The 115343-nt window shown below is 57.7% G+C and carries 95 protein-coding genes, 2 tRNA genes and 29 pseudogenes (2 of these 126 running past the window's edge); 48 read left to right on the top strand and 78 right to left on the bottom strand.

Going from position 1 to position 115343, the window contains the following annotated elements; translation table 11 throughout:
* The 8 genes from ML_RS02335 to ML_RS02305 all read right to left on the bottom strand — a co-directional run.
* On the bottom strand, positions 1 to 354 hold the beginning of the coding sequence (locus ML_RS02335) for a YebC/PmpR family DNA-binding transcriptional regulator (RefSeq protein WP_010907744.1). The gene continues 402 nt to the left of window position 1, outside the view; only the first 354 of its 756 coding nucleotides appear in the window; its start codon is at positions 352 to 354; the stop codon falls past the left edge of the window.
* 220 nt (positions 355 to 574) lie between these two features.
* Positions 575 to 1171, bottom strand: a complete 597-nt coding sequence (gene pdxT / locus ML_RS02330) for a pyridoxal 5'-phosphate synthase glutaminase subunit PdxT (RefSeq protein ID WP_010907743.1) — start codon at positions 1169 to 1171, stop codon at positions 575 to 577.
* Positions 1172 to 1904: 733 nt separating this feature from the next.
* Positions 1905 to 2177 (bottom strand): hypothetical protein, encoded by a 273-nt coding sequence (locus tag ML_RS02325; protein WP_010907742.1) that lies wholly within the window; start codon positions 2175 to 2177, stop codon positions 1905 to 1907.
* A 263-nt stretch (positions 2178 to 2440) separates the two neighbouring features.
* Complete coding sequence (locus tag ML_RS15015; RefSeq protein WP_010907741.1) at positions 2441 to 2683, bottom strand: hypothetical protein; 243 nt, start codon at positions 2681 to 2683, stop codon at positions 2441 to 2443.
* A gap of 77 nt (positions 2684 to 2760) precedes the next feature.
* Entirely contained in the window at positions 2761 to 2991 is a 231-nt protein-coding gene (locus ML_RS15010; RefSeq protein WP_041322424.1) for a hypothetical protein, read from the bottom strand.
* A 52-nt stretch (positions 2992 to 3043) separates the two neighbouring features.
* Positions 3044 to 3487 (bottom strand): hypothetical protein, encoded by a 444-nt coding sequence (locus ML_RS15005; protein ID WP_064430388.1) that lies wholly within the window; start codon positions 3485 to 3487, stop codon positions 3044 to 3046.
* 755 nt (positions 3488 to 4242) lie between these two features.
* Complete coding sequence (locus tag ML_RS14995) at positions 4243 to 4326, bottom strand: hypothetical protein (protein ID WP_330944697.1); 84 nt, start codon at positions 4324 to 4326, stop codon at positions 4243 to 4245.
* Between the two features lie 3728 nt (positions 4327 to 8054).
* Positions 8055 to 8714: an AMP-binding protein gene (locus ML_RS02305; protein ID WP_081439310.1), complete on the bottom strand. Its 660-nt coding sequence runs from the start codon at positions 8712 to 8714 to the stop codon at positions 8055 to 8057.
* Between the two features lie 1176 nt (positions 8715 to 9890).
* On the opposite strand from ML_RS02305, the gene ML_RS02300 reads away from it, so the two are divergent.
* Positions 9891 to 10658: a sulfite exporter TauE/SafE family protein gene (locus tag ML_RS02300; protein ID WP_414085549.1), complete on the top strand. Its 768-nt coding sequence runs from the start codon at positions 9891 to 9893 to the stop codon at positions 10656 to 10658.
* An 829-nt stretch (positions 10659 to 11487) separates the two neighbouring features.
* Here ML_RS02300 and ML_RS02295 read toward each other — a convergent pair.
* The 3 genes from ML_RS02295 to ML_RS17220 form a co-directional block, all read right to left on the bottom strand.
* Positions 11488 to 12132: a DedA family protein gene (locus ML_RS02295; protein ID WP_010907738.1), complete on the bottom strand. Its 645-nt coding sequence runs from the start codon at positions 12130 to 12132 to the stop codon at positions 11488 to 11490.
* A 45-nt stretch (positions 12133 to 12177) separates the two neighbouring features.
* Entirely contained in the window at positions 12178 to 13029 is an 852-nt protein-coding gene (locus ML_RS02290) for an SGNH/GDSL hydrolase family protein (protein WP_231884457.1), read from the bottom strand.
* Positions 13030 to 13461: 432 nt separating this feature from the next.
* The gene (locus ML_RS17220; protein ID WP_081439309.1) at positions 13462 to 13635 is read right to left on the bottom strand and encodes an adenylate/guanylate cyclase domain-containing protein; all 174 of its coding nucleotides are present in this window, start codon (positions 13633 to 13635) and stop codon (positions 13462 to 13464) included.
* Between the two features lie 67 nt (positions 13636 to 13702).
* Between ML_RS17220 and ML_RS14990 the strand changes: the two genes are divergently transcribed.
* Positions 13703 to 13999 carry a hypothetical protein gene (locus ML_RS14990; RefSeq protein ID WP_156517102.1) on the top strand — a complete coding sequence of 99 codons (297 nt, stop codon included), beginning with the start codon at positions 13703 to 13705 and terminating at the stop codon, positions 13997 to 13999.
* A 620-nt stretch (positions 14000 to 14619) separates the two neighbouring features.
* Here the strand turns inward: ML_RS14990 and ML_RS02280 are convergent.
* Positions 14620 to 14907, bottom strand: a complete 288-nt coding sequence (locus tag ML_RS02280) for a hypothetical protein (RefSeq protein WP_010907736.1) — start codon at positions 14905 to 14907, stop codon at positions 14620 to 14622.
* Between ML_RS02280 and ML_RS02275 the strand changes: the two are divergent.
* The 12 genes and pseudogenes from ML_RS02275 to ML_RS18515 all read left to right on the top strand — a co-directional run.
* Positions 14887 to 15145 (top strand): annotated as a pseudogene (locus ML_RS02275) (cupin domain-containing protein); the annotation flags it as partial. The gene ML_RS02280 and the pseudogene ML_RS02275 overlap by 21 nt on opposite strands.
* 729 nt (positions 15146 to 15874) lie before the next feature.
* Entirely contained in the window at positions 15875 to 16048 is a 174-nt protein-coding gene (locus tag ML_RS17755) for a hypothetical protein (RefSeq protein WP_156511913.1), read from the top strand.
* A gap of 1398 nt (positions 16049 to 17446) precedes the next feature.
* Positions 17447 to 18352, top strand: a complete 906-nt coding sequence (locus tag ML_RS02260) for an aldo/keto reductase (RefSeq protein WP_010907735.1) — start codon at positions 17447 to 17449, stop codon at positions 18350 to 18352.
* A gap of 308 nt (positions 18353 to 18660) precedes the next feature.
* Positions 18661 to 18810 carry a hypothetical protein gene (locus tag ML_RS18520; protein ID WP_156511914.1) on the top strand — a complete coding sequence of 50 codons (150 nt, stop codon included), beginning with the start codon at positions 18661 to 18663 and terminating at the stop codon, positions 18808 to 18810.
* A gap of 134 nt (positions 18811 to 18944) precedes the next feature.
* Positions 18945 to 21053: a threonine--tRNA ligase gene (thrS, locus tag ML_RS02250; RefSeq protein ID WP_010907734.1), complete on the top strand. Its 2109-nt coding sequence runs from the start codon at positions 18945 to 18947 to the stop codon at positions 21051 to 21053.
* 52 nt (positions 21054 to 21105) lie between these two features.
* Positions 21106 to 21666: an ATP adenylyltransferase gene (locus ML_RS02245; protein ID WP_414085548.1), complete on the top strand. Its 561-nt coding sequence runs from the start codon at positions 21106 to 21108 to the stop codon at positions 21664 to 21666.
* Positions 21663 to 22382: a phosphatidylinositol phosphate synthase gene (gene pgsA / locus ML_RS02240; RefSeq protein ID WP_010907732.1), complete on the top strand. Its 720-nt coding sequence runs from the start codon at positions 21663 to 21665 to the stop codon at positions 22380 to 22382. Before ML_RS02245 ends, pgsA begins: the two co-directional genes overlap by 4 nt.
* A 23-nt stretch (positions 22383 to 22405) precedes the next feature.
* Entirely contained in the window at positions 22406 to 23341 is a 936-nt protein-coding gene (locus ML_RS02235; protein ID WP_172591947.1) for a phosphatidylinositol mannoside acyltransferase, read from the top strand.
* Between the two features lie 9 nt (positions 23342 to 23350).
* Positions 23351 to 24475, top strand: a complete 1125-nt coding sequence (locus ML_RS02230) for a glycosyltransferase family 4 protein (protein ID WP_010907730.1) — start codon at positions 23351 to 23353, stop codon at positions 24473 to 24475.
* Positions 24475 to 25524: an NUDIX hydrolase gene (locus ML_RS02225; protein WP_010907729.1), complete on the top strand. Its 1050-nt coding sequence runs from the start codon at positions 24475 to 24477 to the stop codon at positions 25522 to 25524. The genes ML_RS02230 and ML_RS02225 overlap by 1 nt, the downstream gene beginning before the upstream one ends.
* A gap of 74 nt (positions 25525 to 25598) precedes the next feature.
* The gene (pdxS, locus tag ML_RS02220; RefSeq protein WP_010907728.1) at positions 25599 to 26522 is read left to right on the top strand and encodes a pyridoxal 5'-phosphate synthase lyase subunit PdxS; all 924 of its coding nucleotides are present in this window, start codon (positions 25599 to 25601) and stop codon (positions 26520 to 26522) included.
* A gap of 674 nt (positions 26523 to 27196) precedes the next feature.
* On the top strand, positions 27197 to 27382 hold the full coding sequence (locus tag ML_RS18515) for a hypothetical protein (RefSeq protein ID WP_162618224.1): 186 nt from the start codon (positions 27197 to 27199) through the stop codon (positions 27380 to 27382).
* Positions 27383 to 28674: 1292 nt separating this feature from the next.
* Here the strand turns inward: ML_RS18515 and ML_RS18510 are convergent.
* Positions 28675 to 28926 (bottom strand): cytochrome P450, encoded by a 252-nt coding sequence (locus tag ML_RS18510; RefSeq protein WP_119607896.1) that lies wholly within the window; start codon positions 28924 to 28926, stop codon positions 28675 to 28677.
* Positions 28927 to 29418 (bottom strand): annotated as a pseudogene (locus tag ML_RS02200) (cytochrome P450); the annotation flags it as partial.
* A gap of 912 nt (positions 29419 to 30330) precedes the next feature.
* Between ML_RS02200 and ML_RS02195 the strand changes: the two are divergent.
* Together ML_RS02195 and ML_RS14980 are read left to right on the top strand one after the other, a co-directional pair.
* On the top strand, positions 30331 to 30576 hold the full coding sequence (locus tag ML_RS02195) for a DUF222 domain-containing protein (protein WP_041322411.1): 246 nt from the start codon (positions 30331 to 30333) through the stop codon (positions 30574 to 30576).
* Positions 30577 to 31515: 939 nt separating this feature from the next.
* Positions 31516 to 31972, top strand: a pseudogene (locus ML_RS14980) (reverse transcriptase domain-containing protein); the annotation flags it as partial.
* A 1361-nt stretch (positions 31973 to 33333) separates the two neighbouring features.
* Here ML_RS14980 and ML_RS14975 read toward each other — a convergent pair.
* A pseudogene (locus tag ML_RS14975) lies at positions 33334 to 33405 on the bottom strand (hypothetical protein); the annotation flags it as partial.
* A gap of 480 nt (positions 33406 to 33885) precedes the next feature.
* Here ML_RS14975 and ML_RS02185 point away from each other — a divergent pair.
* Complete coding sequence (locus tag ML_RS02185; protein ID WP_041322407.1) at positions 33886 to 34125, top strand: hypothetical protein; 240 nt, start codon at positions 33886 to 33888, stop codon at positions 34123 to 34125.
* 51 nt (positions 34126 to 34176) lie between these two features.
* Here ML_RS02185 and ML_RS02180 read toward each other — a convergent pair.
* From ML_RS02180 to ML_RS14180, 14 genes and pseudogenes are all read right to left on the bottom strand, one after another.
* Positions 34177 to 35239, bottom strand: a pseudogene (locus ML_RS02180) (alpha-ketoacid dehydrogenase subunit beta).
* A gap of 103 nt (positions 35240 to 35342) precedes the next feature.
* Positions 35343 to 35841, bottom strand: a pseudogene (locus tag ML_RS19795) (thiamine pyrophosphate-dependent enzyme); the annotation flags it as partial.
* Positions 35842 to 35932: 91 nt separating this feature from the next.
* Positions 35933 to 36511, bottom strand: a pseudogene (locus tag ML_RS02170) (aldolase/citrate lyase family protein); the annotation flags it as partial.
* A gap of 17 nt (positions 36512 to 36528) precedes the next feature.
* Positions 36529 to 37000: pseudogene (locus ML_RS02165) on the bottom strand (MaoC family dehydratase).
* Between the two features lie 50 nt (positions 37001 to 37050).
* Positions 37051 to 38066: pseudogene (locus ML_RS02160) on the bottom strand (acyl-CoA dehydrogenase family protein).
* 652 nt (positions 38067 to 38718) lie between these two features.
* Positions 38719 to 39369: pseudogene (locus ML_RS18505) on the bottom strand (ATP-binding protein).
* A gap of 90 nt (positions 39370 to 39459) precedes the next feature.
* A complete protein-coding gene (locus ML_RS18500) occupies positions 39460 to 39648 on the bottom strand; it encodes a biotin carboxylase N-terminal domain-containing protein (protein ID WP_231846687.1) in 189 nt (62 codons plus the stop codon).
* A 205-nt stretch (positions 39649 to 39853) separates the two neighbouring features.
* Positions 39854 to 40045 carry a hypothetical protein gene (locus ML_RS18495; RefSeq protein ID WP_414085511.1) on the bottom strand — a complete coding sequence of 64 codons (192 nt, stop codon included), beginning with the start codon at positions 40043 to 40045 and terminating at the stop codon, positions 39854 to 39856.
* A gap of 13 nt (positions 40046 to 40058) precedes the next feature.
* Positions 40059 to 40337: a carboxyl transferase domain-containing protein gene (locus ML_RS18490; RefSeq protein ID WP_414085510.1), complete on the bottom strand. Its 279-nt coding sequence runs from the start codon at positions 40335 to 40337 to the stop codon at positions 40059 to 40061.
* A gap of 308 nt (positions 40338 to 40645) precedes the next feature.
* Entirely contained in the window at positions 40646 to 40963 is a 318-nt protein-coding gene (locus ML_RS18485) for a carboxyl transferase domain-containing protein (RefSeq protein ID WP_414085509.1), read from the bottom strand.
* Positions 40964 to 41082: 119 nt separating this feature from the next.
* Positions 41083 to 41253, bottom strand: a complete 171-nt coding sequence (locus tag ML_RS18480) for a hypothetical protein (protein ID WP_414085508.1) — start codon at positions 41251 to 41253, stop codon at positions 41083 to 41085.
* Between the two features lie 3 nt (positions 41254 to 41256).
* On the bottom strand, positions 41257 to 41637 hold the full coding sequence (locus ML_RS18475; protein ID WP_414085547.1) for a sugar phosphate isomerase family: 381 nt from the start codon (positions 41635 to 41637) through the stop codon (positions 41257 to 41259).
* 364 nt (positions 41638 to 42001) lie between these two features.
* Positions 42002 to 42640: pseudogene (locus tag ML_RS02145) on the bottom strand (CoA transferase subunit A).
* Positions 42641 to 43523: 883 nt separating this feature from the next.
* On the bottom strand, positions 43524 to 43901 hold the full coding sequence (locus tag ML_RS14180) for an AMP-binding protein (RefSeq protein ID WP_197714407.1): 378 nt from the start codon (positions 43899 to 43901) through the stop codon (positions 43524 to 43526).
* Between the two features lie 328 nt (positions 43902 to 44229).
* Between ML_RS14180 and ML_RS14945 the strand changes: the two are divergent.
* Both ML_RS14945 and ML_RS02135 read left to right on the top strand, forming a co-directional pair.
* Positions 44230 to 44901: pseudogene (locus tag ML_RS14945) on the top strand (hypothetical protein); the annotation flags it as partial.
* Between the two features lie 118 nt (positions 44902 to 45019).
* The gene (locus ML_RS02135; RefSeq protein WP_010907725.1) at positions 45020 to 45799 is read left to right on the top strand and encodes an MmpS family transport accessory protein; all 780 of its coding nucleotides are present in this window, start codon (positions 45020 to 45022) and stop codon (positions 45797 to 45799) included.
* Positions 45800 to 45830: 31 nt separating this feature from the next.
* On the opposite strand, the gene ML_RS02130 is transcribed toward ML_RS02135, so the two are convergent.
* Entirely contained in the window at positions 45831 to 47195 is a 1365-nt protein-coding gene (locus ML_RS02130; protein WP_010907724.1) for an MFS transporter, read from the bottom strand.
* Positions 47196 to 47287: 92 nt separating this feature from the next.
* Between ML_RS02130 and cmrA the strand changes: the two genes are divergently transcribed.
* The gene (cmrA, locus tag ML_RS02125) at positions 47288 to 48094 is read left to right on the top strand and encodes a mycolate reductase (protein WP_010907723.1); all 807 of its coding nucleotides are present in this window, start codon (positions 47288 to 47290) and stop codon (positions 48092 to 48094) included.
* Here cmrA and ML_RS02120 read toward each other — a convergent pair.
* A pseudogene (locus tag ML_RS02120) lies at positions 48070 to 49648 on the bottom strand (helicase HerA-like domain-containing protein). The gene cmrA and the pseudogene ML_RS02120 sit on opposite strands and share 25 nt — an antisense overlap.
* 125 nt (positions 49649 to 49773) lie before the next feature.
* Between ML_RS02120 and orn the strand changes: the two are divergent.
* Positions 49774 to 50421, top strand: a complete 648-nt coding sequence (gene orn, locus ML_RS02115) for an oligoribonuclease (protein WP_010907722.1) — start codon at positions 49774 to 49776, stop codon at positions 50419 to 50421.
* A 50-nt stretch (positions 50422 to 50471) separates the two neighbouring features.
* A tRNA-His gene (locus ML_RS02110) sits at positions 50472 to 50547 on the top strand.
* Between the two features lie 24 nt (positions 50548 to 50571).
* On the opposite strand, the gene ML_RS02105 is transcribed toward ML_RS02110, so the two are convergent.
* Positions 50572 to 51795, bottom strand: a complete 1224-nt coding sequence (locus ML_RS02105; protein WP_111480971.1) for a L,D-transpeptidase — start codon at positions 51793 to 51795, stop codon at positions 50572 to 50574.
* Positions 51796 to 51964: 169 nt separating this feature from the next.
* Here ML_RS02105 and ML_RS02100 point away from each other — a divergent pair.
* Positions 51965 to 52037: transfer RNA gene (locus ML_RS02100), tRNA-Lys, on the top strand.
* A 34-nt stretch (positions 52038 to 52071) separates the two neighbouring features.
* Here the strand turns inward: ML_RS02100 and ML_RS02095 are convergent.
* Entirely contained in the window at positions 52072 to 52299 is a 228-nt protein-coding gene (locus ML_RS02095) for a DUF3618 domain-containing protein (protein ID WP_010907720.1), read from the bottom strand.
* A gap of 127 nt (positions 52300 to 52426) precedes the next feature.
* Here ML_RS02095 and bcp point away from each other — a divergent pair, with 127 nt between their 5' ends.
* Complete coding sequence (gene bcp, locus ML_RS02090; RefSeq protein ID WP_010907719.1) at positions 52427 to 52912, top strand: thioredoxin-dependent thiol peroxidase; 486 nt, start codon at positions 52427 to 52429, stop codon at positions 52910 to 52912.
* A gap of 642 nt (positions 52913 to 53554) precedes the next feature.
* On the opposite strand, the pseudogene ML_RS14940 reads toward bcp, so the two are convergent.
* The 8 genes and pseudogenes from ML_RS14940 to ML_RS02055 all read right to left on the bottom strand — a co-directional run.
* A pseudogene (locus ML_RS14940) lies at positions 53555 to 53845 on the bottom strand (pentapeptide repeat-containing protein); the annotation flags it as partial.
* 29 nt (positions 53846 to 53874) lie between these two features.
* Positions 53875 to 54468, bottom strand: a pseudogene (locus tag ML_RS02080) (GTP-binding protein).
* A gap of 48 nt (positions 54469 to 54516) precedes the next feature.
* Positions 54517 to 54981, bottom strand: a pseudogene (locus ML_RS14935) (roadblock/LC7 domain-containing protein).
* A 357-nt stretch (positions 54982 to 55338) separates the two neighbouring features.
* The gene (locus ML_RS02075; protein ID WP_145985168.1) at positions 55339 to 55692 is read right to left on the bottom strand and encodes a hypothetical protein; all 354 of its coding nucleotides are present in this window, start codon (positions 55690 to 55692) and stop codon (positions 55339 to 55341) included.
* 313 nt (positions 55693 to 56005) lie between these two features.
* Positions 56006 to 56224, bottom strand: a complete 219-nt coding sequence (locus tag ML_RS02070) for a hypothetical protein (protein WP_049769656.1) — start codon at positions 56222 to 56224, stop codon at positions 56006 to 56008.
* A gap of 325 nt (positions 56225 to 56549) precedes the next feature.
* Positions 56550 to 56693 carry a hypothetical protein gene (locus ML_RS02065; protein WP_156511920.1) on the bottom strand — a complete coding sequence of 48 codons (144 nt, stop codon included), beginning with the start codon at positions 56691 to 56693 and terminating at the stop codon, positions 56550 to 56552.
* Positions 56693 to 57049: a hypothetical protein gene (locus ML_RS02060; RefSeq protein ID WP_049769655.1), complete on the bottom strand. Its 357-nt coding sequence runs from the start codon at positions 57047 to 57049 to the stop codon at positions 56693 to 56695. Before ML_RS02060 ends, ML_RS02065 begins: the two co-directional genes overlap by 1 nt.
* Entirely contained in the window at positions 57050 to 57385 is a 336-nt protein-coding gene (locus ML_RS02055; protein WP_049769654.1) for a hypothetical protein, read from the bottom strand.
* Between the two features lie 451 nt (positions 57386 to 57836).
* Here ML_RS02055 and ML_RS02050 point away from each other — a divergent pair, with 451 nt between their 5' ends.
* The gene (locus ML_RS02050; RefSeq protein WP_041323681.1) at positions 57837 to 58301 is read left to right on the top strand and encodes a tRNA (cytidine(34)-2'-O)-methyltransferase; all 465 of its coding nucleotides are present in this window, start codon (positions 57837 to 57839) and stop codon (positions 58299 to 58301) included.
* Between the two features lie 137 nt (positions 58302 to 58438).
* Here the strand turns inward: ML_RS02050 and ML_RS02045 are convergent, their stop codons facing one another.
* The 4 genes and pseudogenes from ML_RS02045 to ML_RS18460 form a co-directional block, all read right to left on the bottom strand.
* Positions 58439 to 59083, bottom strand: coding sequence for a nitroreductase family protein (locus ML_RS02045; protein ID WP_041322404.1), 645 nt, complete (start codon positions 59081 to 59083; stop codon positions 58439 to 58441).
* Positions 59084 to 59524: 441 nt separating this feature from the next.
* Positions 59525 to 60556, bottom strand: a pseudogene (locus ML_RS18470) (helix-hairpin-helix domain-containing protein); the annotation flags it as partial.
* Between the two features lie 638 nt (positions 60557 to 61194).
* Complete coding sequence (locus ML_RS18465; protein WP_049769651.1) at positions 61195 to 61560, bottom strand: hypothetical protein; 366 nt, start codon at positions 61558 to 61560, stop codon at positions 61195 to 61197.
* Positions 61561 to 61652: 92 nt separating this feature from the next.
* Complete coding sequence (locus ML_RS18460; protein WP_414085507.1) at positions 61653 to 61796, bottom strand: hypothetical protein; 144 nt, start codon at positions 61794 to 61796, stop codon at positions 61653 to 61655.
* Between the two features lie 625 nt (positions 61797 to 62421).
* On the opposite strand from ML_RS18460, the gene ML_RS02035 reads away from it, so the two are divergent.
* Positions 62422 to 62715 carry a hypothetical protein gene (locus tag ML_RS02035; RefSeq protein ID WP_145985167.1) on the top strand — a complete coding sequence of 98 codons (294 nt, stop codon included), beginning with the start codon at positions 62422 to 62424 and terminating at the stop codon, positions 62713 to 62715.
* Between the two features lie 25 nt (positions 62716 to 62740).
* The gene (locus ML_RS02030) at positions 62741 to 63130 is read left to right on the top strand and encodes a WS/DGAT domain-containing protein (RefSeq protein ID WP_049769649.1); all 390 of its coding nucleotides are present in this window, start codon (positions 62741 to 62743) and stop codon (positions 63128 to 63130) included.
* 23 nt (positions 63131 to 63153) lie between these two features.
* Here ML_RS02030 and ML_RS14930 read toward each other — a convergent pair whose 3' ends face one another.
* On the bottom strand, positions 63154 to 63294 hold the full coding sequence (locus tag ML_RS14930) for a hypothetical protein (RefSeq protein WP_156511918.1): 141 nt from the start codon (positions 63292 to 63294) through the stop codon (positions 63154 to 63156).
* A 147-nt stretch (positions 63295 to 63441) separates the two neighbouring features.
* Between ML_RS14930 and otsB the strand changes: the two genes are divergently transcribed.
* Positions 63442 to 64731, top strand: a complete 1290-nt coding sequence (gene otsB / locus ML_RS02025) for a trehalose-phosphatase (protein WP_010907716.1) — start codon at positions 63442 to 63444, stop codon at positions 64729 to 64731.
* Between the two features lie 15 nt (positions 64732 to 64746).
* On the opposite strand, the pseudogene ML_RS02020 reads toward otsB, so the two are convergent.
* A pseudogene (locus tag ML_RS02020) lies at positions 64747 to 65555 on the bottom strand (MaoC/PaaZ C-terminal domain-containing protein); the annotation flags it as partial.
* Positions 65556 to 65724: 169 nt separating this feature from the next.
* Between ML_RS02020 and ML_RS18455 the strand changes: the two are divergent.
* A pseudogene (locus ML_RS18455) lies at positions 65725 to 66349 on the top strand (histidine phosphatase family protein).
* A gap of 384 nt (positions 66350 to 66733) precedes the next feature.
* On the opposite strand, the gene ML_RS02015 reads toward ML_RS18455, so the two are convergent.
* Positions 66734 to 67960 (bottom strand): PPE family protein, encoded by a 1227-nt coding sequence (locus tag ML_RS02015; RefSeq protein WP_010907715.1) that lies wholly within the window; start codon positions 67958 to 67960, stop codon positions 66734 to 66736.
* Between the two features lie 125 nt (positions 67961 to 68085).
* Positions 68086 to 68349, bottom strand: coding sequence for a PE family protein (locus ML_RS02010; RefSeq protein ID WP_269147085.1), 264 nt, complete (start codon positions 68347 to 68349; stop codon positions 68086 to 68088).
* A gap of 815 nt (positions 68350 to 69164) precedes the next feature.
* Between ML_RS02010 and ML_RS02005 the strand changes: the two genes are divergently transcribed.
* A complete protein-coding gene (locus tag ML_RS02005) occupies positions 69165 to 69641 on the top strand; it encodes a hypothetical protein (RefSeq protein ID WP_049769648.1) in 477 nt (158 codons plus the stop codon).
* Here the strand turns inward: ML_RS02005 and ML_RS02000 are convergent, their stop codons facing one another.
* The 7 genes and pseudogenes from ML_RS02000 to ML_RS18445 all read right to left on the bottom strand — a co-directional run bounded on the left by ML_RS02000 (position 69642) and on the right by ML_RS18445 (position 74729).
* Positions 69642 to 69851 carry a hypothetical protein gene (locus ML_RS02000; protein ID WP_145985166.1) on the bottom strand — a complete coding sequence of 70 codons (210 nt, stop codon included), beginning with the start codon at positions 69849 to 69851 and terminating at the stop codon, positions 69642 to 69644.
* Positions 69852 to 69992: 141 nt separating this feature from the next.
* Positions 69993 to 70962: pseudogene (locus ML_RS17215) on the bottom strand (transposase); the annotation flags it as partial.
* A 309-nt stretch (positions 70963 to 71271) separates the two neighbouring features.
* On the bottom strand, positions 71272 to 71838 hold the full coding sequence (locus ML_RS01980; protein ID WP_172591946.1) for a secretion protein EspD: 567 nt from the start codon (positions 71836 to 71838) through the stop codon (positions 71272 to 71274).
* 97 nt (positions 71839 to 71935) lie between these two features.
* Positions 71936 to 72256, bottom strand: coding sequence for an ESX-1 secretion-associated protein (locus ML_RS01975; RefSeq protein WP_010907712.1), 321 nt, complete (start codon positions 72254 to 72256; stop codon positions 71936 to 71938).
* 57 nt (positions 72257 to 72313) lie between these two features.
* A complete protein-coding gene (locus ML_RS01970; protein ID WP_010907711.1) occupies positions 72314 to 73498 on the bottom strand; it encodes an EspA/EspE family type VII secretion system effector in 1185 nt (394 codons plus the stop codon).
* A gap of 846 nt (positions 73499 to 74344) precedes the next feature.
* The gene (locus ML_RS18450) at positions 74345 to 74518 is read right to left on the bottom strand and encodes a class I SAM-dependent methyltransferase (protein WP_269147057.1); all 174 of its coding nucleotides are present in this window, start codon (positions 74516 to 74518) and stop codon (positions 74345 to 74347) included.
* Between the two features lie 127 nt (positions 74519 to 74645).
* Positions 74646 to 74729, bottom strand: coding sequence for a hypothetical protein (locus ML_RS18445; RefSeq protein ID WP_269147084.1), 84 nt, complete (start codon positions 74727 to 74729; stop codon positions 74646 to 74648).
* Positions 74730 to 74985: 256 nt separating this feature from the next.
* Between ML_RS18445 and ML_RS17730 the strand changes: the two genes are divergently transcribed.
* From ML_RS17730 to ML_RS17200, 4 genes are all read left to right on the top strand, one after another.
* Complete coding sequence (locus ML_RS17730) at positions 74986 to 75168, top strand: nucleoside hydrolase (protein ID WP_239494159.1); 183 nt, start codon at positions 74986 to 74988, stop codon at positions 75166 to 75168.
* Positions 75169 to 75227: 59 nt separating this feature from the next.
* Entirely contained in the window at positions 75228 to 75470 is a 243-nt protein-coding gene (locus tag ML_RS14915; RefSeq protein WP_330944695.1) for a nucleoside hydrolase, read from the top strand.
* A gap of 205 nt (positions 75471 to 75675) precedes the next feature.
* Entirely contained in the window at positions 75676 to 75801 is a 126-nt protein-coding gene (locus tag ML_RS14910; RefSeq protein ID WP_231846686.1) for a nucleoside hydrolase, read from the top strand.
* A gap of 1255 nt (positions 75802 to 77056) precedes the next feature.
* Positions 77057 to 77179, top strand: coding sequence for a hypothetical protein (locus ML_RS17200; RefSeq protein ID WP_269147056.1), 123 nt, complete (start codon positions 77057 to 77059; stop codon positions 77177 to 77179).
* A 606-nt stretch (positions 77180 to 77785) separates the two neighbouring features.
* Here the strand turns inward: ML_RS17200 and ML_RS18440 are convergent.
* The 3 genes and pseudogenes from ML_RS18440 to ML_RS01945 form a co-directional block, all read right to left on the bottom strand.
* Positions 77786 to 77923, bottom strand: coding sequence for a hypothetical protein (locus ML_RS18440; protein WP_414085506.1), 138 nt, complete (start codon positions 77921 to 77923; stop codon positions 77786 to 77788).
* 136 nt (positions 77924 to 78059) lie between these two features.
* A pseudogene (locus tag ML_RS18435) lies at positions 78060 to 78615 on the bottom strand (hypothetical protein); the annotation flags it as partial.
* A gap of 83 nt (positions 78616 to 78698) precedes the next feature.
* Positions 78699 to 79340 (bottom strand): annotated as a pseudogene (locus ML_RS01945) (hypothetical protein).
* 277 nt (positions 79341 to 79617) lie between these two features.
* Between ML_RS01945 and ML_RS01940 the strand changes: the two are divergent.
* The 3 genes from ML_RS01940 to ML_RS01930 all read left to right on the top strand — a co-directional run bounded on the left by ML_RS01940 (position 79618) and on the right by ML_RS01930 (position 84001).
* A complete protein-coding gene (locus tag ML_RS01940) occupies positions 79618 to 80655 on the top strand; it encodes a substrate-binding domain-containing protein (RefSeq protein WP_010907710.1) in 1038 nt (345 codons plus the stop codon).
* Positions 80656 to 80943: 288 nt separating this feature from the next.
* Entirely contained in the window at positions 80944 to 82776 is a 1833-nt protein-coding gene (locus tag ML_RS01935) for a diguanylate cyclase domain-containing protein (protein ID WP_330944609.1), read from the top strand.
* 115 nt (positions 82777 to 82891) lie between these two features.
* Positions 82892 to 84001: an inositol-3-phosphate synthase gene (locus ML_RS01930; RefSeq protein WP_010907708.1), complete on the top strand. Its 1110-nt coding sequence runs from the start codon at positions 82892 to 82894 to the stop codon at positions 83999 to 84001.
* A gap of 81 nt (positions 84002 to 84082) precedes the next feature.
* Here the strand turns inward: ML_RS01930 and guaA are convergent, their stop codons facing one another.
* A complete protein-coding gene (gene guaA / locus ML_RS01925; RefSeq protein WP_010907707.1) occupies positions 84083 to 85672 on the bottom strand; it encodes a glutamine-hydrolyzing GMP synthase in 1590 nt (529 codons plus the stop codon).
* A 657-nt stretch (positions 85673 to 86329) separates the two neighbouring features.
* On the opposite strand from guaA, the gene ML_RS01920 reads away from it, so the two are divergent.
* The 3 genes from ML_RS01920 (at position 86330) to ML_RS01910 (ending at position 90452) form a co-directional block, all read left to right on the top strand.
* Complete coding sequence (locus tag ML_RS01920; protein ID WP_330944608.1) at positions 86330 to 86800, top strand: class I SAM-dependent methyltransferase; 471 nt, start codon at positions 86330 to 86332, stop codon at positions 86798 to 86800.
* Between the two features lie 474 nt (positions 86801 to 87274).
* Positions 87275 to 88060, top strand: a complete 786-nt coding sequence (locus ML_RS01915) for a beta-phosphoglucomutase family hydrolase (protein WP_010907705.1) — start codon at positions 87275 to 87277, stop codon at positions 88058 to 88060.
* Between the two features lie 13 nt (positions 88061 to 88073).
* Positions 88074 to 90452: a glycoside hydrolase family 65 protein gene (locus tag ML_RS01910; RefSeq protein ID WP_010907704.1), complete on the top strand. Its 2379-nt coding sequence runs from the start codon at positions 88074 to 88076 to the stop codon at positions 90450 to 90452.
* Here ML_RS01910 and ML_RS01905 read toward each other — a convergent pair.
* Positions 90436 to 90993 (bottom strand): annotated as a pseudogene (locus ML_RS01905) (TetR/AcrR family transcriptional regulator). The gene ML_RS01910 and the pseudogene ML_RS01905 overlap by 17 nt on opposite strands.
* Positions 90994 to 91069: 76 nt before the next feature.
* Between ML_RS01905 and ML_RS14890 the strand changes: the two are divergent.
* A pseudogene (locus ML_RS14890) lies at positions 91070 to 91507 on the top strand (TauD/TfdA dioxygenase family protein); the annotation flags it as partial.
* 47 nt (positions 91508 to 91554) lie between these two features.
* Here ML_RS14890 and ML_RS01895 read toward each other — a convergent pair.
* From ML_RS01895 to guaB, 3 genes are all read right to left on the bottom strand, one after another.
* Entirely contained in the window at positions 91555 to 93264 is a 1710-nt protein-coding gene (locus tag ML_RS01895; RefSeq protein WP_010907703.1) for a GMC oxidoreductase, read from the bottom strand.
* 64 nt (positions 93265 to 93328) lie between these two features.
* Entirely contained in the window at positions 93329 to 94456 is a 1128-nt protein-coding gene (locus ML_RS01890) for a GuaB3 family IMP dehydrogenase-related protein (RefSeq protein ID WP_041322396.1), read from the bottom strand.
* An 8-nt stretch (positions 94457 to 94464) separates the two neighbouring features.
* Entirely contained in the window at positions 94465 to 96054 is a 1590-nt protein-coding gene (guaB, locus tag ML_RS01885) for an IMP dehydrogenase (RefSeq protein ID WP_010907701.1), read from the bottom strand.
* A gap of 154 nt (positions 96055 to 96208) precedes the next feature.
* Here guaB and ML_RS01880 point away from each other — a divergent pair, with 154 nt between their 5' ends.
* Entirely contained in the window at positions 96209 to 96622 is a 414-nt protein-coding gene (locus ML_RS01880) for a DUF5319 domain-containing protein (protein ID WP_010907700.1), read from the top strand.
* A gap of 638 nt (positions 96623 to 97260) precedes the next feature.
* On the opposite strand, the pseudogene ML_RS18430 reads toward ML_RS01880, so the two are convergent.
* Positions 97261 to 97332: pseudogene (locus ML_RS18430) on the bottom strand (hypothetical protein); the annotation flags it as partial.
* Between the two features lie 772 nt (positions 97333 to 98104).
* Here ML_RS18430 and ML_RS18425 point away from each other — a divergent pair.
* A complete protein-coding gene (locus ML_RS18425; RefSeq protein WP_041322389.1) occupies positions 98105 to 98284 on the top strand; it encodes a hypothetical protein in 180 nt (59 codons plus the stop codon).
* A gap of 472 nt (positions 98285 to 98756) precedes the next feature.
* Here ML_RS18425 and shbA read toward each other — a convergent pair.
* Positions 98757 to 99317, bottom strand: a pseudogene (gene shbA / locus ML_RS01865) (RNA polymerase sigma factor ShbA).
* A gap of 112 nt (positions 99318 to 99429) precedes the next feature.
* A complete protein-coding gene (locus ML_RS01860) occupies positions 99430 to 100221 on the bottom strand; it encodes a hypothetical protein (RefSeq protein ID WP_162618307.1) in 792 nt (263 codons plus the stop codon).
* Between the two features lie 414 nt (positions 100222 to 100635).
* Here ML_RS01860 and ML_RS01855 point away from each other — a divergent pair, with 414 nt between their 5' ends.
* On the top strand, positions 100636 to 100944 hold the full coding sequence (locus tag ML_RS01855; RefSeq protein WP_010907698.1) for a WhiB family transcriptional regulator: 309 nt from the start codon (positions 100636 to 100638) through the stop codon (positions 100942 to 100944).
* A 599-nt stretch (positions 100945 to 101543) separates the two neighbouring features.
* On the opposite strand, the gene groL is transcribed toward ML_RS01855, so the two are convergent.
* From groL to ML_RS01810, 10 genes and pseudogenes are all read right to left on the bottom strand, one after another.
* Entirely contained in the window at positions 101544 to 103157 is a 1614-nt protein-coding gene (groL, locus tag ML_RS01850; protein WP_010907697.1) for a chaperonin GroEL, read from the bottom strand.
* Positions 103158 to 103235: 78 nt separating this feature from the next.
* The gene (gene groES / locus ML_RS01845) at positions 103236 to 103538 is read right to left on the bottom strand and encodes a co-chaperone GroES (RefSeq protein ID WP_010907696.1); all 303 of its coding nucleotides are present in this window, start codon (positions 103536 to 103538) and stop codon (positions 103236 to 103238) included.
* 281 nt (positions 103539 to 103819) lie between these two features.
* Positions 103820 to 104875, bottom strand: a complete 1056-nt coding sequence (gene tsaD, locus ML_RS01840; RefSeq protein ID WP_010907695.1) for a tRNA (adenosine(37)-N6)-threonylcarbamoyltransferase complex transferase subunit TsaD — start codon at positions 104873 to 104875, stop codon at positions 103820 to 103822.
* Complete coding sequence (rimI, locus tag ML_RS14875; protein WP_231846764.1) at positions 104872 to 105303, bottom strand: ribosomal protein S18-alanine N-acetyltransferase; 432 nt, start codon at positions 105301 to 105303, stop codon at positions 104872 to 104874. The genes tsaD and rimI overlap by 4 nt, the downstream gene beginning before the upstream one ends.
* Positions 105304 to 105336: 33 nt before the next feature.
* Positions 105337 to 105951: pseudogene (tsaB, locus tag ML_RS14870) on the bottom strand (tRNA (adenosine(37)-N6)-threonylcarbamoyltransferase complex dimerization subunit type 1 TsaB); the annotation flags it as partial.
* Positions 105948 to 106433, bottom strand: coding sequence for a tRNA (adenosine(37)-N6)-threonylcarbamoyltransferase complex ATPase subunit type 1 TsaE (tsaE, locus tag ML_RS01830; RefSeq protein ID WP_010907693.1), 486 nt, complete (start codon positions 106431 to 106433; stop codon positions 105948 to 105950). The pseudogene tsaB and the gene tsaE, both read right to left, overlap by 4 nt.
* The gene (locus ML_RS01825) at positions 106426 to 107364 is read right to left on the bottom strand and encodes an alpha/beta fold hydrolase (RefSeq protein ID WP_414085546.1); all 939 of its coding nucleotides are present in this window, start codon (positions 107362 to 107364) and stop codon (positions 106426 to 106428) included. The genes tsaE and ML_RS01825 overlap by 8 nt, the downstream gene beginning before the upstream one ends.
* Before the next feature lie 52 nt (positions 107365 to 107416).
* The gene (gene alr, locus ML_RS01820) at positions 107417 to 108583 is read right to left on the bottom strand and encodes an alanine racemase (RefSeq protein ID WP_010907691.1); all 1167 of its coding nucleotides are present in this window, start codon (positions 108581 to 108583) and stop codon (positions 107417 to 107419) included.
* Positions 108584 to 108689: 106 nt separating this feature from the next.
* Positions 108690 to 110002: pseudogene (locus ML_RS01815) on the bottom strand (glutamate decarboxylase).
* Positions 110003 to 110091: 89 nt separating this feature from the next.
* Positions 110092 to 111513, bottom strand: a complete 1422-nt coding sequence (locus ML_RS01810) for an NAD(P)H-hydrate dehydratase (protein WP_010907690.1) — start codon at positions 111511 to 111513, stop codon at positions 110092 to 110094.
* 152 nt (positions 111514 to 111665) lie between these two features.
* Between ML_RS01810 and ML_RS14865 the strand changes: the two are divergent.
* A pseudogene (locus ML_RS14865) lies at positions 111666 to 111788 on the top strand (SAM-dependent methyltransferase); the annotation flags it as partial.
* A gap of 70 nt (positions 111789 to 111858) precedes the next feature.
* Here the strand turns inward: ML_RS14865 and glmS are convergent.
* Positions 111859 to 113736, bottom strand: coding sequence for a glutamine--fructose-6-phosphate transaminase (isomerizing) (gene glmS, locus ML_RS01805; RefSeq protein WP_010907689.1), 1878 nt, complete (start codon positions 113734 to 113736; stop codon positions 111859 to 111861).
* A gap of 182 nt (positions 113737 to 113918) precedes the next feature.
* Here glmS and ML_RS01800 point away from each other — a divergent pair, with 182 nt between their 5' ends.
* From ML_RS01800 to ML_RS14855, 3 genes are all read left to right on the top strand, one after another.
* Positions 113919 to 114770: a dienelactone hydrolase family protein gene (locus ML_RS01800; protein ID WP_041323672.1), complete on the top strand. Its 852-nt coding sequence runs from the start codon at positions 113919 to 113921 to the stop codon at positions 114768 to 114770.
* Positions 114771 to 115043: 273 nt separating this feature from the next.
* Positions 115044 to 115202, top strand: coding sequence for an LLM class flavin-dependent oxidoreductase (locus ML_RS14860; RefSeq protein WP_231846683.1), 159 nt, complete (start codon positions 115044 to 115046; stop codon positions 115200 to 115202).
* Positions 115147 to 115343, top strand: the 5' portion of a protein-coding gene (locus ML_RS14855; RefSeq protein WP_231846682.1) for a hypothetical protein. 187 nt of this gene lie beyond the right edge of the window; only the first 197 of its 384 coding nucleotides appear in the window; its start codon is at positions 115147 to 115149; its stop codon lies off the right edge, out of view. Before ML_RS14860 ends, ML_RS14855 begins: the two co-directional genes overlap by 56 nt.

Genomic DNA, 115343 nt, shown 5'->3' with positions numbered 1-115343 from the left:
CATCGCCACCCGCACCTCACCAGCTGCGCGGTTGCGGTTATCGGTCAGACATTCGATCAGGACCGCCACACCGTTGGGTGCGTAGCCCTCGTAGGTAATGACTTGCCAGTCGGCACCACCGACCTCCTCGCCAGCGCCGCGTTTGCGCGCCCGTTCGATGTTCCCGTTGGGCACCGAGCTCTTCTTCGCTTTCTGGATCGCATCGTAGAGCGTTGGGTTGCCCACTGGATCACCACCACCGACGCGAGCCGCAACCTCAATGTTCTTAATCAGCCGGGCGAACATCTTGCCGCGGCGAGCATCAATGACAGCCTTTTTGTGCTTGGTGGTGGCCCACTTGGAATGGCCGCTCATCGGTGTGTAGAACCTCTTCTGTTACCTGACAGTCGCACAACAAGTTTACGTGCTAGCTGGCCCGCACACTTACCCCTACCGCCTAAGAATGCCCAAGCGTCACAGATTTTTGAGGCATGTCGGTTTGTAAGGAGTGATAACGCATGCGCTATGAATTTTTCGAAATCACCCCGTCACCTGTTGATGGTGCAGATGTGACTGATGTGCACTTTCCTGAAACTCAGGCGATTCCGTTGACAATGTCAACGAATAACTGGTGGATGCGCCGGTCGCTGGTCATCTCCGGGTGAAACGCCGTAGCCAACATTGAGCCCTGCCGCACCGCGACAGCGTGGCCCGCAGCTTGAGCCAGCACCTGCACGCCATCGCCGGCCCGTTCCACCCAGGGCGCACGGATGAACACCGCACGCACCGGATCAACAAGACCAGCGAACCCAATATCGCCTTCAAATGAATCGACTTGGCGTCCAAAAGCGTTGCGCCGCACTGTAATATCGATAGCACCCAACGGCAGCGCCTCACGCCCACACACGCCAGCGTCGAGGATCTCACTGGCCAGTAGAATCATACCCGTGCACGCACCGTAAGCCGGCAACCCGTCGGCCAGACGCGCACGCAACGGCTCTAGCAACTCGCAGTCGAGCAGCAGGTGGCTGATGGTAGTGGATTCGCCGCCGGGAATGACCAGCGCGTCAACCTCGTCCAGCTCACCGCGGCGACGTACCGGCATGGAGTCGGCCCCGGCTTCGCGCAGCGCGGTGAGATGCTCACGGGTATCGCCCTGCAGCGCCAAGACGCCCACCCTCGGAAAGCTCACAACACGCTCCACTGCGGAGTCAGCCGGGTATCCCGCGGGAAAACGGATCAGCCCCTCCTGCATGACGGCTGCCACCATAGCCGCGTTGTGGCATAAGCAAGCGAAAAAGAGGCATTTGGAACCTGTTACGACTCAAACAGTTCAGGTAGCTGCTCATTTAGCAATGCATCCACCACCGTGATCAATGGACAGCCGGCCTGTTGGAGAGTGTCACTCGGACTCATGTTTGCCAGCATCCCGTGATACGGGGGACGATTACGTCAGCAGAGATGCGTATTTATAGCCTTGACGGCGCGTAGATGTGCAGTACACCAATTCGATAAGTTCCTGGTCAGCAGTCGCTGACCAGGAACTTATCGAATTGGTGTACTAGTTTGCGCAAGCGCAACGCACAAAGGTCTGTACTGCACTCGTATATAATCCGTGGGACCTGACTCATCAGGCGATGATGCGAGACACCTGGCTTGGTTCCGCCTTGCGTGACTGGTTCAGATGTGATTGCAGCAAGCCGAAACCGATACCTTCAATTCCTCTTGAAAACCTAATCCATACTTAGTTTTTAACAAGAATGTACGTGATGGATTATTCGACGAACTATCAACAAGAACAGCTTCTTATCTAATGATATAGAATTGAGAAATTTTCACTGGAAACAGTGACCTGCTGTCCGACCTGTCACCGGATTTCGCGTTGCAGCTTGTCGTGAAGCGTCGAACCCGCTGCCGAGAACCCCTTACAAGTACCAGACATCCGAACCACCAAATTGGCTCCAAGCCAACGACACCAATTCGACTGATCCGACATGCGATTCGGCTAGGGCGCCGATCAATCCCATGAGTAGCTTGCTGGAGATTTCCGCCAAGTTGGCGAAGTCATCGGTTACCACATCGGCCCACCAAGTTGCCGGGTGCAGTAGCGCTTCGGCGAGTGCGTCTTGGACCTGGTCACCAAGTTCGCTCCAACTGCTTCCGATGCTAAGCGTGATCAACACGTCGACTGTACGCACGACCAGCTGCCCGATTACCCAACTGTCCAGCAGTGCACCAAGCCGACCTTGAGCTTGTCGAACGGTGCCGGCCAGGCGGGAGGTTGTCGGACGCGATCACCCAGAGCAGTTGCCGCGGTTCAGCGATGGCCATGGAGTGCATCGCAATCATGCGCAAGGACCCGTCGTAATCGATCATGCAGTGAACGGCATCGCCCAAGCAAAGACAAACATGCAAATGAACGCGAACGCCGGCCATCGTCACGAGTTGCTCTCGAGGCACATCACAGCAACGGTCGACATGCACTACAAGGCGAATTGAAATACGCCAACAGCGCGATGACCGTCGACGCGGTAAATTCCCGGTACCACTGATCATCAGTTATGGTGGCCAACGCCTCAAGCAGTTCGTCGGGATTTGTTGCCGCCACCACCTCGCCGAGGATGGATACAAACACCTCCCAAGCCGCCAAGTAGCCGAACAATCCGACGTCGGTGAGCCAGCCAAAGCCGAGTAGCTTGAACACCGGCTAGACGACCTTGCCAACGTCCACAGCGTAGCTGTGGTCTATCTCACATATGCGATGACGTCGTCCGGGGACAGCTACGAGATCTCAGCGTCACGCGGTAGCAGATTAAAGAACGCCCACAACATCACTGACATAGCCAAGAGGATAGTGGGCTTATGCAGAAACATCTTCTCCGCACCCCACATTGTCACCAGCACAGCTTTGGAGTAGAAAAACCGATAAGGTGGAAGCTCCTTGGTGAACGGCAGCAAGTCGCTGCGCAGGATCGTCGACTTGAACATCCACGCGATGAGGAGCGCCACCACTGAGATACAACAAAACACCACCACTCTCTGCGCGCTGAGGCCTCACCAGCTTCTATATGGCGCGCACAAAACACCGATCAGCAAAGTGAATACCAGTTAGGCGAGCGTGATAGGTCATCAGCGACGCAGACAGGTACGGTGGCGATTCGGTCGCTTTACGATGGCAACGTTCGGGTAGCCATAATGCCCGAGACCGCACAGGCGAACGAGTACAGCAGACAACAAAAGCGCAGCCTTCCAGTCCGGTTTTGACCATTACCCGTTCCATGAGAAACGCAGCTCGTGCCATATAGCCCACATTTCCAGCAGAGCAATCAACAAAAATATGCAGTGCAATCCTCGGGATGAACTGCAGGACAATGCCGACACCGCCGATGATCCCGTAGCCAAGTAGACCTGTCAGCACGGAGTTACCGGAAAGATCGCCGACCGTGCCGCCCAGCCAGACAAGCACTTGGTAGACCAAATCCTGCAGTGGCGCCACAGCGGTGAACACGACCTAGAAGAACACAAACATAACCGCGAAAAAGACGACGGAGCCCCATAACGGTTGCAACCCAACTTGTTCAATTCAGATTGAACTCTGATCCTCTTGTGGCACAAAGTAATCAACGACATTGAGCACCGATCTTCCCCGGGCTTCGGCAGCGTCGTGATCAGACGGTAGGAGATCGGCGGCCGCTGCCATCGGCTACCTCGTAACCCGTCTATTACACCGTGAACCACGGTGCACTACGATTGCAGTTACAAATATTCCCATCGCTGCCGACAACGCATCGATGTCGACCCGGCCTGCCAGGGTGGTTAATTCGTCATTCATAGTTGAGTGCCAGTAGCCTACTCGGAGCGCCTACGCCACAAAAAGGATCGAACGACGAAGCGTGGTGACGTCGGTAACCACCACGATCGCATCAGGACGGTCGATGTCGTCGAGCTCACCGGAGAGCAGATTGCGTAACCACTTGCTCGTCCGGGCTGATCGTCTAAATATTAGGTGTCGGGAAAGTCTCCGACGGCGTTGGTGACGCCGTTGACCTTGATGGTGCCTACACTGCGGCCGACCGTTACACCCGGATAGTTTCCAGTCTTTTGCGCGTAACCTGGTCAAACGATTGAACACCTTGGTCTTGCCGACGTTCGAATTGTCGACCAGTACTACTCGGTGGGTACCCGCAATGGCAATTGGCCGCGATCGCCAATGTAGCAAGACGTCATCCTCTGTGCCACTGGGACAACTTCGATCAGTCGCGCTTAGCGGCGACGGAGACACAGTTCGATGTCTTGCACCCGGTAGATTATTGGATCACCAAGTGGTGCGCGACGGATCGCTGTGATAGATGCCTCCGAAAGAAAACCTAGTTGCTGTAGCCGAGTCGCTACGGCAGATGTTGCGTGGTGTAGCGTGCCTAACTATGACAGCCAGCTGGCCGAGCACCAAATGAGCTATCGGGATCACCGAACCGGACAGGTGCGAACTGGAATTGACCCTATGAGATCTGCCTCCATCTGAGCATGATCCGTCCTAACATTTCGCCTATATTTTGGCTAGATATACCTAAACCGTTACATTATTTACCTCCATTCTACGATTCTTGGCTATCCGCACGTGCCAGTGGCTGCGTACGAATACCGGGTTGCGGTCGCGGTATTCGTCGGGGACCGAGCTAAGGTAATCACGACAACGATAATTAGTGCTGCTACAAGAATTTTGCGGAAGGCCGTTACGTAGCATGCAGCGTACAGAAGTGCATAACTGCTGGTTCCAGCCCAGATCGGTACCACACCCGGCCTTGCAGTTTTACGTTATATAACTAGTTCTGCTAAATAAAAATGGTGCAATTCGTAGCCAGGTTCGTAGTCTCCAGTTGTGTTGAAATATACCGACAACCTGACATCCTGGTTAAGTGCAAGAGTGTTAAACAGGGGTTAAATAACGGTAGCTTTTCTCGCTGGTTGATAAACGAACAGGGAGAATTGCAATGGCGGGCAAGTTTAGAGATCAGCAAAGACAAGGTGAGTAAGTTCTGGTTCCATCTCACAGTCCCCAATGATGCAATTACCTCCGCTAATCAATTCTATGGAATAAACTCCAACGTAGAAAAAATATATAGAAGCGGTTAAAACGCACGCACCTAGTGTTACGACCCGGTGTCAATATCGGCACAAAACCGCTACGACGCAGCGACCGATAAGACGTTACTTATCTACCTGCGGATATTGCAGTAGCTGCTGGAGTCAGGAATGTCGGCATCAAACCTTATTTCTTAGAGTCTTCCGACCGGAATGGAATGCTATATGTTCCGTGAGCGAGGAGGTTTGCGGTAGGTCACCGTACAACATAACTCAGGGCTCCGCTGTTGATTCCCGAGATCTGCTCACCTAACCTTTTCAGACTTTCTGCACAACACCCTTTGGCAATTCCGTTTTTCTGTACAACACCACCAACTGGTACGAGAATACCCTGCACGCACCGACCTATGACAGCACTTACTGGTTTGGTACCGAAGTTAGTGGGGGAAGATATCGAAGGCGGTTACAGCGACTCGACAACCAAATCAAGCGCAAAGTAGAGCAGCACCAAAATGAACTTGCCGCCAAATCGGTCGATTATGTGCGGCTTGGTACCACAATAACAGAAATCTTTCGTAATAACCCGCGGGAAACCAAATGATTCCATTACCGTTAAGTACAAACGATGGCAAGCGGGAATTTTGTGTCACGATTTCGTTATTATTTGCCATCCACGGTAAGTCTACTGTTGAATTACTGGCTAATCCACTGCAGCGCAGCTTCATACTATTTTTGTAGTAACAGATCTAGTCAAAATTCTTCACCATACCGGTGGAAAAAATCAATAGCTTTGCTTGATCTGGAATTCTATATTTAGACTGAGGTCCTTGTGTATAGTTCCACCAAACTGTGTTTACAGAATCTTTTAGAAGTCAGCGATATTTAGTGGATCAACATGTGTGGGCGAACGCAATGTTTTTATCACCACCTAGTACAATAAAAACAACGATAATTACACTGATGCGGATTGTCAGTATGGACTAATGGGCTTTCTGTACGCCAATGATTTCGCTTACCCTAACATAATTTATCATCACGCGTGTGACTACCACGGCTACTAGCATCCGAGATGGCGCACTGTAGGAACTATTTGGAAATGCAGGGTGAAATGTGGACCCGGTATATTAGTTCGTTAGGCTGCTCAAAATCTACCGAAACAGTGCTGGAGTTCAATCACTTCATGGTCGACAAAGCCGCGCACACTACCATCAGAGGTGGGGAGAGCACAGTTTGATTATGCGGAAGGGTCAGCTATACCACTGAGGCCACCATCAGTGCCTAGTACCGCTGCATCGGCCCTCTGGTTTGCCGCAGCATTATCTAGGCTGAGTAACAAAGTACGTTGACGCGCCGACGGTGTGATGTGCGGCCTGGGTGCATGCCGCATTGAGATATGAAGGTGATTCCGGTTGGTTGAGGAAGTATCTAGCGGATGCCATCCGGGTCAATGCCGTGGTGTCGAGAGACGCCTCAAGCAGGGTGTTAACTGTGCGCAAGCGCGACACAAGGCGTTTCATATTGCCGGGCGGAAAGCCCGAACCGGACTAGTCAGCGATCCGTGAGTGCGACAAAAAACTTAATTTTGGAGTCACTCTCGATCAGAACAGACTGCAGGAGATAGCCCGGTTCCGTGCTCCCGCAGCCAATGAACACAGACTGGAGGTTAGAGGCGACCATGCTTTCCGCATCCAATTGCCGTTGCGACAACGCAGTCGGCAGAAATCAAGGAACTTCGCTGACTTGATTTCTGCGTGACCAGCTCTACACTACCGATCTCACTCCTTTGCTGACAATGCAAATGCTACCCGCGCTGGGGTGGTCAATCAAGGTGTTAGGAAGCCACAACTCTCTACCTTCTCACCCTCCGGATGACAACGAGTGTGGCACCGATAACGAGACCAATATCCCGGTAAGCGGTAAGTACGATGAACTATGGTAGCTAGTCAAGCAGGGATCGGCGTGCTGAACCTTTGAGTGCCCGCAAAGCCATCTCGTTGACCAGGTCCTCAAGGAGAGCCCGCATCAGGCGATCCAGTACAATTTCGGCCCACCGTTGGTCCGCGCCGATGTTGCACCCACGCTGGCGCCGGTGCGAGAAGTGTCTTGTGGGGCAAAACACGGCACCATGCAACGACACCCAGCATGTGTTATCGGCATCATCGATGATCAATTCGGATTCTGAAGGTGCCTAAATTCCTCGTGGCCTTTCTCTCTAATAATGCTGCTGGAACTTGGTTTTAAAGATTTTACCGCTTGCATCGCGGGGTATCGCTGCTAAGAAATAAACGACTTTCAGACATTTGTAGCCCACCAGATACTTGTGACAAAAATTCGATGATGTCATCCAGGTTCCATTTCAGTAGTGGTGATGACAACGATCGCCTTGACGGATTCACCACAGAAGTTATAAGAAATACCTATTACCGTGGCATCATAAACAGCAATATGTCCGATAAGCACGCTTCCACCTCAGGTCTGTACACGTTTCTCGCCAGCGCCGATTATCATGTCCTTCAACCGGTCCTAGATGTACTATATGTATGAGGTAACCATCGGCGCCGAGGTGACCGATGTCTCCGGTGCGCAACCTAGACATCTGTGGTAATCGTGTCGACAGTTGCTTGTGGCTGATTAAAATAGCGGCTTATGCGCTGATTGTTTTGTATCCAGATCTCGCCGGATTGCCTGATAGTTTGGTTAGTTACCTGATTCGGGATCAACGCTCTCGATTTCGTTGCTCAGCAATTCTTTTACGGGTTACAGCAACACGTTGAGTAGCCTGTAATCGCGGTGTTTTCCCGTTAGGGGCGGTGATCGCGCTGCAAAATTTCTTTTGTACTTACAGCTGGATGAAATTAATGCGGGGCCAAGCTGCGAGCACTCGCCATAGCATAGAGGCATAGTGGCTGTTACATACATAACGTAGCGCAAGCCGGAGAAGGCACTCACCGCCACGTGACCGACGTCCAGAAACTGGGCAATCACCGGGGGCATCAAAGATGCATAAGTGTCCCGGAATTCAGGGAGCCGATTAGTGTTGCAGCTCCGGGTTCGCGGGCCAGGCTAGTTGGCGCCTTGACCCTGATATCAAAAATGCGTACGAAAACCCACCGACGTAGAACAGGGGCCATCGCAACCACGTTCGCGTCCCCCTTGCCTAACAGAAACAGCTGGACCAAGCTCTTGATGTGGTTGACCAAGGCGCGTCGGCTTAATACGAACCCTTTGGGCCATCCGGGAAGGCCCGAGCTGTAGATCACCAGGGCGGTGTCAGCGTCGACACTATACGGGTCGGCGGCGACCGATATAGCTGCAACGAAACAGGATTCATAAGGGTCTTCGTTCTGACTAGGGCCATAGCCACCACAATGATGTGTACTAAAACCGGGGATTCGCGCACTAATTAGCTCAATTGATGACTGCAGTTTGGCACCAATGAAAAACACTCGTGCGTCACTATCGTTGAGCACATGGCCGAGTTCATCACCGATTACTCGCCAATTGACGATGTTAGCCACCGAACCAATACAACGCGGCCACAAGCAGAATGTCAAAGCAAGCCGGGTGGCTTTCGTCCAGGAAATACCACACACTGGCCACGCCGCACAATTGGCTGCGTGGAGCGCGCCCGCTGCACGACGAATACGCGACATCCACTGTGCCCAGGACCACTGTCACTCAACATAGTGAATCGCTATGTAATCGGTACTGTACCGGGCGCCGACATGTGATATAAATCCCCTGATGAGTAAATGGCATTATAGTGTACACTGCCGCTAGTGGCTTAACCATGGCGTAGCCTGTACTCAATCCACCGGTTGATTCGCTCGGCATCTCCGGCTGCGTTGGCCAGCTTGCGGATTGGGTTAGTCAAATGCATTCCTTGCTGCGAGTCACAGCCGGAAACGTACCCGGCCGAGCGTCGGCAGCACACCCCACGCTTTATCGTCGTCGAAATGCGTGACGCTCGCCGACTTCTGTTGACAGGTGCAATCTGTAGAGCAGCTTGAGGTTAAGTGCTGCACGTTTATGGTCATCACACGATGACTAACCATACCCGAATAGGTAAAGCATTGTGCACCAAACAGATCCGGTCAGAAGTCGGCAGTTGATCGTCAGTTTTTTTGCTCATAGGAGCATATGAGCACGGGAGGCTGGCGAATAGGTCGAGCGCTACAGTGGATCGGTGAACGGCACGTGGCGCACAACAACCTGGTCGCATTCTGAACACCAAATCTTGATCGCGGTCCGGGAACCAAACTACGCTGACATTGGTGAACTTGGCCCATCCGTGGTATTGCTGCACAGCCATGGCTTGACGAAAAGGCTAGGTGGTCCGGCTTATTTTCATATCCCTGTTAAGGCGCGTGGCTATCGACTGGCGCCCTTACCTTAGAGTTGATTTAGATACCCGGTCATGTTCGTCAATAAACATTCTGACAGGTCCGTTCCCGGCAGACTTCGGAGTTTTTGAGGCTCGGTTGCCCAATACCCACCACCACGCCATCGATGGCGCCAAGACACGTTAGTCGCCGTCAAGTACCCGTTCCACTTACTGCGTTGTTCATAGACGTCACCTGTCAACGGAACTCTCGCCACCGGATCCCTCCTCCAGCGATCGGTGATGACCGGGTCAACCTAAACGAGTGCCGTCGGACCCGGTGGGCTCAATCAGCAAAAAGCTCGGCCCCGGTCAAGCTCCGCACCGGAATAGACCTTAGTCACGAAGTGCCTCGCGCCGGACCACGGTGGTGCGAGGTGATTTAGTGCACGGTTATTGGCGGTGCAACACTACGTCGGACTAAGGTCCCGGGGTGTTGGTTTCACACTTGGCTACGATAGGCTTGGCCGGGTTCGGTGCTGGCGCGATCAATGCGCTCGTCGGATCCGGCACTTTGATCACGTTTCCAACGCTCGTCGCCCTTGGTTACTCACCGGTCACGTCGACCATGTCTAACGCGGTCGGTCTAGTGGCTGGCGGTGTATCGGCTACTTGGGGCTATCGTGCCGAGCTGGGCGATCGGTGGAGTCGATTACGCTGGCAGATCCCGATGTCGCTGACCGGTGCAGCGCTAGGCGCCTTTCTGCTCCTGCATCTGCCTGAGAAGGTGTTTACCGCTATCGTGCCAATGCTTCTCGTCCTGGCGTTGGTGCTAGTAGTGGCCGGGCCGCGGATTCAGTCCTGGACGCGGTGTCGGGCCAAAGCGGCCGTTAACCGCGCCGAACACACCACACCGGCCCAGATGGCTATGCTGGCGCTTGGCACCTTCGCTGTCAGCGTCTACGGTGGTTACTTCACTGCCGGGCAAGGCATCCTGCTGGTCAGCCTAATGAGTATATTGCTACCAGAGTCGATGCAGCGCATAAACGCGGCTAAGAACCTTTTGTCGATGTTGGTAAATCTTACTGCGGCAGTTGGCTATACGCTGGTGGCCTTCGATCGGATCAACTGGTCGGCGGCCGGCATGATCGCGGCGAGCTCACTGGTTGGGGGATTAGTTGGGACCCGTTACGCGCGCCGACTATCGCCGAATGTTTTGCGGGCCACCATCGTGGCGATCGGCCTAATCGGGCTGGTTCGCTTGCTCGCGGTATAGCGATAAATTAAATACCAAAGTGAGGAATTAACACCGGTATTTGGGGCATGGTTGAGGCCGGCTGTGCTACGAGGGCAGGCCACTGTGGAGAACCTTAAGCTCCGATAGGTGCACCGGTGGCTCGAGTGTGGACACCTGCATCGATGGTCTAGGGCTGGGTAGTTGCAGCAGCGCCATCGGAACCTGTACCGGTGGACTCGATAGGTGGACCGGAGAACTTGACAGGTTCACCGGAGGCTGGATGTTCGGAACCGATAGTGGGAAACGCGGTAGCGGAAGCGGGACAAGCACCGGAGCCGCTGGAACGGGTGTGGGGACCGACGAAGCCGAGACCAGTATTGCGGGCATAGGTGCAGTCCGGCTGCCGCGTTGCAACATGGGTGGGCATCGGTGAGGACAGCGGCGCAGACTCATGCAGCGAGGTAAGCGGAGGTCTGTTGGGCCGGCACGATAAGATTCTGCCTAGGGCTAGACGGCAAAGCGACCGTCGTGCGAATGTTGATCATCAGGGCGACTGCCAGCACCAGCCACCGCAGCGATCAACATTGCCGCCAACGTGATGCTGACCAACAGCACAGGCTTGCGTTGTTTCCGGGTCTAGTCTGGCGTAACTAGTCGGATATCACAGTGGTGTTGGCCGTTGGCCTTTGCCACGTCGTTAACAACACTGGGGACATATTCAAGACAACCGTGCCGACATAGAAATTACGCGTAAGTCAGTGCGCCGGTGGACGAGACGAACAACGGCACGATGACTGATGGCCAAACCCAGCCCGGCGAGCTAGCTCCCCTCACGGCAGGCGTCAAACGGAATTAGGGGCGGTTAGGTTTAGTGCCGGCGGTTTTTATACTCCATCTCAAGTTCGGCAATTATCCGTGACGTTCGTTCGCGCAGCAAGATTGCGGCGATGATGCCGACCACCACGGTGATGATGAGCGCGATCCAAGAGAATCGTTCCATCCAGCGTTCGGCGGCCATCCCGGCGAAGTAGACCAGCGCGGTAGTACCGCCTGCCCAACAAATGGCACCCGATACGTTGGCAGCTAGAAAGCGCGGGTAGTGCATTTTCAACGCTCCCGCCAGCGGCCCGGCGAGTATGCGCAGCAACGCGATAAAACGACCAAAGAAGACCGCCCGCACACCCCAGCGATTAAACAACCGCTCGACCAACGCGACATGCCCCGGACCGAAGTGCTTCGGAAACCGCCGGCCAAGGTGATCAAAGAGCGGCATGCCAAATCGGCGGCCAATAGCGTAGCCGATCGAGTCGCCGACTGCGGCGCCAATCACAGCGACGACACCGACACCGATCGAGCTGACCGCCAGGTCGTGACGCGACGACAACAGCGCCGCACTTACCAGCACGACCTCTCCCGGTAGGGGAATGCCCAAACTCTCGACCCCGACCACACCGCTGACCAGCAGGTAGACTGCAAGTGGTGGTATTGACTGCAGCAGAGCATCCACGTCCATACATCAAGAATGCCCGACCGGGATGCGCGCCGCAGGCTCTTAGCGTCAAGTTGGCGCGTCGTGGTGTTCTACGTGTGACGCGCTAACAGGTTCTAACCGCGGGCGTTTAGGTACTCGCCCATCGGCTGAAGATTTGCCACGCAGCCATCGCCACACCCACGGCATAAAAATTTCCCGCATCCAGCGCAGCTGCTCATAGCTACGGACTCCAAATGGCACCTGCGCATGATTACCGCTCGCTTCGGCCCAATCATGGCTACTGTTAGGCAAATTGAGAGCTTCGGCAACTGCGGCAGCAAACAGAATATGTCCCTTGGTGGACGCATGTACGCGGTCGATGTCCCAAGTGGCCGAATCTCGCATCGAAGCGGCATTATACAGGTCGACGAGCTTAAACTCGTAGCGGTCGGCGGCGGCGGTAATCGCATTGTTAATGCGCAACAGCCGTCTAGCCACAAGTCGTCCGAGCGGGAGGAACTGCACGACGTTGGGGAAGGTTGTCGTCACTATCGTCGCCCCCGATTCGGCCAGCGCAGCATACATGGATTCAAGATCGGCAAGCGCACGGGCGAACGATCGTCCCGGCTGGATAACATCGTTCATCCCGGCGCACACAGTGATCAGATCCGGCCGCATTGCCAGTACCTGCGGTACCTGCTCCGTGAGTACATCGGCCAGCAACTTGCCGCGGATCGCGAGGTTAGCGTATACCAAACCGGGATACACCGCATCGACCAGTGCTGCGAGGCGATCAGCAAATCCTAGGAGCCCGACCGTGTCATCACCCTCCCACAAGCCTTCGGTCTGACTGTCGCCGATGGCTACATATCGCGTGAATCTGGTGTAACCGTCCACCACGGAGCCGAGACTAATAGCGTCGCCCGGCTGATTCAACATCGCCCAAATGCTGGCAGCAGTGGCCGCGGCCAATCCTAACCGGAACGTCTCCAAGGAGTACTGCGTGAACTAATTTTCAGACACAGAAGTGAGAGCGCCTGACATCATGCTCGGGCGGTATACCGCGCACTCGGGTTGGACGCCGAGCTTTCCCGAAGATGAGCTGGTCATCACTGCGGTCACACCAAGCGGGGTAGGGGAGCAATCCGCCATTACTGGGGTTTGTTAGCGACGATGCTGATAACGGTCCGCCCGCGGTTGTTGCCAAAGGTGCACCGTATCTAATTCACGGCCCCCGAGTAAGGCATGATTTCGATTGCGGTAGGAAACTACCGCTTCACTCAGCACTGTATACAGCTGCAGCGGCTGCTCTTTGCCCTTGACTTGCTACATGCGCCAACTCGTGCCCTGGGAAGGCTCACCTACGTCATCTCAAAACACTCTACAGGTGATTAGGATGCGCGTTTCCATCTCCGGATTGAGCGCCTCGACCCGCTTGGCCGCATTCACCGCATCGCCCTCGGTCACAGCGTACTCCATCTTGCGACCAAAGCCAATGTGCCCGGGTATCAGCCGGCCAGTGTGCAGTCCGATCCTGACGTATATCTCGACACCGCCTGTTACCCCTTACTCTTCGTTAAAGCGATCGATTGCCTCCATCATGCGCATAACTGTGCGGACGGCACCAATGGCATCATCCGCCTTGGGCACCGGTGCGCCAAAAACGGCTAATCACAGCATCGCCGATGAACTTGTCGACGATTCTGCCCTTGTCGAAAACGATGTCGACCATGCGCTGCAGGTAGTCGTTGGTGGAGCCGACTATGCCCTACGGTCGCATCTTCTAGTTGATCGAGGTGAAACCGCGGATGTCGGCAAAAAGCACTGCCGCGGCGCGCCTCGAGCGCCCACGCCCACCATAAACCTTAAGATATTGAACGCCTCGCGGGCGATGTCGGCGGGTACATAATTTTTGGAACACTTAGCGAACGCTATTCTCCTCCTCGCGCAAACTCGGCGACCTCGTCGAAATGCCGGGCGTTTTCGATAGCGATGGCCGCTTGGTGGGCGAAGGCATGCAGAAGATTCTGCTACTCTTCGTCAGCTTTCGCCGGAATGACCTTGCTCCACTTAGAACGCGCCAAGAACACGATCCTTCAGCCGTAGCGACACAAGCGCACTTCCAGTGCGGTTCATAGACTAAGGATCCCGCGAAACGCGGTCGGCGCATCCGTTGTCAGCATCGGCTCACAAGCCTTCATGACGCTGTCGAGCACGGAGCGCGAAATCGGCTTCTACTGGTTCGGAATGACCGTCTTTTCGCGAGATTGCGCACCACCCTGAATTTCGAGCTCCCCGGCATGCACTAAAGACCAGGAACCCGCGCTTCAATGAAGGCCGTCAGTCTGTACATTGTGTGACTGGTGACGAGCTGGATCCCGTCGTCCAGTGATATCAGGGGGCCTGGCTAAGTGGACGATCGTCGGGTGCTGCCAAAGTAAAGCACGGTCGATGCAAGCTAGATAAACTCGCCCAAGCGCAGTATGTGCCCGGTAACCAGGAAGCTGTTCACGAACGAGCCGCTAGAAATTACCAGGATCGCGCAGCAGCCAATTCAGCCGCTGCGACGGAACTCGCAATGACAGCAGACAGGCCTGGGTCGTCCAGCCAGGGCATGTTGCCCGGCCCGGGGCCGACACTCGTCGAGTCATTCAGGCCGAAGACATACTGCTTCTCCCCACGTATAACAAGCAGCTTCGCCAAGCTAAAGAGTCCTCCGGGTAAATACCCAGTCGGGCTGGCAACATCGGCAGCGCAATATATGCAGTCATAATAGTAATATATGTCTTCATCACACACACCATCCACGGTGCTCATACCCACTAGCTTTGTCAGACCGTGCTGGCGCTGCTTGTCAGCCACGATCTGTCCGGAACATTACAGCCCAAGTAAGGCTACGTTGCAGGTGCTGCGCGGTCACGTACGCCTTACCGCCGGTGGCAACGCCCGGGATGGCAAGGCCGGTGACTACGTCGCAATTCCATGGCAACAGCACCCGTCAAGGATTTGGATCATCCTGACCGGGTTGAAAAGCATCGCTCACTCGCCGCAATAGCACACAGTGATGTTATCGACGCTCTGGTCAAGGAGTTTCGTCCTAAGAGTACCGATCATTAACGCCCCAATGGGCGAGATCACCGGCGGTAAGTTGGCCACTCCGGTCACCGCTGCCGGTAGACTAAATATAGTCGGCATGGGCAATGCCGATTATATTGTCACATAAAAACTGAATTTCCTTATAGGCAAGGGAAATTCGGTATCAGCATAGTGAACTTGGTTGATAAGCAACGAAGCCGAGCTGTTAGAGGATGCCCTTGCCTCGCAGTACACCTTGTTGTCAGTTAGTTTCGGCGCGAACTGGTCGTAGGTCAATCAGACGCATGACACCGGAATCACCACAGCCACACAGGCATATGACAGCCTCGGAGCCCGTCAAGCGATCGATGCGCGTGTCGCCATCCTGGTCGCCCGCGAGTCTGAGGGCGACGGGCACGGGGACGTGAAGCGCCGCACGCTGACGTTGTTTGACAGCGTCTTGGATGCGGTGTTGGTGCCACGGCCGGTTGCTTAGCGGAATTTCCTGCGTACCGCAGACTGACCGAGGTATTGGCCGCCGGCGCGAGCGAGGTGTGGGTGGGCTACTCGCCTGGCTGCGTGCCGAGAGTCGGTGACCGGCGACGGCAGCCGTCGGACCCCAATAGCGACTAAAGCAACCGACACCGCGGTCAATCGAATCTTCGATGTCGTCATGAGTCTGCCCTGATCGGCGCGATTTCTGTAGCGCGTGCTGACCAACGGTTTCGTTGTGTGCTGGGCGGGCAACAAGGACGCGTTGACCGCTGATCCGGCAGCACGTGCCAATCTAGATTGCCTCGATCGCAGTCGACGACTGCACATGCACACACCGCGCTCGTTGACGCCCGGTCAGGGCGTAGGAATGATCAGCGACGACGCCTAGGTGAGCGAGGTGATCGAAACAATGCGCTCGGGCGAGCGGAGTTCGCTCGCCGCCTGTGAGAGATAGGGCTGCCATCCAGCGCGAGGCTCGACGCGCAATTGCCTGCAAGCAGCACAGCGTCGATCGTCTGCCCTTAGTCATGAACGACGCGATGCAGCACTTCGATGACGGGTTCTCTGGTGCTAGTTATATTGCGATATTGCGAGATGGCCACGTATCAGCTGCCCGAACAACATCGTATTGCAGCTGCGGGAGACTGACCGCGATGTCGCGGCGGGCCCTGCGGTACAGCCTGGAGGTTCGCCCCGCGTCGGGACCGGATTGGTCAATCAGGCATGCATAGTCACTTTCCAACAGACCCTAGGCCGTGAGCCGGTCCAAGTGAAATTTCACTTGGTGAGGTGGGATGCCGACGGTATCGGCTGCCTGGGTCACGGCCGACCGGCGCTAATTTGAGCACAAACAAAAAAGTGGAATTTGGTGATGCTCTAAGTCAGCAATCATACAAATCCCGGCGGTGCGCTACTGGTGAAGCTCTGCAACCCATTGTTACATTCCCATAATATAATATGTAGTGACATACACTAAATATATATATAATTATTTCTTTTTCATAGTTTTCTATAGTCTTGGGGGCCAACCCGGCCGCCGCAACCCTTGCCCTTGCGAATCAGCGACTGATGCTAAGCATCATATTGACTGTCACGACCATACTTGCTTGTTTTGGGGTAGACAAATTTTTCAACCTGTTGACCCACCTGCATCACTAGAGTATGTACTTAGCTGGATTAGCGACCTAATTTTCTGACAGCGTCGACCAGTGCATGTATCTCGTCAAGACGATTCGAGATTCGGCTGGTATGCTGGTAATGGCTGCGCCGAGGATCGGTACCTGGGGGCCAAGATCATCGTCGACCTGCTCCTCTATCCGGCTATAGGACTACGCGCACACAAATACTTAGCGATGAAACATCGGGCCTCCATCCATGCATCCACCAGCGTCACAGTGAACCGCAAACCGACCCTCGTCGGACTCCGGATGACCCGGCAAGTCCCGTAGGAGCACCCGTGTAGATCGGGTTAGTCGACGACATAACACTACCCGGTACGACGCCAGATAGACACCCTATTCGAACCAGCACCACCGTCCTCTACGGCGGCGACCTCAGAACTGGCTCGCACGCACAGGCCAGCTCCGCGTTACATGTCCCAGTGCAGGGCGGCGTCGGCGGCTTACTCGAAGCGCTGCTGTCCCGTGCCGATTTCGGTCTGCACGCGCAGATGGTCATATGTTTTGGTGGCAGCTGGCCGGCTACGGTCGCGCGCACCTCCTGGTAGGTCAGTCGGCATTACTTCAAGCGCATAAATATACACTTGTTTAGCTTGCTATGCTTAAAAATGCGTCGTTTTTGGCGTACGGTCGTGGAAGTGACATCACAAAACTCTCAGGCTCTGGCCCAGGCATCCGGAGCGTTCACGCTCGGTGGCGACCTGAAGGTCAACCGACTTGGTTTCGGCGCGATGCGCCTAACGGGTAAGGGAGTGTGGGGCCCGCCCGTTGACCGCTACGAGGCCGTGCGGGTACTGCGACGCGCCGTCGAATTGGGGGTGAACTTCATCGATACCGCCGACTCCTACGGCCCCTACGTCTCCGAGGAGATAATTGCCGAGGCGTTGCATCCCTACAAGGGACTGGTGATCGCAACCAAGGCCGGTTTGTTGCGGACAGGCCGGGACGTATGGATCCCGCTGGGTAATCCAAGCTACCTGCGCCAAGAACTGGAAATGAGCCTGCGCCGTCTCAACGTCGACACCATCGATCTGTTTCAACTGCACCGGATCGACCCGAACTTCCCACTGGCCGACCAAGTGGGCGAGCTGTTCACATTGAAAAACGAAGGCAAGATCCGCCATATCGGTCTGTCCGAGATCAACCTCGATCAACTCACCGCGGCCCAGCAGATCACAGAGATCGTGTCGGTGCAGAACATGTACAACTTGTCGGCGCGAGCTGCCGAACCACTGTTAGATGCCGTGACCAGTCGGGGCATCGGCTTCATCCCGTGGTCCCCACTGGCCGCGGGACCGTTGGCGGCCCCGGACGGACCGCTGCAGCGCATCGCCGTCAACCATCACGCGACGCCGTCGCAACTGGCGCTGGCCTGGTTGCTAAAGCGATCGCCGGTGATGTTGCCGATTCCAGGGACATCGCGGGTGGCGCACCTGGAGGAGAACGTCGCCGCCGCCGAGATCAGCCTTTCCGACGACGAGTTCGAGATGCTCTCGGCTGCTGGGGCCCAGTGACCGAGCCGGTGGTTTACACCTCTCGGTAGGCAATTCGGTGTCGTGGTGGCCAGCAAGTCGGGTCGCTGGATGGACCTACCTGTCCGCAACAAACATCCTGACGGTGCCGATATCTGCCGGTAAAACCGACGACAGCCGCGTTCGTGGCTGGGCGTGATTCGCCCGGCTTAATCTGGTACGCAACGATGCTGTGCACGGCGAAGCTGCTGAAATGCTGTTCGATACAGTGCTGTAGTTGACGTCTGCGGTGCTAACCGAGGGTTCCTACCAGCGCACCGCCTTACTTCAAAATCAATTACCGGCACATCGTGTCGATTGGAAAGGAGCTGCAGATCGATGTCGGCGTCAACCAGGTGGACGGGCACAAGAGCTTCGTTTCGGGCCGATTGACCGACGGCGACACCCTGTTGAACGAAGCTGACGCGTTGTTTATGCGGTTTAAGCTCGGCCAGCCATGATGCGCACTGACTGAGACACACTCGACCCTTAATGGGCTTGGTTTCTTCAAAGCCCGCCCCGATAGCATGGCAACCGTTATCAGTTATGTCCCCAATTACAACCCGGCTACAAATTCGTCTTGGAGACCAACCCGATGAGCGCCCCCGTACACCCCGTCCCTGGAGCCGATGGCGGCGACCCGCTGCGCCCGGCCACGCCGGGCTTGCGGTCGCCGCAAGTCCCAATCCAGGTTCCTGCCGGTAGTACCGCAGCGGCCGCGGTCAGCGAGGCCGGATTGCCAACACATGGCGCTCCCGATGCGATTGTGGTGGTGCGCGACGCCGACGGGAAGTTACGCGACTTAAGCTGGGTTCCGGACGTCGACGTCGAGGTGACTCCGGTACCCGTCAATACCGACGACGGCCGCAGCGTGATCCGGCATTCGACGGCACACGTTTTGGCCCAAGCTGTCCAAGACCTGTTCCCACAAGCCAAACTGGGGATCGGGCCGCCTATTACCGATGGCTTCTACTACGACTTCGACGTGGCCGAACCGTTCACGCCTGAAGATTTAAAGGCGCTAGAAAAGCGGATGCGGCAGATTGTCAAGGAAGGGCAGCTGTTCTCGCGACGGATCTACGAATCCAAGGAGCAAGCTCGTACCGAGTGGGCCGGCGAACCATACAAGCTGGAACTTGTCGACGACGAATCGGGGGATGCCGAGATCATGGAGGTCGGCGGCGATGAGCTCACCGCTTATGACAACCTCAACGCCCGCAACGGGGAACGTATTTGGGGTGACCTGTGCCGCGGACCACACATCCCAACTACCAAGCACATTCCTGCGTTCAAGCTGACCAGAAGTTCCGCTGCGTACTGGCGAGGCAACCAGAAAAACGCCAGCCTGCAGCGCATCTATGGTACCGCGTGGGAATCGCAGGAGGCCCTCGATCGCCACCTTGAGATGATTACCGAGGCCCAGCGCCGCGACCATCGCAAGCTGGGCATTGAGCTGGATCTGTTCAGTTTCCCCGACGAAATCGGTTCTGGCTTAGCGATTTTTCACCCTAAGGGGAGCATCGTACGTCGGGAAATGGAAGAGTACTCCCGGCGCAAGCACATCGAAGCCGGCTACCAATTCGTCAACACCCCGCATATTACCAAGGCGCAGCTGTTCCACACTTCGGGTCACCTCGACTGGTACGCCGAGGGTATATTCCCCCCGATGCACCTCGACGCCGAACACAACGATGACGGCACGGTGCGTAAGCCAGGGCAAGACTACTACCTCAAGCCAATGAACTGCCCGATGCACACCCTGATTTTCTCCTCGCGCGGACGTTCGTATCGAGAGTTGCCACTACGGCTCTTCGAGTTCGGCACGATCTACCGCTACGAGAAATCTGGTGTAGTACATGGGCTTACCCGTGCCCGCGGGTTCACCATGGACGACTCGCACATCTTCTGCACCCGCGAGCAGCTGCACTGCGAGCTGGCGTCGCTGCTCCGGTTCGTCCTGGATCTTCTTGGCGACTATGGGCTAGAAGATTTTTACCTCGAGCTTTCTACTAAAGACCCGGAGAAATTTGTTGGCTCCGAAGAGATCTGGGAAGAAGCCACAGCCGCGCTGGCGGAGGTAGCCGAGAATTCTACTCTCCCATTGGTTCCCGATCCAGGTGGCGCCGCGTTCTACGGCCCGAAGATCTCGGTGCAGGTGCGCGACGCACTGGGTCGCAGCTGGCAGATGTCCACCATCCAGGTAGACTTCAACTTTCCCGAACGGTTCGCATTGGAGTACACCTCCGCGGACGGGACTCGGCAGCGCCCAGTCATGATTCACCGGGCGTTATTCGGATCAATCGAGCGATTCTTCGGCATCCTCACCGAACACTATGCGGGAGCATTCCCTGCCTGGCTAGCGCCCATTCAGGTGGTCGGTATACCGGTCACCGGTGAGCATGTATCTTACTTGGAAGAGGTTGCTGCGCAACTGAAATCGTGTGGTGTCCGGACGGAGGTGGATGTCAGCGACGATCGGATGGCAAAGAAAATCGTCCGTCACACCAACCAGAAAGTGCCGTTTATGTTACTGGCCGGCGACCGCGACGTGCGGACCGGGTCGGTGAGCTTCCGCTTTGGTGACCGCACACAGATCAACGGCGTCGCCCGCGACAGTGCCGTCGAGGCCATCGTTTGTTGGATCGTTGACCGCGAGAATGATTTTCCCACAGCAGAATTGGTGAAAGTAACCGGCGGTGAGTGAGCAGGAAAGACCCGACACACGTGCCGATCACACAGACGGCACCATCTTGGACATGGGCGTCGGCGAGCGCGACCACTTGCAACGGCTGTGGACACCGTACCGGATGACCTATCTGGCTGAAGCGCCAGTCAATCACGACAACTCCACCCCGGCGCAGCCGTTCACCGACATTCCACAATTGTCCGATGAAGACGGCTTGGTGGTAGCCCGCGGTGAACTCGTCTACGCCGTGCTCAACCTCTACCCGTACAACCCCGGGCACCTAATGGTGGTGCCCTACCGGCAAGTTTCCGAGCTTGAAGACCTAACCGACGCAGAGAGCGCGGAGTTGATGACCTTCACTCAGAAGGCGATTCGCGTCATCAAGAACGTGTCTCGGCCACATGGCTTTAACGTGGGCCTAAACTTGGGGACATCGGCGGGAGGATCGCTGGCCGAGCACCTGCATGTGCATGTCGTGCCACGGTGGGGTGGCGACGCGAACTTCATCACCATCATCGGCGGCTCCAAAGTGATCCCGCAGTTGCTCCGGGATACTCGACAGCTGCTTGCGACGGAGTGGACGAAACAGTTTATGAGCCGCAGTGGCGACGATGCAGAGCGAAGCTTATGAGCAAGGTGCCATTCCTGTCCCGGGCGACGTTTACGCGGCTCACGACTCCGACCGCAAGAGCGTTGCTGCGGGTCGGCTTGACGCCGGATGCCATCACCGTCTTAGGCACCATCGTGGCTGCGTCGGGGGCGCTGGTACTTTTCCCGATCGGCAAACTCTTCGCCGGTACTCTGGTAGTCTGGTTTTTCGTACTTTTCGACATGCTCGACGGGGCGATGGCCAGGGAACGTGGCGGCGGCACCCGGTACGGCGCGGTTCTCGATGCGACGTGTGACCGTATCAGTGACGGAGCGGTATTCTGCGGACTGCTGTGGTGGATGGCGTTCGGCCTGCACAGCAAACACCTGGTGGTGGCAACCTTGATCTGTTTGGTCACCTCGCAGGTGATTTCTTACATCAAGGCCCGGGCCGAAGCCAGCGGGCTACGCGGCGATGATGGCCTCATCGAACGGCCGGAACGTTTGATCATCGTGCTGGTCGGTGCGGGCTTATCGGACTTTCCGGTGTATTCGTTGCCGTGGGCGTTGTCGGTGGCGATGTGGCTGTTAGTGGTCGCCAGCCTCATCACCTGTGCGCAACGGTTGCACACAGTGCACACCTCGCCGGGGGCAACCGATCGCATTGCCAGACCAGGCTACCCTAGCGCTAGCGACAGGACTAACGCGACGAATGGGGGCCAACCCGGTCCCGGAAACCTGGGAACAGGCGAGCCGTGACAACCAGCACAGCGGGGCTGAAAATGATCAGGGCTCCGCATCGGCTAATGACCGGGCGGGCCATCGACTGGGCGTATGCGGCTGGCTGGAGGGCTGTGCGCGCGATGCCGGAATCTGCTGCGCGTTTCGCATTCAACACCGGAGCGCGCTACGCAGCCCGCAACGGCGGACCGGATCAATTGCGCAAGAACCTGGCCCGCATCATCGGTGTGCAAGCTGCCGATGTACCGGACGCACTGATACGCACCTCGCTGGCGTCTTATGCCCGCTATTGGCGGGAAGCGTTTCGTCTGCCGACAATGAATCCCCACACGGTGGCAAAGCAGGTCGAGGCTTATGGCATCGACCTGCACCGTGTCGGGGAGGCCTTGGATGCTGGGCGCGGCGTTGTGCTGGCATTGCCGCACAGCGGCAATTGGGATATGGCCGGCGTGTGGCTGGTGCAATGCCACGGTACCTTCACCACCGTCGCGGAACGACTCAAACCCGAGTCGCTGTATCGGCGTTTCATCAACTACCGTGAAAACCTCGGTTTCGAAGTACTGCCAATGTCTGCGAACAAGGATACTGGCTTCCAAGCCCTCTTTGAGCTGCTGTGCGAGCGGTTGCGGTCCAACCGCGTGGTGTGTCTGATGGCCGAGCGTGACCTCACCCGCACCGGCGTTGAGGTCGATTTCTTCGGCGAACCCACTCGCATGCCTGCAGGCCCAGCGAAGCTCGCAATCAAGACCGGGGCTGCACTACTGCCGGTTCACTGCTGGTTCCAGGGCAGCGGCTGGGGCTTTTCGGTACACCCAGCGCTGGATTGCACCAGCGGTGACGTCGGTGACGTCACCCAGGCGCTGGCCGACCAGTTCGCCCAGGACATCGCCGCCAACCCCACCGACTGGCACATGCTTCAGCCGCAATGGTTGGCTGACTTGTCCGATGCCAAGCGAGCGCAGCTGAGACCGAATTGAGGGAAGCCTATGCGGATCGGGATGATCTGTCCATACTCGTTCGATGTGCCAGGCGGGGTGCAATCGCACGTCTTGCAACTGGCCGAGGTGATGCGCGCGCGGGGACAGCAGGTCCGTGTGCTGGCGCCGGCTTCGCCGGATGTCTCGCTGCCCGAATATGTTGTCTCCGCCGGCAGGGCGATCCCGATTCCCTACAACGGTTCAGTGGCGCGGCTGCAGTTCAGTCCGGCAGTACACAGCAGAGTCAGGCGTTGGTTAGTGGACGGCGATTTTGACGTGCTTCACCTGCACGAACCGAACGCACCCAGCCTGTCGATGTGGGCGCTGCGGGTGGCCGAGGGGCCAATCGTCGCGACATTTCATACCTCCACCACCAAATCACTGACGCTGTCGGTATTCCAAGGCGTGCTGCGACCATGGCACGAGAAGATCATCGGCCGGATCGCAGTATCCGACTTAGCACGGCGCTGGCAAATGGAGGCTCTGGGGTCCGATGCGGTGGAGATCCCCAACGGGGTGAACGTTGATTCGTTGTCCTCGGCACCCCAGCTAGCCGGGTACCCGCGGCTCGGCAAGACGGTACTGTTCCTCGGCCGCTACGACGAGCCACGCAAAGGCATGTCGGTCCTGCTTGATGCCCTACCGGGAGTTATGGAATGCTTCGACGACGTACAGTTACTGATCGTCGGCCGTGGCGACGAAGAGCAATTGCGGAGCCAGGCAGGCGGATTGGTGGAGCACATCCGTTTTCTTGGCCAGGTGGATGACGCCGGAAAAGCCGCGGCGATGCGCAGCGCCGACGTCTATTGCGCGCCCAACATCGGCGGCGAGAGTTTCGGCATTGTCCTGGTGGAGGCGATGGCCGCCGGCACTCCGGTGGTGGCGAGTGATCTGGACGCGTTTCGCCGCGTACTGCGCGACGGCGAAGTCGGGCATTTAGTGCCTGCGGGCGATAGCGCCGCGTTGGCCGATGCGCTTGTCGCGTTGCTGCGCAACGACGTCCTGCGGGAGCGTTACGTGGCCGCCGGCGCCGAAGCGGTTCGTCGGTATGACTGGTCGGTGGTGGCCAGCCAAATCATGCGGGTGTACGAAACGGTCGCTACGTCAGGTTCCAAGGTGCAGGTGGCTAGCTGATGCTGACCCTCTTGGTGCTGTTAGTGGCGCTGGCCACGTTGGCGGGCGGCTGGGGATATCAAACGGCAAATCGGCTGAACCGATTGCACGTCCGCTACGACCTGTCGTGGCAGGCTCTGGACGGAGCGTTGGCGCGGCGCGCGGTAGTGGCGCGTGCCGTGGCCATCGACGCGTACAGCGGTACTTCGCCGGGTAGGCGGTTGGCGGCGCTGGCCGACGCCGCCGAGTGCGCGCCCAGGCATACGCGAGAAAACGCGGAAAACGAGCTTTCGGCCGCGTTGGCGATGGTTGATCCGGCGTCGTTGCCAACAGCCCTAATCGCCGAGTTGGCCGACGCCGAAGCCCGCGTGTTGCTGGCCCGTCGATTTCACAACGATGCGGTCCGCGACACCCTCGCACTGGGCGAACAACGCTTGGTACGCACCTTGCGGCTCCGGGGCACCGCTTCGGTGCCAACCTATTTCGAGATCGTCGAGCGGCCTCATGCGTTGACGCACGGTGATCACGGTGTGCCGAACCAGCGGACCTCGGCGCGGGTGGTGCTCCTCGACGAAACCGGGGCGGTGCTGTTGCTATGCGGCTCGGATCCGGCTATTACCAATGGCCACGCACCCAGGTGGTGGATCACCGTCGGCGGCGAAGTGCGACCAGGCGAACGGTTAGCAGCAGCCGCAGCGCGGGAGCTGGCAGAAGAAACCGGTCTGCGGGTTATCCCGACACATATGGTCGGACCTATTTGGCGACGCGACGCAATTTTCGAGTTCAACGGTTCTGTGATCGATAGCGAGGAATTTTACTTAGTGTACCGCACCCGGCGGTTCGAGCCGTCTACCGTGGGGTGGACCGAGTTGGAACACCTCTGCCTGCACGGGTCGCGCTGGTGCGACGCCAACGACATCGCGGAGCTAGTCGCGTCCGGCGAACAGGTGTACCCGAGGCAGCTGGGCGAACTGTTGCCCGTGGCCAACCAATTAGCGGATGCTTCGACCGGCACCGCGAGAGGCACAGCGGCTGCTCGCAACACCTATGTGCTGCTGTCAATTTGTTGAGCAGGGCCAAACTCGTTTATCGCCCGCCACTAGAGTTAATTGAGACAAATCAGTTTAAGGGAGAGAAAAGTCTAGTGGATAGCGCCGCACAGTCGAACCAGGCCCAGTCGGTTTTCGGCCAGACCGGAACGGCGCGGGTGAAGCGCGGTATGGCCGAGATGCTCAAAGGCGGCGTCATAATGGACGTCGTTATCCCCGAGCAGGCCCGAATCGCCGAAGGCTCCGGTGCCGTCGCAGTGATGGCGCTGGAGAGGGTGCCTTCCGATATCCGTGCTCAGGGCGGGGTGTCACGGATGAGCGACCCCGACATGATCGAGAGCATCATCGCCGCGGTCACGATTCCGGTGATGGCCAAAGCGAGGATCGGGCATTTCGTCGAGGCGCAGATCCTGCAGAGCCTGGGTGTCGACTACATCGACGAGTCCGAAGTGCTGACTCCCGCTGACTACACCCATCACATCGACAAGTGGAAGTTCACCGTACCGTTTGTGTGTGGGGCTACCAATCTCGGTGAGGCGCTACGGCGCATTAACGAGGGGGCGGCAATGATCCGGTCCAAGGGCGAAGCCGGTACCGGTGACGTATCCAACGCAACCACGCATATGCGGGCCATCGCCGGCGACATCCGCCGCCTGACCTCCTTATCTGAGGACGAGTTGTATGTTGCAGCAAAGGAATTACACGCCCCCTACGAGCTCGTCATCGAAGTAGCCCGGACAAACAAGCTGCCGGTCACGCTGTTCACTGCCGGCGGAATCGCCACTCCCGCCGACGCGGCGATGATGATGCAGCTCGGCGCCGAGGGCATCTTTGTGGGCTCAGGAATCTTCAAGTCGAGTGATCCGGCTCAGCGTGCCGCCGCGATCGTTAAGGCCACCACATTCTACGACGATCCCGATGTACTGGCCAAGGTGTCGCGCGGGCTGGGTGAGGCGATGGCGGGCATCGATGTTGAACAGATTGCGCAGCCCGATCGGCTGGCCCAGCGGGGCTGGTAAAAACGGTGATGAGCGCTTGAGCGAAAAGCAGACGACCGATAGCGTGGCAATCAAGGAAATCTTTGATCTGGAGCAGCTCGAGGTCAACATTTTCCATGCTAGCTTAGCTAGTTTAACATCGGAAAACCGGAACCATGCCTTTAGCGGCCAGGTAAGCGGGGCAATCGCTAGGGTCGGTGGTGCGTACGGTCGACGATGCGGGTACCAGTATGCACTGGCTGCACGGCCCTTTTCTGTTGCCGGGAGATCTTATGCGTGCCCACCGTCTTTCTGGTCAAGCATGTCCCGCGACGGCGGTTCCTTTTGCACCCGCTACGTCAGCGCAGTGCAGCCAGACTATCTTGCTTGCTTGCCACATGTCGACGTCGCTTCAGAAGGCTAAAAGGGCATCGTCCACCAGGACGAGATATCTCCGGCAGCCGGACTCCAAGGAAAATCCCGAAGCCAGCAGCATGAAGGCGTCTGACGACGAGATCATTAAGCAGTTTCAGGAATGAGACCTGCGCAAAGTACTGCTTAAGCTCTTCGAGCCTAGACCGGGGCAAGGTAGCCCAGCAGCAGGTGTAGTTCCGCCATCGCGACCCGCTGTCCGACAATCCGGTGCTGGCACATCCGCACACTGGCCTACATGAGCGATCTGACGTTGCTGGGCACAGCGTAATCGATCCATCCGGGTGAGTACGACATTCTTCAGGTGGGTGTTACTGGATCACGAGCTATGGTTCATACAACCGTTCCGTGCGGACGAATGGCGACTTTACAACCAGACGTCACTTCAGCCGCAAGCCGGCCCCGCGTTAACCCAGGACAAGACCTTTGACCGAAACCGGCTTATATTTTGCTGCAAACACGCTAGCTGAAGCTGACTACTATGCTCGAACCGTGTCGGATTGGCAGAAGCGGTAGACAGGATACTGCAGAGATGGCTTAAGCGCTTACAAAACTGCCCTGTTCGGCACACTCGATTGGTCATCATGGGAAATAACACGAGGAACCCGGACCACCCTATAAAACGCGTCATGGTCTTTACACCGATCAGTACGAAACGCTACGTTTACAACGCTCGAACTCATCTTCCACTGGCCACAACTACGTAATGCTGAAAGAGCACGTATACATGGAAAACTAGCGGACAGACTCCCCTTGCGCTAGCACCATTTTTCGACTCTGCAAGTAGAGCACGTACGAAATCCTTCAGCATGCAAAGAACCCGGATCGAAGCATTCGATCCCTCCGGATCATGCTGGATGAAACCAAATCATCGCGTCAGCCCACCGTCACTTAGCAACAACTAGCGAAACGGCCGCCGAGCACATCAACACCCAAAACAGTCGGATTCTTGACCAGAACGAAACACGGCAAGCATCAGCGTCAAACAGTGGATACATTATCACGGCCTAGTGATATCAACGTGACTCCGGAATTGGAGCATGGTTCGGACCTCGGCGAAGTGCCATGGTGACATTGGCAAATAAAAGCAGCAGCGGACCGCGACACCTCCGGGGACCACCCCGGCCTTGTTAGTGATATTCAGCCGCTCCTGTCACGGAGTCATCTACAACAACCTATCCGTAACCGCAGCAGCATAAGCCTCCATCGCCTTGACGTTCCAGGGGCAGAACTACTGGTCTTAGTCCTCAACTGCCGCGATCACCGAAGGTTTTCCCGAATCGTTCCCCGGCGATTAGCGCTTCTCACTGAACACAGTTCCAGGCAATCGCGTCCGGGGGAGAACCACCATCTCACACGCATTGCCATACGCTTCCACAAGGCGGTAAGCCTTTGCGGCGGTCCGATAGATTTCCCAGCAAGGGAATCCGGCCATTGCCGATACGGCGCGGCTGCCTCGGCCATCCACATCACCGAAGAACCTAAGCACTGCTCTTGTAACACCGCAACCGCTGCCACGAACGACCTAAGCCTATTACCTATCTCATAATTACGTGTTCTCCGCATTTTGCGGCGGCGGCAAACATCGAGTCAGGCCCCGTTCCCACATATACATATACATTTTGGCAAAGAGAATCTCTGTCGGTCACGATTCGAAATACCTTTTGTTCCATTGTTCCTTTCGGCTTGTACCAACTGGCTGCTGAGACCGATGTCTGCTGTGCTGTTATCGGCCGCCCCTTCACCCTAACTACGTGACACTCTAGACCGAAATAACAGCAGCCCACGCTAGATACGTACCAGGCCTGCATAGCGGCACTATGACAGACATTACCGGCTGTGTAGCCGTGCAGACCGACGGTTTTAAGTGTGAACGCCTCGGAGATCGATAGGCAGTACCCGGGTCGGCTCTAGATAGTATGTATTGATGCACGATCATCGTCAACTCCAACGCCATTTCGTGGAGGGCGAATCGGCGACCGATGCAGGTGCGGAGCCCGGTCCCAAAGAGGATTTATAGGTATACGGGGCAGCTTCCTGCAAATTTCCGGCAAGACTCGGTCGGGGTTGAATTCGTTAGCATCGGGCCCCCAGGCATCGGCGCGGTTAACAGGACGATCACCCATTGGCCTTTGTGGAAAAGAGATGTGCCGTTTCCGAGAGTGGTGTCACGGCGAGCCTGGCGCAAGTAGCAGGGCACCACCAGACCACAGCCGCAAAGTTGCGTCGACGACACGACGTAAGCATCGCAGTTTAACGACATCGCCGAACAATACGATACGTTGGCGATACCACGATCTGACCGGTTTTGGTAGATTTCGCGGCGGGTTTGGGCGGCGATGTCGTGGTGGATGGAGAGGAGATAGTGCAAGGCGAACGCGATGGCGTTGGCCAATGTTTGGCTGCCGCTGACTAACAGCGTGAGGATCTGGTTAACAACATTATCAGTGTCGAGTTGCTCGCCGGTGCTGGGATCGGCACTGTACAACATGATGTCGAGAATGTCGTCGTGCTGACTTGCTGTCGGGTGACGACAGCCGCCAACCTAAATACGAGAAGAGGTATTCGTCGGCAGTGATGCAAAGCAGTGCCGACCAGAGTAGTGGCGGTGGCGTCCGGTAAGTGCGAACTCAGCGCCCTAGGCGCTGGGATTGATCGCCGAGGATCGCACCCGGACTGCTGTGGCTCTACTACGGCTTCATGGCGGTCGGCAATTGCAGTCTGCTGCCCACCATCGTCACTGTCAATGGCGCAGCCGTCGGCGGCAGACCTGTGAACCTGGCACTGGCCGCCGACGTACGCATCACGAAGCCAGCCGCGCTGTTCAACATCCCATTCCAGAAACGGGGACTGCATCCCACCATAAGGTGCAAGCTAGATGCTTGCACCTTATGGTGGGATCTTAGGTCACTCAGGCGGCTTTGTTCTGCGACATGCATTTCGATATCGAATCCACCGTGGGCCCAGGTTTGGCGCTAAGCACGGCCAACTATACCGTCGGTGCGGCGTTCAACAACGAACAAAACGAACTGCTAAGCGCTTAAAACTTGGATCGCAGGTGAAATTGGTCCAATCGCCGGAATTCGTCGCGCGATTAGCCGTAGCACAACACAGATAACACCAGACTTTAATCACTTTTTTCACAGCGTTTTCAATAGCTTAGAAGCGGGTTTTCGGTCGGTGTACTGAGCTAGTTTAGCGGTGTAGGTTGCGACGTTCTTAATCGGGAGGCAATGGCAGCGGCTTTGCTATGCTTGATGGCACGATATCGCGGCTGACAGAGCTCTGGCTTGACGCATTGATCACGCGGGGACGGTTGGCCCTGTTGCAACTCGTACTCAACGGCATGCCGCCAGCTAACTACCGTTGAACGTGAGTTGAATCAATCAGATCGCGGAGCAGTCCGACTCCGAAAAGCTTGGGCGGCATACTGCCCACAGCGTTGGCGAGCCGACTGCACATCACTGGCGACGGGGCCAACCGGCGGGTGGCCGAGGCTGCCGATCTCGGTGAACGGCACACATTGACCGGTCAACCGTTACCACCGCTGTTGACCGCTACCGCCACGGCCCAAAGCGACAAGTGCATCGATACCGACCACATGCAGGTGATCAGCAACTTCTTTTGCCGGCCGCCCAGTTCTGTTGACATCGAAACTCACTAGCAATCCGAGACACAGTGGCAGCTCTGACCACCAAGTTTCGTCCAGACCAGCTGGCCATGCTGGCCAATCACTCGCCGCTGACTGCCTTAACCCAGATGGCAGCTATACCGATGCGTATGTGTGTCGTGAAGTGTTTGTTGGTCGACTGGAGGTAAAAGACCTGCACGGTAGTTTTGTCGCAGCAGTACTGCGACACTGAGGGCAGCCTGGTCCGGGAAGATATCGGGGAGAGCGGCAGGCGGCCCTGGCAAAGCTGGAACATTTTAGTACCCCAGATGGGTCGGGTCCGGTGAGCGAAACGGAAAGACATACGGAAGAAGCCGGCGTTAATATGTCCCTATCCCCTATGATGGTGTTTCGGCTCAAATCTGAGCGGATAGGAGTCGGAGGCGATGCGCACCTACTTGCCTTAAGGTCGTAGGGCATTCCTCGTAGATTTGTCCTCGTTGATTAGAAGACCGTGGTGACGTGCTGCTGGTTGTCGCCAGGCGATGTCCTAGGGGCAAAATTGGGTGCCTACTTCGTCAAGCGATCAACACGTGAACACGAGAACTACGCCGTTCCCGGCTTAATGCCGCATATCCAGCACAGTGCTGGGCTAGGAGCGCCGTCGACCGACCGGTTCGGAATAGAACAGAACCACCGTAGTAAACCACCGTAGTAATAGTAGTCCGAGGTCGGAAAAGGCGACTAATGATCAAGGAGCAGCGAATTCGCAAAGGCATTAGGAGGTTATCATGCCGGATGATGCGCCGCTGAATGGTGGTGCTCTGTGCAAGCAGGACCTGATGGACCCTAGCGGTAAGGATCGGAAATACAGGTCAAACGTCACCGATGGGCGACAGCCGATCCCGGCCACCGGTTCGATGATCTGTTCAATTCCGTCTCCGACCCAGTCACCTTGGTGGTGGCATTGATCGGGTAGCAACCAACCCGAGTGCCCGTACAACAGCAAGATCGAACGGGCTGACTGTGGACACCCGCATCAACTCCAAGGTGAAGTACCGATGTTCCTAGGAGGGCTACGCATACCGCTCAAAAGTGAGCAGTTCCAACCTCAACCGGTGCAGGATACACAAGATCCCCAAATCAAGCAGGTCGGGCAAGTTGCTGTTGCTGGAGATTCCCACGGTGGCCGACCATGTCGTCTTCCAGGTGACGCTAAAACTGTTGCTAGAAACCATCTTCGAGACCGACTTCAAGCCATTTTCCTGCGGGTTTCGGCCCGCCCAGCGCACACACGACGCCATCGCCGAGATCCATCTGTTGGCCACCCAGGAATACCGATGAGTGTTAGACACAGATATTTGAGACGTACTTTGACCACGTAGACCACCCGACCCCAATAGACCAGGTGCTCCAGCGGATCAAAGACAAGCGGGTGCTGCGGCTGGTCAAGTCGTTCCTCAAGGTCAGGATCCTCAGTGAACTCGGCGAACTACGAGAACACCCATATCAGCACGCCGCAAGACAGCCTCTTGGTCCCGCTGCTGGCCAACATAGCGTCGGCAGTACTCGATAAGCACCTACATATGCCGCGGAAACCGCGGCAACCAAGGTTGACCAGTACGCCGACGCCGTGGCTGGAAAGGACTGCCGAACTGGCGCCTAGTTGGTTACGCGGACGATTTTGTAGTGCTGGTCAAAAGATCCCAAAGCCACATCGAAACACTACGCAAAGACATCACTTGGGCGCTCGAACTAATGGGATTGCACCTATCCGAGACCAAGACCCCTCTTCCGACATACCGTCGCCAAGCATACATTGAACCTTCTGCGTAAACTCATGTGGTGGCGGATCGTTCACTGACAACAACACAGCCACCGTCGGAGATGGGTCTACGTACGACGCTGGTTCACCAACCTCACCGGGCGGTGGCGACCCCCATCAGCGCCAACGGGACCATCTTATTCAACCCCGCGACGGTATCCACCCGGCACTACCGCGACCAGGCAACACGATCCCCACACCCGGCGACAACGCACTATCAGCGACACCCCTAGCCCGACAATCATCGCGATGGCGAAAGCAAGCACCCAGACAAAACGTGATCGAACGGGACACCCCACAACTTAGCCCAACGCAATCATGATGCACTCACCACTGCGTTGCACGCCCTGTCGGCATCCGGGAGAATCTGTTCCAGCACAACGGGTACCAGTCTCCATCATCGTATCCACTACGCTCAAAAGTTGAAATACAAGACCAGCAAGGTACTTACCTGGCAGCATCCTGCCAATGAACGACGTCATCCTCCTGAACCGCCTACTCCTGTCATTAACTCGCGTCCTTCGACAACGACAAAAACCGAACTACCCACCTTCTAGCACAACGAAAATCTGTTTAGCGCCGACAACGAAAACGAAGGGACGACGTAAGTGCGACTTAAAGCTCTAATAGCGCGGTCTCAGACTACTGGATCGGGTCGCTTAGCTTGCAAATGAAATTGCGCCATCTGGGCGCCATTGGCCAATCGAACACGCATGTCAGAGTCACTGATCGTACACACCACCAGCACATTTCCTACGGACACCAGAAGCGGCTTAATTACTCCGATCCCCAGAATGGCCGCTTCGTGATGTTTGATCATTGCTACACTGTCGTCCAAGCCCAACTACCCAGAGTTCAACACGATGAAAGTCAAGCCTCACAGCTCCGAAGGCGTCAGAGTGACTGCGCGCGCACCAGCGATAAACTCAGTTGTACGGTAAGCAAGTTCGCGGGTTATTTTTAATTTGGGCGTCAATAATAACCGGTACCAGTAGCACGCTGGCGACCAAGTACGGCTGGGCAAGCAGCCAGGCTTTACAGGAGACCGAATCCCAGATGCACACCACGGTGGATGTAGACGTATGGCCCATCCGGCGAGTCGAACCAGGTAGAGCTAAGAATTGCGTTGTGGATCACAGGAAATAACACGCAGCAGCTGCGTCAGCACGAATGGGAGTGACCTCGTAGTCAGTCCCCTACGCGAGCTAACGAAACCGATCGCCCAGCCTCAGGAGTTCGGTGCCATAAGCTTCAACACTGACTTTTGCTTCCAGGATTTCCTTGTGGGGACAGCGCCATCTTCTCCACCATCTTAGCGCACCCCGAGCACCGGTCGAACACCGGTACCGACGCATGAAGCAGCCACCAGCACGTCCGCGCGAGTGATCCCCTCGCCTGCGCCGCGCTACAGTGAAGCGAAACCGACCGACAGATAGCTTGTCGAGCTTAAGCACGGGTGGGGCCGACTTGATCGCCGTCTGATATCGATGTCCGCGCCAACACCATAGCCGACCAGGGCGGGTACCGCGGCCTCACCATTGAGCGACGCGGACCGCGCCGCCTTGTTCGACGGTGCAATGTCGATCCGGACCAACACCACGCCCACCTTGGGTACATCTCCTTCGAAGCTGGCCCTGTACAACGATCCGGACAGCGTAAAGACCGGGGATTTCAACCTGAACCTTCACAATACCCACAGTGCACAGGATCTGGTTAAGCTCCACGTAGTCGCCGACATCGACGTTCCAAACATCACAGTCACTTCTCCCAGTACCTAGCCAAGGTCGTGTACACGAAAAAGCTTGACGCGCTGGTGAACAAAGTTGCGATCACGACTGCTCCAACTCACGCCCGACACAATCCAGCAGCTGGTCGGAACCCGGTAGCCACCTCTCCAACGAAGCCGCCGGGTAGGGAGTGCCAAAATCGCAGGCGAGTAACACCGGAACCTGCAGCTCGTAAAACATAGCTTACTAGATGCGTGCGGCCAAACCGGCGCCGTAGCCCAGGCTTAGCGGCCCTTCGTGCATCACCCGGCCCGATGGATGGAAGCGGCGATAGTATCGAAATCCACCGAGGTCAGTCACAAGAGATCGATAATTTCGACACTCCAACCACGTTGCTGCTAAGTCTCTTACACAAGAGATATCACGGTACTGAACTCGGCTTCCATAAGTTATGACGGTTACGTCGGTGCCGGACCGGGGCACCATCAACTGACCGATCGAGGGTTCTGACCTGCTGGTGTTGACCATTCCGCGACCCTAGCAGCGGAGTTTGTTCTCTAATTACATCACAGGGTCTGGACAGTCGATCGCGTGTCCGCAGCAGCCAATAGGCATCAGAGGGTGACGACGAAAACAGTACTTTCAGGACCGCGGTGTGCACCCAATAGATTGCAGTAAAGTCCGAGCGATGTTTGGCTGCACCGATGACGCCAAACGACGGAATCCGGCCCGTGACCCGCATATTCACCTTCACTGCGAGTACGGGTCCAGTACTTCGCTAGAAGGCTGACCACCTATCGAAGACTGGGTAAGAAAAGCCGTCGAACTGGATTTCAGGAACCGGGTCAAAGCCACGCAGCGTGAGTCCGATGGCGATGCCGATCAGCGCTGACTCGGCAAACGATGTGTATAAGCAGCGCTTCTCGCCGAATATGTTTCGGCCAATCCCCGGTACCCCGGAATACTCCATCCGCGGTGGAGACGTCTTCGCCTAACAGCACACCCAGTTGTCGGCTGTCATTACATCATGCAGTGCACGATTGAGCGCAGCTACCATGGTCATTGGCTGTGCACCGAGTGCAGCAGCATCTACTGCCACCGTGAGCGCTTCACTCGAACTTGCCGGAGGATCAGCGTCGAAGCCATGCCCGTATACTTCACTCAGTCCAGTTCGACTTGGCAGCTGTTGTCGCTACTCCTGAAGTCCCGGCGTGATTTCACGCGTTCACTGTGGTGAACACTTCGTCGATGTCGAAATCCGTTGCTTAGAAAACCTCCGCGAAGTTCAGAGCCTCGTGCACATCGCCTACGCTGGTGGTACCGCCGCCAAGGCAGACCACCGTCACAGAGTCCTCGCCTAGCCGTTATGCAGCCATCGCCGCCCCGACCGTATGCAGAGTTTGAGTACAGATCGAAATCGACATCGGAACACAATGTTTCTTGGTGAATTCCATCCGGCTATACCAGGTTGCGCGGCATGCTGCGCTAGCATGCCCGTGCATGTATACCGCACACGAGTATAGACATACAACTGACAGCACTGGGAAACAGCCAGTATTTCTTGCGAGGCAGGCCGCAACGCCTACCTGCGCAACTGCCTGACCACGACAAAACGCGAACAGCGCCAACTTACCTGGCGCTTCAGGTTGACGAACTCGGTGTCGAGCCCTCGGGTAACCACCATCAGCTCGTAGAGGCCACGATAGTCTCGGCGGGAAGATCCGACGTTGTAGCAACATTCGGCCGTCGACATCTCACCGTCAGCATCTTATCTGGACAGACGAGTTGCACCGGTTCTGGGTCGAGAGTAATAAGCATCGAAGAACTCCGAAACCCACCCGCCACGGAGTCGGTTGATTTCCGCCAGCAGGCCGTCAATGTCGTGGATGTCCAAACGGCACGGCGTCGAGCGCGATCCGGTCGAATGCGGAGGCCGCAAGGAAGACCGTGAACCTGACATGGCGGTCCACATCCTGATAGCCGCTGTCGGCCCACTGGCTGGAGCTGCTACTCAAGTGGCGATGAAACCCTCGGCACCCCATATCATCCCGACGGCGCCATTAGCAGCGATTTCAGCGACTAGCATAACATCCCGCGCAGTCTCGACCAGAGCGATAACGTAGCGCGGCGCGAATGCGGCCCCACCTGTGTCGCCAATTCAGCTTTAGCCAGGCATCACTCTCGAGTAAGCCGTACCGGCCAGGGCGTCCAGGTCGCAGGCCTGCTAATACCCACCGTCGGCGTTGATCCGCACTACCGTGAGCTCGGGGTTGAGCAGAGTATCCCGCAGTGCTTTGCGGGCGGCGGCTTTCTCAGCCTGTGCCACGCCATCCTCGAGGTCCAGGATAACCAAACCGGCAGCAGCAGCCTCGGCGAAACCCTCAGGTCGATCGGCCGGGCAGAATAGCCATCCCGGACCGGCACTGCGCAAGTTCATCTAGACTCCTGCGCCAATCACCTCTGTGCGAGAGTCATGCGCATCGCCTGCACAACGACGTTATCGTGCTGGTTGCGCGCGGTGCGTTCAAAGGTGACGACACCCGAACTGGGCCGGCTCTTCGCTGGTACATACCGTCTCCGCATACAGGGTGTCGCCATGAAAGACAGTTTTGGGGAACGACAACTCGGAAAAGCCGAGTTCGGCCACGACGATGACCGGCGTCAGTTACGCAACCGACAAGCACAACCAGCGTCGAGGAGGGTGAACATCAAGTGCACTAGCTGCTTAACCCCGAAAAACTGGCTGCCCACACTGTGTCAAGATATGGCGACTGGGTGCTAATCGTCAGCATAGTAAACAGCACGTTGTCAGCTTCGGTGATTGTGCATCCAGGTCGGTACAAATTAAAATCATACCAATCTCTAACTCCTCTAACCACAAGTCCCGCTGAACAACTGACTTGTTCCTTTGCTCCTGAGCAGTCATCGCAGTCCCAGCGATCACGTTATGAGTATCAGCTGTACCTCAATGATGCCCTAACCAATCTCGAGCACCTTGCTGTATAGGTAATCACGGACTACTCATATACTCAATGCATTAAACCGCAGCCGCCGTAGATCGAGGTTGCGTCACGGGCGTTGTCCATCGCCGCCTCCTTCTTGAACGGCTTAGCTGTCAACATCTTTGCAACAGCATCGTAGTACGCGGTACGCACAACGTGCGCACATGACTCTAATCCGCGCAATCTTGAAGCTGATCGCCTGGCAAGAGCCGACCAGCTGGCCGAACAACTGCAGCTTATCGGCATATTTGATGCTCTCGTCGACGCACCCCTGCGCCACCCTAGTAGCCAATACAACGATTGCTATGCGACCCTCATCCAGGATGAACAGGAAGTTCGTACACCCACTCCTGCTCGGGCCCAGCAGATTCCCCTCTGGTACCCGCACGTAGACGAATGTCATTTGTGGGTATACAAGGCCGTTTCAGAGTCAACCGTGTTGTAGACCGGCCCGTGATGAACCCTTTTGTGCTGCTTGGCACGAAGATCGTCGAATTCTCTTTGTGGCCGTACACGCGGGTTCCGGTGACCGCGGTGACCGGAACCAGCAAGGTGATGTCGGTGCCAAAGTTGGTGATGAACTGCTTGGCGCCGTTGATCACCCACTCACCATTTTCGAGACGGGATGTGGTGCGGGTGCCACCAGCGTCCGAGCCGGACCCTGGTTCGGTGAGCCTGACGCTGGCCAACTCCCAAATCGGGCAGCCAAGTACTTTTTTGCTCTTCTATACCGAACCGGTAGATCGATACGGCCACCAGATTTGTCCTCGCTTACAGCGTTATCGCCACCGACTAATCAACTTTGCCGAGCTCCTCGAGCGTCACCGCCAGTGCGAAATAACCGCCACCCAGGCGGCCATACCCCTCGGGAAACGACAACCCGATCAGTCCCATCTCATCCATCTTGGCGACATCATCGTACGGAAAGCGTTGCTCCTCCTTGTGTTTAGTTGACACCGAAGCTACCACAGTTCGCACAAAATAGGTCACTGTGTCGCGATGATGCTGGTATTACTTTGGCCATGCCCCTGCCGTGATGGTGTCAACATGATCCTCTAATCCTTGCTCTCTGTGGGCTCTTCAGAGATCGGGATTAACCTCGCCAGCACCGGCTCGACAGTCATCTGCTAGCCGACGGATACCAACACCTCAATGTGACACGAAATAGGCCCGAAAAGGCAGTTCTCCATCTTCATTCGCATTACACCACCACTTCATTCCTTCAGAAAACTCGGCTCCAGAGGTGGCCTGCACAGTGATCGCGTTGCGCGGGTATAGGGCTGATAACCTTGTCCTGCCTCGTACCTATCGCAAGGTTAACCTTGTTCTCCTCCGCCTCGCGCAGAGCAGATACCACGTTCTCTACTCGCCGACAATCTACAAATACAGGTCGGCTCCCGGTCAACGATACTCCAGATACAGCCCGCCCGGTGTCACGTGAAGCTGCACTCGAACGAATTGCATAACCGAGGAAATAATTTCTCCATCGCCGACCTGTACCGCGGTGGCCTCAGCAAGCCTGCACAACAGTGCCTGAAGGTTCAAGCACATCCAGCACCCAATCGGTCGGAAGAAATCCCCGTCCGAGATTCTCAGCGTACACGCGTGCTTCGATAGCGTAGCTGTTCAACGTAACGTCGTCCTACGCGAACAGCAACTTCTCATCGGCCGCCAAAAGGAGTTTCCAATCTACGAATTCCAGCCCGGTAACCGCCTCATTAACAGGATGTTCTACCTGTAGGAGGATATGCATCTCCATGAAGAAGAACTCTTGCACGCGACCGGCCGAAACGATGAACTCCACCGTGCCAGCGCCAACATAGTCGACACTGCCAGTGGATATCACAGGCCACCACACCGATCTGCGCTCGCGGGTGGCGTGGGTCCACAGCAGCCGAAACGGAGCCGCCTCTAAGACTTTTTGGTAGCGTCGTTGCAGGCTGCACCTACGTTAATCGAGATGCACCAAGCTGGCGTGGATGGCGGCCAACACCTGAACCTAGATGTGCCTGGTCTGTAACATGAATCTTTCCAGGAACAGTGTGTTCGTCGCCAAACGAAGACGCTGTTCCCACCGAGCGCTCAACAACGCTTCGGGTATCAGCGACGGATTCGCCACCAGCAGCATGCCCTTGCCCCCGCCGCCCGCGGATGGCTTAAGAAACACCGGGTAGCAAACTCTATCGGCGGTGCCGGCCAGTTCGTTGTCCGCGTGCCCGGGCCAAGCCACCCCGGGTACCACCGACGCCTCGGAAGCGGCGACCGCGTTCTTGGCGACGATCTTGTCCCCCATCACCTCGATGGAGCGCTCCGCTAGTACAACGAAAATCACCCCGGATCATTAGCAAATGACGACGAAAGCGTCCTTCTCCAAAAGGAATCCCTAGCCAGAGTGGACCTCCCGGGATCCGGAGCGCACCGCGGCCTCAATCACCCGATCGACGTCGAGGTAGCTTTCCTGCGCTGCAGGAGGTCCTAAACGCACCGCGGCGTCAACCTCGAGCATGTGTCGAGCTCGGACATCGGTATCATCTACGGATACAGCAATCGACCGAATATCCAACCGACACATCGCAGATCATTCGGACGGCAATCTCGCCACAGCTGGCCACTAATACGGTGCCAAACATCGGCATCACACCCGTAATACGCTACAGCAGAACAGTTCCATCGGCACGTGGAAAACACCAAAGACCAATACCTCAAATGTTCTGGTGTAAGCCGTGTCAATGATGCCATTATACTACAGGCGGGCGGGTTAAGTAACATGGGTTGCCCTAGTCCTCGTACTGCGCACGAACAGGAGCCTTAACGACTTTTCCCTCGTAGGTTGGCCAGGGTGCACCGGCCGACGCAAGTTGCTCGCCGCGCCCAGTCCCCAGCACAAACACGGTATGCTCGCCACCCATCACCGAGATCCGAGCATTCGGCCACATCCACAAAAATGCGGCGAGTACACCCGTCCGCACATCGAGTAGCTGCCTACACCATAGGATCCACCACGATAACGACGGTCGTCTTGGGAACCCAAGTACAGACCACAGCAGTCACCATTTTGACACCACGCTTGGCGATGACACCAGCCTTACAGTCCCAGCCGATCATGAAACCTGGGATGTTTTGCAAAAGCAGTAGCGGGATCTTGCTTTTGTCGCACAACTCGATTAAGCGCGCTCCCTCGAGGACAAATTCGCTGAACAGCACCCCGTTGTTGGCGATGATTCCGACCGGGTGGCCGTGGATACGCGGGAAGGCAGTCACAACGTCTTACCTTATTAGGCTTCGAATTCCCTGAATTCGAAGCGGCCGACCAGGAGCACGATCACCCCTCGCGCACATCGTAAGGCACCCGTGGATCGAAGGGACGACTTCATACAGTTCTGTCGGTTCATGCTTAGGGTCGTCAGGAACAGCTTACCTCCCATTGAGGAAGGTAGCACGGGACGAAGGTGGCCGGGATGGCATGCACAATCCGCAGCGCTTCCTCATCGCCGTCGGCAGAGTGGTCAGTTACACCGAACACTGGCCGAATACAGGTCGTCTCCGACGAGCAGCTCGTCGGAGACGACCTAGCCGGTATCGGCTTTGACCAATGGCTGACTACCGAGAAAAATCGTATCCTGCTGACGAACGATGACCACCTCGTCACTCATCGCCGGCACGTAGGCACCGGCCGCTGTGCACGAATAGAGCACCGCAGCCACCTGCGGAATGCCTTGGAAGCGCTCATCGGCGCTTGGTTGTACAAGATTCCGGCCGAAGTGTGCATAGTACGGGAACACCTCGTCTTGGCGTGGCAGAATAGCGCCGCCGGAGTCCACCAAATAGCTGCACGACAGCCGACTCTGCAGCGCGACTTCCTGTGCACGCAGGTGCTTATTGACCATCATAGGATAATTAGGTGCCGACCTTGACCGTCATGTCGTTGGGCGACGACCACGCACTGGCACCCGAACACCCAGCCGTTACCGATATGATAATCGCCGCATCTGGGTACTCGTCTCCATTACATGCCGCCTGTGGCCAGCGAAGCCAATTCCAGCAACGGGCTACCCATATCCAACAGCCAGTGCACCCGTTCGCAGGGCAACAGCTTGCCACGTCTGATGTGATGTTCCCACGCATGTTCGTTGCCTACCAAGGCCGCAGCGGCAAGCTTGTCATTCAACTCCGCCACCAGTCAGCGGTGCTCGTCGGTGAACGACGACGCAGCGTCGGTTGTCACCGGGTCAACCAATCCGAAAGCCCCAGGGGCGGTTGATTCTTCGTGACAACCTCGTCGACCAGTACATTGGGTTGCGGTCTCAATCAGGTGCAAACCGTCGCCACAAACGTCTATGACCACGAGGTCGGTGATGGTGCGGTTCACGCAGCGCGCCCCAGTCAGGGGGCAAGGGGCATAGCGTGACGATCTTGGGAGTGTCGTTCTTGGCGGCTTACTCCAATCATCACAATACACTGTGCGGGCAACGTGCACCAGGTCCATCGTGCCGCCCATGCCCTTGACCATCTTACCCGAAATCATCCAGTTGACGAGGTCACCGATGGCCAAGACTTGCACAGCCGCAAGCACTGAGACGTCGATGTGTCCACCGCGAATGATCCCGAATTAAGACGAAGAAGAGAAGAACGAGGTCCCCGGCAAGGTGTAACCGTCGCTTTGCCCGCGTTGATCAAATCAGCGTCGACATCCTCGCGCCGAGAGTATGAGCCGACACCCACCCAGGAGCCCGTTCTACGCATGCAAGACGACGTGCACACCGTCGGGAAGGTGATTCGGAATCAGCATGGGCATCCCGATGTCGGGGTTGATCTATTAGCCGTCTTCGAACTCCGCGGACACCCAAGCAGGCATCTCGTCTCTGGTCCAGCTCATATGGAGCCGCTCCCCCTCATAGGTTAGCTCTGCATCGTTGTCGGCGCACTCATTTCCGCACCGTCTCCTTCTCAATCCACTTGACGAGATTGGGCACATGCACGTCCCGATACACGTAGATCCCTGGCGTGCGCAACGCAGCAGGGTCGATCTCGCTAGTCTCGACGAGGTGTTCGACCCCAGCAATGGTGATCCACAGCGCACTGGCACATTCCGGGTTGAAGTTGGCGGCGGACTCGCAGTACACCAAATTGCCGTGTCGGTAGTCCTTCCATGAGCGTACCAGTACAAAGTCAGTGTGGATTGCCCGCTCGAGAATATAAGTGGCACCGCCGAACTCACGAGTTTCCTTCACCAGCAACACCACTACGCCCGCCGATGCGTCTTAGTGGCATGGAAGCCCGCCATCGGCGATTGCAGTGCCAACACCGGCCTACGTATAGAAAGCCGGCTTCCGCATCCCACACAGGAACTGGCCGGCGAATTCCCGTTTTTCCCCACATACGACGAGGTGTTCCAGTTGATTCGCTTGTGCTGCAAAAGAAAACTTAAAACGACGTCGTCGACACCGCAGTCGTTCGACACCGTTTCCAAGGCACGGAAACCACTGTCGACCACTGCGGCAATGAGCACTTCAGGGATAACGCAAAGCCCGAATCCCCACCGCCAGCGACAACCCGTCGGTTATGTCCGTGACCGCCTACGCAGCGATAGCCACCACTTTGTCCATTACCGCAGAGCCTCCTAGCCATCGGGACGGTCCATGCAAAGTTTCAGTTAATGCTCAATTAACTGGGCCGGACGTACCATAACCTACGCGATGCGTCCAGCAATGTGGCAGTCAACCTAGACCACGCAGATCCTCAATTGCCTGTTGGCAAATCTCTGCCTTGCGGGCCTGGCCGGCAATAGCTATCGGGAACTCATCAACGATCCACAGATAGCACAGGATCTTGAACCTAGCAATTCTGTCCCCTGCAAACTGGCACAACGCCTCGATGGCCAAACCCCCGGGACTCTTGAGCGTAGCTTGATGCCCATTATCCTATTAGCTGCCTGCCGTAACTTTTAGTCAAGCACCCCTATGACCCTGGCAGCCGAGGATAACAGGATCCGTATAGAGGAACTCCTCGATCTCACGCGGCGAGATGTTCTCACAACCACGAACGACGATATCCTTGATCCGGCTGATGCTTTCGACGTACCCTCATGCGTCCACGGTAGCCACATCTCCGGTGTGCATCAGCTTGACCAGAGATGGCGATCTTACCATAATCCCGGCGCTTAGGCTGTCCAACTCGTAGGTGAGTGAACGCCGGCAGGCCCACATCGGTGATTAATATCTTCGGTACTCCATAATAGACTATAGCACACCGCTCGACCTGCACCGCCTGCAGAGTTGGGCCCGGTCAAAGCCGGAGTGCCGGGATCACCATGCAGGCGCCATGGCTAGATGGCCATAACCATGCCGAAGCAATACTAGAAGGGCACTAGGATACAGATCCGATCGAGCGCGGTGGACTCAAGAAACTTGCCCACCAGATAGCTATTATTGAAAATGTTGCGGTGACTCAACATGACAACTTTCGGATATCTGGTTTAGTGCCAGAAGCGCATTGGATGTTGATTGGAAGCTGTTTCGCAGCTTCGCCGCGATCTACGTAAACACAGTTAGGGTCGGCCTCCGCACCAGCCAGTTCATCCCAGCGATCAATGTCCGTGAACACGACGTAGGATAAGCCAAGGCAATACGGCGCCACCTCGGTCAGCGTCGTAGTGTAGTCCGAAGTCCTGCGATTGGAGGCGACGATCACCATCGCCAACTCGGATTGCGTTAGCACGTAATCCAATTCACGTATCCGATAGACAAGGTTTAGGTTAACCAGGATCGCGCTAATCTCGCCGGTCGCGTAGTGGACAAGCACCCACTCCCACCGGTTAGACGCCAAGATGCCGACCGATCACCCACCCGGATCCCCGCCCCGCACAAGCCCCGTTGCCAGTTGGCATACAGCGGCCAGCAGTTCTTCATAACACCGCCGTCGCCCCCACCCAGCGCATCCCGGTACGTGTATTGGCAGCCATATCTGCTAAGTCTGCGCCGATCTTCTTCTCTAGCAGCCGAAAACTTGCTCGGACCTCGGTCATAAATACAGTTTAAGTGGGGCCTGGGACGGCGAATCACAGTCCATGACTACTGCCACAATATCCCTTAAATAATAGCCAATAGCTCATGTTACAGTTTTAGTCACGGCTAGCCGAAGTGTACAGTGCAAGTTGCTACTAGAAGCTGTCAGGACAGGGTCGACACCCGACGATCAGCCCGGAACTCCCGAAACACCAAATCGTCGCAGACAGCTGAAGTCCTACTGACTCCTACAACTCTTGTTCGCCGCCGCATAGTTCTTCGCTGAACATGCTTTCCTCGCGGTTGCAGCTAGAAGACATCGGCGGCGGGGTCAGTGGCCCGGCTATCTGGCCGGGCCACTGACCCAACAAGAAATCGCTGCTAGACGGGGATCAACGCCCGACTGCTCGCCGGCGCTCGTAACGTGACGGCCCGCAGCGGAGATGAGAACGTGGCGCTGAACGGCCTCACCGATTTTCACCTCGACTTTGCACCGAGTGAACCCAACCTGATCCAGATTCACTGATCCATAGTCAAGACCGAGATCGTGCCTAACTGCCCACTACCGTCGAACGGCAGGTTCGTAAAGCACAACAAAATACCTGTGAGGTGTAGATGAGTGTACTATGCCAGCTGAACCCCAAGCGCGCCAAAGCCAACGCCCGGGTGGCGGCACACACGGTACTCGGCCTGTTGAACACAACGCAGCACAGCATGAAGTCCCTGGATAATTCGGCGTCATCAAGCCAGCCAACGCGGAACAGTTATGCGCCATCATGCGGGCAATGACCGTCGCCACGCTAACAACCGTAGATCAGTGCCAACGCGTAAACCGACTGAACCAGGTTCGGGTACAACCTCGATATCGGCGACAACGTCAGTAATAGCTTCCATACCTCGAAAACCAGACCCGGGTACTCTGCATCCCATGAGGTGGACATGAATAATCCACGGCGATCTGAGTGGCTAGGCCCCAGTCTAGCCGGGTCTGGGCCGATCGAGCCGCAAGTCCATCAATATCCGCCACTCACCGACCCGGCCTATGCCGAACAAGCGCCCTACGCGCCCGCGTACGGCGCTTCGCTTCCACCCTGGACGCCAAAAAAACCGCCCCAACAGTTGCCGCGATACTGGCAACAAGACCAACCCCCACCGACCGACATACCCCCAGAGGGACTGACTCTCCCACCACCGCACGAGCCGAAATCACCACACTGGTTTTTGTGGGTCGTAGCGGGCGCATCCGTTGTGCTGGTAGTCGGACTAGTCATGGCGCTAATAATCGCAAACGGCGCGATCAAAACACAGACGGCCGTACCACCGTTGCCCGCCATAACCGAGTCAAGTTCGGCCACCCCAACACCAACTACCAAGACGTCCCCCACACCCACCGCCGGGCCGGCGCCATCTACTACCGGCTCTGGCACGCTCACCCAGACTATCGGACCGTCCGCGATGCTGGACGTTGTCTATAGCATCACTGGCCAAGGCCGGGCCATTAGCGTCACGTACATGGATACCGGCGACGTCATACAAACCGAGTTCAACGTGGTGTTGCCATGGAGTAAGCAGGTCAGTCTGTCAAAGTCAGCCGTTCATCCGGCAAGCGTCACGATCGTCAACATCGGCCACGATGTCACATGCTCGGTCACGGTGGCCGGAGTTCAAATACGCCAGCACACCGGGGTAGGCCTGACGATCTGCGATGCTCCCCGCTAAGACGCCCTAGGTTTGACGAGCTAGCGACCCACTACACCTGGCCCCGCCGTGCTTGCGATCGCCACCAAGACAACCCGACCGCGGCCGCTTCGCGCCGCGTTGGAACGCGAACCATCAGCATTCCCAGCAGCCCTGCCAGCAGCACTACTGAGATACCTCCCAGACCGGCCCGGACGACGCCGAAGCCGTCGACAAATATAGAGAAAGACCACGGTGCCACGAACGACGCCGCCCGTCCCGTCATCGTGTAAAGGCCGAACGCCACGCCTTCCCTGCCGTGCTTCGCCATGTGCAATAACAGAGCGCGCGACGACGACTGCGAAGGTCCGATGAACAGACACAGCACCAATCCGCACACCCAGAAGGCGAGCGGGCCGGAGAGCGTCATCAAGGTCAGAGCCGTGACGATGATAGCAACCAGTGATCCCACGATGACTCGTTTGGATCCGATCCGGTGGTCGACAAACCCGCCGAGAACCGCCCCCACTGCAGCCACCAAGCTTGCCACCACACCGAACATCAACACATTGGCTTGTGAAATCCCGTAGGCGTTAACACCGAGCACAGCGCCGAAACCTAAAGTCGCCGCCAAACCGTCCCGGAAAAGTGCACTGGCCACCAGGAAGTAGACCAGGTTGCGGTCGCGTCGCCATTCCGCGGAGACCTCCGACCACAGCTTGCGGTAGCCACCCAGCATGCTCGTCGGATGAGACACCTCGCCCAACGAGGGCAGTCGGTGTGCCGTTAGCAGCAGCGGCAGAGCCAACAAAGCCAACCATGCCGCAGCCAGCAACATCGCCGCGCGTACGTAGATTCCGTCATGGGTGGGCAGCTGGAGCAGCCCGCGCAGCTCACCGGTTCCGGAAATAAAACCCAGGTAGATCAGTAGCAACAAAACGACGCTACCAACATATCCCGACGCCCAACCCAAGCCGGAAATCCGGCCGGCTGTCGCCGGCGTCGATAGCTGACGTAGCATTGCATTGTAAGGAACGCTGGCCAGGTCACCGCATGCAGCTGTTCCGGCCAGCAGCATCAATCCAGCCCAAAGGTAACTAGGTTGATCGCGGATAAAGCTCATCCCGCAGGTCAACGCTACCGCGAGGACAGTCAGCACACCCAGCGTCACCCGACGGCGATGTGGTGACTCCACCCATACACCGATGGCCGGCGCCAGCACCGCAATGGTTAACCCGGCAACGGCCCCCGCGCGACCCAGCCAACTCACCAGTGAGATACCGTCAGGCATACCTACACCAACACTGCTGGTCAGGTAGACGGAGAAGACGAAGGTTGCCACGATGGCGGTAAGACCAGTCGAACCGCAGTCCCACATCGCCCACGCCACAACCCAAGATCGCACCATGGTACCCGCGACCGACTCTGGCTGATTCATGCCCGGAACTTTACGGGGAGTGCACCCCACGGCGACCCCCGTTGCGCCCGACTCCGCCGCGCTTGCGATCGCTGTATGTCTACCATTGGCGCATGCCGATACCAGCACCCAGCCCCGAAGCGCGTGCCGTTGTGACCGGAGCTTCACAGAACATCGGCGAAGCGCTAGCCACCGAACTGGCCGCGCATGGACACAGCCTAATCGTGATCGCGCGGCGCGAAGACGTACTCGTCGACCTGGCAGCCCGTTTGGCCGACAAATATCGTGTCGCAGTCGAAGTGCGACCGGCAGATCTCACCGACCCGTCTGAACGAGTGAAACTGGCCGATGAATTGACCGTGCGGCCCATTTCGATCCTGTGCGCCAACGCAGGTACAGCAACTTTCGGTCCGGTCTCTGCACTCGACCCGGCAGGTGAAAAAGCTCAGGTCCAGCTGAATGCCGTAGCAGTGCACGACCTTACGTTAGCGGTACTGCCGGGCATGATCGAGCGCAAGGCCGGTGGGATATTGATTTCCGGCTCGGCTGCCGGCAATTCACCGATCCCCTACAACGCCACTTATGCTGCTACCAAGGCGTTCGCTAACACCTTCAGCGAATCGCTACGTGGGGAACTGCACGGCTCCGGCGTGCACGTCACGCTGCTGGCGCCAGGCCCGGTACGCACTGAACTTCCCGATCACGACGAAGCATCGCTCGTGGAAAAATTGGTACCCGATTTCCTTTGGATCTCGACAGAGCACACCGCGCGGCTTTCGCTGGATGCCTTGGAGCGCAACAAGATGCGCGTTGTCCCTGGGTTGACATCGAAAGCCATGTCAGTGGCCAGTAGGTACGCCCCACGCGCCATCGTAGCGTCGATTGTGGGCAACTTCTACAAGAAGCTCGGCGGCGGGTAGACGTTACTTGCGACGGCACTACCGGTAGTGTCGAACAGGGTGCGGATGAATTCGCGTATGGTCGGTCACGAAGGCACTCTTCCCGGTCGGGTACTTCAGAGTTTGTTCCCAAATGATCAGACCTTGCGGCTTAGTCGGCGCGGGCATGGGTAATACGTCGGTCTTGTCCGGCCAAGCTAGGAGGTCGCATTTCTCGGGCAGCGGCGTCTGTTGCGGAGGTTCTTGCGATTGGGGTATTGGAGAGTCCGGTCGCTGCTGGATCGTCTGACCGTATTTGGCCCGCAGAGAGTTGGATTTGACCGCGGTGGCAATCTCGTCGGTGCTGATGCCGCCCAGAAGCTACCTCGGCACCCACATGCGTGTACACGAGGCGGGTTTCGGTGGACTCTTCTCGGAAAGCATCGTTACAACGTGTCCCCACCTATATCCCAACGACGTTAACGCCGACTCCAATTTGGAGACATCGGTTTTCAGATAAGTGCACACGGTCTTGGACAACACCTTCTAGTCATCCGGGGTGAACGCTAGCAAGGCGTGCTAGACGCGAAAATCCAGCTGGGACAGCAGATCATTGGACAGATCCGTGGACAACTGAATGTAGAAGAAATACACTGAAACCTTTGGAGCGAATCAGCTTGCCAGTCAGTTCGACCTGTTCTAGGAATGCTTGCTAGACGTTGGTGAAAAGCAGGTTCGCTTCGTCTAAAAAGAACAGCCGCCTGGGCTTGTCCACGTCGCCGACGTCAGGCAGGACGATAAACAGGTCGGGTAGCATACACATCAGAAAGGTGGAGAAGATGACCGGACGCAACGATTGACCGCCGAACTCAAGATGCCGCGACCCTGTCATCGACGCACAGCAAATCCTGGGGGTCCAGCTTCGGCTCGTCGAAGATCGTCTCGCCGCCCTTGGCTTTAAGATTCACCAACGCCCGCAGGATGACGCCCACCGTGGTCGAAAACATCCCTGCCAGGGATTTAAGATAATCTGACCCTGGTCACTAGTCAGGTGGCTGATGGACCTACACAGATCATCAAAGATGACCAGTCTACAGTCCTTATACTTGGCCTAATGGAAAATTGGACCTAGCGTTGATTCTTGAGTAGCATTGAATCACAAAGCTATTGGCAGCAAAATCGGGCAGAAATTAACCATGGTCGCGTGCACCGTCACGCCAATTCCTTCGCCGCCCAGCGACAAAAACTCCACCGGGAAATCCGTTCGGTGCTCAGTTATCTCCGGTGTCCTTGGCCTGCAGAGCGGTCTTATCGTTGGCCTCCCCCCGCTCGAGCCAGACCGGACAAGTCACCCTTGACATAGGCCATCAGCACGGCCACACCCAAGGCGCTGAGCTGCTCGGCGATCAGTTGCAACGTCTTGATCTTGCCCGTTCCGGTCACACCGGCCACTAGACCGTGCCCACTGATCGTGGCCAGCGTAATGCGGACCTGTGCGGTAAAACTTGGCCTCCCCGTTGACAACGACAGTCCCAAGTCTAGGTCCTGGCCCGCGACAGCATAACCGTTCGCGATCCGCTTCGGACAGCTCGCCAGCCACTGGTTCGGTGCTCATCAAACCCCCTGCCCCCAGTAATTCCCCATTGCAGTACGACAAACCATCACACTACTTAACAGGGGAAGACCTAGGCAGGTCTCACATGCGCCTACTGTAGAGCGCTGTGCACGACGAATTAGTGTGGATTGACTGCGAGATGACTGGACTGGACCTGGGTTCGGATCAGTTGATCGAGATCGCAGCCCTAGTAACCGATGCCGATCTGAACATCCTCGGTGATGGAGTCGATGTCGTAATCCACATCGACAGCACCGCGCTCTCGTCAATGATTGACGTGGTCGCCGAGATGCACTCACGGTCAGGACTAATTAACGAGGTGGAGTCATCCATCGTCGACCTTGTGACCGCCGAGTCGATAGTACTCGATTACATCAACAACCACGTCAAGCAACCGAAGACGGCTCCACTGGCAGGCAATTCGATCGCCACTGATCGTTCATTCATCGCCCGTGACATGCCCACTCTGGACTCGTTCCTGCACTATCGGATGATAGACGTCAGCTCGATTAAAGAACTCTGCCGACGCTGGTACCCGCGCATTTACTTCGGCCAGCCGGCCAAGGGGCTCACTCATCGGGCACTAGCCGACATTCACGAATCCATCCGGGAGCTGAGATTCTACCGCCGCACTGCGTTTGTTCCCCCACCCGGACCTTCTACCAGAGAAATCGCGGAAGTAGTGGCTGATCTTTCCGGCACGCCCGCCACGCCAGGAGATATCGATTCAGCCTATGAGCGTCCGAACGGTTAATATCGACAGCGCCACTCGTTGACCCCTGCCAGGGTCGACCGGCGGCCATGGTGAGTGTAGTTCAGTTGGTAGAGCACCAGGTTGTGATCCTGGGTGTCGCGGGTTCGAGTCCCGTCACTCACCCCACAAGTCAGATCACGACGCGCAGCGTCAAATGTTGGCGTTCCCCGCCTTCCACTGCTCCCAGGGAATATTCCAGTCCCCGAGACCCTCAGCCCCGGGCAGGGTGTCTCCCACCGTGTTGACAACCTCGACGATGTCACCGCGCTTGACATGATCATAGAACCATTGCGCATTGCTCGGGCTCACGTTTAAACACCCGTGGCTGGTGTTAGTATGCCCCTGAGCACCCACCGACCACGGCGCGGAGTGCAAGAAAACGCCACTGTAGGACAGCTGCGTAGCCCAGTCAACATCGGCGCGATACCCGTTCGGCGAGTTGACGGGAACTCCGTAGGTCGACGAGTCCATGATGATGTGCTTGAACCGCGCGCCGACAATGTAGATACCGTTAGCTGTCGGAGTACTATCCTTGCCCATCGATGTTGGCATGATCTTGACTACTTCACCGTTGACGCGCACGGTCAACATCTTAGTGGCATCGTCAGCGGTCGCGAAGACCTCATCACCGATGGTGAAATGTGTCTTCACGTTGTCCTCGCCGAACATTCCTTCGCCCAAGTCAACACCGTAAGTATTGACCGCCACATCAACAGCCGTCCCAGACTTCCAAAAATGCTCAGGACGCCAACGTACTTCGCGGTTATTCAACCAGTAGAACGCACCCTCAACGGGCGGGTTGGCGGTGATGGTGATGGCCTTCTGGGCCGCGAGTCGGTTTGCTATGTTCTCGTCGAACCGGATCGCCACCGGCTCCCCAATGCCTACAATCTCGCCGTTGCCCGGATTGACGTAAGGCATCGTCAGGTGCGCGGGAGAACTAGTCTGGAAAGTCATCTGGCGGTTCACCACCCCACCTAGCCCGAGCGCCTTCGCGCTCAGCGTGTAGCACCTGTTGAAGCCTAACGGCTCGGTGGTCGACCAGCGCAGCCCGTCGGGGCTAAATTGACCATTAATCATCCTGCCGTTGTCGTTTATCATGGTGACCGCCGCTAGCACACCGTCAGCAACGGTCACCGTAACCGGCATATCCACATTGACACCGACTGCACCGTCAGTCACCGAAGCAGTAAGCTTCGGGACCAGCAGGTCGGCAAATGGTGTACCTTTATCACCGATAACGTTCACCGGTACGTTACCGCCGCCCCTGTTGCAGGCAACGCCGGGCATAACAACCGAAATCACCAGTAGCGTTAACAGCGCCCGCCACGCTTTGGGCTGAACCCGGCGGGTCGCAGTGCCCACATGCGGCATCCTTCTTTCACCTCCCCACACTCAATTCACAACAAAGCTGAACCTCTAGACTTGGCCAGTAGTTTAGGACCAGATAAACGGCTGCGCTGGAAAGCTCGCATCGAGTTCCGTGCCGAAATTTCACCCGAAGCGCAAAGCCTGTTAATGTTCCTTGTCTAGGACGATCTAGGCGCCGTTAGCTCAGTTGGTAGAGCAGCTGACTCTTAATCAGCGGGTCCGGGGTTCGAAACCCTGACGGCGCACCCTATATTTCGCGGTTGCCACCTGTCTGGCGCTTCAGCGATTCTTGACCTTGCGTACCACAACTATCACGGTCAAAACTGCACAACTTACCAGCGCGGCGATCACCGCCGGCCTTCTCCCAAACTCTACCACCCGGGCCTTGAGATCACCGGCGAGACGGCGGGGATTGGCACGCTCAGCAAGTGAGTCGACGGTCGCCGCGAACTGTTCACGGGCAACGTCAATCTCCAGCTTTATGGTGTCTGGATGCCGGTCCGCCACGTCTCTGTCCTCCAAGTCTGCCCTGTTAGCCTGCAAGCCACCCACCACCCAGCTGGTGCACCTGCTCGCACTACCCTAAATCAGCTGGCTGATTCCGACGATCGGCGTTAACCGAAAGGGAGGACCGTTGACCGAGACCACACGGCTGGCGCCCGGCGACCAAGCGCCCGCCTTCAGCTTGCCTGATGCCGATGGCAGGATAGTTTCGCTGGGAGACTATCGGGGACAGCGTGTCACCGTATATTTCTACCCGGCAGCCTTGACACCAGGATGCACTAAACAAGCATGTGATTTTCGAGACAATTTGCATGACCTCAACGATGCCGGGCTCGATGTCGTCGGGATCTCTCCTGACCCACTAACCAAGCTGGCCGAATTCCGTGACGCAGAGGCGTTGACGTTTCCGCTACTGTCCGACCACGACTGTAAGGTGCTGTCAGCTTGGGGCGCCTATGGCAAGAAGCAGATATACGGCAAGACCGTCCTGGGTGTTATCCGTTCCACATTTGTGGTCGATGAAAAAGGCAAAATTGTGCTCGCGCAGTACAACGTCAAAGCCACAGGCCATGTCGCCAAACTTCGGCGCGACTTGTCGCTCTTAGAGTGTTGTTGATGTTGGGTTTGGTTTGGGTGGTGTTGTGGTGGGCTGGTGGGGTGTGGGTGGTTGATCTGCGCTAGAAGGTTGCCGTATGTGCCGCCGACGGCCGGATCATCGATGCACTGTTCACTAACACGATACTGCTGCACCCGGCGGCATGCCTGCTTGCTGGCTGAGGGCCGGTCAACAAGCCGCCGACACCGATACCAGCGGCAGAAATGGTGCAAGGGATAACATCAGGTGCGAATAGTTATACCGTGCACGGGGACGTGCCTGTTCAGGTGCGGCCACATTGACCACGCCGACACCTCAAGGCCATGACATGCACACTAAAACGCCCCTACCCCGCGGCGCTAACAACTACCCTCACACCCACGCCTGCATCGATATCGCCTTCAGCACAGCCCAGGTGCCCAGCCCCTGGCATCATCAACATGTAGACCAAGCAGCACCCACCACCGACATGCTTACGTGCGCCGCGCTAATCGTGTCCACTGCGGCAAAGCACACGAAGCCTCATCGAAAGCAGGCAGTCAGCCACCCACCAACAAAAACCCCGCAACACAGCAACAAACGATTTAGTCAACACTGTCGAACATGCGAGCGCGTAGTGCGCGCTTCACCGCAGCCTGGCCCTCCAGCACCAGCCGGGTACCTGGTAGTCCGCGCACCGCTGAGGTCGGCGCCACACAGCATCACTAACGTGGAAGTCCACCTAGTCGAATGTCAACGGTCGCATCCGAAATTGCACAAACACCGAGCCCAGCAGTCTGCAATGCTGAAATAGGCTGTGCCAGCATATTGGCCGCTGAAAGTGCAAGTACGAAAGGCTGATGAGCGATGTTGCGCCTCGGCCAGGGTGGCGTAGCTGAAATTTCACTCGGTGAACACACCCCGTTCGGTGCGCAGCCGACTCAGATCATCATCGGTGAAATCACGTCCAGCAATTTCACAATAGGTTCACTGCTACAATGCGGTCAGCTGCCCACGGGCAACGTCGCCACCAGGGTCTGCATAGCGTATTTGCTCACTACTATCACCGCTTCAGTCGCCGACCGGCGATCCCTGGCATCGACATGGATCACTGGAATGTGTGCAGGAAGAGTCAGCGCTTGTCGCACCTCGCTAGCAGGATACCTTGGCGTGCCGCCAAATTCGTTTACGGCTATCGAAAAAGGCGGGTTGCGGTGCTCGAAGAAGTCAACCGCCACAAAGCGGTCCTACAGGCGGAGAAAATATACCAGTACCATCGCGCCGACGGCCCCGCGTACAAGGCCGTCCCACATGAACCAGAACCGGCGCTAATCTGAGCCGCAGAACAGTATAGAGCACCAGATCCCGATCCAGGGTGATGCGGCCGAAGTCCATCGCCACCGTCGTGGTCCGCTTGTGCGGGGTGACCTTGAACATGTCTACACCAACCGAGACGTCGGTGACCATCGCTTAGGTGCGCGAGGCATGATTTCCGAAACCGCACCGATTAACGTGGTCTTACTAACCCTGAACCCGCCCACGATGACGATCTTCGTCGAGGCCCGTAGGGCCAAGCTGTCGAAGTGCTTTAAGGCCACGTAGTGGCCTTTTCCTATGAACTCGGCTGGTTGGATGTCCATCACGGTTCAGGGGTGTGCCATGTCCGATGATAATGCAGATCGCATTGCGGTCCGAGGTGAGTGATCGAACTCTGAGCAGCGGAAGGACTGGACGACACCACCCAATCCGTTCGACCAGGACGACCATACTCATGGCCGATCTGATCGGTATCGTACGGACGTCGCAGCAAGCATCGCCAGATGAGAGCCAGCACTAACACGCATCAATAACAGATAATAGTAGTAATTTTGCATCTCGACCACGAATTGCAGCACCTGCCCACCTTTCAAACAGCTGCGCCACACCGGTCGGAAGGCTGGCCAGCCTGGACGCGACCGCAGCCAACCGATCGGCTTGTTCACGCGGTAGATGCTCACTGACAACGACCGGCAGCCAATCGACGAACACCAGCAAAACATGCGCCACCCTGGAACTTCGCGGATAAACTTCGACACCAACCAGTCCAGCGAGTTGTTCAAACGAGCCATCATTGCTGATCGGGTACTTAACCGGTTTCGAGCCTGTTCTCGAGGGCATACAACCGGTCCGCTGCACGGACTATCGAAGTGGCTGCTGATAGACACTCATACCATTCGCCGGGTCGCGGCCGTTCGCAACCCCGGGGACCCTGCTGGACGGGACGATTTCCCTCAGAACATCCCGCAACCGCACCAGGCAGCAGTCGCACCCTGGGTTGGTGCACCGTTAGACCGTGGTCGGTGCGCTACTCGACCCGGCTTGGCCTCGGCGGCTAACAACCAGCCGCAGTCCCATACCGATTGCCAAACCAGGTCGGGGTGTTAGGCCAACTAGTGCGGATCACTCGACATCTCTGACAGCATCCGCTGTTAGAACACGTCACCATAGGCTGGGGCTAATGATCTCAGCGACCGCGCCGGTGATGACGACGCAAAGAATACTGAGGCTTCTGATGCCGCTCCCGGCCTGGAGCTTGCGTAGGAGCCTGTGGCAAACGCGGGCTTTGGCCTGTTGCGGTGCCCTGCTTCCCACCAAGGAGTGGCTAGTGCACGTCGAGGCCGGTGCGCCCCCCGCTGACGGCTGGGCAGGGGGTCGGTGATGCCGCTGAAACCCGGATTGCGGTGCAGCAACAACGTCACCGGCGGTGCGTAAGCTGCAAGTCCGCTGTAGTGTGAAGTGTCGAACACTGCGGAGCGCTCTTCGGCGTGCTGTCCAGCAGCCAAAAGTTCTTCAGAACCAGCAACGCACCCGGGTTCCTGGTGCCCCCGCTGCAGTCGGCCTCGCCTTAGTGACTAGCACGGCCAGCGGTTGGTACACTTCCGCAGTCGTGCCCGGATTCTTCTCATCACCCGCGATGACCGCGCAACCCGACCTGGACACCGTGCCGGGCAGCCACCCAACCACGAAAAAGCCCATATGCCGTGCTTGTCGGAGCTGACCTCACTGCCGGCTTGCAACCACATGTTGGCGATGTGTAAATAAACGTTTTGTATTTCCAAAGCCGGGGTGGCTACTCGTACCAGAACAGCACCGTCGTCACCGCGGGCCGCTGGCACCCAAACCAATGTCGTTGGCGGCGAATAACGCAGCGCGTTGTTGATCAACTCGGCAAACAGGTGGATAACTCTGCCGGCGGCCCGCGCCGATCACTGTGCAGTCGGGAACTACCTCGGTTTTGACACAGCGATAATCCCTAACCTCGAAGATGGCGGCATTGACCACCGCCGAAAGCAGACACCGGCTCGCGCAGGTCACACGAAAGCTGTGCACCGGCTAGGACCAACGAGGTGGCGTTGTTACAACGCAACCGAACAAGGCCAAGTGAATCCAGCCGGAAAAAGGCTGTTAAGCCGCTCTGGATCCTGTTCGTTACGTTCCAACTGATCAATGAGCGACAGCTGCTGGTCGACCAGTGAACGGCTGCGCCGCGACATAGTCTCTAAACATACCGTTGACTAACAAGCGCAACCGTACCTCATTGACTTGCGAACTTCAGAACCTGCGTGTGCGGTATTTGCACGGTGTGCGCTACCTAGACGATTTCTTCGGTGGTGTGCACCGTCAGCGGCTCCAGGACCGGCTAGGTGCCATATAGGACCTGAGTGATCCCGCTCTTCAGACCAGTGTAAACGACTTGCAGCACCCAGTCACGCACAGCGGTCGGATCCGCAAGCGTGGCCACCAGCAACACGATGCCCAACGCGATCACGATAGCGGCCGACACTATATACCGGTGTCGTGGATCGCGGCGTCACGCCGAGCGGCAACCTGGCCCTCAACCAACTTAGTCACCGAGGTGGTGGCGTCCTTAACTATTTGCTCAGCAATCCCGCTGGTGATCTCTATCGAGCGCAGCAACTCTAGCTTGTCGACAAGCACGCTGGCCGGATTAGACAGGATCGCCACCCGAGTCACCAATTGCTGTTGCAACGCCTTGACTTCGGACGAACCGACGCCGAACACCTTGTTCATCCGGAACAGCGTCGACGGTTCGGTGCCGGACCAGGTGATCATCGAGGTACGCAATTCCGGCTCGAGAATCTCTGCGCCGCGGGGAATCAGGATCTCCTGCACCGTCATCTACCCGCGAGCCCCACCTGCCCGGCTTAAGTCCTGCACCCTTACCTGCTCACTGTCGATGCACACCAACGCGTTTATCACGTGCTCGGCGGTCACAAGAGTGGCACGTACGTTGTCACCTGGTCCCGCAAACTGACGCTGTTGGACAGCACCTTGTCCACTAACGCCTGACCACCGTTCGACAAAGCACTCGCCCCCGATCGAACATCGAGGATCACGTAGGTACTCGGCCAGCCATGTCTGCAGCTCATACTTGCGGGCCTCACAGTTCTTTTTCACTCCCTCCACATCATGTCCAGTGGAACTCGCCAGTAACGCGACATCAAGTGCCGACACGTATTTTCCTGATCGCCGGTATTATGTCAGTGTGGGCAGCGGACAGCTGTAGACCACATCGAGTCGGCCACCGCACTCCACCCAGACTAATCCGCCGAAGGCAGTCGCCGGAAGCAACGGCACCGCACAGTCGCCACGACTTTCCACCGGACCGGCTGAGGACAGCGAGGTGCTGAGTTTGCCCACCCCAACCGCAGTGGTCGGGTGGGAAAATATAAATATAGCCATCTGGCTGCCGACAAGCGACCGGCCGTGGCACCGATTACTGGCACTCGGAGAAACCAGAGAGGGCGGGATTTTCTGCTGTATTCGACCCCCGCGCCACGCAGATAAGCGCGAGCGGGAAAACGCCTGGCAATTCAACAAGTATGACGGCTCGCGGCCTATGTAACCAGTTTCCGGTACAATGATACGCAAGCCTCACACAAAACCACGCGTAATGATCAGCAAGATGTTCCGATTGCTGTTTTATACCCCGCGCATTCCGCCAAACACGGGCAACGCCATCCGGACCGCGGCAGTCACCGGCTGCGCACTACATCTGGTCGAGCCGATTGGCTTCGACCTGTCCAACCCCAAACTTCGACGGGCCGGGCTAGACTATCACGACCTGGCTTCGGTCACCGTCCACACCTCACTATCTGAAGCATGGAACGCGCTATCGCCGGCGCGGGTCTTTGCGTTCAGCACCCTCGCGAACACCTTGTTCACCGACGTCAGCTACCAGGCCGGCGACGTGCTGATGTTCGGCCCCGAACCGACCGGACTAGACGCGGCAACCCTGGCCGACGACCATATCACTCAGCAGGTGCGCATTCCCATGCTGTCGGGCCGGCGTTCATTGAACCTGTCCAACGCCGCGGCGGTAGCAGTGTACGAAGCGTGGCGACAACACGGGTATGCCGGGTTGGTCTAAAGCCTGCCCTCACCTCGCGGAGTGAAGCGCCGGCGGCGACCATGGTACCTCTAGCAGCGACAAAGCAGGAGGAACCAGCACTGGTAACACTGACAGCTCAAACGACAGCCCCGGCATCCACAGCTGATCGGGCCCGGTTACCAGATGTCCCAGTGCGTGACGTTCTCGGCGGGCAGCCGGTTGGCCGGCCGGAAGTCGGTTCCTTTGGTGTAGGCGATGGGAAACAGCCCGCCCTGGCTGTACTTGTCGGAAGGAATGCCTAGTACCTCGGCCGCCCGCTGCTCACCGTCGCCAAGCAAGTGCAAGCTGGTCCAGCACGTGCCCAGTCCTCGGGAGCGAAGCGCTAGGCAGAAGCTCCAGACCGCTGGAAACAACGATGCCCAGTACGACACAGCGCCCAACGGCGACTCTTCCGCCCGACCCAATAGGCACGGGATCAACAGAACCGGCACCTCGTGCATATGCTCGGCGAGATAAGTCGCGGAATCGCGCACCAGCCTCATCCGTTCACCACGCGTGTCGCCTTCAGGGTATTCAGGTGCGGGCTGGCTTAGGTAGCACCGGGCATTGACCAGGTAGATGTCACCGATAGCCTTGCGCTTTTCGGCGTCCTCGACGAACACCCAATGCCAGCCCTGCGAATTGGAACCGGTCGGTGCCTGCAACGCTAGCTGTAGGCATTCCATCAACACGTCGCGAGGCACAGGTTTGTCGAAGTCGAGCCGTTTGCGCACTGAACGGGTAGTGGTAAGAACTTCGTCAACAGACAAGTTTAGATTCACCAGGGAAGACTACCGTTGCCAAACCAAAGCAACCCGTGCCGCGGCTGATTGTGGTTCTACTTCGACATAGCCAACCTGGCGGTGTACTATAAGTATTCCCCACACCGCGGGCGTGGGAGTCCGCCCATAACATCATGAAGCCGCATCCCATGGTGGACCTGAAAGTTAGATTGTAACTAATGGCGATGGCAGAGGCATTATCGCGTCGATAATACCACCACAGTGGTGATCACCGACGTCGAATGCCATAAGGACGAATCCTATTGGACGAAGTACCGCGAGGACATCGCGAAGTTCGGCTTGACCGAGGTTATGGCTGAATACAGCACCCGGCCCAACCAAGGTGTGGGTCGACGTACATTAACCCAGCCGCGAGCGCACGTATCTGTACACGACACGCAGGGGATTGCCGGCATTCTTCATACGCTCGGCGAAGGTTCCGCGGAAACCTCGCGACTTCGAGCCGACCGTCAAGCTTATGCGGGCCATATGCTCGGCCACGACAGTGTATTGCGCTGCTGGCATTTTGTACCTAACCGCGAATCAGCAGCACTGGCGCCGTGTGCACCACAGCTTACGATGTCGCCTTCACCCTCCCGGACGTACCGAGCACGTTGACCACCCCGGCCTCATCCTCGAGGTTAATAGACGAGACGTCACCCCTTGGGCCGTCGCCGATGGGTCACCGCACCGGCGATGAACACGCGGCAGCCGTCGAACATCACTCTTAGCGCGTCGGCGGGCAACACCCCCATCGCATCTAAATTAAGTCTGCCCGCAAGGGTTGTGTCGAATAACTATCCGGAGAGATGCCGGTGACCCACACATCGGCGACAGCCAGCTCCAACTCGCTCATCCCCGGCAACACCGGAATATGTGACGACTCCCCCCCACGCCAGGCAGCCTGTTCGCCCGTTGACTAGCGACCACCCCGGCCGCCTACAGCGTTTCCTGCCAGGACATCCCAAAGTAAGCTCAGCGCTTCGGTCTGCGGCACGCTCAACTGCAGTCGTGCAACCAAGTCCAGCAGAGAAAAGAACGGGACGTTGCTTTGTCGTTCTTCTACCAGCTTTTCGGCGAGATCGTCGCCGATCTAACGAACCGCTCCCAGATCGAGGCAAACTTCCACACAAGTGTTCTCTAGGGTGGCGTGCGAGAAACTGACATTGACACACGAGCCGTGCACCACCACGCCGTGCCGGCGCACATCGGCCACCAGTGACTGCGATGAATAGAAACCCATCGGCTATTGCACATAGTATAGCGCGGCGCAAAACGCCGCCGGGTCGTGGCAGCTTGAACCAAGGTTGAGTACAACACCAGGCACGTAAAGGACAGCACAAGACTTGCGGGAAAGCCGAAACTGACGATACCTCCAGCTTTTCGTAGGTTCGGTCGATTAACCTCGTCGGTGGCGCCGTGCAGCCTGCACACGCCGTCGTAGAACCGACCACCCAGCCCGCCCATGTGTTCGACTCGAACAACAGCTTATTGGCCACCGGGTCGACAGCGGTGACGCCAAGAGCATAGCGAACCTCGGACTTGGCCGCCGATCCCCTGCTCTGACACAAGATGTTGTTTTCCCGGCAAAACCCGTATGGTAATCTCCACTGCCAGGAAGAAACCCGAAAATCTCACTTCCACAATAGCTTGCAGCTCATGTTGAATCGGGCGTATGCCTGCCGCGCCCGCTCAGGCGGTCCGTATCGGTCACCCTTTTCTTCCATGACCAACTTGCCGCAGTCAGCCCGAACGCACACACTGTTCGGCGACGGCAGTCACTACCTCAGGCGGTTGAGCGAACCGCCGAGCTAGCTTCATCACCGGACCGCAGAGGGCGAGCCGCCTCAGCGGAGCCAACCAGCCCGCAGCAGAATCCAGGGGCTGCCGGGTGTGGATAGCAGCCATAGTCAGCCGTGCGCGCGAAGGATGAGCTAAATGCGCTTCGGTGGTGGCAACGACGTCGACCCCGAAAAGCGGGGCGAGGGCGACCCCCTAGCACCGCGTTGCGTTCGTCGTCGGCCAGGTGACCGTAGATGGGTCAGCCCAACGCTTACCCGGCCGGCGGTGAACCGGGTCCACTAGTTCGGCAAACTCCAATCCCGCTGCGTCTACACCATCATCGGAAAAACGCTTGGTGTACATGGTTCTTTCCAACACCCCATAAAGATGTGCCAGTACCCACCTACTGACTCGGTCAGCGCATCAAAGCCGTAGAGGAGTTTACCCTTCTCTCCGCAGGCCGCATACGCCGCTGCCAGCTGTCGCAATAATCCTCGGTCACCTTCCGGGCCACGGGCTATAAAACCAGCAAGTGCGACCCGGGCGGGTCCGGCTTTTCGGTGCAGACCCCGGAATACAGCGACAATTCGGCGCCGAACACGGTACACACGCCGCACTCGGGCGGACACCTCGGCGAAACTTACTGCACCGTACAAGCCGCCGTGGTGGGTCAGCACCAACGGGCGCAGACCCAAAACCGCGCCGGCCTTCCTCGACCAGATTCTTCCGGCTTACTAGCCCCGTCGAGGACGACTATACGCCTAATGCGCAGCCAGCTCGAATACAGTTACGTGACGGACGAGCGGACCATCCTGCCGTTATCCAGCGGCCTATACGCTCCGCGCTTGCACGACCAAGGCACATCGTCGGAGCGCTCGACCACCAACGGCGCGTCAACATAGCGTAGCTTGCCGTCAAGCTCCCGCTCCATTTACGCCCAGCTTAGGCGGCCCGCTGCTCCAAACCTACGCCACACAGTTTATCGAGAATATGTTCGATACAATAACCGTACTCGGCCGACCGAAAAGCGATTGTTAACCCCCTCTTCAACTCTTAAACACGTTTTTAACTCTACGGATCAGACCACAACAGGGGTGCAGCAAAGAATACTGGTTCGGGGAGAAAATCTACTGTGAAGAGAGCACATATAACGATATATAACGCGGCTGAAGAAAAGGTATGCAAGTTTTCTCAAAGCTCACGATGCAGATTCGGCAGACAAACCTAGCAAATCGGAGCTGTCGCCATCGTCGACGACGATGTTCCTGACTTCGATGCGCTCGATCCCCTCCGAGTAGAACGGATTCAGTCGATACCGCGATGCACGCAAACGTTGCAAACGCATACGTTCGACGTCGCTGGACAACCATGACCGACTATCCGGGACTTCAACCTCACCAGATCACCTGCGACAGGTTGCTCTTCTGCCCTCCAAGAAACGACACCAAACTGTTCAACGCGATCACCCATGCCTTGGAACGCCCCCTCGACCTGGACTGACCATGGTGGAAATGCTTGGCTCATCGAGGGTGTAAAGGACAATATAGTGAGCGATCTTGATGAAGATCCGCCACTGCATGGCCGAAGACATCTCTGCAGCCCACACCCTGACCAAACTTTGCGACGACTCCGACAGCCATATTTTCTCCAAAAAAAATTGGTATAAAAAAGATTTAGCTATCAAACCGCAATACGCGGAGCTGGGTCGATACCCTGTGGCGAGCTCACACCGGGATCATGGCCAAGGAGGCAGAAACCGCGAACGGGACAATCTGGCCCGGGGTACGGACGACACCGTCCGGCTTTATCAGCACCGTGCGCGCTCCGATTCACCGCCGTCTACAGCATAATGCCGCAAGTTCGGCGTGAACAGCAATGACAGTTGCATTAGCCGCGATCACCGTAGGATTCCGGACGGCTCTGCTGCACCCGAGGCAACAGCTGCGCGTGGACTCGCTACGAACACTGGCGTCGATGTCGGGGCGTTCGTCCCCCGAGGGCGAGAAACTGCCCTATCTCCCCATCAACCGTGAAGACCCGGTTCAGCGCCTGCAGACCATGCACAGCCGGTTGACGGCCGCACAGAACAGAGCGATCCATCACCTCCCAATTGCATTGCGCGCCCATGCGATCCAACTGTTGAACCGGCTACAGAAGCCTGGCATCGCAACGCTGACAATCAACGCGCCCGGGCCCCGCCGATCGGTTACGACTGATGGGCCAGTGGATGGAGCGCGTACGGACGATCCCGCCCGACCGCACTAAAGCTGAACACTAGGGTCGCGATGTTACGCTACGGCGACGAACTGGTATTCGGCATCACTACCGACTACGACATCGCACCCGATAGCCAAGCAACTTACCAGCGGTATTGAGCTGAAGATCGCGTAGCTGGCACCACTCAGCCACGACTCCGTCCTGCTGTTCACCAAAAACCGCTATGCATGATCATCCGGCGTGTTCCCCACCGAAGCGCACCAGTTCAGACGAGCCTCCACGCCTTATGCACGAGCGCGTCGCTAACCGGACATGGAGCTCCCTGCTGACCACAGTTTCCACCGTGAGATGGTTAGTTAATGCCGGTCACCATAGACCCGCGGCGCCACAGCGCAGCACTGTTCGACCTCGACGCCGTAGTGACCGACACCCCACTCGACTCCACAGTGACGCTGGTCCGGCAACTTCAGGGGATCGGTGTGGGTACCGCCGTTTTTTCGACCAACCGCAACAGCCAGGGCGTGCTGACTGCAACCGGCCTCGACCATCTGTTCCCCGTCCACGTTGACGGCCTAGCTAGCGGAAAAGTCACCATCCTAGTCGCCGCGGCCAACCGCTTAATGGCGCAACCAGGCCGGTGCGTCGTCGTCGCAGTCGACGCGGCCGGCATAACGGCCGCACGCTATGGCGGTTTCGCGCTGGTGCTCGGCCTAGTAATAGGGGAAGATCAGACAGGCCACCGCGACACACTGCGTAACTCCGGCGCCGACACGGTAGTTGCCGACCTAGGTGAGGTCATCGTCCGAACCGGGGACCGCCGGATGTCGGAACTTCCCGACGCGCTGCAGACCCTCGGCTTAACTGACGACCTCACCGCTCGGCAGCCGGCGGTGTTCTTCGACTTCGACGGCACACTGTCAGACATCGTCGATGATCCCGACTCGGCCAGACCCGTTCCCGGCGCGACCGAAGCATTGCAGAAGTTGGCCACACATTGTCCAGTGGCCATACTGTCTGGTCGCGATCTCGCAGATGTAATCAAGCGCATCGGCGTGCCCGGAATCTGGTATTCCGGCAGTCATGGTTTTGAGTCAACTGCACCCGACGGCACACATCATCAAAACGACGCAGCGGAAGCGACGATACCCATACTGGAGCAAGCGGCGACCCAGCTACGCGACCAACTCGGACCAATTCCGGGAGTCATGGTGGAACACAAGCGTTTTGGCGTAGCAGTGCACTACCGTAACGTCGCGCGTGACCGCGTCAACGAGGTCGCAGTGGCGGTGCGCACAGCAGGCCAGCGCAACGCACTTCGGGTGACAACAGGTCGCGAGGTCATCGAGCTGCGTCCCGACATCGACTGGGACAAGGGAAAAACACTCCATTGGGTGATCGATCGCCTGCACCATGCCGGCACTCAAGTAGGCTCAGCTTCGCTCATGCCGATCTGTCTCGGCGACGACATAACCGACGAGGACGCGTTCGACGCAGTGCGCCACACCGACGTTGGGGGTATTCCGATCGTGGTACGACACACTGAAGACGGTAACCGCGCAACAGCCGCATTGTTCACGTTGGACAGTCCTATGCACGTCAGTGAATTCACCGAACGGTTGGCACGCCAGCTTAGTGACACTCAACGCTAGGCCGGCAGGTACTCCAACCGCCCCGTCTTTCAGCACCACCCGCATTTCGTCGCCGCCAAAGCCAACGACCTCAGTACGAAACACCGTCCGCCCTGGCTCGGTTCTCCAAATCAAGGTGGTCAGCGTCTCGCCGGGAAACACCGGTGAGGTAAATCGAGCTGATATTAGGCGCCAAACCTTTACCCAACTCGACGACCAACGCTCGGCCCGGTACACCGTAACGGGACAATACGTACAGGATCGGCTTGAGAAACCCGGCTAATCCTCTCAGGCAAACCACGGATCACTATAAACAACGGATTACGGTCATCAGATAAGGAGGTAAATCAACGCCTAATCTTCACAAGTGGACAGCACGATTCGAGCGTCGCACTCACGATCCAGAAAATCCGGTGCCGCCGGCCGTTGCCCCAACACTCCCCCAAACCCTAGATGACCAGCGTGGTCCGCGTATTAGCGATTCAGCATCCCAGATTCCGGGCCCGTATCGCGGCCACACAACACAACGATCGGGTTCCTGCTCCTCGCCCTTGTCCCTGCAGCTCAACGACCTACGGTGATCCACCGACAGCCTTCCGGCGGCCGGCAACGGCGTATGTAACCGGATGGCCTGTGATCTGTGTAAGACGCAAGGCTCATTTGTTAAACTTTCCGATCTTTGTCGCCACCCCGAACGCCAGACAACAAATCACAACATTAGGTGGAAAATACCTGCTGAGGTGATGTCGTGACTGTTATCTGTGATGAAGGACAGATTCTCGATTCCAACATCGACGCCGAGAGCATACAGTTATGGTATTTTGGTTCGTCAGTTCGGTCAGCATTGGCTCCGTCACCACGCCGATGGCAGCAGGTCTTTTGCTATACGAGTCTCCCTTAAAGGGAAATATTCAAGCCTCCATCTTTTCTGCATCTAACCATCGCAAAACACATTGACACGGTCAGTCCAAAGCAGACTATTGCCACACTCAACCGCACCATGATCTGGAAAACATGCCGACCGTGCTGGACACAACGGTAATCGTCGAAGCCTGCGGCGGAACAACACATGCACGCAGCATCATGTTTACCTTTATCCGAAACGCCTAATCCTATGGATAACGCAAACAGGGTCATCGCCACCGGACATACCCAGTCCCAGCCTTACCCCGGATAGCAAAGAACAAGCCCAGAAAACCGCCGCACCGTTGGCCAGCTAGCTCGGTAAGCCGGTCGAGATCCTAAGTAGCCTACAGTTTATCGACGCCGGCTGGTACAACGACAAAACCCAAGACAATAACCAAACTCAACGTATTTACTGGTGCCGGCAGATTGGATATTAACAGTGATGTCCAGAACGGCATTCCGGGATCGACCTAACGGCAAGAATTTCAATTCTGCGTTCCGTGCCGCCACTTGGAGAATCTACAAACAGCGGCCACCACAAGCAAGTGTGTTTCTCCTCATAGGGTCATAGGGTGCGGCGATCATGGTCTGGACGCTGATGAACGTGAAGAACGGTAAAGACAAGCTGTTGATCAGCCATCCCTTACCGAACATCGGCCGGGTGATGATCACCAGGAGCCCAATTAACAGTTGGAAGCTGGTGGACTGGCACAGCATCCGAAACGTAACCTGATCTCCGCTATCGAAAAGACGTGAAAAGCTATAATAAAAGCACTCGAATCTACGTAACCTGGTTCATCATGTACGCACGAAACATTTTAGAGTCCTAAGTGCAACTCAATTTGGCAAGTGGTTTTGAGATGCATGCTCAAAGCTTGGAGCACGAAGCCCACAAGATGTGGGCTTCGTGCTCATAACATAGCAAATGTGACTTGGAGGCAGACGACCACTCAGGCCATTTCGTACAACCCGATCAACAGACGAATCAAACATTTCACAAACATCACGAAACTGCTTACACGAGGTGTGTGACGGGATGGTCTTATGCACGTATCAAAAAAGCTAACACTATGACCAACTAGCACCTCGATAATTGTTCAACCAACCTCACTCACGCTCAAACCGCTTCGTTGAAGGCCGGACCTCCAGTCCCACTGCCGCCGGCAACGGAAGCCGTGAGAACTTCCTCAGCAGGCTGAGTCACCCCTTCCAGCGGCCCGCTTACTGCCGTGGTAATCGCGCTGCAGCCTGCCGGCACTGAGTGCGCCGTCGCCATGACCGGCTGACTGGCCGTGGCCCAATTTTCCGGCACCCGCAAAGCACCAACCGACACAGCCTGACCTACGCCGGCAACCACTTTACTGGCCGCCACATCCACGCTCACCGCGGTGCTGCTAATCGACTGTATCATTTTCTCCACAGCCACTTGACTTCGACCCAGTGTTTCTGTAACCTGAGAAGCCACTATAGGCATAATACTACTTGCCGTCGAGCTGCTTATGCTGTTCGTTGTAAGCAGACTTGCACTAGCACTCGATATGATACTGTCCAGGCCTCCCAACTGCTGTGTAAGGCTCGTAGCAGAAAGGTCGTTGCTCTGAGAGCTCTGAGAAGGGGTGCCAAACGGCGAATCGCACAATTCAGACTGAGCGACCGATCCACACGTATTGTACGATTGGGACATACTGTCCGATCCGTGTTCTTCGGACTGAGCCACCGAGTCATACAGATTATCGATTGATTCGTAAAGTGAATCGGACGAAGACGAAGAATGAAACGAATTAACGGAATCCCGCCGATCCATGCAATATCTAGAGACCAACTGCGGTGCTGGTTCAAAATTTTCCATTTTTCCCGTTTCTCTGAGCACGGTATCCCGATAGGTCGTCATTGCCGTCGAGTTTTGGACCCACATCAGATCGTAGTCGGCTTCCAAAGCCGCGACCGTGGTAGATACTTGCCCGAACCAGTTTATTGCCTTCAGCGCCATGGTGTGTATGATGTTCCCGAGCACCGTCAGCAGTGGCACCATGCCCGCACGCGCCTCCTCGAAGGCGTATGCCACTGCGTGGAGGACGCGAGCAATCAGCCCGGCATTCTCGGCGTTACCATCCAGCCACGCCACAAAAGTGCTGACACGGCTGGCTAACATATCCGACGTCTCGCCCGCAAATGACGCCGGCACCGCGACGACTATTGTGTCCGACACTTCCTGCGCCGCCTCCATTAACTGCTCTGCCAGACTAATCCATGCCTCAGCGGCGCCCCATAGAGGAGTAGAACCCGGGCCACGACTCATAAGAAAAGCATTGACCTCGGGCGAATACACCATGAAGTCGAACATGATTTTGTTACCTCTATATCTTCTCTATAATCTTCCTACTCGCCGGTAGCCACTCCGATACCGCCAGAAACTTCACACAATACGATGCCCCACAGTGAGGCTTAACACTCCAACACTTAGGAGGCTTAATCCTCTGTGTTTAGATACATATGATCACTGTCCATATAATCACCTGCGGCATCTTTCAGACTCTGGACAAACAACCGACTCTGGTCTACACCCTGAGCGGCATACCCCTCGTACTGCTTCCCGTAGGAACTAAATACCTGCGATACTAGCTTCGACACTTGGTCGGCGGCCGGTGGGACAACCTTGGTGGTTACAGGAGTAAGCTTGGCATTGCATGCCATAGACTCGGAGGTAATGCGCTCCAATCTGCCGGCTGCCATCATCAACCCACCTACTTCTACTCTCAGAAAAAAGGACATAACTATAAAACCCTCCTCGAAAATTAAATAAATCCAAACAACTGAAAGGACAAAACTCAGGTAGTCTAAGTCACCTAAGCTTTCTGGCCTATGACTTTAGTGGTGCTAAGTGCACTAAATGACTAACCTTTCAACACCATCCGCATCATAGATCCATTGGAATAAAGGGGTCTCTCTAATACACGGAATGTATCATAGACTTGCCGGTCAGCCAGAATCAACTGAACTATCCCAGCTTCGCTGGTGACTCTTATCACCCGGAGAAGATTGAGGTGTGGTAGCGCAGCGGAAGCACTCGGAGGAGCTGAGAGAGTAAGCGACGCGGATGACGCGTAGACAGCTCGCCGTGCTCCACGGCAACCGCAAGGGGGCCCGATCAAGCCAATCGCCGAACAGTCCGGTGTGCATCCTGAGACGTTGCGGACATGGGTCAAGGCGTGCCGAGACGAGATTGTTTTTTTATAGTGACGCGCACCCTAGCACGACATCTAATGATGTCAGCCGGATCGCAGAACTCGAGCGCGAAGTCCGAGAACTCAAGTGTGCCCAATGAAATCTATGAACCGCGAGTGCTTTTCGCAACGGCGAAAGTCGACCGCCAACTACGGTGATCGTCGAATACATTGATACCTACCGCGACAAGTTCGGGGTTGACCCGATTTACCCAGCACTGCCCGAGCGGACCGCCTTGTCCACCTAACTAGTATGCCGTCATGCAGCAGAGACTGGTATCGGCAGCTGATGTTGACGACCCCTAATGGTGATGGGCGAGCACCATGTTCGACCTGTGTGTAGCCAACCGGCGCGTCTACGGCGTGCGCAAGCTCAGGAACACCGCCAAACGCGCAGGCCACGACTGGAGGCATGATCATGATATCGGGGTAGCGCGGGTGATGTGTCTGGCCGGCCTCGACGGTATCGTGCGCGATAAGCGCATCACCCGCACGACCGAACATGACAAACAGGCGCCACCGGGACACCGAGTACCTGATCAACCGGGCCTAGTCAACGCCAAGGTGCCTGGATCAGTAGTTGAGTCGCCGATTTCACGTATGTTTAGACGCTGTATGAGGTGTGGCTACACAGCGTTCTGCGTGGATGTGTTCTCCCGCCGCATCCCGGGGTGGCCAGGAAGAACCAGCAAGACCACGGTGTTGGTGACATCGCTGTTTGAGCAAGCGCTATTCATCCGGAAGTACTACGAGTTACGTTTCTTTGCAATGGATTTTAGTGCGCCACTCGGATGTAGGTGATCAGTACACGGCGATCGCATTCACCCATTCACTGAAGTACTGCGCTAGGCCGGGATCGTCGACTCTATCGGCAATGTCGGCGACGCATTCGATAACGCATAGATGGAATCTGCTGTAGGATTGTATAAATCGCATCTCGTCGGTGAGAAAGCCACCTTCACTGGCCGAGCCGAATTGGAACGTGAGACCGCCAAACGGGTACACTGGCACAACACGCCCAGCCTCGCATTTACCGAATCGAGGACGGACCTCCGGTGGAGTACAAGCAACGCTATGATCAAATGGTCACCTCGACCGAGGTGGTCTAGATTATTTAGCCGTCTCCAGCAGAACCAGGTTAGTTCACGGAATGAATGCCAGCAGACCCGCGTGGGCTGCTTCGCGGTTATCAGCAACCCGGGCCAACTTGTCGATCAATACATCGATGACCCGATCATATTGCACGGCAGCGGATTCCACATCGGGTTGATCAAACACCGAGTAGTGTAGCAGGGTACGCACCCACGGTCAGGAAGCCGTGGGTGCGCAGGCCATGAGGTTGGTGGCCTAAATAGATGCGACAGCGTTGCCAGAACACGCCGGGCGGCTGGCCCTGATTGTGGCGAGCAGTCCGGCGTGGGCATCGCTGGTGACCGAGGTAGCCACGCCGGAAAGCCAGCGGGCGGTCAGCGACCGCAGAAACTTCAACCAACCGACCCCGTCTTCGGCGGTGGTCGCATCCACAACCAAGAGTTTCGCGGTAGCCCTCGGCGTTGACATCAGTGGTGATCAGAGCATGCACATTGACCACACGGGACCGGCCTCACGAACCTCGAAACCAGCACATCAGTCAAGCCATGAGTGTAGGGGCCAGCATCGAGCGGACAGGTACGAAAGGCATCCACAACGGTGTCGAGTTCCTTAGCCATCACGCTGACTTGAGACTTCGACAGGCCCACTGGTCCCGAAGGTTTCGACGAATTTACCCATCCGCCGGGGTGGACACACCCAGCAGACAAACAGGTCCAATGCCTTCTCGGCACGTTTGCGGAGCTCCAAGAGCCAATCCGGGAAGTAGAATTAGGAATCCTGCCGCAACTTGGAGATCGCTACATCCAGCGTGCTTGCACGAATATCGAATTGACGGTGTCCGACCGACAGCCACTGCAGCTGATTGGCACGCGTAGCACTGCACTGATCATAGGCCGTCCCGGCACGCTGCGTCGGGTTCAACGCCCATCGGCGCGTAAATGAACTTAGTCAGCAGTTCGCACAGCACATCAGGGTGGGTGACAGTGAGTCGTTCAGCCAGTAACTGAGGCCAAGTGAATATCGTAGGAATTGATCATCGCGTTAATTCCTTTGCTCAAGTTACTTTGCTAGGTCTCTCGATGAATCACGCGATTACACTCAATCCATCCGACTACGACATGCCGGTCCTCAACTCACAGCCTGACTTAATACACCCACCCTTGCTGGACACACTCCCCCAATCTGCAATGTCCTAACTCAGGCACCGATTTATGATTTATCCAGTAGGCTGACCGGATCGAGTTAGAGAAGCCCGTCCCGACAGCATGAAACCCAGGACCACAACTCTGCACAACGCAGGACGGACCAGAGTCTCCGAACTCACCGGACTGGATCAGGTTCACCATTGATCATTCTCTGTATCTTGTGCAGGACAATAGTCACTGTAACGAGTTGCGAATACTTCAGCTTCTGCCTCTGCGGCTTGTTCCGGCGACGGCAAATTCCAGGTATTGCCCACGGATTCACGTAACAGTGCGACGCGGTGCTCATCTCCATCGGCCAGTTGACTCAGTTTGTCTAGGATGAAAGTGTACTGGGCCGACTGCGCCTTCTGCCGCGCCAAGTCAGCAAGAACCAGGATCTCGGAGGCGACCTGTGATTCACTCATCCATGTCACCCTCTTCGAAAGCTCAACATGGTCGATCCGGCCGTCCATCAGCACCGATACCGACACGGTACGTGGGGGGTTCGTCACCGTGAAAATTGCGACCTCTGGCTCCTTTTGTTTTTCATCCTCCTCAGCCTGACCGCGGGTGTTGTCTACGTCGGTTCCGCGGTCCTGGGGCGCCGACGACGACGCAAAGCCAACAATCGGATCTATAGTCCAGTGCGCCGCACCGCCGACGCCCCAGGGATCCACGGTGTCGCAATCATCGCGGTCGAAGTCGTTTCCGGGGAACACCACCACGACATCCCTCCTGAATTCCTGCCACGCAGGAAAAGTCGACATGGGAAGTAGACGTCGGTTAATCCGACGTCTACTTCCCATGCAACGAACTTGGTCAGCCAAACGCCGACTTGATATCTGATCCACATATTTCGTCAGCGTCACAATACATGGCCGCCGCAACTCGCAGAACCCTAGCGAGATCAATACCGCCCGTATGCAAGGACTCGCCAAGAGTTCGGTGGGCGTCCTCATACATTTTTAACGTGTCATTGAACTGGGCGCAGTACGAACCATGACTGGTCGAGACTGCGTTGGCGAGTCCGGCGGCAGCACTGACGCCGGAGGAGGCACAAGCCGCCTCGTTTTCATGTTGCGAGGCCAAGGAATTCAGGTGTTCGCTCTGAACCGTCAAGTTATCTATCATTGATCGCATCCCTTCCGTCTCTTGCTACAGCGCCGGTTCACAATGGATCTAGCTCGCCATATATTGTTAAACGACGTGTTGTGCCAACGCCCGTTTACCACCGCCTGATTGAACTTCGATTGGCGCACGCTCCGCATCGTCTGTGCCCGCTGCTGCGCCTTCCGAGTACTTCTTCTTCTTCCGCTCATCTTTTTTCGACTTCGTCGAAGCGGGAGTCATGCCGCCCATACCTTGAGAGCCGCCCATACCTTGAGAGCCCTGTGCGGAGACCGGCTCCTGCTGTCCGCCAAACTGCTCCGTAGAGAGTTCGGCCGAAACACCGGCTTGGGAACGTGTTCCCTGCCGAGTCGAGGCGGCATGCAGCTGAGCCAGTTGCGGCAAGCTCCCTAAGCCGAGCCCGGCCCCAACTCCGGCCAGGCTGGGTAAGTTTTCTGTGCTCAATAAGCTCTCGCCGCTTAGTAACCCGGACGAACCGGCCAAACCGGGAACACCAAACAAACCGGTCACCTGGGACAAGCCGCTAGTCGCACCACTCAGGCCAGGGATGCCTCCAAAGAAGGAGTGCAGTCTCGACCACCAGTGCGAGAACAGTCCAAAAAACCAATGGATGATCTTTTCCACAATATCCTTCAGGCCCGTTAACGCGCCCGCTATAAAATGCCATAGGTGATCCACAATGCCCTTTATGATCGCTACTCCGTCCGAAACTACGTCCGCGACAGCGGACGCCAACAGGTGCGCCAACCGAGCCAGCAAAGCAACGAATTTAGCCGTATGGATCGCAGTCTGGACGAGTAGGTAAGCAAGCCCGCCGCTCACTGCGGCCATGGCAGCTGCGCAGGCCTGAGCCTGTATGGAAGCCGACATGACAGATCCGACAAGCGGGATGTAGTTCAGGTCTATAGCCACCGGACGCACGAACAGGAGCGCCTTCTTCGCGCCATCCAGGATGCCGCGTGTCGTCTGGACCGAGTTGGCCTGGTTATGGATTAGCTCGATAAGCTCTTTATCCAGCTCAGCCAGCTCCTGAAAAATGTCCACCCGTTTACGGTTTTGGCCGGCGTATTTATCCGCGGCAGAGCCTAGCCAGCCGTCACCAGGAAACGCCGCCGCCAGGTGCTCAAGCGCTTTTTCGAAGAACGATAATGAAGAGTAGAGCACTCCCCCGTCATTGGGTACTCCTATCCCCAGGAGTGCATGCCAAGCTTCAATGGCCTTTAACGTCGGATCGATGATGAATGCGCCGCTCATGCCTGCCGCCTACATCCTAACAGTCGTCGCTATAGAATATAATGCCGTACCATGACTTATATTGACCTGTTATTGCATATTGTACGATTACCTTCAGACCGCCACGCTAAAAAAATAATTAGATGGATGAGCATAATGTAAAATAAATATTCTAGATATCTTTAAATATATTAAATTATATCGTTAATACACTATAAATGAATATAAAATCATTTAATTCATAAGATTATTAAGTCATAATTTTTCGAAATTCACTCAAAGATAACACAAAAATTCATTACAAAATCCTTTAACAATGTTTAGATTCTCGTCAACACTTAAAAATTTTTTCGTTATAGTGATCTTTAGGCAAAATCTTCCAAATACAATATATACATATTTAAATTTCAATGCTCTGATTTCCAGGCATGATTAAACTTTTGATGTTACCGCATACTAGACTACTAGACAGCGCATCGTACAAAATCGACTCGACATGGAATAACCGTAATCGTATACTGCCTGCAGATCTGCTTCGATCATAATTAAAACAGTTTTCCCCTTCCAAGCGTTAAATCTTGTTCCAAGCGTTGAATCTTGCGCATCAGCGAAACAATGCCTGAACGTGACGCCTGTCGTCCAATAGACGTTCGCTACCGGCTCATAAAATAAATTTATCAAACTAGTGCTTTCTGGCTTCAACTCACACTCCAATTGTATTGGAACAATGAAACGATACCACCAGTCAAGACCCAAGTAGAATCTACACTCGATAATTATTTGTGCGGGTTGTAGGCTGAGCGATCATCAGGAAGTCACATGCCCGCATGTTCCCTCATGTTTAGTCCTCGTTCGACTACTGTTCTTTTATTCTTTAGGATGAGACCCGATGCTGGCGTCCAGCAACATGATCCCGTCGACAAGAAACACACGGTGCGCCACAGTGAAAAATGCGTCGCAGTGCTCATACCCAAAAGGGCCGAAGGCGCCGATGCTAACGATCCAATCGACGTACTCATCGAACTGCTCCCAGCCTTGCAACAGAATTCACTTGGAATTGAAAAGGGAATTTTCATACTGTGCGATAAATAATCCAACATGATTGGCGTGGCTGTGACTCAACGTGAAGCCCACGACATTGACATCGTAGGCTTGCATCGCGCGGACCTTATTTAGGAGCATCCCAACCGCAAACAACGTCAAGCAGCGTCATGCACGGTGGTAATCCGAGTTTGCCGAATGCGAGATAGATTTTGGCTATCCAGGCCTCTTCCAGCGTAATGTCGTCACGTTAAAAATATGCACAACTATACGTCTAGTTCGTGTCAAAAAATCCGGAAGAAATCATCAGCCAAGTGCGCCTTCATATAGTCGAAATTTCAAGTTAAGTCGCCTTGTTGAGGATTTGGGCATTTTGTACACCGTAACAACCTAATCACCAGTTCCAGTATCGTTACCACGATGCACCCTAGTTTTCATCGACGTCGATTACCGACATCGATTAGGCTGTGGCTCTGGTATATCTACTGGCCAACCCTGACATCAATCTCGTCGGAATAGTATCTCCCGGCGAAAATATTGAAGTCGAGCAGATGTGCGCGAACAACCTTGGCTTGGTCAAATTGTTCCGGGCCACAGCCATACCCGTGTGCAAAGGCAACGACAAGCCACTGTGCGACCAAGTAGCCTGAGAATGCAAAATTCCACAGCCCAAATATTGAAACTATGCCGAGATTGAAACTATGCCGAGCTGCCCTCCACTGACTGCCGGATTGCCAGTTACGATGCCACGACGACTTGGATAGATGCCGCTCGCACCCACGCTGAGAACCGAATCGGCCTCGTCACCGGGACGCCGACCAACTTGGCTGTGTTATTGTACACCGAGTCGGCACGCCCGACGCTCCTAAGCCGGCTAGTGATCATAGGCGGCGTGTTCGACGGCTCTGGCCAGAGCAAAGTCGCGGCCGAATGGAACAATCAGGTAGGGTGAACCCAGAGGAGGCAAACAAGGTATTTGCGGCTTGGACTGAGCAACAACAACTTTCGATCGTATGCAGGTTGGATCTGACGCTGAACATCCTCACCAAGCTGGTGTCTACCGCAGTTCTGTCTCCGTTGATCCAGGTGATCAAGGATGCGCTGCGCTTAATACATTCGAGTCTCACGAGGCTCGCAACCTAGGGTGCGTAGCGTATATGCATGATGCGCTGGCTGCTGTAGTCACACTGGATCCGGACTTGGTGACAACCCAGGCCACGACAGTGGAGGTCGAGCTAACATATCCGCTTGACTTGACGGTCGCCGACTGGTCCTCGGATTGAAAGCCCAACTACCTTGATCTCCATTGGCGTAGCCCCTGCGGCGTTTTTCTACCGGGTAAATTGGCCGGGTTGGGTCGTTCGCAGGTCAGATACCCCAAGCGTAACGCCACTGTAGAACGCGGAGCACCCGCAATTGTTCACCGCCGATGCGGCCAGCCCGGCCGGGCTCTGCTCACCAACGGCACAATGCACGCAAGCTGCCGACAGCCCAGATCCATCCAATGGGGCCAGAATATAGTAGATTTAGGTGCTTAACTTGAACGAACACCTATTGCGTCATAATCATACGTCACATCGTGCTGTTTCTTGATCCTACAGTAGTAGCGGCATCAGGCCTAAGCAGCTTCGGCCCCTGCTATCTTCGCTTGGCCATCTGCGGCCACCTAGCCATGCCACGATGTGAAATTCATGCTGGCACACGGTATCGACAACTCTACCCAGTGTTGGGCCAATCAGAGAAGCATTCATCGACCCCCCTGCGCCAGCACATCGGCGGCAGATCAGTGGGCGTATATCCAGTTCAATTACCCCGACACTAATCACTAATGATTGGTACACAGGCATTAACGACATTAGGGACGCAAGCGGTCACGTCGTTTAGATAGCGAGTAACTGACCGCAGACCAGGATGGCACTTTACGATTATTCCCAAGGCGCAGCTGTAGATGGGCTTCGTTACCTCGACTGCGGTGCTGGACAGGATAGATCCGGCGACCGTGTCCAAACCGCTGCAGCCTGAGTGCGCTGACCACATCGCTGCGGTCGTTCTCTTTGGAATGACAAATTTCCAAGCCATGAACTTCCTCGGCGAGTCACCGGTCGCCATCGGCCCGGCCCATCAAGCCAAGGCCATCAAGGTAGGCGTCCCGAAGACCCGGTGTGCTCTGACGAACTCAATTTCACTGCCCACAACAGTTACACAGACGACGTCAGCATGGCCAACCAGAGAGCAACTTTTGCGGCCAATCGCCTTGTCGTAGGTCTCGGCGGGCCGAGTATCCATGGTGCGGTCTCCGAGCGGAGACCCTAGAGCGCGAGATGTTCGGTAGATAGGACACGACGTCACCATAGAATCCACCTGATGCAAGCTCATTCCGATTCAGTAACAAACGACGGTGAGAAGTTTTGGATCCAGTGGGCCCAGGCTGATCCGCGAGCATGAACGGCGTAGTTGAAGACGAGTTCGCGGCGCGAACGTTCCAGCTCGTAGAGATGTGCGCTATAGCCGGTTCGGCAATGGACCATGCTACACACATTGCTTCTGGCCGATATCGAATTGGCCAAGGCTGTTATCGCTGAGCGCAAACACATCGCCGCGACGAACTCAACCACCGAAGAAACCACATTCTTGTTGCTCGCCAGGGCTACCAGCCGGTAGCCGCGAATCTACGCGAAATCGTCAATGTCTACCCGGAGGGTGCGGATACAGAACACATGACCGACCTGGCGGCGCGGGTCACTAATACCGCCCGGCCCCATCACCCTCACCATGCGATACCTGCACAGGTTCGCGGACACGTGGCCGAAATGGGTGCACTGGCGGGCCCCATTAGCCTATCCTGCGCAGGAAGTACTGTTGTCACGCGAGCCACGGCTAGCAGCGCAAGGATCCCACGGTGCAAGCCGATCCGGTTGGCCTACCGACAAAACGCGCCTGTGGGTCTACAGCGACAACGGAACACCGACGAACATCGGCAAGAGAGTAGTGTGGCAGGGCAAGTCATTTGACAAAGGAACGTTGCCTTCAAGAAGGCCTATACCGCCGCTGCCGGTAGCACAGCAGCAGCGCACGCTCGCTGTCCAGCAGTACCTGGGCACGGGTGGTATGACCCCCTTGACCCGCGGGTCACCCGTATCGGATTTCCCTGTCCATCAAGTAATGCCATTGGGTCGTCAAGCAACACAGCCAGCGACGGCTCGGGAAGTTGGCCGCGCCACAGTTGACCCGAGTCGGCCTACGGTGCCGACTCACCACCCAGCGAGGTCAACGTGATGTGTTCGGCCGGAGCGCGACCACCGAACAGTACGGAATACCCGCACCCGCCAAGCCTAGAAGTTCGTCCCGCTCCTCAACGCCATAGCATAACGGCAACTGCAGTTCCTCAGCAGAGACCACCTCCACCTCCACCGCCTGCAGCGATAACATTTTCAACTCGGACATGAGCCGGTCGCAGGCAGTCCGATTGCTTGACGGGCCATTCAGTTTCCAATGCACCCCGATCGGCGGTGGCATTCTCGGTCAACGGCTTGGCGCACCACCACACCCGAGTCAACTCTTCGACATTAGCGGTGACGGCGTAAATGGTCAGTCGGGTAACATACCACTCCTGCGGCCATCAGTGCCTGATGCAGTGCGCCAATTTGTACAGATGCGGACGTTCGAGTTCGCCATGGGCCGGACCGGTGGGCGGCTACCCCATAAGCGCCGAACCTGTGAGGCCACATCAGTAACCAACAGTGCGGCGGTCAACCAGATCGGCAAGCACCGCGTTGTTACCTGCTGTCCGGACCCGAAATAGCGGGCCGTTCCTCGCATGACAACACCAAAAGCCCGAGCCGGCAACACCTCGAGGCGGAACACCAGATCGTCCACGGCCGCGATCACTCCCTCAAAAAAATGGGCGCCGCGGTCAATGGCAACAGTCATGACGTACAGTTGCGGGCATCGGACCGCCACCTCACGACGTCGCAGCCCTCGCCGGACTACCCTTGCGAGGGGCGGCCCGACGAGTAGGAAGTCACCCGGTTAGCCAAAGTGACCACGACCGGGACTGTCGCGACCGCCGGCCAGTCCATGAACCAAATCGCCAACATCCGGGATGATGAAGTGACCGGAAATCGCCCAGGATAGCTACCAGACACTCAATCCTGTCTTCCAGGACACAGGCCACTGACCCTCACCCGGACCTCCCGACGTGCCCGAATCCGAGAGTGGATGCGCCTTGGTTGCTCATCGTGATCTCATAGCCATAGACTCGGCCCTCCAACCGAGTCAGAATCCCTTGCCAGTCACCATCGGTGACCAGCAAGATAGCAACAACCTCATACTTTTAACACAGGTTACCACTGCCCGCGCCCAAGTGCGCGGCACCAGGTGCCCACATAGACCAAGTACCACCAGAACCATGCCGTCAACAAACACCGCTAACCACTTCCACTGGATCAGTCGCGGTACCCGGTATCACCGCGAGCCGGCTCAGATCCGCCCCCAGACTCCACAGCGGCTAGCAGTCCGACATCAGGCAGACCAACGGGTTGACCCAGGCGGCCGTCACCACAACAACCACGCCCAACAGCAATGACCGAGCTGACAACACCGCCACCGTCCCCCGCGTAATGTAGTACATTGCCGGCCCCTCGGGTCCAGCGCTTCAGCAAGCCACTGCGGGACAGCCAGCCGAGATTCCGGTTTCGGTAGCAGAGCAGGTTACGACTTGCCTGGACGCCTTTTCAGACATCAAAGCCATCCGACGGCACAATGCTTCGAGCTGATCAGCGCGATTCTCATACCGCTGGTCAGGGGCTAAAGCCGCGGTCACGACTAGCCTCCTACCAGATTTATGGAGACACATAACTCGAATTCATGCTCGGGCAAACACCTGGCCTCCGCCACCCGTCAACCATCGACCGCCGACTCGTCAACGAGGCCTGCCAGTATTGAAATTCAGTTACTATTATCTACGGCAAGCGCGCGGACGAAAAATGCTCAGAAGCCTTACCGCACAACAATTGATTCAACTCATGTCAGACGGCGTAAGACCAAACTGTCGATGCGCCTGACCCAGCGTCACTGCCGGCCCCACGAAAGGACTCCTGATGAGCACAGGAACGAGTGTACCACTGCGCGTGGCTAGCATTATGCTGATCCTGGGACTGCTACCAGCAATCCTGCCGGCGTGTGGTTTCTCAGAGTCACATCACAAGCTGACCATCGGCGTGTCCTATCCTACCGCGAACAGTCCGTTCTGGAATGCCTACACACGCTTTATCGACGAGGGAAGCCACCAACTCGGTGTCTATATCAATGCCGTGTCGGCTGAAGAAGACGAACAAAAACAACTGTCCGACGTTGAGACCCTCATCAACCAAGGCATCGACGGGCTTATCGTCACCCCCCAGTCAACATCGATCGCTCCCACGCTGCTGCGGATAGCCACCCAGGCAAACATCCCGGTGGTCGTAGTCGACCGCTACCCAGGATATGCCCCGGGGCAGAACAAAAACGCTGATTATGTGGCCTTCCTGGGACCCAATAATGAGAAAGCCGGAAGCGGCATTGCTGAAGCACTCATGGCTGGCGGCGGGTCGAAATTCCTTGCCCTCGGTGGCATGCCCGGCAACTCGGTGGCCCAGGGCCGCAAGGCTGGCCTGGAATCAGCGCTCACGGCAGTCGGTCACCGGCTTGTGCAGTTTCAGTACGCCGGTGACAGCGAAGACAAAGGCCTTGCCGCCGCCGAGAACATGCTGCAAGCACACCCCGCCGGCGACGCCAACGCCATCTGGTGCTTCAACGACAAACTCTGCCAGGGCGCAATCAAAGCAGTATACAACGCCAATCGTGAAAAGGAATTCATCTTTGGAGGAATGGATTTGACACCGCAAGCAATCGCAGCGATCGAAAACGGATTGTACACCGTCAGCTTGGGCGCCCATTGGCTAGAGGGCGGGTTCGGGCTGGCAATCCTCTATCGCAAAATCCACGGCCAAGATCCTGCTGAGCGGATGGTGAAGCTCGACCTGCTCAAGGTTGACAAATCCAACGTCGCCAAGTTCAAGGCCCGCTACATCGACAACACGCCACACTACAACTGGAAGTCCACAACCCCGTTCGATATGACGATCACCTTGAACTGATCAAAAAATGTCCGATCTGTTCCAGACAACCCGTACTAGGCAACTCCTATGGTGCTTTGTAAGCGCTTAACTGGACTCAGAACACCGTCGCCGCAGTTGAACCCACAACAAACCCTGGGTTTACCAACGAGAACGGCAGGGGATGCTTAGCCAGGACTGGAACAATAGTCCAGACGCTGGCTGAGCGACCAAGCAAATCACCAAAACCGTTACACATGAACTGGGCGAATACCACAACGTCAACCGAACCGCACATCGTACTCAAGCACAGTTGTACTCTCTGATGCTGTGGCCGACATTACATCAGAGGGCGTGGATCACACGACGAAGTGTGACGCCGAACAATACTTCCAAGCGATTGTCACATCAATGGCCGACGGAGTCATTGTGGTAGACATCGACGGACGGATTGAGTCCATTAATCCCGCCGCTACTCGGATATTGGGCTTACGAGCCCACGATGTCGTTGACATGAAGCATGGCCATCCATTCTGCTTCTACGATACAGACAATCAGCGGGTTGATCTTGAGCGTGAGGTCATGCGCGTCGTACGACGCGAAGTAACAACGGTAAGCAAAGTCGTCGGCATTGACCAACACAGTGGCCAGCGGTTATGGCTATCGGTAAACGTGAGCCTGCTTGCGTACAAGGCTCCCCCACACTCTGCACTGGTAGTCTCGTTTTCTGACATTTCTGCCCACCACCTTTCGATCGAACGGCTCACCTACGAGGCAACCCACGACTGTCTCACCGGTCTTGCCAATCGCAGGTTTGCGGAAGACCAGATCACCAAATCACTGCAGCATGACGAACGCTCTCGATTAGCTGCTGTACTGCTTCTTGACCTCGACGATTTCAAAGTGATCAACGACTCACTAGGCCACGACGTAGGTGACGCGGTGTTGCAGACTGTAGCGCAGCGACTACGCTCGGCTGTGCGGCCCGACGATGTCGTCGCGCGGCTGGGCGGAGACGAGTTCATCGTACTACTCCGGGGTCCCCTTTCGGACATGAATGCTAACGACGTCGCAAAAAGACTGCACACAACACTGTCCGAGTCACTCGTGGTCGACCAGCTCACGGTGCCTATCGGAGCGAGTGTTGGCATCCTTGAGGTGAGACCTGACGATCGACGGCGGGCCGCCGACATTTTGCGTGATGCCGACTCCGCGATGTATGCAGCCAAGAACAAGAAACAATGTGCCGTCACGCCGCAGCAGCTGGTACCGTTCGTCGCGCTGATCGCACTGTTTGTGTTTTTTACAGCTGCGGCCGGAGCTAAGTTCTATGCACCATCAAATCTGCTGGTCATTCTCCAACAAACCGTGGTGCTGGCGATCGTCGGATACGGCATGACTTTCGTTATCATGGCAGGCTCCGTTGAACTATCGGTGGGCTCGATCGTCGCATTGACTGGAGTCACCGCGGCACTCGTGGCTGCACAGAATCAATTCGCTGCGATCGTCACCGCCCTGCTGGTGGGGTTGGCTGCTGGGATGGTAAACGGCATCGTTTTTGCCTACGGGAAGATTCCGTCATTCGTTAGCACCCTCGGCATGCTTCAAGTCTGCCGTGGTATCACCCTGATGATCAGCGACAGTTCTGCCAAACCGATGCCGTTTCACGGAATACTGGGTGCAATGGGAGCCATGCCGTGGATCCTCATCGTCTGTCTTTTCGTCACAATCCTGGCAGGGATCTTATTCCAATTCACCATGTTTGGTCGGTGGGTCAAAGCCATCGGTGGCAACGAACGTGTCGCAACGTTAGCCGGGGTACCTACCCGCGGGATCAAAGTCGCGATCTTCGCGATCTGCGGACTGACAGCAGGCCTCGGCGGTATCGTGCTTGCTTCCCGCCTCGGAGCCGGGACACCCACCGCAGCAACAGGTTTCGAGATCGATGTCATCGCCGCAGTCGTCATCGGCGGCACGCCCTTAACCGGCGGATTGGGACGACTCAGCGGAACGCTGATCGGTGCAATAATCATCTCGATGCTCTCCAACGGCATGGTGTTTATGGGTGTTGGGAATGCCGCCTCGCAGATCATCAAGGGAATTATGCTCGCCGCTGCGGTTTTTGTCTTCCTACAACGCCGCAAGATCGGCATTATCAAATGATAAACGTCGTATCATCCGAGTCAGCGGCACTAAAGCCAGTGCGGTCATTCACCCTGCTTAGCTAACTCCCTGTACCAAACAACAAACACCTGAAACAAAGTTTTGAGAACGCCCTATGAGTGAGCACAACCCAGCAGGGGCGCCAGGGGCGTCGACTGAGGTAAGAGTAGCCATTGTCGGCGTGGGCAACTGCGCGTCCTCGCTAGTTCAAGGTATCGAGTACTACCAGAACGCTGACGACACATCGACAGTGCCCGGTCTTATGCACGTGCGGTTCGGACCCTACCATGTGCGTGATGTTAAATTCGTGGCGGCCTTCGACGTAGACGCCAAGAAGGTCGGCGTAGACTTGTCGGACGCGATCTTCACCTCAGAGAACAACACCATCAAGATCGCCGACGTGCCACCCACCAATGTGGTGGTGCAGCGCGGCCCAACACTGGACGGCATCGGCAAGTACTACACCGACACCATTGAGCTGTCAGACGTTCCACCCGTCGACGTAGTCCAGGCACTAACAGAAGCCAAGACAGACGTGCTGGTGTCCTACCTGCCGGTGGGTTCCGAAGAAGCCGACAAGTTCTATGCCCAGTGCGCCATCAACGCCCGCGTAGCGTTCGTGAACGCGCTGCCGGTGTTCATCGCCTCCGACCCAGTGTGGGCCAAAAAATTCGCCGACGCCAGGGTACCGATCGTAGGTGATGACATTAAGAGCCAGGTCGGCGCAACCATCACTCACCGGGTGATGGCCAAGCTGTTTGAGGACCGCGGGGTGCAGCTGGACCGCACCATGCAACTCAACGTGGGCGGCAACATGGACTTCCTGAATATGCTCGAGCGCGAACGGGTGCAATCCAAGAAGATCTCCAAGACCCAGGCCGTAACGTCGAACGTGCATCGGGAATTCAATACCAAAGACATCCACATCGGTCCGTCAGACCACGTCGGCTGGCTCGATGACCGCAAATGGGCCTACGTCCGACTGGAAGGCCGTGGTTTCGGCGATGTGCCGCTGAACCTCGAATACAAGCTCGAGGTATGGGACTCACCGAACTCAGCGGGCGTCATCATCGACGCGGTACGGGCAGCAAAGATAGCCAAGGACCGAGGGATCGGTGGACCAGTGATCCCGGCTTCATCCTACCTGATGAAAAGCCCGCCGCAACAGCTACCCGACGAGATCGCGCGTGCCCAGCTCGAAGAGTTCATCATCGACACCAAATAACGGTTCCGCATTCACCGGCAACCCTGAGCGCCCGAGGAGCGCCAGCGACGTGATGTCATTCCGGAAAGTTTTCGGCGACCGCTATTCCCACTCGATGGTGCCGGGCGGTTTGTTGGTGATGTCCAACACCACGCGGTTAACCTCAGCAACCTCGTTGGTGATACGCGTCGAGATGCACTCCAACACCTCATAAGGAACCCAGGTCCAATCGGCTGTCATGGCATCCTCGCTAGACACTGGCCGCAGCACGATCGGGTGTCCGTAACTGCGATTATCCCCCTGCACACCGACCGAACGTACGTCGGCCAGCAGCACTACCGGGCACTGCCAAATCTGGTAGTCCAGACCCGCCGTGGTCAGCTCCTCACGCGCTATCGAGTCGGCCCGCCGCAGCGTGTCCAGCCGTTCGGCAGTCACCTCACCAACGATCCGGATGCCCAGGCCAGGACCCGGAAATGGTTGGCGAGCAACAATTTCCTCCGGCAGGTCCAACTGTCGACCGACCGCACGCACCTCGTCTTTGAATAGCAGCCGCAGCGGCTCAACGAGCTTGAACCTTAGGTTGTCGGGAAGACCACCAACATTGTGGTGGCTCTTGATGTTCGCAGTGCCACTGCCCCCACCGGACTCCACCACATCCGGATACAGTGTGCCCTGAACCAAGAACTCGATCCCGGAATCAAAAGTGCTGTCACCCAACAAATCCCGTACTGCACCTTCAAATGCCCGGATGAACTGGCGTCCGATAATCTTACGCTTGCCTTCGGGGTTGGTCACACCCGACAGCGCCTGAAGGAAAGTCTCGGCCGCGTCGACGGTAACCAGCTTAGCGCCAGTAGCGGCGACAAAATCACGCTGCACCTGTCCGCGCTCACCGTCACGCAGCAGACCATGATCGACAAAGATACAGGTCAATCGGTCTCCGATGGCGCGTTGCACCAGTGCTGCGGCCACTGCGGAATCCACACCTCCAGACAGTCCGCAGATCGCATGGCCGTTGCCGATCTGGGCACGCACCTGCTCGACCAGCACACCAGCGATGTTGGCAGCCGTCCAATCCGCGTCAAGCCCAGCGAAATCGTGCAAGAACCGGCTGAGTACTTGTTGCCCGTGCGGGGTGTGCATCACCTCCGGGTGATACTGCACCCCGGCCAGACGCCGGTCCCGGTTCTCGAAGGCGGCCACTGGGGCACCCGAGCTGCTGGCAGCCACGTCGAATCCATCGGGCGCGGCGGTGACCGCGTCACCGTGACTCATCCAGACCGGCTGGACACCAGGAAGACCCGAATGCAGATCACCGCCAAGGACTTTCAGTTCCGTCCGGCCGTATTCACTGGTCTTGGTTCGGGCGACAGTCCCGCCGAGCACCTGAGCCATGGCCTGAAACCCGTAGCAGATCCCGAACACCGGCAAACCGAGGTCAAACAGCGCTGGATCGAGCTGCGGAGCACCTTCCGTATAGACACTGGCCGGTCCACCAGAAAGCACAATCGCCAGCGGATCACGGGCGGTGATCTCCTCGATCGAGGTGGTGTGCGGAATTACCTCGGAAAAAACCCGTGCTTCTCGAACCCGGCGGGCAATAAGCTGTGCATACTGCGCACCGAAGTCGACCACCAACACGGGGCGGGGCGAGGGTTCGGGCTGGTCGAGGCCAGCAGAGTCAGCCACGGGCAGCCAGTCTAGAGGCTGGCAGCAGCTCCCGAGGCAAGCAGCAACGCACAGGGCTGCCTCGCGATCAACTCCACGCCGACAACCGCCTGTTGTTCCCCCAGCATCAATCCACCGAGAGCACAACGCGGCACGCAATGCGTCGATGGCATAACGATCGCCGGTGGCATGGGTTCGCCGCATAGCGGCCTTGTACTTGGCTTCGGTCCCCCGAGGGGGGACTGTGACAAGTGCATCGGATCGAGCTCAGTCAACATGAAGTCCCAGACCTAGCGTATTAAGTATTGCCAGCGGTACGGCGCAATTTTGAGACGATGACGTAACGGTGTGCAATTGTCAAGAAGTCTTCGGGTTCGACACCAACGACATCGCGAACATAGGTGATCATGCCGTCCATTTTCCAGGTCCCTAGCACACTGTCTGGACGAATTCGATCGGCTACAGCAGCCACGGGCCGCGCACTTCCAATTTTCGGGTCGGTACGCCGCGTAGCGCAGCTAGAACACCGCCTGGTGCACGTATGAATGACAAGATTTGTGCCCAGTACTCGACCGGCTTATAGCAAGGATAACATCGAACAACTCTGATCAATGTTGAAAAGGAACCTCGAACACCTTGCGGCTGCGGCTCGTGGGTTGCGCGAAGACTTCCCACACAATGGGTCGCATTGCTACCAGCCAACTCATGTACCTTATCGAGATCACAAGTGAAACCAAGGCACTTGACGGGGGCAGCGCCATCGGCGGAACCTCCCGTTTTGCCGCAGACCAAAGACGCTGTCGAGTCACCGCCGTAGATCTGACCAGAGAGTACTACGACACGGCACGTTGGCTAAATCAACTTGTCAGCTTGGTCAAGCAGATCTTCGTTCAGCAATCGGACGTAACCAAACTGCCGTTCGTTGACGCCACCTTTCAGGTCATTTTCAGCCAACACGTTCATCTGAGCATGGCGAACAATGCCCACCTAATACTCCGAATCACACCGGGTATTGATCTACGAGAGTTGACTTGCCATGTGGAACATCACCATATCAAAAAGCGGCTAACTCTACTATCCGGAGCCATGGCCCGACGAGCCCAGCCACAGCCATCTCGTCACCTCCAACCAGTTACGAGTCATCATTGAGTCCTACAGCTTAGCAATCGAGCACTGGAACGATCGAACGGAGCAGGCGACCACACTCATGCAAGCCGTGCTGTACCTGTCGTCCAACCCGCTGGGACTACACGCGTTCGTCGCCAACTTGTAGCACAACACCAAGAAACTTCACTCGTGCCCCTTGCCGGCCAGCGGTTACAAGTCATCCAGGACATGTCACGAACCGTCACCAGAACAGCAAAGCGAGAGCGTGTAGTAGCGAATATCGAAACACGAACATGAGCTTCACAGTTTTTGACGCCTGAGAATCGTTATCGTCTCAACGAAAGTAACTGTTAAACGAACAAAAAACCAGGTCAAATGTAAACTCCTATACAAACAGCCGTGGCTTGACGGTTGGGCCGTTGACGCAAGGCCGGCTCGGCAATGCAATCAGCGCCGACACATTAGGTACGCTGCATCCCGGTGAGCCCGGACTGTGCAGCCAGCCCAACAGTGGGCATGGCGAACTGGGATCACCCAACTAGTAAAGTGAGGTCCACCGTGCTGGGTCTGCCGGAGCAAGTGCGCGCCTGCCTATTCGACCTCGACGGTGTTCTCACCGATACCGCGAGTGTCCATGCCAAGGCATGGCAGACCATGTTTGACACCTATCTATACCAACGGGCCAAGCACACCGGAGAAAATTTTGTGCCCTTCGACCCCACCGCAGACTACCGACAATACGTGGACGGTAAGAAGCGCGAAGACGGGGTCCGGTCATTTCTGGGCAGTCGGGGAATCACACTGCCTGAAGGCAGTGCCGACAACTCCGGCGACGTCGAGACAATATATGGCCTAGGCAACCGCAAAGACGACCTATTCCGGCAGGTACTCAAGGAGCATGGCATTGAGGTCTTCGACGGGTCGCGACGCTATCTGGAGGCAATCACGTACGCAGGCCTCGGCGTCGCCGTCGTGTCGTCGAGCACCAATACCCGCGACGTACTCAAGATCACCGGTCTTGACCGATTTGTCCAGCAACAGGTGGACGGTATCACCCTGCGTGAAGAGCACATCGCCGGCAAGCCGGCCCCCGACTCATACCTGCGCGGGGCGCAGTTGCTCGACGTCGCTCCCGACGCGGCAGCCGTATTCGAGGACGCCTTGTCCGGCGTGCAGGCCGGCCTGTCCGGTCACTTCGGCTTCGTGGTGGGCATCAACCGCACGGGTCGGGTAGACCAGGCCGAAGAACTGCGCCGCATCGGCGCCAATGTAGTGGTGACCGATCTCGCTGAACTACTGTAGGGCATCATCCCCGATGATCACCGAAGAAGCCTTCCCCGTAGAACCTTGGCAGATTCGCGAGACCCGGCTCGACCTGAACTTACTAGCCCAATCGGAATCCCTATTCGCCTTGTCCAACGGGCACATCGGGTTGCGCGGCAACCTCGACGAAGGCGAGCCGTACGGCCTGCCGGGAACCTATCTGAACTCCTTCTACGAAATCCGACCGCTGCCATATGCCGAAGCCGGATACGGGTATCCGGAGGCCGGTCAGACCGTCGTAGACGTCACCAACGGCAAGATCTTGCGTCTGTTCGTCGAGGACGAGCCGTTCGACGTCCGCTACGGGGAAGTAATCTTCCACGAGCGAGTCCTCGACCTGTGCGCCGGAACGCTGACCCGCCGCGCAAATTGGCGCTCGCCCGCGGACAAGCAAGTTAAGGTGGTGTCCACCCGTTTGGTGTCGCTGGCGCACCGTAGTGTCGCAGCTATCGAGTACGTCGTCGAAGCGCTGGACAAATTCGTGCGCGTGACCGTACAGTCTGAGCTCGTCTCCAACGAGGACCAACCCGAGACCTCGGGCGACCCGCGAGTGTCAGCCATTCTAGATAACCCGCTAGAGGCCGTCGAACACGAAGCCACTGAGCGCGGCGGACTTCTCATGCACCGGACCCGGGCGAGCTCCTTAATGATGGCCGCCGGAATGGATCACGAGGTCGAGGTTCCCGGACGAGTCGAGATCACCACCGACGCGCGTCCAGACTTGGCTCGGACCACCGTGATCTGCGGTCTGCGCCCAGGACAGAAGCTGCGCATCGTCAAATACCTGGCGTACGGCTGGTCAAGTCTGCGCTCCCGCCCAGCGCTGCATGACCAGGCCACCGCCGCACTGCACACCGCCCGCTACAGTGGATGGCAAGGATTGCTGGACGCGCAGCGCGCTTACCTCAACGAATTCTGGGACAGCGCCGACGTCGAAGTCGAGGGCGACCCGGAATCTCAGCAAGCAGTGCGGTTCGGGCTATTTCACCTGCTGCAGGCCAGCGCGCGCGCCGAACGGCGTGCTATCCCCAGCAAGGGACTCACCGGAACAGGCTACGACGGCCACGCTTTTTGGGATACCGAAGGTTTCGTGTTGCCAGTGCTTACCTACACCGCGCCGCATGCAGTCGCCGATGCGCTGCGGTGGCGTGCGTCGACATTACAGCTCGCCAAAGACCGGGCAGCCGAACTCGGGCTCGACGGTGCCAGCTTTTGCTGGCGAACCATCCGCGGGCAGGAGTGCTCGGCGTACTGGCCGGCGGGCACGGCGGCTTGGCACATCAACGCCGACATAGCGATGGCCTTCGAGCGATACCGCATTGTTACCGGTGACCACTCGTTGGAGGAAGAATGCGGCCTTGCTGTGCTCATCGAGACGGCCCGGCTGTGGCTTTCACTCGGACACCACGACCGGCATGGTGTCTGGCACCTCGATGGGGTCACCGGTCCCGACGAGTACACGGCGGTGGTCCGTGACAACGTGTTCACGAATCTAATGGCCGCGAGCAATCTGATCACCGCTGCTGATGCCTGCCTACGCCAGCCCGAAGCGGCAAAAGCAATGGGTGTCACAACCGAAGAGATGGCCGCTTGGCGCGACGCGGCCGACGCCGCCAACATTCCGTACGACGACGAGCTCGGTGTCCATCAGCAGTGTGAAGGGTTTACCACCTTTGCGGAGTGGGATTTTGAAGCCAACACCACCTACCCATTATTCCTGCACGAAGCCTACGTACGGCTCTACCCAGCACAAGTAATCAAGCAAGCCGACCTGGTGCTGGCGATGCAGTGGCAAAGTCATGCGTTCACCCCCGAACAAAAGGCGCGCAATGTCGACTACTACGAACGACGCATGGTGCGTGACTCATCGCTGTCAGCCTGCACACAGGCGGTGATGTGTGCCGAGGTCGGACATCTAGAGTTGGCCCACGACTATGCTTACGAGGCCGCGCTGATCGACCTGCGCGATCTGCACCGCAATACCCGTGACGGGTTGCACATGGCCTCACTCGCCGGTGCGTGGACAGCTCTAGTCGGGGGCTTCGGCGGCCTGCGTGACGATGAGGGCATCCTGTCCATCGATCCCCAACTGCCCCACGGCATCTCGCGTCTACGATTCCGACTACGCTGGCGCGGGTTCCGACTGACCGTGGACGCCAGGCATGCCGACGTCACCTACACCCTGCGCGACGGCCCTGGCGGCGAGCTAACCATCCGGCATGCCGGTGAACACCTCACACTGAAATCGGATTCACCGTCGACCATAGCGGTACGGGACCGAAAGCCACTCCTGCCGCCTCCATCACAGCCGCCGGGCCGCGAGCCAGTAAGCCGGCGCCATAAGTCGCTCATAATCAGTGCGGCTCGATGAGCCAGGCCACCTCGGCGTGCACGGCCCGCTGAAGCTGCGCTTCGGTCAGGTCGGCGATACCGATAACCGAATGCAGCATAGGAGTAAATAATTGCTAACCAAATTGCGGCGCAAGGAAATTAGCGACTGCCAGCAGTGCGCTGCGCGGTCGCTTCTGTGGCGTGGCCGCACGCCATCTAGCATCTCTGCAACGTTGGGAAATTGCTTCTCATCTGCCCCACGAGATAACCGTCGAATAGTGTCCGGGTCAGGACCCCATATGCCGATCGAGCCCACGTTCGACGACGTCACCTGACGCCGCGTAGTGCAGCAAACCGGTCAGCGTCATACCCAAGTGATATAGCACAGCACCCACCAATTGTTCTTTTTGGTTCCGAAGGGCCGAAAAACCAGTCCATCGTTGACCCCCGATCGGGCGGCGATATCGCGGATAGATGTCGCGGCCGGACCGCGCTCGGCAAACAAGTCAGTGGCATGGCTCCGCAACATCTTCCCGTCCGGCGGGAGCCTTGCGTGAGCGGGTTGCCGAGGGTGCAGTCATATGACTGCACTAGTCGATGCGATCGAACTGACTACGTCAGCTAGTCCCAAAAGGATGAAATGAAATAGAGTACACACACGATAAACGTCACCCAGCTAGGCAGCCGGATCGGGTCGAATCGATAACCGACACACAGCGGGAGTTCCGGGAGGCGTTCGAGAACCCGGTTTTCCGGAACGAACATCCGGTCGTGCGGGTGCACCCGAAGACCGGTGAGCCCATGTTACTGTTGGGAAATTTTATGCACAGCCTCGTCGGTCTGGACAGCCACGAACCAAGCGTGCTTTTGGAGTTGTTACAGCGACAAATCACCATGCCCGAAAACACCATCCGCTGGAACCGGGAGCCGGTCGACGTCACCGTTGAGGACAACCAATCACACAACACCAAGCAACCGACAACTACGACAACCAGCCACACCTCAATGCACAGGGTTACCTTGGTGGGCGATGTTCCGGTCAACATGCACGACGAACACAGTCGGATAGTAAGCTGTGCGCCACTGAGCCTCAGCCAACGCAGTGGCGTCATCCAGCGTTACCCACCCGTCCGGATCAATGGCTATAGCCACCGCAGCGCTCCCAGCGCTTCGGCGGGCACCACCGGGTGGTCCGGGGCGATCGGGGCCAGCCGACGGTACGACTCACCCTGCCGAGGGCGCTGATCGTGCTGGCCCTTGTTGGGCCACAAGGAGGCTGCACGCTCAGCTTGCGCAGCGATAGACAACGATGGGTTGACGCCCAGGTTCGCCGAAATCGCTGCGCCGTCCACCACGTACAGTGTAGGATAGCCGTAGACTCGATGGTAGGGGTCTATCACCCCGTGTTCAGCGTTGTCGCCAATCACCGCACCGCCAAGAAAGTGCGCGGTCAGCGGGATGTTGAAAAGCTCGCCCCAGGTACCGCCGGCCACGCCGTCGATCTTGGCGGCTAGACGGCGGGTGACCTCGTTGCCGATCGGGATCCACGACGGGTTCGGTTCTCCGTTCCCCTGTTTGCTGGAGTACCAACGGATGCCCAGTTTCCCCCGCTTGGTAAACGTGGTGATCGAGTTATCCAAGTGCTGCATCACCAACGCGATCACCGTGCGTTCGCTCCACCGACGGGGATTAATCAGCCGCAGCATGCGGCGCGGATCTTCGCTGGCCTGATGCAATAACTGCCTCCAGCGCGGCACATCGGTGCCCTCGGGACCGGGCCCGTCAGTCATCAAGGTCTGCAACAATCCCATCGCGTTGGACCCCTTGCCGTAGCGTATGGGTTCGATATGCGTGTCCGACGTCGGGTGAATCGACGACGTGATCGCCACGCCATGCGTCAGGTCCCGGTCAGGCATGACGTTCAAGGTCCCAGCACCGACAATCGACTCCGAGTTTGTCCGAGTCAACACACCCAAGCGCTGCGACAGACGAGGCAACTTACCTTGGTCACGCATCCTGAACAGCAAACGTTGCGTCCCCCACGTGCCGGCGGCCAGCAGCAGGTGTGCAGCGGTAAACGTGCGTCTGCCCCTGCGCAGCCAACTGCCGGTGCGGACCGTATGAACTTCCCACAGCCCCTCGGACCGCAGTTCGAATCCTTTCACCGTCGTCATCGGAATCACTTGCGCACCTGCTGATTCCGCTAGACCAAGGTAATTTTTCACCAACGTGTTCTTGGCACCGTGGCGACAACCCGTCATACAGCAACCACATTCCAGGCAGCCGGTGCGCACTGGCCCCACGCCGCCGAAATACGGGTCGGCCACGGTCCGACCCGGCGTCTGAGTGCCATCAGGGCCGAAAAACACCCCCACCGGCGTCGGCACAAAGGTGTCGCCAAACCCCATCTCATCGACAACCTCTTTGAGTATCCGGTCGGCGTCGGTGAAGGTCGGGTTACAAACCACACCTAACATCCGCTGCGCCTGGTCGTAATGCGGCGCCAGCTCGCTGTGCCAGTCGGTGATGTGCGCCCACTGCTGGTTGGCAAAGAACGGCTCCGGCGGAACGTACAACGTATTCGCGTAGTTCAACGAACCGCCTCCCACTCCGGCGCCGGCCAATATCATCACGTTGCGCAGCAGGTGAATGCGTTGGATGCCGTAGCAGCCCAGCTTCGGCGCCCAGAGGAATTTACGCAGATCCCAGGACGTCTTGGCAAAATCCTCGTCGGCGAAGCGACGGCCCGCCTCCAAAACACCGACCCGGTAACCTTTTTCCGTGAGCCGCAGCGCACTGACACTGCCGCCAAACCCTGAACCGATGATTAAGACGTCATAATCCGGCTTCATCGCCCCAGTATGACCCGCCTTAGGCACCAGCGTGCGGGCTGGTCGCACGTTTGGCGACCGAACCTCAGATGCTGACGATCAGACCGACCTTCTGGAATTCCTTGAGGTCGCAATAGCCGGCCTTAGCCATAGATCGGCGCAGACCACCAACAAGATTCAGGGTGCCGAATGGGTTGTCGGAGGGCCCGTTCAAAACCTGCTGCAATGACGGTCGCTCACCGACAGCGGTCTGTAGCAACGCCCCGCGTGGCAGAGACGGGTGCGCCGCCGCGGCCGGCCAGAACCACCCGCCGCCGAGTGCCTCGGCACTTTGGGCCAACGGTGTACCCAGCACCACCGCGTCGGCACCACAGGCAATAGCTTTGGCCAACTCGCCAGACGTGTAGATATCGCCGTCGGCCAGCACGTGGACGTAGCGACCACCGGTCTCATCGAGGTATTCGCGCCGCGCAGCAGCCGCGTCGGCGATCGCCGTAGCCATCGGCACGCTGATGCCTAACACTTCATCGGAGGTAGTGGCCCCTCTAGTGGAGCCATAGCCGACGATCACGCCAGCCGCGCCGGTGCGCATCAGGTGCAGCGCCGTGCGGTGGTCGAGCACACCGCCAGCGACCACCGGAACGTCGAGCTCAGAGATGAATGTTTTCAGGTTGAGTGGTTCACCACCGCTGGCAACACACTCGGCCGAGACGATGGAACCCTGGACGACCAGTAGGTCAATTCCGGCAGCGAGCAACACCGGCGTCAACACTTGGGCATTTTGCGGGCTGACTCGCACTGCAGTGGTCACTCCCGCCTCCCGAATCCGAGCTACCGCCGAACCCAGCAGGTCCGGATTCAGCGGCGCAGCATGCAGTTCCTGCAGCAAACAGACCGCAGTCGCCGGTTCAGGCTCTTTCTCGGCAGCCTCGATCAACTGTGCGACCTTGGCACCGACATCAGCATGGCGGCCAATCAGCCCCTCACCGTTGAGCACACCCAGCCCACCAAGCCGGCCCAGCTCGATGGCGAACTCCGGCGACACTAACGCATCGGTCGGGTGTGCCACGACGGGGATCTCGAACCGGTAGGCGTCGAGTTGCCAAGCCGTCGACACGTCTTTCGACGAGCGAGTGCGACGCGACGGCACGATGCTGATCTCACGGAGCTCATATGTTCGACGGGCCACGCGGCCCATCCCTATCTCGACCATGTCGGGCGTCAACGCGGGTAATAGTTGGGGGCTTCGACAGTCATCGCAACGTCGTGCGGGTGGCTCTCTTTGAGTCCGGCGGGCGTTATCCGGACGAACTGTGCCTGCTGCAACACCTCGATGGTAGGAGAGCCGGTGTAACCCATCGCAGCGCGCAGACCACCCACCAGCTGGTGGATCACTGACGACAGCGGACCACGGAACGGCACCCTGCCCTCGATTCCCTCAGGGACCAACTTGTCCTCGGACAAAGCGTCGTCGGCGAAATAGCGGTCCTTGGAATACGACTTATCCCCACCTCTACCTTGCATGGCGCCCAACGACCCCATGCCGCGATAGCTCTTGAACTGCTTGCCATTGACGAAGATCAACTCGCCTGGTGCCTCGGCAGTGCCAGCCAACAAAGAACCCAGCATGGTCGTCGACGCGCCGGCGGCCAGCGCCTTGGCGATATCGCCGGAATACTGTAACCCGCCGTCGGCTATGACAGGAACGCCCGCCGGTCCGCACGCCGCGACGGCCTCCAGGATCGCAGTAATCTGCGGCGCGCCGACACCGGCCACCACACGGGTCGTGCAAGTAGACCCGGGCCCTACGCCGACCTTCACCGCGTCGGCGCCGGCCTCTACCAAAGCTGCCGCTGCCGACCTGGTAGCGACATTGCCACCAATCACCTGGACCCGGTCGCCAATTTCGACCTTGAGTTTGCCGACCATGTCGAGCACCAACCGATTGTGCGCGTGCGCGGTGTCGACGATCAGCACGTCGACACCAGCGTCGACTAACATCATCGCGCGGACCCAGGCATCTCCGCCGACACCGACGGCCGCACCCACCAGCAGCCGACCATCGTTGTCCTTGGTCGCCAGCGGGTGCTGCTCGGTTTTAACGAAGTCTTTGACAGTGATCAGCCCGGTCAGCCGGCCATGGCCGTCGACAACGGGCAGCTTTTCGATCTTATTTCGCCGCAACAAACCCAATGCCGCGTCGGCGCTGACACCCTCAGCAGCTGTGATCAGCGGTGTTTTGGTCATCACCTCGGCGACCTGTTTGGACTGGTCGACCTCGAACCGCATGTCGCGGTTGGTGATGATGCCAGCCAGTGCACCGGAATCGTCGACCACTGGTAACCCGGAGATCCGAAACCGGGCGCACAACGCGCCAACCTGGGCCAAGGTGTTGTCCGGCCGGCAGGTGACCGGATCAGTAACCATGCCAGCCTCAGACCGCTTCACCGTCTCGACCTGTCCGGCCTGTTCGCCAACAGGCAGATTGCGGTGCAGCACGCCCATGCCGCCCGCCCGAGCCATGGCGATGGCCATCCGTGCCTCGGTGACGGTATCCATCGCTGAGCTGACCAACGGCACCTTGAGCCTGATCTTCTTGGTCAGCTGACTGGAAATGTCTGCAGTAGCAGGCACCACGTCGGAAGCTGCAGGCAACAGCAGGACATCGTCGAAAGTCAGCCCCAGCATGGCCACCTTGTGTGGGTTGTCACCCCCGGTCGCGGCTGGGTCGTCCATCAGGCCACCGAGGCGCACGTACGAACTGGCAACGAAATCGGAGCTTTCTTTCAGGTTGGACATGCCACGGATCATCGGTGCGGCCCTCCATATGCATGCGGAGTGAGAAATCCCATCTTATAGGCTTACCAATCCTCTGGGCTCGCTTGGCCGGGTGTTGTGCCGGTGATGAAACAACATCGGTCTTGGCTGCTGGCATTATTGCTGCCTGCCTGCGTAGGCTAGAGGCGTGCGTGACCACCTACCACCGGGTTTGCCACCCGACCCGTTTGCTGACGACCCCTGCGATCCGTCGGCGGCGCTCGATGCCGTAGAGCCAGGTCAACCGCTAGACCAGCAGGAGCGGATTGCGGTCGAAGCCGACCTGGCCGACCTGGCCGTTTACGAGGCACTGTTGGCGCATAAGGGAATTCGTGGACTTGTGGTGTGCTGTGACGAATGTCAACAAGACCACTATCACGACTGGGACATGCTGCGTGCCAACCTGCTGCAACTACTGATCGACGGCACTGTCCGCCCGCACGAGCCGGCCTACGACCCCGAACCGGACTCCTACGTCACGTGGGATTATTGCCGGGGATACGCAGATGCATCGCTAAACCAAGCGACATCAGACGCGGATGGCTATCGCCGCCGTCACTGATGACGCAGCATTTGCGCTCGATCAATCGGCCCGAAAAACTAGTAGCACTGACTACGTAGTAGCTAGCCGACCACACGGTTAATGCTGAGGCAGAGCGTCTAGCAACCACCTCGGGCAATCGCCCTTCAAGATGTCACGGTTGTGTGTGTGTCATGCACCCCGTCCAAAAGACCCCAGGAATAACACAGCAACGACACACAGATGCTCCTAGCAGCTAACGTCAACTGTCATTCACATCTAATAATATGAACCTAATAATGAACCGTTGTGTAGTCGCTGCTGTTCGGGTGATCAGAGGTGTAGAAATTATAACAATCCAGCTCATGCATAGCACGGCTGGGACGCAACACCCACAAGTCAACTGGCTTACCGTTTACTGATGTGAGAACTGTGGCCGGGTGTCGATACTCATGCACTAGTCTATGCTCACCCCTTGGGTAATAGCTTCTAGCTGGAACCGAGAGAAGTCCTGGATTTACGCCACTGAGAACGAAGTAGGGGAAGTTAGTCCCCGCGTGTAAAACGATGAGGGCACATCTGGGTCCCCCATCAACCCGTCGAAATGCCGTAGTGTTGTCCACACTATATGCACCGCTCAGCTACGTCTGATGGCTTACTGTGGACCCGCCCCACGCAGATTAGTATTTGGTTAAGTCCGTGCCGCGCAGATCGGCTACATCAAACCTAACGTCCCTAAAGTCCACGCCGGTGAAATTACGGCCACGACAAGTCCTCGCGGTTGGCTATCTAGCCAAGGCAACTGGTAAGACACCCCGCTTCCCCAGATGCATAGACCACGCCACTAGACCCTGCCATCAGCACAACAACGACATCTGCCATCAACCCTGCAGAACCCAGCCGGCTACCAAACCCACCATTCATGTGACTCCTGCACCTTTTCTCGTTCTGCTTTTTTCAGACTTGTTTTCAAACGCTTTTGATCTCACATCGCACAGTCCACAGCGACAGCAGCGCTAGGACCACCCATAGGCAATCGACATCAGGCACCCCGCCAAACAATTTAAATCCAGAATCCAGCAGAACCGGTCGACAGCACGCTTGCACCATCGTGTCTTCGAGATGAAGGTGCCCAATCCCCGCGGCCAACTCCAAATAAACCGAGCCCGAACAGTGTACTGATCAGATCCGCGAACCAACCCCGATACATGAATCACCCAACAAATGGACAGTACAATGCGATATATGCGGATGTAAGCTTATGAAGCAAACGAACGACGTTTGTTGTGCCATACAGCACCAAGGTCAGAGCCATGTAACTGACCACGCAGCAGGTGAATAATCTTGGAAGGCGGTGGTGGCCGCATCACTTGCCTCGGTAAAGTCACGGCACCGCTTTAGCTTAGAGCATGACGCCGGGCGGCTCTGAAGAAGAAACTTGCGACAGCCTGTGATGGTGGTGTTGGCTCGCCGGTGGAATCGACAACTAGGTCGAGGACTAGCCAGGCGGCGCAGGAACCGGTTATGCCCGCCTCCAGCAGAGGCTTAGTGGTCAAGGTGGTTGAGGCGGCCGGCACCGGCAACGAGGCATTCGGGTTGTGGGTCTCCACCTTCGTGTTCAACAGATTTATTTCATTCATCAGGTCATCTCTGCGGTTATCGTCTTCTATCGATTACACGCTGCTGCTAACCTCAGCCAACTGATTCTCAGTCTGATACCATTGGCCTTAGGCGATCAGATCATTTGTTGAACCTTGGCCAGTTCGGTCTTGGCGGACAACACAATTTGATTATTATTGACTTGCGGGTGTGTTCAAGAACATCGTATGCAATCCGGACAATATCCGTCCGGGACGGGTATCAGCCACCACGGCGACCAGTCCACTCAGAACTAGCAGAGTCACTGCCACTGATCCGACCGCTCCCAGGCCGCGAGGAGTGAGCCGGCTCTGCAATCCCAGTGCACAGCGCCTCGACGGCCTCACCTTAGGACACCAATGCGCTGGCCGGTGGGGCCCCCACCTCAAGTCATCACGTCAGTCCGCCAACAACGCGGCCAGCATGTCATCCACCGGGATCGTCGACGTCGACTATGACGTTCGGCGAACACATCTAAGAGCAGATCATGCGGGCCACCTCGTCCAAAGCGAGCTGCTCCGGAAGCGCATAACCAAATTCAGGCATAATCACCCGCCGCGACGATCTCGGACGTCAACCGCAACAACGCGCGGTGCTGGGCTACCCCGGACCGTCCCGGTATTGCTGCCTACAGCGGCGGCGATCTCCTCGGCAGACAGGCCGACGACCACACGCAGGATGAGAATATCGCGCTGCTTGGCAGGCAAGATCTCGAGCAGTTCGTTCATCAGTGTGACCGAATCGGCTTGGATGAACAGCTGCTCCGGGCCCGCGTCGGCCGACCAGCGCTCGGGAACTGCTCCGGCTAGATAGGCAAAAACCGTGGCCGGCAGACCGATGGGCGTCAGCTACGTTGTGGGCGATGATGCCATGCAGAAAGGCCAGGAAAACGGGCATCCCCCGGTCCCGGTAGCTGGGCAGCGCGATTATGGCCGCCAAGCAAACCTCCTGTGCCAAATCGTCGGCTGACAGACCACTCCGCTCAACCGTGTCGATTCGGTCGATTCGAGCGCGGCAATATCGCACGACGATCGAGCGAATGGTCTCCAGCACTTCGCGAAGTGCATTCCTGATCGCCAGTCACGGCCTCAGCCACCACAGTATCGAGACGGTCCCATTTTAAACTATAATTACGGCGGTCTCGCCAACGCTACGGTCCCGGACACATCTCAGGCTAAGACACAGCTAAGCAATAACGGCCAGATGCCATGTCACGCGGTACGCCAGGTTCCACCGGCACGCCGCACCTGGTCTGCGCAGACATCGCGAAGCTCGGACAACTCCGGTTCGCTAAACGTGACGCTTCCGATATCGATCAGCAAGCAAGCCAGTGCCCAGCGAAGTGGTATCAACCCTAATCGGCCAGTGGCCGCCAGTGCCGCCTCAGCGACGACGCGGGCGCGCTCAGTGGCGGCGCTGCATAGGGCGGCGGCCAGCACGACATCACTTTTGACCTGGTGCCGCACCGACACGACTCTCCCAACCTGGGCCAGTTCAACCGCTTCCCGGGCGTGACGCACAGCAGTCGCCCCGTCACCTACGGCCATCGCTAATTCAGCGGCCACCCAGCGCCGACGCACCGCCAACCGGTCCGCCACCTGAGCCGGCAATTGTGCCGGAGCTAGCGCCGAGCCTACGCGCCTCAACAATGTCGCCGCGGCGGCCAAACGGCCGACGCCGAGCGCGTCGGCCGCCAGCCCGATCAATGCATCGGCACGAGCCTCGGAATCGGTGCCAGCCAGCACCAGGGCACGACCATCCCAACCCCGCGCCAACGAGTGCCAACCGAGTTGGCGCAAGAACGATCCGTGTGTACTGTGCGCCAGCGAGGCCAGCCTCCCGGCCGGAACGCTGCGTCGCAACACCGCCAGGTCGCGGTAGGCGCTGCTGTAGTGACCCTGCCCACCGGCCGCAACGGCTCGCAACCACAGTTGGTGAGGTGTAGTAGCCGTCGGCAACGGCCAACGGCCCGGCTGGTTTCCAAAGGCAGCGGCAGCAAGCATTGGCTCAGCCGCCGAAGTGTGACCAATTTCAACCACAATGCTAACCGAGGTCACTAGTCCAATCTGTGTAGTGTCTACGTTACCGAAATATTAACCCAGGTCCACCCGTAGCCTAATTGCCGAAGCCTAGACATAAGGACTCGGAACTGGAAAAACTTGGCATCGATAGGCTCCTCCGTACAGCAAGTTTTACATTCGGCGAAAACGTCGGAGATGAACGCAGTATTAATTCTCGTGCAACCCTTACACATTTTGCCGCGGAGAGTGGCTATTGACTCTAATTCGTCAGCCCACTTACCGTCTAATGTTGTCGGGTAGTCATCGATGACGCCACTCCAAAATCAGTGTGCACACTCACGTACGTTTGTGAACCCACCCTCCACTTGGGCGTACCGTGCAGAGAGGGAATACGTAATGCCACAGCCTAAGCAGCTACCTGGGCCCAACGCCACTATCTGGAACTGGCAACTGCAAGGCCTGTGTCGCGGCGTTGATTCATCAATGTTCTTCCATCCCGACGGGGAGCGTGGCCGTGCCCGTATGCAACGCGAGCAGCGCGCTAAGGAAATGTGCCGGCGCTGTCCGGTTATCGAGGAATGTCGTGCTCATGCGCTGGACGTCGGCGAACCCTACGGCGTTTGGGGCGGTTTGTCCGAATCCGAGCGCGACCTACTCCTCAAGGGCGATCTCGCGCGCAGCCGCAGTATCCCTCGCAGCGCCTAATAAACCTGGCTTGGACCAGCACCGGTTGCAAGCCACCCTAGGTCAACCTAAATTGCGTGGACGCTAATCCGTCGGTAGCGTCGCGCGTCCTGGCCGCGTTTACCACAGGTTTCCGAGCACCATTCGCGGCGAGGGTGAGATCTGACAAAATAGACAAAATATATACCACGCATCCGGGGCCGTGGCAGGTGCGCAGCTTGATATCGCTGGGTCCTGTGAACATGTCCAATCGAGTCACGCGCGAGTTCGGCTAAGGCGACGCGGGCCAGTGAAATAGGCACCGGACGACCGTGGTGCAGCCGACCCCCCGAATAACGAGTTGAGTGTAGGGCAGCTTCTTAGCTGCCCAATCCCCCAGGTCAACAGCGTTGCCGATGCTGTTGACCTGGGGGATTGGGCAGCCAGTCGGAGATCGGCTATGGCGAAAGCGGGTAACCGGCGAAGGGAGTCCTCGTAACAGCTTGGCCCCGGCCAGCTCGGCACGACGGGGGTCTCCGCTAACTTTGGCAGCGTATTGCCCTCTGCTGTGAAACCGAACGCATATCAACTAGAAAGACCCCCGGTATCCGGGGGTCTTTCTAGGGGTACGCACTGGCTGTTTAGTGCGCATGGCCGTGGTGGTCATGCTCTTCTGTCTTGGCCGGCTTGTCCACCACCGCCGTTTCGGTGGTGAGCATCATCCGCGCCACCGAGGCCGCGTTAAGCACCGCTGATCTGGTGACCTTGACCGGGTCGACGACACCATCGGCGACCAAATCGCCATAGCCCAGCGTGCTAGCATTCAGTCCGTGCCCGGCGGGCAGCCCGCTAACCTTGTCGACCACCACCGCGCCATCCAACCCGGCGTTAGTGGCAATCCAGTAAAGCGGTGCCTTGAGCGCCTCGAAAAATACGTCGATGCCGAGGGCTTCGTCTCCGGTCAGCGACGTACGCAATTGCTTGAGCGCCGCGCCGCACTGGACGAGCGCCGATCCACCACCCGCGATGATACCCTCCTCGATAGACGCCTTCGCAGCCGCGACGGCGTCTTCGACGCTTTCCTTGCGTTTCTTCAGCGCCGTCTCGGTGACAGCCCCCACCTTGATGACGGCCACGCCACCGGCCAGTTTGGCCACGCGCTCCTGCAGCTTTTCGCGATCCCATTCTGAGTCGCTGACCTCTATCTCGGCCCGCAGCTGATTGACTCGCTTGGCCACCGCGTCGTTGGAACCGCCGCCGTCGACGATGATCGTGTCGTCCTTACTAACCACCACACGGCGGGCCGAGCCCAGCACGTCAGTGCCCACCTCGCGCAGCACCAGGCCGGTTTCGGGGTTGACTACCTGACCACCCGTCACAATTGCCAAATCTTCGAGGAAGGCCTTGCGTCGGTCGCCGAAGAACGGGGACTTAACCGCAACCGCCTTGAGCGTCTTGCGGATCGAGTTAACGACAAGCGTCGCCAATGCTTCACCCTCGAGGTCTTCGGCGACGATCAGCAGCGGCTTGCCTGACTCAGTGACCTTCTCGAGCATCGGCAGCAACTCAGGCAGCGAGCTGATCTTCTCCTGGTGCAGCAGGACCAGCGGATCGTCGAGCACAGCCTGCTGCGAGTCGAAGTCGGTCACGAAATACGCCGACAGGAAACCTTTGTCGAAGCCGACGCCCTCGGTGAACTCTAGCTCGGTGTCCAGCGTCGACGACTCTTCAACGCTGACAACGCCGTCAGTGCCGACCTTGTTCATCCCCTCGCCGACCAGCGCACCGATCTGCTCGTCGCGCGAAGAAACCGTCGCAACCTGCGTGATGGCGTCCTTGCCGGCCACCGGGGTTGCTACCGCCAGCAGTGCCTCGGACACCGCGTCGGCGGCCTTGCTGATGCCAGCACCTAGGGCGACCGGGTTGGCCCCGGCGGCGACCATGCGCAGGCCGCCCTTGACCAGCGCCTGGGCCAACACGGTCGCGGTGGTAGTGCCGTCGCCAGCGACGTCGTTGGTCTTGGTGGCCACCGACTTCACCAGCTGAGCGCCCAGATTTTCGAACGGGTCCTCTAGGTCGATCTCACGCGCGACGGTGACACCGTCGTTGGTGATGGTGGGCCCGCCGAATGCCTTGGCCAACACCACATGTCGACCGCGCGGCCCAAGTGTTACCCGCACCGTGTCGGCGAGCTTGTTCATGCCCACCTCCATGGCATGACGCGCGGTTTCGTCGTACTCAATCAGCTTGCTCATCAGGCTCCTTTAAACGCATGCCGCCCCGGAAATCACCCGTGGTTAAGCACGGGGATCGCCGGGGCGGAACACGGTTCGTTACTTGGATACGACAGCCAGCACGTCACGTGCCGACAGGATCAGGTATTCCTCGCCATTGTACTTGATCTCAGTGCCGCCGTACTTACTGTAGATAACGATGTCACCCTCCGACACGTCCACCGGGATCCGCTTCGCGCCGTCTTCGTCCCACCGGCCGGGGCCGACTGCGACAACGGTGCCTTCCTGCGGCTTCTCCTTGGCGTTTTCAGGAATGACCAGACCGGACGGGGTCATGGTCTCGGCCTCGCCGGCCTGTACGAGAATCTTGTCCTCGAGTGGCTTGATCTTCACCTTCGCCACGATTGGAGCCCTCCACTATTTCGATCGGGCCCGGGACCTGCGTCCCGGACTGTGTTGGTAGCGGGTTCGGGACGCAGGTCCCGGACCGGCACTTGGCGGTCGGTCCAGGGCTTACCCCGAACCGACCGAATTATCAGGTGATTCGGCATTCGCCCGTACCCTCGCATCGTCGTCGCGGGTGCCGACACTGGGGTCTGGCCGACTGCCATCTAGCACTCTATACACGCGAGTGCTAGCACTCAAGGCCGGCCCGCTGCTTCCTGGCTGTTGGCGTGTCTAGCTCAATTAATCTGCCTTTTTACCACCGGAAGGCCCGGGTCGCTGGGCACATCCAACGGTGACGGTGGCGCGGCCGCAGCCAGCAGATGTGCGGCGAACGCGGCGATCATCGCCCCGTTGTCGGTGCAGAACCGCGGCCCTGGGATCCGCAGCATCAGCCCCGCCGCCGCGCAGCGCTGCGCGGCTAGCTCGCGCAGCCGCGAATTCGCGGCCACTCCCCCGACGATCAACAAAGTGGAAACGCCGAGCCCGGTCGCCGCACGCACCGCCTTCATGGTCAACACATCGGCGACAGCCTCCTGAAACCCAGCGGCGACATCGGCCGGCAGCGCGTCGGGGTGACTCTCGACATATCGTGCGACAGCGGTTTTGAGCCCTGAAAAGCTGAACGCGTTTAGGTCGTCGGCCGGCCCAGTCATGCCGCGTGGGAACACAATGGCATCCCGATCGCCGGTACGAGCTAGGTCGTCTAGCACTTTACCGCCTGGATAACCCAATCCCAGTAGGCGCGCGACCTTATCGTAAGCTTCACCGGCGGCGTCGTCGACGGTACTGCCCAGCTCGACAATGGGCGCCCCAAGTGAACGCACCTGCAACAGGTGGGTATGGCCTCCAGACACCAGTAGCGCCACACACTCGGGCAACGGTCCATGTTCGTAGACGTCGGCAGCCAGGTGTCCACCCAGGTGGTTCACGGCGTAGAACGGCACTCCCCAGGCAGCCGAGTACGCTTTAGCCGCAGCCACTCCTACCAACAAAGCACCGGCTAACCCGGGCCCTATCGTGGCGGCTACAACATCTGGCTTGGCCGAACCGGTCAGGCCGGCAGCAGCAAGCGCGCAGCGTATGGTGGGGCCAAGAGCCTCTAGATGCGCCCGTGAGGCAATCTCGGGCACCACACCACCAAACCGGGCCTGCTCGTCGACGCTGGAAGCCACCTCGTCAGCCAACAATGTCACGGTGCCATAGTCATCGAGGCAGGCAATACCAACACCGGTTTCATCGCAAGAGGTTTCGATGGCCAAGATAATCGTGCCGGGCACAGCAGAGATCGTCATTGCGCCTCCCTTCGCATGAGGTAAGCATCGGCACCGCTGGCTGGGTAGTAGCGGGGGCGTAGACCGATCCGTTCGAATCCCACACTGCGGTATAACGCAATGGCGGTCTCGTTGTCGGTGCGGACCTCCAGGTAGATCGCACCACTACCGGCGAAATCCAGCAGCTCACCCAGCAGTCGGCGGCCGACACCGCGCCCTCGGTATGCCGGATCTACAGCGATGGTGTGCACTTCGTATTCGAATGGAGGGGTGTGGCCCAAGCGGGTGATGCCAGCATAACCGACGAGCGTGTCAGCAGTGCGTGCACCCACGTAACAGTTATATGAGTTGGCCAGTTCGCGGTCGAACGCTGCAGCCGGCCATGGGTTGTCGCCGTCGAAGAACTGGCTTTCCAGCTGGGCACACCGATCGACGTCGGCGGGTGTCAACGTACCGATGACTATGGGCTCGTTGTCGGCAGTAATTGGCTTGGCATCCGGCCGACGCAAATACAACGCTACCAGTGGGATCGGGGACACCGACCAGTCAGGCACTGCGGCTACCAAGCCAGCCGGCGTCGGGTAGATCGGTTCGCACAGTGGCAGGCCGAACAGCGCCGCGTGCTCAGGCGAGCCGGCCACCGTCAGCGCGGTGCCGGGATCGACATCGGTGGGAGAGCCGACGGCAGGACCGGCGATGCGAACTCCGTCTCGATAACGGGCCCAATAAACCTCGTGGCGGCGCGCATCAGTAACCACTAGCGTATCGCCGGTGGTTCGCACACCAATAGCGTCCAGACTGCACACACCATGCACCGGAATGCCCAGCGCATGCCCGTAAGCAGCAGCAGTTGCCATGCCAACGCGCAGACCGGTAAACGGACCAGGACCACAGCCCACCACCACGGCGTCGAGCTCACACATTGCCAACTCGGCATCAGCGAGAGCGACCAACACGTTCGGCGTGAGGCGTTCAACATGCGCCTTGGCGTCGACGGTGACCCGCTCGGCGAGCGTAAAACAGTCGTGACCATCGAATGCCACGATGCCGGCCGTCACCGCCGCGGTGGCGGTGTCGATGGCGAGGACAATACTCATGGACGGTCCCGGGAACACACCCACTGCCAGGTAGCGATACGCACATCGGAGTATCTGACTCGTTCGAGACGAATGTCGAGGTGTCGCGCAGCTAGACATTCAGCTAGACCCGCACCCCACTCCATCACCACCACCGCTTCGGCGAGATCGGTGTCTAGATCCAATGAGTCGAGCTCACCCACCAGATCGGCATCGCGATGGTCCAACAGCCGGTAAACATCGACGTGGATCATCGCCGGGGTACCGAGCCGTCGCGGCAGGTGCACCCGCGCCAGCACGTAGGTCGGCGAAATGACCGGACCGTCGACATCCATCGCCACGGCAATACCCTTGGCCAGCACGGTCTTTCCAGCACCTAGCGGACCGGAGAGCACCACCACGTCACCCGCGCGTAACTGTTCCCCCAACCGTGACCCCAGCGCAACGGTGTCCTCGACACGTTCGCAGATGACCGCTCCTGATCTCAGGCTGTACTCAGCCATGGCGCTGTAACCGTTCCTTGAATCGCCGATATCGCAACGCCGCTTTGCCCGGAACAGCTCGGTTGACCAGCCGAACCAAACCGTCGTTAATGGCACCGGGCTTGTCCAGCAGCGCTAAACGGCTGGCCCCGCTGACGATGACCAGCGCCAACAGTGGCAACACGGCTGCCATTCCCCTAGAGCGTTCATCCGACGTAAGCAGGTCGTGGTCACCGCACGCAATCAGGGCCGGGACCCTGAGCAATGGCCATAGGCCAGCGGTTTCTTCGTGGAGTTCCAAGGCATGAAGAAAGCTCACCAGGATGGCTATCAAGGTGTCGTTCATGATCCGCTGGGAAAACGCGTCTAAGCCTCGACTAACCCGCAGATCGCTATAGGACGCGGCTCGCAGAATCGGACCAATCAGTGATTGTGACGCGATGCTGCCGCGGTGCATCAGCTTGGACGCCGACCGAGAGGTGAGCCGAACTGCTTCCAGAGCAGGGCTTTTCAGTATTCCTTCCATCGAATGGCCGACCAATACGATCATCCCATGCGGCGTTACCGTCTGCAGCACTGTTCGCAGATCCTGGCCCAGTTGGGTCAGCGTGTAGGTATCCAGTGCAACTTCGCTGGATTGGACGTGGCCGCAGTGGTCGTAGAAGACCATGCGCACCTGTGGTCCCCATCGCTTGCCGAACCGCTTCCGCTGAAAGTGAAAGGAGTCCATACGCAAATAGAATCCATAGGCGAAGACCATAGCCACCGGCGCTTTCACCGCTCCTTCCTCGCGCACCACCAGCGCCATTCCGCCGGAAATGGTCACCCAACAGCGACGTTCGTCGCCGAGCTTCTCGAAATCCCGATCGACATAAGGATCTCTGCATGCATTGTCGCGTTCAAATATCGATCGGAGCGACAAGGCTCCGACGATGGTGGCGACCGGGACCAGCCCGGTGCCTCCCGCAAGCCAAGGCCGGCCGTTCCGACGCCTGCGGATTTCATCATCTGTCAACGGTTTGGGCCTCGCGGTACGTTCTGGTGATCCGCCCGCGTAGACTGGTGACCACTTCATAGTGGATAGTTCCAAGCAGATCAGCCCAATCTTGCGCAGTGGGTTCGCCTCTGGCGCCGGGACCGAACAAGATGGCTTCGTCGCCTTCGGCTACATCGATTGGCCCCGGACCCAAGTCGACGACAAACTGGTCCATACAGATCCGTCCGACGCCAGGCCGGCGCTTGCCATTGATCAGCACATCCAGCCGGCCGCCCAGCGACCGGAACACACCGTCCGCATATCCAACCGGCAACAGCGCCAAATTGGTGTCATGCTGCGCAATCCAGTCGTGTCCGTACGAAACACCTTCACCAGCACGAATAGACTTCACCATCGCAACAGCGCATTTCACCGTCATTGCGGGTATTAGTCCCATATCACCGCGGGAAGGCACAGGACTAAGACCGTACACCGCGATGCCGGGCCTGACCAGGTCGTAAGCCAGGTCAGGACGAGACATCGTAGCTGATGAATTCGACAGATGCGCCACCTCGAACCGCAATCCCTGTTCGTGCGCCTGAGCGAGCAGAGCAGCAAACCGCTTGCCCTGAACGTCATTGCTGGGATTATCGGGCTGGTCAGCGTAAACCAAGTGCGACATCAACCCGCGCAGCCTTACGGCGTCTTCTACGACAGCCCGCTGCAACGCGGTCAGCATCGCCGGGTATTGATCGGTGACGACCCCGTTGCGGTTCAGCCCGGTGTCGGCTTTGACGGTCACCGTCGCCGTACGACCGGTCCGACGCACCGCATCCAGCAGCTCGTCAAGCTGACGCACCGAGGACACCGCTATCTGCACGTCGGCCAGCAGCGCGGGCCCGAAGTCGATTCCGGGTGGATGCAGCCAGGCCAGCACCGGTGCACTGATACCGTCCGCGCGCAATGCGAGCGCTTCGTCGACGGTGGCCACACCCAGCTCGGCCGCACCGGCTGCCAATGCGGCGAGGGCAACCTGGGTGGCACCGTGACCGTAGGCGTCGGCTTTGAGGACAACCATCAGTTGCGCCATGCCAGCGTGCTCACGCAACACGCGCACGTTGTAGTCAATAGCTCCCAGATCCACAACAGCTTCGGCCAAGACACCTGGCCTCAAGGATATCGGTGTAACAGCCAAAATAAACGTGCTCCTATTTAGATGTGTGTCAACTCGCTGCCGACATTTTCCCAGAACCAATGGGGCATGCCGATCCACGCGTGTCGATTACGGAGCACAACTGTATCTAATGCACGAAGTGGTCGGCGCTGTAGTGTCCGCCGGACTTGAGCTTATCCAGGGGTCACCCGAGAGCCCTTCCCAGACCACGATGCGCAGCACCGATACGTCAGTGGCATCGTCGGGCACAGTTATAGGCGGGCACCTGCCAACCGAATGTCCGGAGTTCGTGGAGGAGATCGAACTCGGTGTACCCACAGTCTCTAACGAGCAAGGAGGTATACCACCAGGATGGCCGTGCGGTGTCTGATAGTCCGATGTAACCGATCAGCTCACAATAGTCACCGACGCGGAGCTACTCAATCAGCCACCGCACCGTCAGCGACAAGGCCTGCATGACTTTCCAGTAACCGTTACGTCCCAGCCACAGAAAGTTGTAGTACTGACTAACCACTTGGTTGTCCAGGCGGGAAAAGTTCAATACGAAAGTCTACATATCGCCGCCCAGGTAGTTGACACGAAAGACTACGTCCTCGGGCAAATATTCGTTGCCGCGCCATACGCCAAATCCCACACCGGGGTAGGGTGAGCCCATATTTATAGCCACTTTACATTGATCGACATCACTCGGGGCAGCCAGGAATCCCACTTCAACTCCGGGTGCAAGCAAGGCATCCCGAACCCCCGCTGGCGGCACCGACGGACACTGCAATGTCCAAGCCATTGTCGGCTGCCAGCTTGTCCAGCGCGACGCAGAGCTCCGCGACGGGTTCGAGTTCGCCGGTGAAAGTGGCAGACAAAGATGGCCACGACACCAAGTAGTGTCCTCGTCGACGGGCCTCGATTACCTGCTCGGGAGGTGATGACGTAGCATCCTTCCTCCATCGACAGATAGCGGCTCGACATCGAAGTAACGACAGAACTTCTCCCAAACCACCTGGACCCCTGCGCCCATCCCCAGATTGGGGGTGCTACGCTGCTAACTAGCTACCGCACACCAGCGCAATTTTATGGCCAGGCAACCCAGCATCACCACCCATCCCTGGAGCCGATAATGGAACACCCCACAGGTATTGGACGGGTTGTCGTAGCTGAGTCCCTAGGCGTGAATAGAGACCGGTCGCCATGCTATACGCAGCGCCGTTCGATGGCCGCGGCCGCCGGATACTCGTCCTTGTCTAAACATGTTTTGTCGAACGTCTCGGCCATCAACTTCTTTACCTCGGGATCCACCCAGGTGGTGACGAAAGTAGCGCTAGGTTGAGCCGAGAACTGCCGTCTACCATTAGCTAGTCGTGAATAAAGCGGTACGCCGCCTCAGGATCCATCGATGCTTCGGGCAGCCACCAGACAGAAGAGGGTGGCCGATGCCGTGAACATACGGCCGGTGTAAGCTGGAACGATCAAGTCCCGGGGTACAGACGGGTGACTGGGAGATACGACGGATCCTTTACGTTTGACCGTTGCTGCTATAAGGCCGCCAGGGCAGTTCGGATGTGCGACACCATGCGGGACGCCGACGTGGGCACGTCACCAGGACCTGGATCAGCAGCCGACAGCGCTGCCGCACGCGCGTGCACGAATGCCGCGGCGGCGGCCGCCTCGGCCGCAGGCAGCCCCGCGGCCAGCAGCGCACCGATCATGCCGGACAGCACGTCACCAGACCCGGCGGTAGCCGCCCAAGACTGTCCAGCCGGATTCAGATATACCGGGCCACCGGGATCGGCGATGACGGTGACATTGCCCTTCAGTAGCACAGTGGCGCCGAAGGAATCGGCTAGCTTGCGGCACGCACCTACCCGGTCGTCGCCTGGCGGAGTCCCGGCCAATCGGGCGAATTCGCTGGCATGTGGAGTCAGCACTGTCGGCGCGTTGCGGTTGATCACCAGGTCGGGGTGAGCAGCCAGCATGGTCAGCCCATCAGCGTCAACGAGCACCGGCAAGTCAGTTTCCAGCGCGAACCACAGTGCCGCTGTCGCGGTGGCATCGATACCCAGCCCTGGCCCGACAACCCAGGATTGCACCCGCCCGGCCGCAGTTGGGGTGGCCGATGCAATAACTTCGGGCCAGTGCGCGAGCACCTGGGTATAAGCGCTACCAGCATAGCGGACCATGCCGGAGGTGGCCGCGACCGCGGCACCGGTGCACAGCACAGCCGCACCCGGATAGGTCGACGAGCCGGCCAGCACGCCAGTCACGCCTTGGGTGTATTTGTCGTCATGGACACCGGGCACCGGCCAGTACGCGGCCACGTCGGCGGCCTGCAAGCCCAAGATATCGGAGTCTGGAAGGTCAAGCCCGATATCAACCAGTGTGACGTCGCCGCAGTCTGCGAGCGCGTGCACGGGCTTGAGCCCGCCAAAGGTAACAGTCAACGCTGCGTGCACAGCGGGGCCGTTGATTACGCCGGTCACCACATCAATGCCGCTGGGGAGGTCGACGGCCACTACCGGTACCCCCGAGGCTGAGACAGTCGCAAACACCGCGGCAGCCGCCGGTCGCAACGGCCCCGAGCCGGAGATGCCCACCACCCCGTCAATAACGAGATCAGTTGCTGCCGATACATTTTCGACGATACGACCGCCGGCTTTCCGGAACGCAACCAGTGCCTTGCGGTGGACGCGATCCGGGTTGAGCAGCACCGCATCGGCAGCCGCACCGCGGCGGCGCAGGAAAGTCGCCGCCCACAGGGCATCGCCGCCGTTGTCGCCCGAGCCGACGACCGCACACACCCGGCGGCCGGTAACTCCACCGGTACGAACGGCCAGTTCACGAATGATCACGCTGGCCAACCCGTAAGCCGCGCGCTTCATCAACACACCGTCAGGCAGGCTGGCCAGCAGCGATGCCTCGGCGTCACGGATAGCCGCTACAGAGTAATAATGCCGCATCAATACTTATGGATTCCATGCTCGCGTCGTTGCGCATTTAACTACAGAGCGTACAGTTGCGCCGGATTGAAGTTAAATAAATGCACTAGCCATCACACCGAAGCGCGTGGAAAGGGGCAAACGTAGCACAGACTGACGACGATACCTGGGACTTGGCAACCAGCGTGGGAGCTATCGCAACCAACGTCACGGTGAGACGCGCACTGGCCAGCCAAGCAACCAAAACGCTTATCAATGACCCCTTCAGAGAACCGCTGGTGCATCCAGTGGATGTGGTCGGTTGGCACCCGAGTATCTAGTCGATGCCAGCCACGCATTGCCGACATCGCTACCACCCAGCGCCAGTTACTCAACGGTGACGGACTTGGCCAGATTTCGCGGTTTGTCAACGTCGTAGCCGCGAGCCTGCGCCACAGACGCGGCGAACACCTGCAGCGGGATGGTCGACAGCAGCGGCTGCAAAAGTGTTGACACCGCGGGGAGTTCGATCAGGTGATCGGCGTAGAGACGTACCGTGTCGTCGCCTTCCTCCGCGATCACAATGGTCACCGCTCCGCGGGTCTGAATTTCACGAATGTTGCTCAGCAGCTTAGCATGCAGCATCGCCGATCCCTTGGGCGAGGGCATGACGACGATTACCGGCAGGTTTTCTTCGATCAGCGCGATGGGTCCGTGCTTGAGCTCGCCGGCGGCGAACCCCTCGGCGTGCATGTAGGCCAATTCCTTGAGTTTCAGCGCACCTTCCAACGCCACCGGGTACCCGACATGGCGACCCAGGAACAGCACGGTCGTCGACTGAGCGAACCGGTAAGCCAAATCGGCCACGGGGCCCATCCCCGCGATGACCCGGGCCACCAGGTCGGGCATCGCTTCCAGCTCGCGGTACTCGCGCTGCACCTCATCGGGGTACTTAGTGCCGCGGGCCTGCGCCAACGCCAGCCCAAGGAGGTAGTTGGCGGCGACCTGAGCCAGAAAGGTTTTCGTTGAGGCGACGCCGATCTCCGGGCCAGCGCGAGTATACAGCACCGCGTCGCACTCACGTGGGATTTGGGAGCCGTTGGTGTTGCAAATCGCCAGCACCTTGGCCTTCTGCTCTTTAGCGTGCCGGACAGCTTCTAAAGTATCAGCGGTTTCACCGGACTGCGAAATGGCTACCACCAGTGTGCTGCGGTCCAGAACAGGATCCCGGTAGCGAAATTCGCTGGCTAGCTCCACCTCAACAGGCAGCCGCGTCCAGTGCTCGATCGTATATTTGGCCAACAAGCCGGAATGATAGGCAGTACCGCAAGCGACCACAAACACCTTATCGATCTCGCGGAGTTCCTGATCGCTCAATCGCTGTTCGTCGAGCACAATCCGTCCACCAGTGAAATGCCCAAGTAGCGTGTCGACTACCGCGTCGGGCTGCTCAGCGATTTCCTTGAGCATGAAGTACTCGTAGCCGCCCTTTTCGGCAGCGGCCAGGTCCCAGTCGATATGAAATGTGCGAGCGTTTACAGCGTCATCGTTGCCATCGAAGTCGCTGATTCGGTAACCATCTGCAGTGATCACCACAGCCTGGTCCTGACCAAGCTCGACCGCCTGCCGGGTGTGTTCGATGAACGCGGCCACGTCGGAACCGACGAACATCTCCCCGTCGCCGATCCCGAGCACTAGCGGGGTGGAGCGGCGCGCGGCCACAATGGTACCGGGCTCGTCGGCGTTGGCGAACACCAGAGTGAAGTGGCCCTGTAGCCGGCGCAGCACCGCCAGCACGGACCCGACGAAATCACCGGCCGTCTCGCCAGCGCAGTAAGCCTGTGCCACCAAATGCACAGCTACCTCGGTGTCGGTGTCGCTGACGAACTCTACTCCGGCGATCTCCAACTCATGGCGAAGGGAGGGGAAATTCTCGATGATGCCGTTGTGGACGACGGCGATCTTGCCGGTGGCGTCGCGGTGCGGATGCGCGTTGCGGTCGGTGGGGCGACCATGGGTGGCCCACCGGATATGGCCGAGGCCGACGTTGCCGGCCAGCGACGCCGGAACCATCTCCGCCAACACCGACTCCAAATTGGAAAGTCGACCAGCACGACGACGAACGGTCAGATTGCCCGATTTGGCACTGCCGTTGATCAGCGCGATTCCCGACGAGTCGTAGCCGCGGTACTCCATCCTGCGCAGCGCATCCATGACGACCCCGCAGGCAGGGCGCTGCCCGACGTAGCCGACAAGTCCACACATAACCCTGTCAGGGTAGTGCAGCCAGTGCAGTAGACAGGTACACAGGGCTGATCGGTGCAGTGTATGGATTACAAGTCACGTTAACCTACCGGCCAATTCGCCTTAGCGGGGCAATCCGTAATACGGACAGCATCTGCCGGTCACCAATCAGCTGTTACGAGCCAGTGCGCTACCGTCGGCAGGTGGCCCACACCCGCAAACTCTTAGCAGCCCTCAGCCGCCGTGGCCCGCACCGGGTTTTGCGTGGTGACTTGTCCTTCGCCGGTTTGCCAGGGGTGGTGTACACCCCGGCTGGGGGTCTGAATCTGCCCGGCGTTGCGTTTGGTCACGACTGGCTCACCGGTACCGCCCGTTACGCGGGCCTGCTGGAACATTTGGCGTCGTGGGGCATCGTGACCGGCGCTCCCGACACCCAACGAGGTCTCACGCCCTCGGTGCTCAATCTGGCCTTCGACCTCGGTTCGGCACTCGACATCGTGGCGGGTGTGCGGCTGGGTCCTGGCAATATCAGCGTGCACCCCGCCAAACTCGGCCTGGTAGGACACGGTTTCGGCGGATCGGCCGCTGTACTCGCCGCAGCCGGGCTGCCAGGCTTGGCCGGTTTGCCGGCCAAATCCGCAGTGGCGATCTTCCCGACGGTCACAAGTCCAGCGCCCGAACAGCCGGCCGCGACGTGCAAGGTCCCGGGTTTGATTCTGACCGCTCCAGGAGATCCGAAAACGTTGAATTCAAACGCTCTATCACTGTACCGCGCTTGGGATGATGCCACCTTGCGCATCGTCAGCAAAGCCAAAGCCGGCGGCCTGGTGGAGGGGTGGCGAATGACGAAGGTCGTCGGGTTGGCCGGTCCGCATCGAGCGACGCAAAAAGCGGTTCGGTCGCTGCTCACCGGTTACTTGCTTTATGCGCTTGGCGGCGACAAAGAATATCGCGACTTCGCCGACCCAGACATGCACCTACCTCATACGGTCCCGGTGGACCCCGAGGCGCCATTGGTCACCCCCGAACAGAAGATCGTCACGCTGCTGAAGTAACACGGCCCGACAGCGGTGAGCCACTGTCCTGGTGGTACGTGTCGTTGGTGTGCATAGGCATTGCGCTGGATCATTCGAGCGGGTTTCACCAAGCCATCGACCGCATCACCGAACTCGAAAAGACCGGCATTGACGTCGGGGCGGTGGCCGAAGCGTATTCTTTCGACGCCGCCAACCAGCTGGGCTACTTGACAGCCAAAACAAGCACCGCGGAATTGGACGGAGTACTCAGCGTGTTTCCCATAGACGCCCCCCACGCCAGCGTTGCTGGCAATGACCGTCGCCGGTTTGAATTTCGTATACGGTGGCCAAGTCCGTCTCGGGCTCAGCACGTCCAGACCGCAGGTGATGGAAGGGTTTCACGGCGTCGAGTTCGATGCACCGCACCGGGCCGCACCCCGCGATGTCGTGGAAATCTGTCGGCAGATGTGACGCTGAGAAGCGGCTGCAATACGCCCGTAAACATTATCAGATCCCACTTATCCGTGAACCGCGTAACAGGGTTAAGCAAACCGCTGCATCTCATCAATCACCCTGTGCACGAGCGTGTTCCTGCTGCGATCGTGGAACTGA

The organism is Mycobacterium leprae TN, from assembly GCF_000195855.1.
Taxonomy (GTDB): Bacteria; Actinomycetota; Actinomycetes; order Mycobacteriales; family Mycobacteriaceae; genus Mycobacterium; species Mycobacterium leprae.
Note: the sequence above shows the minus strand (reverse complement) of the source record. Positions and strands in the feature narration are given on the sequence as shown.

What these genes read in the sequence shown, in the direction of transcription:
- ML_RS02305 (WP_081439310.1), bottom strand. Translation starts at nt 8,714, where the DNA reads ATGTCGCGTATTCGTCGTGCAGCGGGCGCGCTCCACGCAGCCAATTGT.
- ML_RS02295 (WP_010907738.1), bottom strand. Translation starts at nt 12,132, where the DNA reads ATGGACGTGGATGCTCTGCTGCAGTCAATACCACCACTTGCAGTCTAC.
- ML_RS02290 (WP_231884457.1), bottom strand. Translation starts at nt 13,029, where the DNA reads ATGTTGAATCAGCCGGGCGACGCTATTAGTCTCGGCTCCGTGGTGGAC.
- ML_RS02280 (WP_010907736.1), bottom strand. Translation starts at nt 14,907, where the DNA reads ATGAGCACCGTGGATGGTGTGTGTGATGAAGACATATATTACTATTAT.
- ML_RS02260 (WP_010907735.1), top strand. Translation starts at nt 17,447, where the DNA reads ATGCGTCGTTTTTGGCGTACGGTCGTGGAAGTGACATCACAAAACTCT.
- thrS (WP_010907734.1), top strand. Translation starts at nt 18,945, where the DNA reads ATGAGCGCCCCCGTACACCCCGTCCCTGGAGCCGATGGCGGCGACCCG.
- ML_RS02245 (WP_414085548.1), top strand. Translation starts at nt 21,106, where the DNA reads ATGGGCGTCGGCGAGCGCGACCACTTGCAACGGCTGTGGACACCGTAC.
- pgsA (WP_010907732.1), top strand. Translation starts at nt 21,663, where the DNA reads ATGAGCAAGGTGCCATTCCTGTCCCGGGCGACGTTTACGCGGCTCACG.
- ML_RS02235 (WP_172591947.1), top strand. Translation starts at nt 22,406, where the DNA reads ATGATCAGGGCTCCGCATCGGCTAATGACCGGGCGGGCCATCGACTGG.
- ML_RS02230 (WP_010907730.1), top strand. Translation starts at nt 23,351, where the DNA reads ATGCGGATCGGGATGATCTGTCCATACTCGTTCGATGTGCCAGGCGGG.
- ML_RS02225 (WP_010907729.1), top strand. Translation starts at nt 24,475, where the DNA reads ATGCTGACCCTCTTGGTGCTGTTAGTGGCGCTGGCCACGTTGGCGGGC.
- ML_RS18500 (WP_231846687.1), bottom strand. Translation starts at nt 39,648, where the DNA reads ATGTGTCGGTTGGATATTCGGTCGATTGCTGTATCCGTAGATGATACC.
- ML_RS18485 (WP_414085509.1), bottom strand. Translation starts at nt 40,963, where the DNA reads ATGGTCAATAAGCACCTGCGTGCACAGGAAGTCGCGCTGCAGAGTCGG.
- ML_RS02135 (WP_010907725.1), top strand. Translation starts at nt 45,020, where the DNA reads ATGAATAATCCACGGCGATCTGAGTGGCTAGGCCCCAGTCTAGCCGGG.
- ML_RS02130 (WP_010907724.1), bottom strand. Translation starts at nt 47,195, where the DNA reads ATGAATCAGCCAGAGTCGGTCGCGGGTACCATGGTGCGATCTTGGGTT.
- cmrA (WP_010907723.1), top strand. Translation starts at nt 47,288, where the DNA reads ATGCCGATACCAGCACCCAGCCCCGAAGCGCGTGCCGTTGTGACCGGA.
- ML_RS02105 (WP_111480971.1), bottom strand. Translation starts at nt 51,795, where the DNA reads ATGCCGCATGTGGGCACTGCGACCCGCCGGGTTCAGCCCAAAGCGTGG.
- ML_RS02060 (WP_049769655.1), bottom strand. Translation starts at nt 57,049, where the DNA reads ATGACGGTGCAGGAGATCCTGATTCCCCGCGGCGCAGAGATTCTCGAG.
- ML_RS02050 (WP_041323681.1), top strand. Translation starts at nt 57,837, where the DNA reads ATGTTCCGATTGCTGTTTTATACCCCGCGCATTCCGCCAAACACGGGC.
- ML_RS18460 (WP_414085507.1), bottom strand. Translation starts at nt 61,796, where the DNA reads ATGGAGCGGGAGCTTGACGGCAAGCTACGCTATGTTGACGCGCCGTTG.
- ML_RS02030 (WP_049769649.1), top strand. Translation starts at nt 62,741, where the DNA reads ATGACAGTTGCATTAGCCGCGATCACCGTAGGATTCCGGACGGCTCTG.
- otsB (WP_010907716.1), top strand. Translation starts at nt 63,442, where the DNA reads ATGCCGGTCACCATAGACCCGCGGCGCCACAGCGCAGCACTGTTCGAC.
- ML_RS02015 (WP_010907715.1), bottom strand. Translation starts at nt 67,960, where the DNA reads ATGTTCGACTTCATGGTGTATTCGCCCGAGGTCAATGCTTTTCTTATG.
- ML_RS02010 (WP_269147085.1), bottom strand. Translation starts at nt 68,349, where the DNA reads ATGGCAGCCGGCAGATTGGAGCGCATTACCTCCGAGTCTATGGCATGC.
- ML_RS02005 (WP_049769648.1), top strand. Translation starts at nt 69,165, where the DNA reads ATGTTCGACCTGTGTGTAGCCAACCGGCGCGTCTACGGCGTGCGCAAG.
- ML_RS01975 (WP_010907712.1), bottom strand. Translation starts at nt 72,256, where the DNA reads ATGCGATCAATGATAGATAACTTGACGGTTCAGAGCGAACACCTGAAT.
- ML_RS01970 (WP_010907711.1), bottom strand. Translation starts at nt 73,498, where the DNA reads ATGAGCGGCGCATTCATCATCGATCCGACGTTAAAGGCCATTGAAGCT.
- ML_RS14910 (WP_231846686.1), top strand. Translation starts at nt 75,676, where the DNA reads ATGCATGATGCGCTGGCTGCTGTAGTCACACTGGATCCGGACTTGGTG.
- ML_RS01940 (WP_010907710.1), top strand. Translation starts at nt 79,618, where the DNA reads ATGAGCACAGGAACGAGTGTACCACTGCGCGTGGCTAGCATTATGCTG.
- ML_RS01930 (WP_010907708.1), top strand. Translation starts at nt 82,892, where the DNA reads ATGAGTGAGCACAACCCAGCAGGGGCGCCAGGGGCGTCGACTGAGGTA.
- ML_RS01920 (WP_330944608.1), top strand. Translation starts at nt 86,330, where the DNA reads ATGGGTCGCATTGCTACCAGCCAACTCATGTACCTTATCGAGATCACA.
- ML_RS01915 (WP_010907705.1), top strand. Translation starts at nt 87,275, where the DNA reads ATGGCGAACTGGGATCACCCAACTAGTAAAGTGAGGTCCACCGTGCTG.
- ML_RS01910 (WP_010907704.1), top strand. Translation starts at nt 88,074, where the DNA reads ATGATCACCGAAGAAGCCTTCCCCGTAGAACCTTGGCAGATTCGCGAG.
- ML_RS01895 (WP_010907703.1), bottom strand. Translation starts at nt 93,264, where the DNA reads ATGAAGCCGGATTATGACGTCTTAATCATCGGTTCAGGGTTTGGCGGC.
- ML_RS01890 (WP_041322396.1), bottom strand. Translation starts at nt 94,456, where the DNA reads ATGGTCGAGATAGGGATGGGCCGCGTGGCCCGTCGAACATATGAGCTC.
- guaB (WP_010907701.1), bottom strand. Translation starts at nt 96,054, where the DNA reads ATGATCCGTGGCATGTCCAACCTGAAAGAAAGCTCCGATTTCGTTGCC.
- ML_RS18425 (WP_041322389.1), top strand. Translation starts at nt 98,105, where the DNA reads ATGCCCGCCTCCAGCAGAGGCTTAGTGGTCAAGGTGGTTGAGGCGGCC.
- ML_RS01860 (WP_162618307.1), bottom strand. Translation starts at nt 100,221, where the DNA reads ATGCTTGCTGCCGCTGCCTTTGGAAACCAGCCGGGCCGTTGGCCGTTG.
- ML_RS01855 (WP_010907698.1), top strand. Translation starts at nt 100,636, where the DNA reads ATGCCACAGCCTAAGCAGCTACCTGGGCCCAACGCCACTATCTGGAAC.
- groL (WP_010907697.1), bottom strand. Translation starts at nt 103,157, where the DNA reads ATGAGCAAGCTGATTGAGTACGACGAAACCGCGCGTCATGCCATGGAG.
- tsaD (WP_010907695.1), bottom strand. Translation starts at nt 104,875, where the DNA reads ATGACGATCTCTGCTGTGCCCGGCACGATTATCTTGGCCATCGAAACC.
- tsaE (WP_010907693.1), bottom strand. Translation starts at nt 106,433, where the DNA reads ATGGCTGAGTACAGCCTGAGATCAGGAGCGGTCATCTGCGAACGTGTC.
- ML_RS01810 (WP_010907690.1), bottom strand. Translation starts at nt 111,513, where the DNA reads ATGCGGCATTATTACTCTGTAGCGGCTATCCGTGACGCCGAGGCATCG.
- glmS (WP_010907689.1), bottom strand. Translation starts at nt 113,736, where the DNA reads ATGTGTGGACTTGTCGGCTACGTCGGGCAGCGCCCTGCCTGCGGGGTC.
- ML_RS14860 (WP_231846683.1), top strand. Translation starts at nt 115,044, where the DNA reads ATGACCGTCGCCGGTTTGAATTTCGTATACGGTGGCCAAGTCCGTCTC.